Origin of the sequence: Paraburkholderia diazotrophica (assembly GCF_900108945.1) — a bacterium.
In the GTDB taxonomy this organism is placed as follows: Bacteria; Pseudomonadota; Gammaproteobacteria; order Burkholderiales; family Burkholderiaceae; genus Paraburkholderia; species Paraburkholderia diazotrophica.
This window is the reverse complement of record NZ_FNYE01000012.1, coordinates 1-113722: the sequence shown is the minus strand read 5'-3', so window position 1 is coordinate 113722 and position 113722 is coordinate 1. Positions and strand designations below refer to the sequence as shown.

Genomic DNA, 113722 nt, shown 5'->3' with positions numbered 1-113722 from the left:
AGTTCGATTGCCTTCGCTTCGTCATCGGAGCCTGCGAGAATCGCGCCGTTTTGCGCGCCCTTGTCGCGCAGCACGCGCGTGAGCTTGCGGGTGTCGATACCGGCGATTGCGACGACGCCTTCGGCCTTCAGGTAATCCGGGAGCGAGCGCTCCATGCGGAAGTTCGACGCGAGCACAGGCAGATCACGGATGATCAGGCCGGCGGCATGGACTTTCGTGGCTTCGACGTCTTCGGCATTCACACCGACATTGCCGATGTGCGGATACGTCAGCGTGACGATCTGGCGCGCGTAGCTGGGGTCGGTCAGGATTTCCTGATAGCCGGTGATGGCCGTATTGAAAACGACTTCGCCGATCGTATGACCGGGCGCGCCGATCGAGTAGCCGCGAAAGACCGTGCCGTCGGCGAGCGCGAGAAGAGCGGGAGAAAATGACGGCAACACGGGAGACTCCTTGGGGGAGCACCCTGTTGCCGACCTGTCTATCCGACCGTGCGGGCCGCAGCGAGGCGCATCGGATGATGCGCGCGCAGGCTCGCTCACGTGTCGCTGTTCGTGGCATCGCGGCGGGCACTGCAGACGTGCAATCGGCCCATTGTGTAGGCGGATTGGCTGTCTGCGGGCCGCTGGCGACGGTAGCCGGTGCGTTCACGAAAGCTTGAGCGGAACTACTACCGGGTTGACTACGATACGCGGCGGATGAACGGTGTAGGAGAGGTAGGCGCTAGGGTGCGGGTTGATAAGCTCAAACCTTGAAATTATAGCCTGAAATGACCCTTCTCTTCAAATCCGAGATGGGCGGCAACCGGGCCGACGCGGCCTATACAAGCCCGGCAGGGGCGATGCACTTGCGATCGACGCGGCCCGCATGGCCGTTTCATTCAATGTCAGAATACGCCTGCGAGCCGTGCGGTTGGCGCTCACCGTGGATGTGCGAAGGGCTTTTCGCGAGCACGCGGCTCGGCAGCACATACCAGACGGCGCTTGCCAGCTGAAGCGCGACGAGAATCCCCCACGCCGTCAGATGCGCGACGGGCGGATAGTGGCCGCCGACGGGTGTCCACATCGACAGCACCGCGCCCACGCCGATCTGAAAACCGAAGATCAGCAGAAAAATAATCAGCGTCAGCGTCGTATTCGCACGGCCGATCAGATGCGACGGAAAATGGCGCGCGAGTACCGCGTAACTCAGAATGCCCACGCCGCCGAAAATCCCATAAGCCGCCCACAGCAGACCCGCCGGCAGCGGCGCGCGCAGGATGATCAAAAGTTGCGTGACGACGAAAAGCGCCATCCCCACGCCGCAAAACGCATACAGCGACAGCCCGCGCCGCTCCATGCTGCGCGCCGCCGCGCCGAAGCCCACGCAGCCCGCCATCATCGCGAAGCCCAGCACCGAGACGAGCGCCGCCGCCTCGTGCGGCTGAAAGCCCGATACGTCGCGCAACCACGCACCGACCCACAACGACTGCATCGCGTAGAACACACCTTGCGTGACGACCGAGAACGACCCGATTTTCCAGAACGCCGCGCTGCGCAGAATGTGCCACGTGCCCTTGAACTGGCTGACGAGACCCGCCTGGTGGCGAGCCTCCTTCTTTTCGGGCGCGAACATCCACAGCAGCGCCGCCACGATGATCGTCAGGACGACGAGCGCGAAACAGACGGCGCGCCAACTCGCGAACGTCAGCACCCACGTCAACGGAGAGCCGACGACGACGCCGCCCAAACCGCCGACGGCCATCACGAGCCCGTTCATCAACGGCAGGCGCGCGGCCGGAAAGTGCTGCGCGAGCGCCTTGAACGCCGCGCCCAGGCACACCGACACGCCTACGCCGATCAGCAGCCGCCCCGCCATCATCGCGCCGACACTGTGCGCCGCGCCGAACACGCCGATGCCCGCGGCGGCGAAGACCAGCATGCCCGCCGTCACGCGACGCGGGCCGTAATGGTCGAGCAGGACGCCCGCCGGCAGTTGAGCACCCGCGAAGCCGAGGAAATAGAGACTGGTCAGCAAGCCGAGATCGGTGGCCGTGAGTCCCAACTCATGCGTGATCAGCGGCGCAAAGCCGAGGTTCACGCCCCGAAAAACATACGAGACGAAGTAACCGGCGGAGAACAGCAGGAAGACACGAAGGGGCGTCGATGACATGAGGCATCAGCAAGACGGTCTGGCGGACCCGAGCGTGAACGATAGCGGCAATCGCGCCCATCGTGGCGCAAGACCGCGCGGCCCGTGCGGGAAACGCGCCAGTGGCTGTCAGCCGAAACGAAAAACGCAAATGAAAAACGCCGTCACCTAGGTGACGGCGTTCAGGAAAACGAGGAGAGATCGGAGCGCACTTCACGCGCTGCCCCCGCAGCGCACATTCGGTCGTCCTCGAAAAGGCCGCTTGTTGTCTACTTGCCCTTCTTCGCGCTGGCCGAGACTTTGTGGCGGCTCGAAGTCTCGCCCTTCGACGCCTTGCCGGCCGATTCTGCCGAGACCTTCGTCATCTTGCCCTTGGCGGCCGCCGGCTTGCTCGACTTGCCGACCGGCTCCGAAACCTTGACGACGCCCGAGTGGCCACGGCCGCGTTTCTTGTCGTATCGCGACTCGGAGCGCGAGTCTGCAATCTGGGCGCCAGTCCGCTCGACGCCACCGCCGACAGGCACCGTCGCCAGCTTCTGCGGGCCCGGTTCGGCCGGCATCGCCTTGCCGACGGGCACATGCAGCACGATCACCTGGCCCGGCATCACGACGTCGCGCCGCGTACGGTTCCATGCCTTGAGCTGCCCGATCGACACGTCGTAGCGGTCCGCGATCAGCGCCATCGACTGCTTGCGGCGCACGCGGATCAGCATCTTGCGCGTGTCGGGCACGTCCGGCTCCATCGCGAGCACGGCGCTTTCGGCGACATCGGCGCTGATGTCTTCGTCGTCATCGTCGGCGCGCGGCACGACGATCGTCGAACCAGGCTTCAGGCGCATGCCCGCCGGAATCTTGTTGACGGCCATCAGCGTGTCGGCGTCGACGCCAATCTTCTCCGCGATCGCAGCCGGACGCGAGCGCTCCGTGACCGTGTAGGTCGTCCACGACGACAGCGAGCCCGAGTACGACTTCAGGTTGCGCTCGAAAGCGCTGGCGTTGTCGAACGGCAGCAGGATCTGTGGCTGCGTCGCGCCCAGAATGACCGGCTTCTTGAACGACGGGTTCAGCGAACGGAACTCGTCCGGCGTCATGTTCGCGAGCTTCGCCGCCGTATCGACGTCGATGTCATGCGAAGTCGTGACCGTCACGAAATACGGGTGGTTCGGAATGGACGGCAGCGCGAGCCCGTATACCTGCGGATTCGTCACGATGTTCTTGACGGCCTGCAGCTTGGGCACATAGTTGCGCGTTTCCATCGGCATGCGCAGGCTCTGGTAGTCCGTCGGCAGGCCAGCCGCCTCGTTGCGCGCGATCGCCCGCTGCACGTTGCCTTCGCCCCAGTTGTACGCGGCGAGCGCCAGATACCAGTCGCCGAACATATCGTGCAGACGCGACAGGTAGTCGAGCGCCGCGCTCGTGGACGCGAGCACGTCACGGCGCTCGTCCTGCCACATGTTCTGCTTCAGGTTGTACGTGCGGCCCGTGCCGGGCACGAACTGCCACATGCCCGCGGCCTTCGCGACCGACAGCGCCTGCGGGTTGTACGCGGACTCGATGAACGGCAGAAGCGCCAGCTCGGTCGGCATGTGGCGCGCTTCCAGTTCTTCGACGATGTGATACAGGTATTTCTGCGACCGCTCGGTCATGCGCTGGACGTAATCCGGACGCTGCGCATACCAGTTCGCCTGCATGTCGACGAGGTCGCTCTGCAGGTCGGGAATCTGAAAACCACGACGGATACGGCCCCAGAGATCGGAGTCCTCGCTCGTCAACTGGTCGACGGAGCTCTGGTCGACGTTGATCGTTTCTTTGGCGGTGGCGGTCTTGCGAAGGGTGTCGGCTACGGCTTGCTGGCTAGCGGGATTGGAAGCAGTTGAAAGGCTGTTCGTCGTTGGCCCCTGGCTCGCGCAAGCGGCGAGCATCAGGACCAATAACGCGCTAAAGATAAATCTCATGAACGTCTCGGCTTCCAAAGGACTGGAATTTGCAGCCGATAGTACGAAAGTGCGCCTTTTCCGTCAATCGGAAAAACGTGAAAAACGCCGCGAAATCTGGAGCTTGGCGTTTTTTTCTATGATTCGGATGAGCATGCCCCCATGATTTGCCAGGTTAGCGGAACCTGTTCTTCCATTCACGCATCAGCGTGAAAGCGGCCAGCCGGTCAGGCACCGATTCGTGCAGCTGTTCGGCGAGCGTCGCCTGGACGGCCGGCTCGCCCGCGCGCAGAAACGGGTTGACGGCGCGTTCGTGAGCGATCGTCGTGGGCAGCGTCGGGATGTGGCGCGTGCGCAGTGCCGTCGCCTCGTCGCGCCAGGTTTGCAGCCTCGCGTTGTCCGGCTCGCACGCAAGCGCAAAGCGGATGTTCGACAGCGTGTATTCGTGCGCGCAATGGACTTCCGTTTCGCCGGGCAGGGAAGCGAGCGCGTCGAGCGACTTCAGCATCTGCCCCGGCGTGCCTTCGAACAGCCGGCCGCAGCCGCAGGCGAACAGCGTGTCGCCGCAGAACACATGCGGCGTGCCGCGCGGGTCGGTGCTCTGGAAGTACGCGATATGGCCGCTCGTATGGCCCGGCACGTCGAGAATCGTGAAGTCGAGTGGCGGCGCGTCGATGTGTACGGCGTCGCCGTTTTGGAGCCGCGTGGTCAGCCAGGGAATCGCTTCTCCCGCGGGACCGTAGACGGGCACATCCTGGCCATCCAGCAGATCGGCCACTCCGCCGACGTGGTCGGCATGATGGTGCGTGAGTAAAATAGCGCTCAGCCGCCATCCCCGTTTTGCCAGATAAGACTTCACCGGGGCGGCATCGCCCGGATCGACGACCACGGCATGACGGCCGTCCGACACGACCCAGATGTAATTGTCATCGAATGCCGGGACGGGCACGTACTCGAGCGAATTCATAGGCGACGCATTCTTCAACATGTCTGACCGATCGATTATAGACTGGCCTGCCTGGACCACCTCCCCTCCCGGACGCTACGTGCTGGAATGGGAGCAGGCGCAGCTCGACCGCGTCGTGTCCGACGTGTTCGGCTATCACGCGCTGCAACTCGGGTTGCCGCAACTCGATGCGCTGCGCGAGAACCGCATGCCCTGCCGCGGACTCGTGCTCGACGCCGAAAGCGGCGCGAGCGCGCCGTATACGTTTCCGCGCGGCATCGCGGGCGGCCTGCCCGAGCGCCACGCGCCGCCCGGACGAAGCTCCGTCTGGTGCGATCTGCTCGACCTGCCGTTCGAGGCGCAAAGCGTCGATCTGATCGTGATGCCTCACACGCTGGAGTTCACGCGCGATCCCCACCGTCTGCTGCGCGAAGCCGAGCGCGTGCTGATGCCGGAAGGCCAGCTGATTATCCTCGGCTTCAATTCGCTGTCGCTGTGGGGCGCGCGGCAATCTGTCGGCAAGGTGACGGGACGACCGTTCGTGCCCGCCGCGCACGATCTGATCGCCTTCACCCGACTGAAGGACTGGATCAAGCTGCTTGGCTTCGATCTTGATCGCGGACGCTTCGGCTGCTATCGTCCGCCCCTCGTCGGCGAGAAGTGGCTGTCGCGCTATCAGTTCATGGAAGCCGCGGGCGACCGTTGGTGGCCAATCTTCGGCGCTGTCTACATGGTCACGGCGATCAAGCGCGTGCGCGGCATGCGCCTCGTCGGTCCGCTGAAAGTCAAGAAACCGGTGCTGGCCCCTGGCCTGACACCTGCCGCCACACCCAACACACGCAACAAACATCAATGAGTTCTGACCTGATCGAAATCTTCACCGACGGCGCCTGCAAGGGAAACCCCGGCCCCGGCGGCTGGGGCGCATTGCTGCGCTATGGCACGCAGGAAAAGGAACTTTTCGGCGGCGAGGCGAACACGACGAACAACCGGATGGAACTGATGGCCGTGATCGCCGCACTCGAGGCATTGAAGCGTCCGTGCAAGGCGATCGTGCACACGGACTCGCAATACGTGCAGAAAGGCATCAGCGAATGGATTCACGGCTGGAAGAAGAAGAACTGGATGACGGCCGCGAAGTCGCCCGTGAAGAACGCCGATCTGTGGAAGCGGCTCGACGCGCTCACGCAGCAGCATGAACTCGAGTGGCGCTGGGTGAGAGGCCACTCGGGTCATCCCGAGAACGAACGCGCCGATGCGCTCGCCAATCGGGGCGTCGCAATGCTTGCGGATCTGTAGTAGCGGCTCTCACAGCAATCTCGCCTTTCGAGGCATCCCATCAACCAGGCAGGGCAACTCCGACATGCGCCAAATCATCCTTGATACGGAAACCACCGGACTGAATGCAAAGAGCGGCGACCGCATCATCGAAATCGGCTGCGTCGAGCTGGTTAACCGCCGGCTGACAGGCAACAACCTGCACTTCTATGTGAACCCGGAGCGCGACAGCGATCCGGGCGCGCTGGCCGTCCACGGCCTGACGACGGAATTCCTGAGTGACAAGCCCAAGTTCGTGGAGATCGCGGCTGCGCTGCGCGATTTCGTGCAGGGCGCGGAGATCATCATCCACAACGCTCCGTTCGATATCGGCTTTCTCGATGCCGAGTTCGCGCTACTCGGCCTGCCGCCGTTCAGCGAGCATTGCGGCGAAGTGATCGACACGCTCGTGCGCGCCAAGTCGATGTTCCCTGGCAAGCGCAATTCGCTCGATGCGCTGTGCGACCGCTTCGGTATCAGCAACGCACACCGCACGCTGCACGGCGCACTGCTCGACTCGGAACTGCTCGCCGAGGTCTATCTCGCGATGACGCGCGGTCAGGAAAGCCTCGTGATCGACATGATCGGCGAAGCGGCATCTGGCGTTGCGGGCGGCACGAAGCGCGTGAAGCTCGATGAAGTCGAGCTCATCGTGCTCACGGCCACCGGCGATGAGCTCGCTGAACACGAAGCACTGCTCGACGGTCTCGACAAGTCGCTGAAGGGGACGAGCGTGTGGCGAACGCAACCGGCGGCGGAAGATGCATCCGCAACCGCCGATGCGCAAATTGCTTAAAAAGTGCTTGTCGAAGTCTGAAAGACCTGGCATAATGCACAGCTCTTCGGGTGGTTAGCTCAGCGGTAGAGCACTGCCTTCACACGGCAGGGGTCACTGGTTCGATCCCAGTACTACCCACCAGATTCGAAGAAAAGAAGGCCCGGACGGAAACGCCCGGGCCTTTTTCTTTTCTCGCCTCATTTTCCTCATCGATTGTTCGTGCTGTTATGCAGCCGCGCCAATGCCGCGCGCCATGCCCGATGCCGCAAACACCATCACGATCAGCAGAACGGACTGCCAGTGTCCAATGCGTGCAAAGCGCCCCGCGAGCGCGAGGTCTGGCGTATCGCCTTGTTTGACGGCGATGCGCCAGCGGATCAGCGCCATCATCGGCATCACTTCGAGAATCAGGATCAACACGAGCGCCGCCATCTTGATGTGAAAGAGCGGCTCATGCAGGTAGTAATCGGCGCCCTTCTCGAAGCCACCGAAGACGCGCATCAAACCCGTGACGATCAGAACGATGGCCGTGATACCCCAACCGGTGTCCGCGAGAAATACGCGCGACAGATCGGCGGGACCGGACAGCTGCCGCAGCGCCCGCGTGCGTCCGATGATCGACGCGAGCGCGAATCCGTAGCCCAGCAGATGAACAGCGGCAAGCAACCAGCGGATCATCATGGATACCTCCATGTTCGATGCAAAGCGGCCGTTGATGCTTCGGAAACGATACGGCGGCGCAACTGGCGAGAGCCGCGCTCGGGAAAGCTCAGGCCTGACGCAGGTTTGCGTCGAGTGCTCGGGCGGCCACACGATCGCCTTCTGACGAAAGCGGTGCGCGAAACACCGCTTGCCGGTTATGACCGGCAGCGGCGGGCGAATCCCATATGAGTTCGACCTTGGGACGGCGCAACAGCCCACCGACGCCCGCGCGCTCGAGCGTCGCGTGACCGTTCGCGATCGGCGGCACCGTCGCGGGCTGCGCGCCGGACAAATCGACAGATGCGACCGATGGCATCGCGCGCCGCACACCGGAACCGCCCGACGCCACCTCGACCCAGCGCAGCGACAATTCGCGCGCATCGTATTGGCCAAGCTTGCGGCTTTCGGCCCAGACGATGGCCGTACGGGTCACGGCGTCGATCGAGATAGCAAAGCGGCCGATTGCGAAGCGGCGCGCAGCGATATTCGTGCGCCACAGCGCGCGCGGACGGCAGACCCAGACGACGACGGCGTACAACGTAGGCGCCGCGATCAGCCAGCCATTGGTTGCGGCGACGGCATTGAACGCGCGCCGCCAGCCGGCCGCCCAGACAAACGCGCCGACCGACCAGATGGCGAACAGCAGACCAAGAAACGCGAAGAGACGCAGCGCCTGACGCAGCCACTGTGGCAACGGATGAAACGGCCGCTCGGCGCGCGCTTTTGCGCCCGGCAGGAAAATCAGAAGGAACAGGAAGACGAGGTTGATGCACGCCCACGGCGACGACGCCATCGCCTGAAGCGCGGTCAGCGGCTGCATCTCGCCCATCGAGAAGAGCCAGCGAGCCAGTATCACGAGACCGATGGCGCGAAGCGCGAACATCGTGCCGGCACCGGGCACTGCGCTCGCACGCGTCTGTTTCGTTCTCGCCAAAGCACTCTCCTCATATGGACGGGCCGCGCCGGATTTGCGGCACGGCCATTATAGGGATATTACGAATTCGTCTCTCGGTTACAGCCCCGGAACGCACGCTTTCGAGCCATTCGCCCTTACGCCGCGCACCAGCATGCGGCGCAAATGCAACAACGCCCCGCATGTTCGGCACATGCGGGGCGCTGTTGGTGAAAATCGCAACGACCGTCGCGGAACCCGTTACGAAGTCCGGACGGCCCTCGATGACCGCGATCAGCCTGCGTTGACTTCTCGCAGCACCGTGCGGCGCTTCGCACGCAGCATTTCTTCGTACGTCTTCAAATAGTTCTGTGCCATCACCTTCGACGAGAAGCGCGATTCGAACGCCTCGCGCACCTTGGCGCGCGGCAGTTGATCCAGACGCTTGAGGGCTGCGACGGCGCTGATTTCGTCTTCGACGACGAACCCCGACACGCCGTTTTCGATCACTTCCGGCACCGAGCCGCGCTTGAACGCGATCACGGGCGTGCCGCAAGCCATCGCCTCGATCATCACCAGACCGAACGGCTCCGGCCAGTCGATCGGGAACACCAGTGCATGAGCGTTACCGAGGAACTCACGCTTTTCGGCTTCGCCGATTTCGCCGATGTACTCGACGTGCGGGAGCGCCATCAGCGGCTTGATCACTTCTTCGTAATAGGCGCGGTCGGCCTTGTCGATCTTGGCGGCGACCTTGAGCTTCATGCCTGCCTGGCCGGCGATGCGGATCGCGCGGTCGAGGCCCTTCTCCGGCGAGACGCGGCCGAGGAATGCGAGGTAGCCCGGCTCCACGTTGGGGATCGGCGTGAGCACGTTTTCTGGCAGACCGTGATAGACGGTCGACAGCCAGTTGGCCTGTTGCAGCGGCTGGCGCTGGTTGTCCGAGATCGACACGACGGGGACGTCGTTGAACGTGTTGAAGACGGGCTGCAGTTCCGGCAGATCGAGACGGCCGTGCATCGTCGTCAGGAACGGCACCGGCTGGCGCGCGAACAGCGAGAACGGGTAGTAGTCGATGTGAAAATGCAGCACGTCGAATTCGTCCGCGCGGCGGCGCACTTCTTCGAGCAGCAGCATGTGCGGCGCCATCACGTCGCGGATCGTCGGGTCCAGACGCAGAGCCTGCGGCCAGAATGCTTCGAGCTTCGCGGAGGTTTGCGAATCGCCGCTCGCAAAGAGCGTCACGTCGTGACCGAGCTCGACGAGCGCTTCCGTAAGATACGACACCACGCGTTCGGTGCCGCCATAGAGCTTGGGAGGAACCGCCTCGTGCAACGGAGCGATTTGAGCGATTCGCATATGAAGAACTCCTCGTAAAAGATCAGGCAAAAAACTGCGGTTTGGTAAAAGCGACTTCGCTTGCTCGCCAGGGCGCTCGGTTTCGCAAGCAGCATCGAGCTGCGTTGGACACGAGCCTGATTCTTTCGAGAAATTCCTGCGATGGATCGCTTGGGTAAGACGCCAGCTTGGTCAATGTCAAAGTCTGTGCTCTAGCCGTAAACGCGGCTCACATATGGACGTTGACAAACTGTCAGATATTTCCTGACCGGACCGAGCACGCATTATCGATGCCTGCCCCTCCGACCGGTCTCGACATTTCAAAGTCTTTACGTTGTTACAGACGCGAAACACTTCGCAAACCCTTGTTTTCTCAAGGCGTTTTACAGTGGGAACCTCGCATCGGCAATGGCGCCGCGAGCCGTTTGACGACGATCGCTGCTGAACCGTCGACGAGCGTTGAGCAACCGTCTCGCCGGCTTCGTATGCAATCTGTAATTATATCTTGAAGATTCTCGCCAATGGCGTGAACCTCTTCACCCGCAACGGGTCCAGCCTGGGAAAGCTTACCGGTACGTGTCGCGAAAATAATCGCGCCCTCATTGGCCTTACCGCCATGCGAAATGGCTTTTGCATGTTTACAATGCGGGGCCTACGCTGGTGTTACGAGCCGCGCCAGGCACAGCCGTTGCACGATCTAAACCCGACCCAAAGCCCACTGAACAATTGGAACATCTGACAATCGCCCAGCGCAACGCACACAACGCAAAGCTTTCCGGCTATGCGAACCGGCCGCTTGCGTTCCTCTTCCGCTTTATCCGCCGCCATCCGGTCGCCCATCTGGTCGTCCTGAGCAGCGTATTCGCGGCCGTGGGCTGTGCGCTCGCTTCGCAATACGCGATCAAGCATCTGATCGACGTGCTCGGCGAAGGCCGTCATCATCCGGGGCCGCTGTGGGGCGCATTCGCGATCCTCGTGGGCCTGATTGCCGCCGACAATCTGCTGTGGCGCGTCGGCGGCTGGGTTGCCGCGCACACGTTCGTCGCTGTCACAGGCGACTTGCGCAAGGACCTCTTCCAGTACCTGAGCGGCCATTCGCCGACCTACTACGCCGAGAAGCAGCCCGGCATGCTCGCGAGCCGGATCACGGCGACGTCGAACGCGGTCTATACGGCCGAGAACACGACCGCGTGGAACGTGCTGCCGCCGTGTATCGCCGTGGCGGGCGCGATCGTGATGATCGTCTCCGTCAATCCGCTGATGGCGCTCGGCCTGCTCAGCTGCTCGGCGATTCTCTCCGTCGTGCTGTTCAAGCTGGCGGGCCGCGGCTCGGCGCGGCATCACAACTTCGCGACGAGGGCGGCCGCCGTCGACGGCGAACTCGTCGACGTGATCGGCAACATGGGCCTCGTGCGCGCGTTCGGCATGACGTTCCGCGAACAGAAGCGCTTTGGCGCGACCGTGAAGTCGGAAATGGACGCGCGTCAGCAAAGCCTGCTTTACCTCGAGAAACTGCGTCTGCTGCACGCGGTGATCACCGCGCTGCTGTCGGCGGGTCTGCTCGGCTGGGCGCTGTGGCTGTGGGATCAGGGCAAGGCGACCTCCGGTGACATCGTGCTCGTCAGTTCGCTCGGCTTCACGATCCTGCACGGCACGCGCGATCTGGCCGTCGCGCTCGTCGACGTGACGCAGCACGTCGCCCGCCTCGCCGAAGCCGTGAAGACGCTGCTCGAGCCGCACGGCATGCCCGATCGCAACGATGCAACGGAACTCGTGCCGCAAGGCGGGCGCGTGACGTTCGAGAAGGTGACGTTCGCGTATCCGAAGCGGCGCCCGATTCTCGATCACTTCGATCTCGACATCCAGCCGGGCGAGCGTGTCGGCCTGATCGGCAAGTCGGGGGCGGGCAAGTCGACCGTGCTTGCGCTGCTGCAACGCTTCTACGAAACGCAGGGCGGACGGATCATGATCGACGGCCAGGATATCGCCGCGATCACGCAGGACAGCCTGCGCCACGCGATCGCGCTCGTGCCGCAAGACATCTCGCTGCTCCATCGCACGGTCTACGAGAACATCGCGTATGGACGGCCGGAAGCAACGCGGGAAGACGTGATCGCCGCCGCGCGCGATGCCCGCTGCACGGACTTCATCGAAGCGATGCCGGAAGGCTTCGATACGATCGTCGGCGATCGCGGCGTGAAGCTCTCGGGCGGCCAGCGGCAACGCATCGCAATTGCGCGCGCGATCCTGAAGAACTCGCCGATCCTGCTGCTCGACGAAGCAACGTCCGCGCTCGACAGCGCATCCGAAGAAGCGATCCAGAAAGCGCTCGACCGGCTGATGGTCGGCCGCACGGTGGTCGCGATCGCGCACCGCCTGTCGACGCTGCACAACTTCGACCGCATCATCGTGATGAGCGCGGGCAGGGTCATCGACGACGGCAGCCCCGAAGAACTGCGCAACCGTCCGGGCCTGTATCGCGATCTGCTTGCGAAGCAGTACGGCAAGCAGTCGACGCTGCACGTCGGCGGCAAGAAGTTCGACGAGCAGCATGTGGCCTGACGCGCGGCGCTTCACCGGCTGATCGCCAATAAGAAAAAGCCGCTTCGAACTTCGAAGCGGCTTTTTTGTGCCTGCACTGTGCATATGGAAACATCAAGAGCGCGCGGAGATCAACCCGCCGCGGCTTCGTTCGCCACCCTCTCCTCGTCGCCGGACACCTGCTGCAAATCGCGCATGAAGTTGTCGCGCCACACGGACACGTTGTTCTCGCGCAGCTGCGCGATCATGTCCTCGTAGCGGGCTTTGCGTTCGGCGAGCGGCATCGACAGTGCAGTGCCGAGCGCATCGGCCATGCCGTCGACGTCGACGGGATTGACGATCAGCGCACCCGTCAATTCGTGCGCCGCGCCGGCGAAACGCGACAGCACCAGCACGCCGGGGTCTTCCGGGTCTTGCGCCGACACATACTCCTTCGCGACGAGATTCATCCCGTCGCGCAACGGCGTCACGTAGCCGACGTGCGCCGTGCGGAACAGCGCCGCGAGCACGGGCCGTTCATATTGCCGATGGATATAGCGGATCGGCGTCCAGTCGAGTTCAGCGAAGCGGCCATTGATGCGCCCCGATTCACCTTCGAGCTGCAAGCGGATTTCCTGATACGCGTGCAGATCGGAACGCGTCGGCGGCGCGATCTGCAGGAACGACACCTTGTCGCGATACGCGGGCGCATGTTCGAGCAGCCGCTCGAACGCACGAAAACGCTCGACGAGCCCCTTCGAATAATCGAGCCGGTCGACGCTCATGATCAGCTTGCGCGCATGCAGCGTCGCTTCGATCGTGCGCACCGGCTTGTCGTGCTCGCCTGCCTTGGCCAGTTCGGCGATCTCGTCGGGATACACGCCGATCGGATAGGCCGCCGCGCGCAACGCGCGGCCGAACGCATGGACGATGCTCGGCCCTTGCGCCGACGTATCGACAGTGCCGCTCGCCTCGTTGACGATGTAATCGCAGAACGCGCGCAGATCGGGCTTCGTCTGGAAGCCGAGCAGATCGAACGAACAGAGCGCCTCGACGAGCGCGCGATGCGGCGGCACGGCAAGCAGCACTTGCGCCGCCGGAAACGGAATGTGAAGAAAGAAGCCGATGCGGTTCTTCACGCCCGCCGTGCGCAACGCCTGCGCGAACGGGATCAGGTGATAGTCATGTACCCAGATCACGTCGTCGTCGCGCAGAAGCGGCACCAGTTGCTGCGCAAGCCGCGTGTTCACGCGGCAATAGCCCTCGAAATCGTGCCGGTCGAATTGCAGCAGATCCGGCCGATAGTGGAACGCGGGCCACAGCGTCGCGTTCGAAAAGCCCCGGTAATACTGGTCGTAGTCGCGGCGCACGAGGCCGACGGTCGCGAACGTCACGGGGCCGCGCTCTTCCAGCCTGATTTCCGGCTGGCCAGAACCGAGCACCTCGCCGCTCCAGCCGAACCACATGCCGCCCGTTTCCTTCAGCGCGTCATACACGCCGACCGCGAGGCCGCCCGCTGCCGGGCCGCCTTCCGAGATCGGAGCGACGCGGTTCGATACGATAATCAGCCGGCTCATGACGCGTGGTATCCGTGCGGGACGAAGGCCGTCGAGCGATGATGAGCGGACGTCATCATGCGTTGCGCGCGGCCGAGACGACTTCGGACAGCCATGCGAGCAGTGCGCTCACGGAGCCGATGCGCGCCGACGCGATCGTGTCGCCGCCGCCGACCTTGATCGACAGGCCACCGCGTTCGTTGATGACAGCAAAGCCCTTCTCGTCGGTCAGGTCGTCGCCGGCGAACACGGGCGTGCGGCCCGTAAACGGCGGCTCGTCGAGAAACGCGCGCAGCGCGCGGCCCTTGTCGACGTCCTTCGGCTTGATCTCATAGACCATCTTGCCCGGCTGAAGCACATAGGCGCCCGGATAGTCGGCGACGAGCCTGGTCGTCGCTTCACGCGCGGCGGGCTCGCGATCGGGCGCGTTGCGATAGTGCAGCGCGAGTGCAGCGCCCTTGATCTCCAGCAGCATGCCGGGATTCACGTTGACGATGTCCGCGAGCACCTGCTCCATGCGCAGCAGCCGCTCGTCGTTGAAGCCGATGCGCTGCGTGTCGCCATTCGCGTCGCGCCGCTCGGCGCCGTGCAAACCGGCGACGGGCAGATCGGGCATGCCGAGAAACTGGTCGATGCTGTCGATGCCGCGGCCCGACACGATCGCCACAGCGCCGTTCGTCAGACGCCGCAATTCGGCGAGCAACGCGATGGCCTCGGGTTGGACCAGCACGCCGTCGGGCGTCGGTGCCAGATCGACGAGCGTGCCGTCGAAATCGAAGAAAAATGCCGTCTCCGTCGGAGACAGAAATGCCGGAAGTGCTTGCATCGGTGTACGTTGCCTCTCAGCCGCTTGCAGCCGGAAAAGTGTGCGCATCTTACCGCGCATCGGTCGTTTTTTCGAGAAAGTAAGTTTGCGCGTCGCGCGGGCGAGCGATCCGAACCGTTTGCCCAACAGGACGGATTCGAAATCCGTCGATCCGGCTACAGGCGCCTTTCAGCGTTCTGCGGCATATTGACTCGCTTTCCGCCTCGAAAGCCCACGGTACAACGGCGCGCGCAAAATTGCGATAGAGTCCCAACGGCGCTGGCCCGGAATAACTGCATGCCACAACCCGTATTACCGGCATGTTGCCGAACACGGCCCGCCGTTTGCGTCGCGTTCAAAATGCTGTCCGCAACGCGTTGATCGCTCTCCTCAATCGAGTCGTCGAGCCTGTCTTTGTTCCCGAAAGTCCTCGTGTCCCACTTGCCGCTGTTCGCTTCCCACGCTTTCATCCGACGACGCGTCGCCGCGCTGGGCATGGCGTTGGGCACGACGCTCATCGCGGCGTTCGGCATCGCGGGATGCTCGCATTCCGGCGAGCCGTGGCATCTGACCGACGTGAGCGGCCATCTGCCGGACCTCGATTTCACGCTGACAGGCGACGACGGCCGGCCCGTCGCGGCAAGCTCGCTCAAGGGCAGCACGTCGCTCGTCTACTTCGGCTATACGCATTGCCCGGACGTGTGCCCGGAAACAATGGGACGGCTGATGCAGGTCATCGGCAAGCTGGGGCCGGATGCGCAGAAGGTGCGTATTCTGTTCGTCACCGTCGATCCCGCGCGCGACACGCCGAAAGCGCTGCACGATTACGTCGGCGCATTCGATGCCCAGCATGCGCGCGGACTCACGGGCACGGAGGCGCAGATCGAACAGCTGGCGAAGCACTATCGCATCGCGTATCAGATGGAGAAGCGCGATCCGAATGGCAACTACGAGGTGACGCACAGTTCGGCCGTCTACATCTTCGACGCGCAGAATCACGCGCGCCTGCTTGCCACAGACCACGATACGCCCGACGTCATCGCCGAAGACGTGCGCCGTATCATCGAAGACCACTCATGATTTCTCACAGGTTCACCATGACACAAAAAATCAAAACGCTTTCGACAATCCACGCGCTCACGTGCGCCGCCGCCATCGCGTTCGTCGCGACAGGCAGCATCGCCGCGCATGCAGCCGACAGCAAGCAGGCCATCGCCGCGCAAAACGCGTGGGTGCGCTGGCTGCCCAACAACCTGCCCGCGGCCGCGTATGTGACGCTAACCAATTCGAGCGACAAGCCCGTCGATCTCGTCGACATTTCGAGCGCCGATTACAGCAGCGCGATGTTGCATCAGACGGTCTCCAGCGGCTCGACGCAAAAGATGGTGATGGTCAACAAGCTGACGGTGCCCGCGCACGGCCAGGCCGCGATCGCGCCCGGCGGCTATCACGTGATGCTCGAAGACGCGAAGCACAAGATCGCGCCGGGCGACACGGTTCACCTGAAGCTGCAGTTCTCCGACGGCGAAACGCTCGATGCGCCGTTCGCGGTCAAGTCACCCGCGCAAGCGAAGTAACGCCATACGATGAACCTGCTCTACTGGCTCGAACCGTGGGAGCCGTCGCCGACCGTCGTGATCGTCATGCTGATTGCCGCGCTGCTGTTCGCGCGCGGCGTGCGCAAGGCGAAGGTGTCGGTGGCGCGGCAACTCTCGTTCTGGTTCGGGCTGGTCGCACTTTATATCGCGCTGCATACGCGGCTCGATTACTACTTCGAGCACGAGTTCTTCATGCATCGCGCGCAGCATCTGGTGCTGCATCATCTCGGGCCATTTTTTATCGCGCTGTCGTATCCGGGCGCGGCGATGCGCGCAGGCATTCCGTTCGTATGGCGGCAACGTTTCTTGCGGCCCGCGTTGCAGACGCGTTGGGTGCGCATCACGCTCGACCTGCTGTTCCATCCTGTTGTCGCCGTCGTTCTGTTCGTTGGACTGATCTATTTCTGGCTGCTTTCGCCGATCCACTTCGTCGCGATGCTCGACTGGCGGCTGTATCGCGTGATGAACTGGAGCATGGTGATCGACGGGCTGATGTTCTGGTGGCTCGTGCTCGATTCGCGGCCCGCGCCGCCCGCGCGGCTGTCACCGGGACGCCGTATTCTGATCGTCGTCGCGGCGATCCCGCCGCAGATCCTGCTCGGCGCATTTATTTTCTTTACGCCCCGCGAGCTTTACCCGATCTATTCAATTTGTGGGCGCGCGTTCACATGGCTCAGTCCGATGCGCGATCAACAGATCGGCGGACTCTTGCTGTGGATACCCGGTTCGATGATGAGCGTGATCGGCGCGCTGGTCGCGCTGAGGCACTGGATGAGACTGTCGGCGCGCACGCGACTTCGCAACGAGAAGCGCGCGCCGCAGACGACATCCGTTCAGTCGAAAGCGTCATCGCGCGCGCTGCCCGTCAGACAGCATTGAGCCACTGCGCTTCAGGAAGAACGCATCCAGATATGCGGGATGCCGTCCTCTTCGTGGACTTCCGAAATCGGCTCGAAGCCGAACGCACCATAGAACGCCTGCAGATGCGCTTGCGCGTGCAGACGCACGGGCGTGCCCGGCCACTGCGCATAGATATGGCCAAGCACACGTTCGAGCATCGCGCTGCCGAGCCCTTGGCCGCGAAACCCGGCTGTCGTCAGCACGCGGCCGATGCGGATGTCTGCATCCTGGTCGTCGGGCAGCAGCACGCGCAGATAGCCGGCGAGCTTTGCGCGCGCGCCGGCTTCTGGCGCGCCATAGGCGAACAGATGCCAGGCCTCGGGATCGAGACCGTCGACATCGCCGTACAGACAGTTCTGCTCGATCACGAACACGGCCGCACGCGCGGCCAGCATGTCGTAGACCTCGACGTTGGTCAGATCGTCAAACGCTTTCCAGCGCCAGTCGATATGCGTCGTCTCTTTGGTGCCGGTAGATTGATGCTCGGTCATGAGATTGACTTGTGTGAGACAGACATCCGTTGGACGTCAACGGGCCGATTATGCCGCGACGATGGGACGAAGGCGAGACGGCCGGTCGCTTGGTGCTCACGCTCGAACGCACGCGGAAGAAAGAAAGCAGAAAAGAACGCGAACAAAAGAAAAGCCCCGACATGTCGGGGCTTTTCTTTGCTGGAGGCGCGAGCCGGAGTCGAACCGGCCTACACGGCTTTGCAGGCCGCTGCATAACCGCTTTGCTATCGCGCCGTAAGCGGACTGCGGACCGTACTCTGTTGCATTGGCAACGGCTCGCAGATTTTGTGCATTGACCCTAAGGCCAGTTGAGCTCAACGCTTCTGCCGAAGCATCAAACAAAAAGGGAAGCTTTTTTTTCCTATGTTTTTGGAGCGGGAGACGAGTCTCGAACTCGCGACCTCAACCTTGGCAAGGTTGCGCTCTACCAACTGAGCTACTCCCGCGTTTTGCTTCTACTGTTTCCCAGTGTTTCGCGTTGTTTGTTACCGCGTTCACCGGAGAAACGAGATTATGTAGAAGGCACCGAATCGTGTCAACCCCTTTTGTACGAGAGAATAAAAATTTTAGTAGTGACTGCCTTCAGGCCATTCCTCCGCGTTCGCGAATCTGCGGCCAGGCGAGCTTCATGTAGTACAGCATCGACCAGATCGTGAGGAACGCCGCGAGATAGATGAGCCACAAGCCCCACACGCGCGTATCGATCACGAATGTCCCGAGCGACAGCGGACCATAGAACAGCAGCATCGGAATCGCGACCATCTGGCAGGCCGTCTTGAACTTGCCGAGCGAGTTCACCGCAACGCTCTTCGATGCGCCGATCTGCGCCATCCATTCGCGCAGCGCCGAAATCGCGATCTCGCGGCCGACGATCACGAGCGCGATCGCCGAATCGAGGCGCGCGAGCTGCACGAGCACGAGCAGCGCGGCCGTGACCATCAGCTTGTCGGCGACGGGATCGAGGAATGCGCCGAACGCCGACGTCTGATTCCATTTGCGCGCGAGAAAACCGTCGAACCAGTCGGTCAGCGCCGCGAGGACAAAAATCGTCGCGGCGGCCAGATTGCGGTGCGCCGGGCTCAGCATCATGTCCGGCAGATAGAACACGCCCACGACGAGCGGAATCAATACGATCCGCAGCCATGTCAGGAAGATCGGGAAATTAAACGGCATGGGGCAGGCGCAAGGTTCTGAGATAAGAGATGCAATTGTGCCGGTTCACCGGACGCGCTACAAGCAACGCGCCCGGCGCGGGCTGGGCGGCGCGGCGCGAAACGCAACCCGCGCACATCGGCGCGACTCGCCGTCGCACGGTTAGCGCACGCTTCAATGCAACTGTCGATAGATCTGCTCGGCGAGTGCGCGCGAAATGCCTTCGACGCTCGCGAGATCGTCGACGCTGGCCGCCACCACGCCGCGCAACCCACCGAAGCGCGCGAGGAGCCGCTGCCGCCGTTTCGCGCCGACGCCTTCGAGTTCCTCGAGCCGCGACATCTGCCGCGTCTTGCCGCGCTTCGCGCGCATGCCCGTGATCGCGAAGCGGTGCGCTTCGTCGCGGATCTGCGCGACGAGCATCAGCGCCGCGCTTTCCTTGCCGAGTTCGAGCGACGGCCGTCCGTCCGCGAACACGAGCGTCTCCAGACCGACCTTGCGCCCTTCGCCCTTCGCGACGCCGACCAGCATGCCCAGATCGAGCCCGAGCTCGTTGAACACCTGGCGCGCAATCTCAACCTGACCCTTGCCGCCGTCGATCAGCACGATGTTCGGCAGCACACCGCCCGCGGCAACGGGTTCCGCGCCTTCGGGCGTCACGGCCGGATCGGCGGCGGCTTCCGCTTGCAGTTCGGCCGCTTCGTCGTTTGCGTTCGCCGCGGCCTGCGCGACCATCTTCTCGTATCGACGCGTGAGCACCTGACGCATCGCCGCGTAGTCGTCGCCGGGCGTGATGTCCGTGATGTTGTAGCGCCGGTACTCCGACGACTGCATCTTGTGATGGTGAAAGACGACGCACGATGCCTGCGTCGCCTCGCCCATCGTGTGACTGATGTCGAAGCACTCGATGCGCAGATGCGCAAGGTCATCGCATTCGAGCGACAGCGTGTCGGCAAGCGCGCGCGTGCGCGATTGCTGCGAGCCCTGTTCGGACAACAGCCGTGCGAGAGCGAGACGCGCGTTCTGCTCGGCCATCGCGAGCCACGCGCGCTTCTGGCCTTGCGGCTGGCGCAGCAGCGTGACCTTGTGCCCGGCCTGCTCGATCAGCAGATCGACAAGTTCGCGGCTTGCGGGCGCGTGACTGACGACGAGCACAGGCGGCACGCGATTGCCGAGATAATGCTGCGCGATGAACGCTTCGAGCACTTCGGCTTCGATGCCGGGGCGCGGCTTCGTGTCGCTATCGGCTGTGTCGTCGGTGGCTTCGGAGGCTTCGGCGCTTTCGCTAGTCCCAGTTGCGTCCGAAGCGGCTTCGTCCGCGCGTTCATCCCCTTCATCCGTTTCTTCGCCCAGTTCCGCTTCGATATCAAGCAGCGCGGATGGAGTGACTTCCGCTGCCTCGCCGTCCTCGAGGCCGCCCTCCTCCGCCGTCAGCGCGCTTTCGACATGCGTCGGGAAGTAAGCCTTGTCGCCGAGATGCCGGCCGCCGCGCACCATCGCGAGATTCACGCAAACGCGTCCGCCGAGCGCGACGACAGCAAGAATATCGACGTCGCTTTCGCCGCCCACTTCGATCGCCTGCTGATGCAGCACCGTCGACAGCGAACTCATCTGATTCCGCACCGCCGCCGCCTGCTCGAACTTCAGGTCGCTTGCGAACGCATGCATCTTCTGCTCGAGTTCCTTCATCACTTCGGACTGCCGTCCGAGCAGAAAGCGCGATGCATTGGACACGTCGCGTGCGTAGTCCTCTTCGCTGATCGCGCCGACGCATGGCGCCGTGCATCGTCCAATCTGATGCAGCAGACACGGCCGCGTACGGTTGTTGAACACGGAATCCTCGCAGGTGCGCAACTGGAATACGCGCTGCAGGATCTGAATGCTTTCGCGTACCGCCCATGCACTTGGGAACGGTCCGAAATACTGGTTCTTTTTGTCGACCGAACCGCGGTAATACGCCATACGCGGAAACTGATGGCCCGTCAGCTTTAGATACGGATACGACTTGTCATCGCGAAACAGAATGTTGTAGCGCGGCGCCAAAGCCTTGATGAGATTGTTCTCAAGCAACAGCGCTTCGGCTTCCGAACGCGTGACGGTCGTTTCGATCTTCACGATCCGCGTGACCATCATCGCGATGCGCGGCGACAGCAGCGTCTTCGTGAAGTAGCTCGACACGCGCTTCTTCAGGTCGCGCGCCTTGCCCACGTAGAGCACCGCGCCCTGCGCATCGTAGTAACGATAGACGCCCGGCATATGCGGCAACTGGCGCAGCACTTTTTTCGCGTCGAACTCTTCGGCGGCGCTGTCGGGCGCGCCGGACTTCGCGGCGGTATCGGATGTGGGTGGGGAATCGGATCGGGTCATGCAGAATCGGGGCCGGGCGCCGTGCGGGGACGGCGCGTTGCGTGGGTTTTGAACTTTTGCGCGCGTTTGCGTGCTTTAGAATCGCCAGTTTAGAACATTCCGCCCGCGCCCGAACCCGGGGGCCACCATCATGTCCTCCGCTTCCACTCGACGGTCACAGCCCCCAGCGATTGCGTGCGACATTTTCTGCGCGGTGATCGACAACTTCGGCGATATCGGCGTTTGCTGGCGGCTCGCGCGCCAACTTGCGAACGAACACGGTTGGCAGGTGCGCGTGTTCGTCGACGATCTGCATGCGTTTCAAAAGCTCAATCCATCCGTCGATGTCGAAAAGGCGCGGCAGGCAGTCGACGGCATTGTCATCGAGCACTGGCACGAGCCCGCGCATGCGGGCGATAAGCTGCAGGTGGCTGACGTCGTGATCGAGGCGTTCGCCTGCGAGCTGCCGCCCGTCTACATCGCGGCGATGGCGCGACGCAAGCGCGTGCCCGTCTGGTTCAACCTCGAATATCTGAGCGGCGAAGACTGGGTCGCGGATTTTCACTTGCGGCCGTCGCCGCATCCGCGTTACGCGCTCACGAAGACGTTCTTCTTCCCGGGGCTCGGCAAGGGCACGGGCGGCGTACTGAAGGAGCGCGACCTCGACGCGCGCCGCGCGGCGTTCCTGGCCTCGCCGGACGCGCGCGCCGCCTGGTGGCAGGCGAATGCGGGCAGCGCGCCGCCGGAACAGGACGCAACCGTCGTGTCGTTGTTCGCGTATGAAAACCCCGCCGTCGACAGCCTGCTCGCGCAGTGGCGCGACGCCGGCAGCGAAACCGTGCTGCTCGTGCCGGAGGGCCGCATTTCGGGCGCGGTGGCGCGATTTTTTGGCTTGTCGTCGTTCGCGGCGGGCGCGCAGGCTTCGTGCGGCAACCTGCGCGCCCACGCGCTAGCGTTCACCGATCAGCTGGGCTACGACGAGCTGCTGTGGGTCAGCGACATCAATTTCGTGCGCGGCGAAGATTCGTTCGTGCGCGCGCAATGGGCCGCGCGTCCGTTCATCTGGCACATTTATCCGCAAGCCGACGACGCCCATCTGCCGAAGCTCGACGCCGCGCTCGCGCACTATGCGCACGGGCTGTCCGCGACGACGCGCGCAGCGCTCAGCCGCTTCTGGCACGCGTGGAACGGCAACGGCGCGCCGGACTGGGCGGAGTTCCACCGCCATCGTCCGAAACTCGAGGCGCGCGCGGCCGACTGGGCGCGCGATCTCGCGTCGATCGGCGATCTCGCTGGAAATCTGGCGGAATTCGCAAAAACTCAGTTAAAATAAGCGGTTATCCAACGGCCGACGACGCAAGCGCGGCACGACGGCGCCGCCGGCAGGTCTAGCAGGAACTTGTTTTGTGGACCTCCGCAGTTGGGCTGTCAGTGTCACACGAGTACGCGCCCGCTTCGGGTACAAAGAAGCAGACGGACGCTTCGGGTAAAGCAGCAAGGCAGAAGCAGACTGGCATGTGAGACGCAAGGAATTGGGAGCGGTAAAACGCGCCCGCCCGTCGACGCCAGCCCTGCTTACCGCGCAATCCAGTTTGATCCGCCTTAGGGCGTCGAACGCGCGTCGGGCGCCGAACCCGCTTGCGCCGTATGCCGTTGAGCAAAAGTTGAAGCACCTTATTTCGTACAGGACAGTTTTATGAAGATCGCTCAGGAACTCCGCACCGGCAACGTCGTGATGATCGGCAACGACGCGATGGTCGTTCAGAAGGCCGAATACAACAAGTCGGGCCGCAACGCCGCCGTCGTCAAGATGAAGTTCAAGAACCTGCTGACGGGCGCAGGCATGGAAACCGTCTACAAGGCGGACGACAAGTTCGACGTCGTCGTGCTGGACCGCAAGGAAGTCACGTACTCGTACTTCGCTGACCCGATGTATGTGTTCATGGACGCCGACTACAACCAGTACGAAGTCGAAGCCGAAATGATGGGCGACGCGCTCAACTACCTCGAAGACGGCATGGCTTGCGAAGTCGTGTTCTACAACGAGAAGGCCATTTCGGTCGAACTGCCGACCACGCTGGTCCGCGAAATCATCTACACGGAGCCGGCTGTCAAGGGCGACACGTCGTCGGGCAAGGTGCTCAAGACCGCCAAGCTGAACACGGGTTTCGAACTGCAAGTGCCGCTCTTCTGCAATATCGGCGACAAGATCGAAATCGACACGCGTACCAACGAATACCGCAGCCGCGCCTGAGTTTGAATCGCGCCGCACGGCAATCGTCTTAAGCCCTGACTCACTCAGGGCTTCGAGTTAAAAAAGCGCCCATCTGGGCGCTTTTTCTTTTTTTCGCGACCGTGTATGGTGGTGGAAAACTTTACCGGCCAGACATGCATTTTTGCCAGGTGGGTTGGCGCATTCGTGCTTCCAGTCCGCGCTCACATTGACTTTTCGAGACAATTTGCATTGGCACGGCTCCTGCTTCCCAAGCATTTCAGGCCTACGAGGCTTTTCGTTTTATCCGGAAGAATTGGGAGGTGTGCCATGAACAACGATATCGCTGAAGGCAAGTGGAAACAGATGATCGGCAAGGCGAAAACTGCGTGGGGCGAACTCACGGACGACGAACTGACCAAGGCACAAGGCAACGCCGACAAGCTGGCGGGCCTGATCCAGGAGCGATATGGGAAGACGCGCGATGAAGCCGAACTCGAGGTGCGCCGCTTCTTCGATCGCAACCGCGACCTGTAACGGGCAACCTGCGCCGGGCGCTGTTTGCCCGGCGACGTCCGATACTTTTGCATCTGACCGGGAGCATTGGCCACTCAAGCCCACTCATCCAGCGCCCGCGCGCTCGGGACCGCCGCTGCGGCCCATGTGCGTCGGGACTCCGTCCATCTGAACAGTTGCGCTCGTTATGCCACATGCCCTGATTGTCGAAGACGATCCCAATAGCCTGTCAGGCCTGTCCGCGATTCTTGCGGCCGACGGTTTTTCCGTCGACACCGCCATCACGCTCTCAGAAGCGCGCGCAGCGCTGACCCGCTTTATCCCCGACGTCGTGCTCGTCGATCTGAATCTGCCCGACGGCAGCGGCCTCGACCTGCTCCAGCACCTGCCCGCGCAGCCGCCCGGCGGCGCGTTGCCCGTAATCGTGATGACGGGCAACGCGACGGTCGAAAGCGCGATCGAAGGCTTGCGCCATGGCATCTGGGACTATCTGCTCAAGCCCGTCAATATTCCGCGGTTGCGCAGCCTGCTGGCGCGCATACCGCGTCCCTACGAACTGACCGAGGAAGTGCAGGCGCTGCGCGCGAGGCTGCGCCGCATGGGCCGCTTCGGACCGATGATCGGCCGCAGCGGCGCGATCCAGCATGTGTACGATTCGATCGAGCATATCGCGCCGACGGAAGCCGCCGTGCTGATATCGGGCGAAGCGGGCACGGGCAAGGAAGTCGCCGCGCGCACGCTGCACGAGATGAGCCGCCGGCGCAAAGGGCCGTTCGTCGTGCTCGATTGCCGTTCGGCAGAGGCCGTCGCCGGTGGCCGGCCGCTGGACAGCCTGCTGTTCGGCCACGAACGCGGCGCGTTCGGCGGCGCGGAGCAGCGCGAGCCCGGCCTCTTCGAACAGGCGAGCGGCGGCACGCTCTTCATCGACGAAATCACGCTGCTGCCGCGCGCGCAGCAGGAAGCGCTGCTCGGCGCGCTCGATTCGCAGACCTTCATGCGAGTAGGCGGCACTAATCAGGTCGCCACCGACTTCCGCCTGATCGCGTCGACGCGCAAGATGCCGCGCGCAGCCGTCGCCGATGGCAGCCTGCATCAGGATCTCGGCCTGCGGCTCGAAGCGGCCGCGCTGTCGCTGCCGCCGCTGCGCGAGCGCGGCGACGATCCTGCGCTCTTCGCCCAGGTGCTCGTCGACGAACTGAACGACGAGGCGAATGCGCGCGGCGTCGCCGATGCGACGAAGCTGATCGGACCGAATTTCGTCCGCGAGTGTCTTGCGTATGAATGGCCGGGCAACGTGCGCGAATTGCAGGAGCGCGTGCGGCGCGCGTATCACGCGTCGGGCGACGTTCTGGAGACGCTACGCGCCGACGAAGGCAGTGGTGTCGGCGGCCGCGATCTGAACGGCGGCCGCGTGCAGGTGACGGTCGGCACGCCGCTCGCCGATGTCGAGGAAATGCTGATCCGAGCGACGCTGGATGCCGTCGGCGGAACGCGGCATCGTGCGGCGTCGCTGCTCGGCATCAGTCCGAAGACGCTGTACAACAAGCTGCAACGGATGCGGCTGAACTGACGCGCTTCGCGCGCCAGGCACAAAAGAAAAGGACGGGTCTTGCCCGTCCTTTTGCATTCGCCCTCCCTGGATACGCTTTCCGTCAGGAAGCGAACACCGCGCGCAACAGCGCCTGAGCCTGCTGATACTGCGGCTCGGCGGCGAGCTTTTCCCACGACAACGCCTTGCCGCGCGGGCGCATCCGCTTCAGGCGGCGCTTCGACTCCTTCGATTGCGTGAAGCACAGCGCATCGAGCACCTTGCCCGCTTCCTGCGGCTGATTGCAGATCAGCACCATATCGACGCCCGCTTCGAGCGCGGCCGTCGCCGCTTCCGTCAGCGTGCCGCCCTGGCGCGCGGCTTCCATCGACAGATCGTCGCTGAAGACCGCGCCCTCGAAGCGCAGCTTCTTGCGCAGGATGTCCTGGACCCACACGCGCGAGAAGCCGGCCGGCTTGCTGTCTACCTTTGGATAAATCACATGCCCCGGCAGCACCGACGCCAGCGACAAGCCGAGCCAGTCGTACGGCGCGACATCTTCCTTGATGATCTCGTCGAGCGTGCGTTCGTCGACGGGCACCGCGTAGTGCGAATCCGCCGACGCGAACCCGTGACCCGGAAAATGCTTGCCGCAATTCGCCATGCCCGCGAGCGCGAGTCCGTGATTGAGGCTCTTTGCGAGCAGCGTGACGACGCGCGGATCGCGATGGAATGCGCGATCGCCGATCACCTGCGAGTTGCCGTAGTTCAGATCGAGCACGGGCGTGAAGCTCATGTCGATGCCGCACGCGCGCAACTCCGACGCGAGGATGTAGCCGACAGCCGTCGTCACCTTGGTCGCGTGGAGCACGTCGTCGTCCCACAGCGCGCCGAGCTTGCCCATCGACGGCAGCACCGTGAAGCCGTCGGTGCGAAAGCGCTGCACGCGCCCGCCTTCGTGATCGACGGCGATCAGCAGATCGTCGCGCACGTCGCGGATCGCTTCCGTCAGCGCGACCAGTTGCGCGCGGCTTTCGAAATGACGCGCGAAGAGGATCACGCCGCCCGTCATCGGATGAGCGAGGCGGCGCTCGTCGTCAGCGTTCAGCGTCTTGCCGACTACGTCGAGCATCACCGGGCCAGGAATCAGTTTCATCGGGTCTATGAGAGCAAAAAGGAAAGAACGCGGCGCTGCTTGCGCACTCGCGCCGCGCCGGCGTGATCAGACAGAACGATCGGCCGTTTCGGCAATCACGAACGACACCGCGTAATCGCGCTCGTCGGACAGTGTGACTTGCGACGTGATCCCGCGTTCCGCGAGCCACTCGGCGAGTTCGCCGGACGCCACGCAGACGGGACGCCCGCTCGCTTCGTTGAGCGTCTGCAGCGCGCGCCAGGTCATCGGCCAGCGCATGCCGAGTCCGATCGCCTTCGAGAACGCTTCCTTGACGGAAAATCGCGTCGCGAGAAACGCAAGCCCGCGCGCCTGCGAGCGCGCATTGCGCGCGTGATAGATGCGCAGCTCTTCGGATCCGAGCACTTTCTCGGCGAAGCGGCCGTTGGTGCGCTCCATCACCGCCGCGACGCGGCTCACCTGAACGATGTCGGTGCCGATGCCGTAAATCGCCATATACGTGCTGTCGCTATTGTGTCGTTGCGTGTCGTTATGAGCGCGCCGCGAGACGCGCGGCGACCATGATCGCCTTCATCTCGCGCACGGCGTTGTCCCAGCCCGCGAAGATCGCATGCGCGACGATCGCATGGCCGATATTGAGTTCGACGATCCCGTCGATCGCCGCGATCTGCTGGACGTTCGTGTAGTGCAGGCCGTGGCCCGCATTCACCTTCAGGCCCAGCGACGCGCCGAACTCCACGCCGCGAACGATGCGCTCGTACTCGCGCTGCTGCTCTTTGGGATCGTGTGCGTCCGCGTATGCGCCCGTGTGCAACTCGATGACGGGTGCGCCCGCTTCGTGCGCGGCGCGAATCTGCGTTTCGTCGGCATCGATGAAGAGCGATACGCGCGAGCCGGCATCGGCCAGCTGCTTGCACGCGGCCCGCACCGCTTCGAAATGACCGGCGACGTCAAGCCCGCCTTCCGTCGTCAGCTCCTGACGTTTTTCCGGCACGAGGCACACATCGTGCGGCTGCACTTCGCACGCGATGTCGAGCATCTCCTTCGTGACCGCGCACTCGAGGTTCATGCGGGTCTTCAGTTGAGGCCGCAGCGCGCGTACGTCGTCATCGACGATATGGCGACGGTCCTCGCGCAGATGCAGCGTGATCGCATCGGCGCCCGCCTCTTCCGCCTGTAGCGCGGCGCGCACGGGATCGGGATAAGACGTGCCGCGCGCGTTGCGCAGCGTCGCGACATGATCGATGTTCACGCCCAGGTCGATCACATTCGGGGAAGTCAGAAAGAAGCTCATAGGTTCTGCAGATCGATCAGAATCTGGCGCGTCGCGAGAGGCGTGCCGCCCAGATAGGTGTTGAGCAAAAAGCGCATCAGCGTCTTGCTTTGCGCGACGGTCTGCGCTCGATGGTAGTCGTCCTGTTCCATGTCGAGCAAGGTTTGCCCGCTGATGACAGGCCAGTTCGAAGGAACATCATCCGATACTTCGCGCACGCCGCGCTCCGGATCGAACACATAGCGCCCGTCGGGCACGACGGCCTTGCGCGTCACCGTGCGATTGAGCGACATCGCGTAACCCGTTTCGCGCAACAGCACGCGCTCGAACGAACGCAGCACCTGCACGGGCGGTTCATCGTGCGCGAGGCGCGTCAGCGTGACGACGTAATGATGGAACAGTTGCGGATGCGGATCTTCGCGCGCGAGGAACTTGACGAGCAGCTCGTTCACGTAGAACCCGCACAGGAGCGCGTCGCCTGTGAGCGGCAGCATTCCGCCGACCCACTCGGCTCCCGTCAGCGTGCGCATCTCCGACTTGCCGGACCATGCGAGCGACAGCGGCTGGAACGTCTGCAACACGCCGCGCAGTGCGGAGTGCGGACGCTTCGCGCCCTTCGCGACAAGCGCGATACGCCCGTGATCGCGCGACAGCACGTCGATGATCAGGCTCGTCTCGCGATATGGATAGCTGTGCAGCACGAACGCCGGCTGCTCGGCGATGCGGAATTCGGATGCCGGCGCGCGCGGCACGCGCGAAGGTGGCCGGCGTGCCGTCGTCTTGCGCGGAGGTGGTTCGGACGCGCCGTAGTCGTCGGCGCCTTCTTCGATGTCGTTGTCGCTCTGCCGGTGCGAAGTGGCGCTACGAGTGCTGGCGCGACCGCGTTTTGCCGCGCGCACGGGTTTCGCGCGCCCGGACCGTGCGGACGACCCAGACGTCTCAGATTCGCCGCTGTGTGCGCGCGCGACGTCGTCGTGATCGGCGTCCGGATCGGCGTCCGGGTTGGCGTCCTTCGGCAGCGTCATCCACGTGTCAGATTGGGTGCTCGTCGCGCCGTCATTCGTAACCATAGGCGCGGAGTCCGGCTTCGTTGTCGGCCCAGCCACTCTTCACCTTGATGAACGTTTCCAGATACACGGGGCCATCGAACAGCTTCTCCATATCGATGCGAGCTTCCGTGCTGATCTGCTTCAGCTTCGCGCCCTTCTGACCGATGATCATCGCCTTGTGCGAATCGCGCTCGACGAGGATCGTCGCGAAGATGCGGCGCAGGCGCCCTTCCGTCTCGAACTTGTCGATCAGCACGGTGCTCGTGTACGGCAACTCGTCGCCCGTCCAGCGGAACACTTTTTCGCGCAGGATTTCGGCGGCAAGAAAGCGCTCGCTGCGATCCGTCAGGTCGTCTTCGCCGTAGATCGGCTCACCTTCCGGCAAGTACGGCTTGACGGTCGACAACAGGCGTTTGATGTCGTCGGGATTCTTCGCCGACAGCGGCACGATTTCCTTGAACTCGCGCAGCGCGCTCATCTGCTGCATGAACGGGAACAGCGAATCCTTGTCGCCCACGCGATCGAGCTTGTTCGCGATGAGAAGCGTCGGCGCGGAGGCGGGAATCAGGTCGAGCACCTTCTGATCGTCGGGGCCGAAGCGGCCGGCCTCGATCACGAACAGCACGGCATCGACGGACGTCAGCGTCGACGTCACCGCGCGATTCAGCGACCGGTTCAGTGCACCGCTGTGGCGCGTCTGGAAGCCGGGCGTATCGACAAAGATGTACTGCGCGTCGTCGTGCGTGTTGATGCCCGTGATGCGATGGCGGGTCGTCTGCGCCTTGCGCGACGTGATGCTGACCTTCTGGCCGACGAGTGCGTTCATCAGCGTCGACTTGCCGACGTTCGGGCGGCCAACGATCGCGACCATGCCGCAGCGAAAACCAGTGGGGGTGGAAGCGTTCATATTCGGACTACGGCAGGTTCTCGTGGACGCGCGGTGAGTGCGCGTTCACGTCGGATTGCGTTCAATGACCGGCATCGGCCACGCGCGTTTGCACCGCGCCGGCGACGCCGGGTTCGAGATCGCTCGCGCCCGCCGCGTCGGGCGCGGCCTCGCGAGCACGTGAAGCGGACTTGTCGGCTGGCTTGTCTGCGGATTTTTCGGCGGGTTTTTCAGCCGGCCTTTCGACAGGCCGCGCCTGGGCTTCGGGCTTGTCGGACGGCTGGCGTTCGGCAAGGCGCACGACAGTTTCCGGTTTGTCGGTGGACTTATCTGATCTTTCGGGCTTTTCGCCCTCGGTTTTTTCGCTCTCGGCTTTTCCGACCTTTTCCTGGGCCGCCCGATCCTGCGTTCCCTTTTCCTGCGCGGACTTGTCCGGGTTCGATTTTTCGGAAGCGGGCTTTTCGGCCGTCTTGTCGGTTGCCCGCGCCGTGCGCTCGATCTTATCGGCGCGCTCCGTCTTGTCGGCCGCTTCCTGACTATATTCGACGTGAGCCGCGCGAATCACGGCCAGCGGCGCGGCCGCGGCGGCCTGGCCCGCGGACGGCACATCCAGCGACACCGGCTTCGCGTCGCCGCGCGCGGCACGCTCGGCCTTGCGATGATCGGGCGCGCGCAGATCGAGCGCCGTCTGCACGCCCGTCACGCCCGGTACGATTTCCGCCTCGGCTTTTGCCGCTCGCGCACCTTTCGAGCGCTTCGGCTTGGCAACCACGGCCGGCGCCGCCGCCATCACCTCGTCGAGCGCCTTCTTCGCCGCCGCCTGTTCGGCGGCACGACGGCTTGCGCCGGAACCGGACACTTTCACATCCAGCTTGGGCACCGTGCATTCGACTTCGAACTGCTGATTGTGCGCTGCACCGTGCGTCGCGACGACCGTATACGTGGGCAGCGGGATCTTGTGGCCCTGCAGATATTCCTGGAGCAAGGTCTTTGCGTCCTTGCCGAGCGTGCGCGGATCGATGTGATCGAGAATCGGCACGTAAAGACGTTTGATGACCGTCTGCGCGGCCTCGAAGCCGCCGTCCAGAAAGATCGCGCCGAGGATCGCCTCGAGTGTGTCGGCCAATATGGACGGGCGCCGGAAGCCGCCGCTGCGCAATTCGCCTTCGCCTAGCCGCAAGCCCTCGGAAATATTCAGGGCCTGAGCGATCTCGTAAAGCGACTGCTGCTTGACCAGATTCGCCCGGACGCGGGACAGATCGCCCTCATCCAGCTTGCCGAACCGTTGGAACAATAGCGCGGCCACCGCGCAGTTCAGAACGGAATCGCCGAGAAATTCCAGCCGCTCGTTATGCGTGGCACTGTGACTGCGGTGAGTTAAAGCCTGGCGCAGCAATTCCGCATTGCGAAATTCGTAGCGCAAACGGCTTTCCAACGGAGATAGGGGCATGTGCAGAGTATAACGCGGGCGCCACACGGGGCGAAAACGCGGCCCCGGCGCCGAAAAAGCGTGTTGTAGCGACGTTACCGCGCGTTGTTAAAGTAGCGTGATAACACGTCGCGATCAGTGCGCGACGTGTTGCGCGGCTTAAATGCGCATCCGCATGGGGACGCGCGAAGCGCAATCAATGGAAGCTGCCAATACGCTTCAGATTGCTGAAGTTCATCCAGATGAAGAACGCGCGACCAACGATGTTCTTGTCCGGGGCGAAGCCCCAATAGCGGCTGTCGGCGCTGTTGTCGCGGTTGTCGCCCATCATGAAGTAGTTGCCCGGCGGTACCTTGCATACGACGCCCTGCGCGTCGTACTTGCAGTTGTCGCGATACGGATAGTCTTCGGCGCCGACGATGAACGGCGGCACAGCAGGATTGTTGAGAATCGCGTTCTTGCGGCCGTCGATGTCTTCTTCGAACTGCTTCGCATAGCCGATGCGCTCTTCGTCGAAGTAATCGGGCAGCGGCGTTTCCGGAACGGGCTTGCCGTTGATCGTGAGCTTCTTGTCCTGATACGCGACGACATCGCCCGGCAGACCGATCACGCGCTTGATGTAGTCGACGGATTCGTCCTTCGGATAGCGGAACACGACGATATCGCCACGCTGCAGCGGTCGGCCCCCCGTGATCTTCGTATTCACGATGGGCAGCCGAATGCCGTAGTCGTACTTGTTCACGAGAATGAAGTCGCCGACCAGCAGCGTCGGCACCATCGAGCCCGACGGAATCTTGAACGGCTCGACGACGAACGAGCGCACGACGAACACAACCAGAATCACTGGGAAAAAGCTCGCCGTGTATTCGAGCCACCACGGCTGGCGGAGCTTTTCCTCACGCAGGCGCGCGCGCGTGGCGGGCGCATTCTCATCGGCGAAACGTTCGCCGATGCGCGCCTGCTGACGGTCGAACTCGGCGACGGCGGTTTCCGCTGCGCGGCGACGTTGAGGGAGAAAAACCAGTTTGTCTGCGACCCATGCCACGCCCGTAATGATCACGAGCACAAAAAGAATCAGCGCAAAATTCATAGGGTTCCAGTTCTTAGTCTTATTTGTCTTCGACGCGCAGAATTGCCAGGAAGGCCTCTTGCGGAATCTCGACGGAGCCAACCTGCTTCATCCGCTTCTTACCTTCCTTCTGTTTCTCCAACAGCTTCTTCTTACGCGTAATGTCGCCGCCATAACACTTGGCAAGAACGTTCTTACGCAGCGCCTTGATGTTTTCACGCGCGATGATATGTGCGCCGATCGCAGCCTGAATCGCGACGTCGTACATCTGACGCGGAATGATCTCGCGCATCTTCGCCGCCACTTCGCGGCCACGGTACTGGCTCTGCGAACGGTGGACGATCACCGACAGCGCATCCACCTTGTCGCCGTTGATCAGCATGTCGACTTTAACGACGTCCGACGCGCGATACTCCTTGAACTCGTAGTCCATCGACGCATAACCGCGCGACACCGACTTCAGACGATCGAAGAAGTCCAGCACGATTTCGCCCATCGGGATTTCGTACGTCAGCTGAACCTGGCGGCCGTGGTACTGCATATTGATCTGCAAGCCACGCTTTTGCGTACACAGCGTAATCACCGAGCCGACGTAGTCTTGCGGCATGTACAGGTTCACGGTGACGATCGGCTCGCGCACCTCTTCGATCTTCGAAGGGTCGGGCATCTTTGCCGGATTTTCGACCATCATGATCGTGCCGTCGCGCTGCACGACTTCGTACACCACGGTCGGCGCGGTGGTGATCAGGTCCATGTCGAACTCGCGTTCGAGACGTTCCTGGACGATCTCCATATGCAGCAGACCGAGGAAGCCGCAGCGGAAGCCGAAGCCGAGTGCCTGAGACACTTCCGGCTCGTACATCAGCGATGCGTCATTGAGCTTCAGCTTTTCCAGCGACTCGCGCAGCGCGTCGTACTGATTCGCTTCGACGGGATAGAGACCGGCGAACACCTGAGGCTTCACTTCCTTGAAGCCAGGCAGCGGCTCGGGCGCAGCGTTCTTGACGGTCGTGACGGTATCGCCGACCTTCGCCGCCGTCAGTTCCTTGATGCCCGCGATGATGAAGCCCACCTGCCCCGCCGACAGCGACTCGAGATTCTTCGACTTCGGTGTGAACACGCCGACGTGCTCGACGGGATATTCGGCGCCCGTCGCCATCAGGCGAATGCGGTCCTTCGGACGCAGCGTGCCGTTGACGATACGCACGAGCATCACGACGCCGACATAGTTGTCGAACCACGAATCGATGATGAGCGCCTGCAGCGGTTCGTCTGCGTTGCCCTTCGGCGGCGGCACCTTGGCGATCAGCGCTTCCAGCACGTCCTCGACGCCCATGCCCGTCTTTGCGCTGCAAGGCGTGGCGTCGGTGGCGTCGATGCCAATCACGTCCTCGATTTCGGCGATCGCGTTTTCCGGATTTGCAGCGGGCAAATCGATCTTGTTGAGCACGGGCACCACTTCGACGCCCAGTTCGATTGCCGTATAGCAGTTCGCGACTGTCTGCGCCTCGACGCCCTGGCTCGCGTCGACGACCAGCAGCGCGCCTTCGCACGCGGACAGCGAACGGCTGACTTCGTACGAGAAGTCGACGTGCCCCGGCGTGTCGATCATGTTGAGGTTGTATAGCTTGCCGTCGCGCGCGCGGTACGTCAGCGCGGCCGTCTGTGCCTTGATGGTGATGCCGCGCTCGCGCTCGAGATCCATCGAGTCGAGAACCTGAGCTTCCATTTCGCGGTCCGACAGACCGCCGCAAATCTGGATGATGCGATCGGCGAGCGTCGACTTGCCATGGTCGATGTGCGCAATGATCGAAAAGTTACGAATATGATCCATTCAGTGCCGATCAAGCGAAAAAGGCGCGCTCGGACGATTGCGGAGCACGCCTTGTAAGTAGGTGAAAAACTTGTCTATTTTAGCCGAAAAGGGTGTCGACGGGCGCGGCTTGCGGTCGGTGGGAGTCATTCGTACGCTCTGGCTGACTACCGCGGCCTCATTTGCTGGCCGCTCGCGGCGACCCCATTCAGCACGCCGGCGTAGCGCGATGACCCGCTAGCGCCGCGCGCACCCGCGCTTCGTCGAGATGGTAGTGACACAACTCGACGCCCTCATGAACCAGCACGGGCACCCATTCGTTGTAGCGCGCTTCGAGCGACGGATCGGCGTCGACGTCGATCACTTCGACATGCGCGCCAAACTCGGCCAGCAGCGGCTCGAGCGCGGCGCGCATATCGTCGCAGAGGTGACACCACGCGCGTGCGTAAAGCGTCAGCGATGCCACGTCGATTACTTCGCGGCGCGCGGGCGGATCGGCACGAACTGCGTGTTGTCGCCGCGGCGAACCAGCAGCGCGACCATCTTCGACGAATCGAGATGCGCGGTGACTTCCTCGAACTGCTTCGCGCTCGTGATGTCCGTGTCGCCGATGCGCAGGATGAGATCGCCCCGCTGCAATCCGACGCGCGCTGCCGGACCGTCGACGGCGTCCACCTGCACGCCGTTGCGCAGCTTGAGCGACTTCAACTGCTCGGCGGGAATGTCGCTGACGGCAACGCCCAGCGCATTCGATGCGCGCGGCTTCGGCGTGGGCGGCTTCTTCTGCTCGGCCTTCGCGGTCTTGTCCGGCTGCATTTCGGCGACCGTCACGGGCACTTCGCGCGTCTGGCCCTTGCGCCAAACCGTGATCGTCGTCTTCGTGCCCGGCTTCGTATCGCCGACCATGCGCGGCAAATCAGTCGCCGTGTCGACGTTATGGCCGTTGAACTTCAGGATGATGTCGCCCGGCTGCACGCCGGCCTTGTCTGCGGGACCGCCCGGCTCGACGCTGCTGACGAGCGCGCCCTGCGCTTTCGGCAGGCCGAGCGAATCGGCCACGTCCTTCGTCACTTCGCCGATCGCAACGGCAATACGTCCGCGCACGACCTTGCCCGAGGTTTTAAGCTGATCGGCCACGCGCATCGCTTCGTCGATCGGAATCGCGAACGAAATGCCCATGAAGCCGCCCGTGCGGCTGTAAATCTGCGAGTTGATGCCGATCACTTCGCCCTGCATGTTGATCAGCGGACCGCCCGAATTGCCTGGGTTCACGGCCACATCCGTCTGGATGAACGGCAGATAGTCACCCGTGTCGCGGCCCTTCGCGCTGACGATACCCGCCGTCACCGTATTCTCGAGGCCGAACGGCGAGCCGATCGCGACAACCCATTCGCCGACGCGCACCTTGTTCGAATCGCCGATCGGCACCGTCGGCAGATTCGCCGCGTTGATCTTCACGACGGCCACGTCCGTGCGGTCGTCGACGCCGATCAGCTTCGCCTTGAATTCGCGCTTGTCGGTGAGCGTGACGTAGATCGTGTCGGCGTCGTCGATCACGTGAGCATTCGTCATCACGTAGCCATCCTGCGACAGGATGAAACCCGAGCCAACGCCGCTGTTCTGCTCGGTGTCGCCGCCGCCATCCGGCGACTGGTCCTGATCGTTGTTCCCACCGCGCGGCGGATTCGGCGAATTAGGCGAGCCCGGCGATTGCGGCGAATTGGGCATCGGAATGCCGAAGAAACGCCGGAAAAACTCCGACATGTCGCCGTCGTCCATGCCGGGCGGAAGTCCGCGCGCCGAACTGGAGACCTTTGCCGTCGTGCGAATGTTGACGACGGCCGGCCCGACCTTGTCGACGAGATCGGTGAAATCGGGCAGATTGGCAGCAGGCGCCGCCGACGCCGTGTGCGGCATGAACGGCAGGCAAGCCACCAGCACTGCGGCCGCGAAGAATTTGCGCACCGAAAGAGTCGTCATGTCGTAGCGAACCGAAGGATTACCGGGAAGGCTTGTATTCTATGGCAGCCGCAAATTGCTGCAACGTGGCCTGAGGCACTTCCCCAAGCAATGTGATCCAGAAATCGCCGCGCCGCTTGACCAGGACGTGCGTTGCGCCGCTGTTTCCCGCCCCTTCCTTGCGCGTGCTCTTCTCGACCGGCTCGACGAAGATCGACAGCGCCGCGAGGCCATCCGAGAACACCATCTGATCGACGGGAATAGGCGGATTGGACGGATCGGCCGCCGCCATCGGCCGGCGCAGTTCGCGAATCTTGTGGAAGCCCGCGACGGGCGGCGCGACCTGCCAGCCTTGCGCTTCCATATCGACGGGCTCGACGGGCGGCCGCACGACGGTCCAGCCGGCCGTGTTCTTGATGCCGCTCGCGATGGGCCCCTTATCGGCGGGAACGCCGATGCGAATCTGCGAGAACGACATCTGTTCGAGCACCTGGCCACTCGGATCGAGCGTCTGCGCGCGCAGCAGCAAGCCTGTTTTCGTGTCGGCCCACAGTTTGTAGGCAAATCGATTGGCATCCTTCGGATCGAGCTCGATCACCTGGCTGTCGATACCGGCGACGCGGTCGGTACCCAGCATCTTCGGGTCATAGACGGTCAGCACCTGATCGCCGCTTGCCGACAGGAGCGCCGGGAACGAATCCTTGTTCTGCCGTTTTTCGACAACGCACAGATGCCGCTCCGGCACAAATGTGTACAGCTCGTCGTTATGACGCAGCATCTTGCGAGGCTTGCCGTCGAGGCTTTCGAGCGATTCGAACTCGCCGTCGTTGTGCGTCGTGTAGTGCGAAATGCGCGACGACTGAACGAAATTGCCGCGCTGATAAACGAATGCGCCCTCGTAGTTCTGCTGCTGGGCGGCCTGATGGATCCGGTTCAGCAGTTCCGCCGCGCTGTGCCGGGCGGCGGAATCGTCCGTTTGCGCAAAGGTGCGCGACGTTGCGGACAACATCACGGCTGCGCAGAACAGGAATGCCGGCAGCCGCCCCCAGATAGTCGTTTTTTTCAACCGCAGACTCTGCATCAGACTATTGGCCCTGCGTCGTCAGGGAGGCGGCGCGAAGCAACGGCATCGAGCCCGACACGACAGGCTGCAGACCGAACTGCTGATGCGCTTCCAGATATTGATCGAGGTTCGCGTCGCGGATGATGTTGCCGTCCTGGACGTTTGCCTGCGCGGTCGTCGCGGCCGGCATCGACGCCATCGCCACGCGCTGCATCGAGTCCGAATGCGACGCGACCGATGCGACCTGTGTGGCACCGGAGCCTGCCGTGTTCATGCCCTGCAGTTGCGGCATCACGATCCACGTGAGCGTGGCGGCAGCCGCGGCGACGGCAAAAGCCGGAATCACGCGCCGGCGCAACGACAACAGGCGGCGCGCGACCGGGATCGAAGCAGGCGCCAGTACGTGGGCCTCGCTCTCGAAGCGGGCTGCGAAACCGCTCATGAATGCACTGCTCGCGGCCGGGCTGACAGCCAGATCGTCGGAACGCAGCGCGTCGCCGATCAGGTGATAGCACGACCATGTCGCACGACCTTCATGGCCCAGTGCGGCAAGAATTGTGTTCGGATGCTCGCTGTCGACCAGTTCCCCGTCGACGAAAGCAGACAGACGCTCGCGATGCGAGCTTGCTTGCGCATTTGTTTGCATTGGCATCGAAACCGACCCCATGATGCTCCCCATCTTTACAGACACCCCGTAGTGACACCACTTAACCCAGATACTGCGCCGCCGTCCGCGAGGCCGGCTAGCCGCTGTGTACCACAGACGTTACCAGCGCTTGCCCTCGGGTGTGTCAAGCAGCGGACGCAATTTTGCCGCAATGGCTTCGCGAGCGCGGAAAATTCTCGATCTGACGGTGCCGATCGGGCACCCCATCATTTCAGCGATTTCCTCGTAGCTCAGACCTTCAATTTCACGAAGAGTTATGGCGGTGCGCAGCTCTTCCGGTAAAACCGCCATCGCAGCATTGACCGTCTCTGCGATCTGTTTGCTCATCAACATCGACTCGGGCGTGTTGATATCCCTTAGTTGGTCAGCATCGGAGAAAGTTTCAGCTTCTTCAGCGTCCGCTTCCGTCGAAGTGGGCGCGCGTCGGCCCTGGGTCGCAAGGTAATTCTTAGCCGTGTTGACGGCAATCCGGTACAACCACGTATAGAACGCGGACTCGCCGCGGAATTGGGGCAGCGCCCGGTATGCCTTGATGAAGGCATCCTGGGCCACGTCCTCGACCTCGGCGGGATCCCGCACGAGGCGCGAGATCAGCCGGATGATCTTGCGGTGGTACTTCGAGACCAGAAGCTCGAACGCGGCCTTGTCGCCATTCTGAACGCGTTCAACTAGCACCTGATCTATTTCTTTTTCGCTCACCTGATAAATCCGTTAACTTTTGCGCGTGTGGCGGGGCACTATTGTAGCTTCCCCTTCAAGATGGCAAGTTACACGCGTAACAGCGGTTACAGTCTTTACAGTCAAGGCGCGGGGCCGCGCTGACGGGCCATTCAAACGTGGGCACTGCGCCGCGCGAGCACGGCAAGCTCACGAAAAAGGTCACGCTCGAGCATGTCGGCTGCGATCAGAAGCCTATGTGATCGGCCACCCTCGTCTCCCAGCGACAGCATCAGAAGACAGTCGCTCCATTGGCTGCATCCAGCGATACGACCCTGCGCGCGCAATATTCCCATCCGGCTCCAGACCGACATTCCATCCGGCCCGATTTTAAATGCGCGCGGCTCGTTGCGCGCATGACGGACAGCTGCGAGCGCGAGAATGGCGAAAACAGCCGCACCCATCGGCGCGGCCCGGATAATGCCCAAACGGGGCGCGACAGTCGCCCAGACGGCGGCAACGACGACGACGATGAACAGCGCCATCGCTAGATACAACGCGGCGGACCGCCGCAGCACAACGCGCTGCGAGAGTCCGCCGTTCAGGGCGGGACGGGGAACGTCCGCCGCGGGAGCATTGGCCGGACGAGCCGGCGACGACCCTGCTTCCGTCAAACGCTCAGGCTCGCTTGAAAACCAGCGTGCCGTTCGTGCCGCCGAACCCGAACGAGTTCTTCAGCGCGACGTCGATCTTCATCTCACGCGCCGTGTTCGCGCAGTAGTCGAGATCGCATTCCGGGTCCTGGTTGAAGATGTTGATGGTCGGCGGCGACACCTGATGATGCACGGCCAGCACCGTGAACACCGACTCCAGACCGCCAGCGCCACCGAGCAGGTGACCCGTCATCGACTTGGTCGAGTTCACGACGATGTTCTTCGCGTGATCGCCGAATGCGCGCTTGATGCCCGTGGTTTCCGCGAGGTCGCCCAGTGGCGTCGACGTGCCGTGCGCGTTCAGATAGTTCACCGAATCGGGGTTCACGCCGGCGTTCTTCATCGCCGCGATCATGCAGCGCCGCGCGCCGTCGCCGTCTTCGAGCGGCGCGGTCATGTGGTACGCGTCGCCGCTCATGCCGTAACCGCTGACTTCCGCGTAGATCTTCGCGCCACGCGCCTTCGCGTGCTCGTATTCCTCGAGCACCATGACGCCCGCACCCTCGCCGAGCACGAAGCCGTCGCGGTCCTTGTCCCACGGACGGCTCGCCGTCGCCGGATCGTCGTTACGCTGCGACAGCGCACGCGCGGCCGCGAAGCCGCCGATGCCGAGCGGCGAAACCGTCGATTCCGCGCCGCCCGCGATCATCACGTCGGCGTCGCCGTATTCGATCAGGCGAGATGCCTCGCCGATGCAGTGCAGACCCGTCGTGCAGGCTGTCACCATCGCCAGGTTCGGGCCCTTCAGGCCGTACTTGATCGACAGATGGCCCGAGATCATGTTGATGATCGACGCGGGCACGAAGAACGGCGAAATGCGGCGCGGGCCGCGGTTCAGCAGTTCCGTCTGCGTAACTTCGATCATCGGCAGACCGCCAATGCCCGAGCCGACCACCACGCCGACGCGCTCCGAGTTGGCTTCGGTGATCTCGAGGCCGCTATCCTGCATCGCCTGGATGCCGGCTGCCACGCCGTAATGGATGAACGTATCCATATGGCGCGCTTCCTTGCCGGGAATGTAGTCCTCGACATTGAAGCCCTTCACTTCGCCGGCGAAGCGGGTGGAGAAGTTCGACGCATCGAACTTCGTGATGTTGGCGATGCCGGACTTGCCTGCGACCAGATTGGCCCAGCCGTCGGCAACATTATTGCCAACAGGCGAAATAAGCCCCAGGCCTGTAACAACAACACGACGACGGCTCACGGTAACCCCTTTTCCATAGATGACAAAACAAAAGCCACAGTAGCCACAGGAAAGCGCCCTGTGAGCCCTGTGGCTGTTAACCTGACGAACGCTGACCTGCGCGCTGACGAATACGCTGACCGATACAGTGGCGCGAGCACCAGAAACTGCATCAGTAAGCGCAATGACGAAAGAGCCGACCATCGCTGCATCGGCCAGTGCGCCTTGGACGGCGTCGTCAGGATAGCGCGCATGCGCATGGATGTCGGCGCCTGCCCTGCTTGCGCCGCCCTGCGGCGCGACATGGCGTCCGCAACAGCGGGCGCTGCGACGTTCGCAGCAGCCGAGGCAACCAGGCGGGCGCGAATGACCTTAGGCCTTGACGTTAGCGCGAGCGTAGTCGATCGCCTGCTGAACCGTCGTGATCTTCTCGGCTTCTTCATCCGGAATTTCCATGCCGAATTCGTCTTCGAGAGCCATCACGAGTTCAACCGTGTCGAGCGAGTCAGCGCCGAGGTCGTTCACGAACGATGCTTCGTTCTTGATTTCCGCTTCGGCAACGCCGAGTTGCTCTGCAACGATCTTCTTGACGCGCTGTTCGATATTGTCCATTACCCCTCCAAGGGAAAAAGTTCATAAATACAAGTGCGCGCATTTTATCAGGTTTGCATCTGTAAAAAAGCGACGCACAAGGTTGCTGTAAAGCCGTCCTATTAGCGCTTTGAATTGCATCAAGGCGCGGATAGTAACCGAATTTGATTACGACATATACATGCCGCCGTTCACGTGCAACGTCGTGCCGGTGATATAACCGGCTTGCGGCGATGCGAGGAACGTTACGGCGTGTGCGATGTCTTCCGGGCTGCCGAGACGGCCGAGCGGAATCTGCGCCTTCAGTGCCGTCTGCTGCTCTTCAGGCAGCGTCTTCGTCATGTCGGTATCGATGAAACCCGGTGCGACGCAGTTCACGGTGATGCCGCGGCTGCCGATTTCACGTGCAAGCGCACGCGTCATGCCCGCGACGCCCGCTTTCGCGGCTGCGTAGTTTGCCTGTCCGGGATTGCCCGCCGAGCCGACCACCGACGTGATGTTGATGATCCGCCCACCACGCGCCTTCATCATCGGGCGCAAGACGGCGCGCGACAGACGGAACACGGACTTGAGATTCGTGTCGATCACGGCGTCCCAGTCTTCGTCCTTCATGCGCATCGCGAGCTGATCTTGCGTGATGCCCGCGTTGTTCACCAGCACGTTGAGCGCGCCGAACTCCTTCACAGTGCCTTCGATCAGCGCTTCCGCCGCAGCAGCATCGTTCACGTTCAGTACAGCGCCGCGGCCGCTCAGGCCTTCGGCCTTGAACGCTTCCGTGATCGCATGCGCGCCGCTTTCGCTCGTTGCCGTGCCGATCACCAACGCGCCCTGACGCGCGAGTTCGACGGCGATTGCGCGGCCGATGCCGCGCGAAGCGCCCGTCACGATCGCGATCTGTTTATCGAGAGTCTTTTCCATCGTTGAATTCCGCAGTGCCCTGCAAACGCAGAGCTATTTGATTCGTTGCCGCCTCGCAAGGAGACGTTCAGGCCGCGACGAGCTTCAGCACTTCGTCGAGCGAGGCCGGATCGACGATCGATGCGCCGGTCAGATTGCCGTCGATACGCTTGGTCAGGCCCGCCAGCACCTTGCCCGGACCGCATTCGATCACATGCGTGACGCCCTGCCTGGCCATCGACTGCACGCATTCGACCCAGCGCACGGCGCCCGCCGCCTGACGAACCAGTGCATCCTTGATGCCAGCCGGCTCGTTGACGACCGCCACATCGACGTTGTTCACGACAGGGATCGACGGCACCTGCACGTCGACGCTCGACAGATACTCGCGGAGCTGATCCGAAGCCGGCTTGAGCAGCGACGAATGAAACGGCGCGGACACTGGCAGCGGCAGCGCGCGCTTCGCGCCCTTTGCCTTCGCGACCTCGCACGCCTTTTCGACGGCGGCCTTGTGGCCCGCGATCACAACCTGCGCGGGCGCGTTGAAATTGACCGCTTCGACGACGCCCGCCGTCGACGCTTCCTTGCACACTTCGCGCACCGTGTCGTCGTCGAGGCCGAGAATCGCGGCCATGCCGCCCTGACCGACGGGTACCGCGTTCTGCATCGCCTGCGCGCGGAAGCGCACGAGCGGCACAGCGTCGCGGAATTTCAGCGCGCCGGCTGCGACGAGCGCCGTGTATTCGCCAAGGCTGTGGCCCGCGACGATGGCGGGCGCCGGACCGCCAGCCGTCTGCCACGCGCGAAAGATCGCGTAGGCAGCCGTCAGCATCACAGGTTGGGTGTTGGTCGTCAGGTTCAGGTCTTCAGCCGGGCCTTCGGCGATCAGCTTGCCGAGGTCCTGGTTGAGCGCGTCGGAAGCTTCCTGGAGGGTTTCGCGCACGATCGCGTGATCGGCGAACGCATTGAGCATGCCGACCGACTGCGAGCCCTGCCCCGGAAAAACGAACGCAAATTTCATATCGTCCCCAATTCGATGAATTCAGTTGCGCGTGGCGCGCACAAGCCCGCGCTGCCGCTCCCGGCGGCGCGCAGGCACGGTCGCCCGGTAGTCGTCAGAAGCGGATGACCGACGCGCCCCACGTAAAGCCGCCGCCCACGCCTTCGATCAGCACGTTGTGGCCGCGCTGGATGCGTCCGTCGCGAACCGCAACGTCGAGCGCGAGCGGAATCGACGCGGCCGACGTGTTGCCATGTTCGTGCACGGTGACGATCATCCGCTCCTGTGGCAGGCCCAGCTTGCGGCACGTGCTCTGCATGATGCGGATATTGGCCTGGTGCGGAATCAGCCAGTCGATCTGCTCGGGCTTGAGATCGGCCTTCTGCAGCGCTTCGATCGCGACCTTTTCGAGCACGTTGACGGCGAGCTTGAACACCGCCTGGCCGTCCATGTGCAGGAACGCGCTGCCTTGCACGATGCCGCCGTGCACGTTGCCCGGCGTGCAGAGAATGTCCGAGTGACTGCCATCCGCATGCAGCGCGCTTGCCAGCACGCCCGGCTCGTCCGACGCCTGCAGCACGACGGCACCTGCGCCATCGCCGAACAGCACGCACGTGGTGCGGTCGTTGAAATCGAGGATGCGCGAGAACGTTTCAGCACCGACCACCAGCGCAGTACGATGTTGCCCGCTTCGAATGAAGCTGTCAGCCGTCGCAACGGCATAGGCAAAACCTGAGCACACGGCCTGCACATCGAACGCGGCGCCGTTGTTCTTGATGCCCAGCTTGTTCTGCAGCAGACAGGCTGTGCTCGGGAACACGAAGTCCGGCGTCGAAGTGGCGACGATGATGAGATCGATCGATTGCGGATCGACGTCGGCGGCTTCGATCGCGCGTTGCGATGCGATCAGCGAGAGCTCGCTCGTCGTGACATCGGGATCGGCAAAGTGGCGCGCATGGATGCCCGTGCGGGCCACGATCCATTCGTCGCTCGTCTCGATGCCCTGCTTCGCGAGACGATCAGCCAGATCCTGATTGGAAACGCGGTTGGGCGGCAGATAGCTGCCCGTGCCCAGCACGCGGGAGTAGATAGTGGATTGAGCCATTATGCCTTCGAGGATAGTGCGCTGTAGGGCTCGGCCGGCTGGCCAGAAATCGGACCCGCGATCGGGCTCGCAACCTGCCTCGCGGAACCCGCGCTGCCTGCTTCGCGCGTCGCCTGTTCGAGTGAACCCGCGTTCTCCTCCATCGCGCGGGCAAGACGTTCCAGAACGCCATTTTTGACGGCATCATACCCGCGTTTGATTGCCCACTCAAACGCGTAGGCATCGGCCGAACCGTGGCTCTTGATCACGAGCCCGCGCAGGCCGAGGAGCGCCGCGCCGTTGTACTGCCGATGATCGACGCGCTTCTTGAAGCGCAGCAGCACCGGCAACGCGAGCAATGCCATCACCTTGGTCATCCATGAACGGCCGAATTCTTCCTTGATGATGTCGGAGAGCATCTGCGCAAGACCTTCCGACGTCTTCAGCGCAACGTTACCGACGAAGCCATCGCAGACGATTACGTCGACGGTGCCTTTGTAGATATCGTTGCCTTCCACGTTGCCGCGGAAATTCAGCGTGCTGGTGCGCAGAAGCTCGCCTGCGCGCTTGATGGTGTCGTTGCCCTTAATGACCTCTTCGCCAATATTCAGGAGCCCGATGCTCGGGCGCTCCTTGCCTTCGACAGCCGATACCAGCGCATGTCCCATCTCGGCGAACTGCAGCAGATGCTGCGGCTCGCAATCGACGTTCGCGCCGAGGTCGAGCATGGTGGTATAGCCGGTGGGATTGGGCAGCGCAAACGCGATCGCCGGACGTTCGATGCCCGGGAGCGTTTTAAGAACATAACGGGAAACGGCCATTAGCGCGCCGGTGTTGCCGGCGGAGATACAGGCCTGCGCCTCGTCTTCCTTGACGCGATTAAGTGCAACACGCATCGACGAGTCTTTCTTCTTACGAAGCGCGACTTCAACCGGATCGTCCATTGCGACGATTTCGGATGCGGGTACGACCGTGAGTGCCGGATCGTCCGCCGCCTTCAGCTTTTTCAGCTGTGCTCGAATCGCGCTTTCGATGCCGACGAGCATCAGATGCGCATCGGGATGCGAGCGAACGAAATTGACGGCAGCGGGAACAGTCACGGACGGCCCGTGGTCGCCTCCCATGCAATCTATCGTGAGCTTTACAGTCATGGAATGCGACGAATTTCAGGCACAAAAAAGCGGCAGTTGAATGCCGCCTTTTCGATGAACCGGGAAAATGTCAAGCGAGCCGATCGCCACGCGAAACGCCAACGCGTTGAACCCCGGATGGGATATCCCAACTGAGCCCAACTGAGCGCAATGCCGGGCGATTAGTCGTTCTTCGTCTTGACGACTTTCTTGCCGCGGTAGTAGCCGTTCGGGCTGACGTGGTGACGCAGATGCACTTCACCCGTGCTCGGCTCGACAGCCAGCGGCGCTGCGTTGAGGAAATCGTGCGAGCGATGCATACCGCGCTTCGACGGCGACTTCTTGTTTTGTTGAACTGCCATGATAACTCCTGAAAATTTTCCGAATTCTAACACAGCCCGATACGGCAACCGCCATAGGCCGCGTGGCTGAAACCATCGCGTCCGGCGCGCCCTATCGCGCTCCCATGCAACTGTTCAGTGCTTCTTGCCGCCGGACCCGCCCGATTTCAGGCCTTCGAGCACCGCGAAAGGATTTGGCCGCTTGGGCTCTTCACCCTCGCCGGCTTCGCCCTTGGCGGCATCTTCGCCTTCCACCTTCGCGGCATCTTCGCCTTCCTGCCCGCTAGCGCCCGAACTGAGGCTCTCGTGCACTTCAGGGCAGACGTCATGCTTCGGCACGAGCGGCAACGAAAGCAGCAATTCCTCTTCGATCAAGTCGACAAGATCGAACTGGCGTGACCCAACGATCACATCGACTTCATCCTCGTCCAGAGGAAACTCTTCAGCTTCCTCTTCGGTCTTGACGATCCGGTAAGTCGCATCGACGTTGAACGCCTGCTCATACGGAGACAGGCAACGCTGACATTCGAGCCATGCGGGGCCGTGAATCGCGAGCCTCAGATACGGCTGCGGCCCCTCGGTGCCGTCGTCCTGCAACTCCGGCTGCATCGCCCCTTCGGCTTGCCAGGTGAACGCGGTGTCGCGATCTGGCGCTTCCTTCGGGACTTCGTTTAACATGCGCGGCAGTTGCGAGACGCGCACGGTACCCGCGGCCTGACGTCCACTACGGGCAAATTCGAACAGATCGAGTTCGCGCGGGTCGACGAGACCAGCAGGTTTGCCAGGATGTTGAGTCATGTGCGCTCCTGCGTCGGCAAGGGTTTCAGCCGGGTAAATCGCCATGCTTTCTCTTCTGCGGCCACCGACGATTGCGTCCGCGTAGCGCGCCATACGGCAAAGCATACCGATGAAAAGCCTAAAATCATATCCGTTTTGTCTTTTCGAGTCAAACACTTAAGACCGGCCGTGCGAAGGCGTTCGCGCCTGCCTTTTTGCATTCGGTTTCACCTTCAGAACGAGGTTCCATTCCAGCATGTCGGATTTCCCCAAACGCCCGCCCCGCCTGATTCTGGCGTCGAGTTCGCAGTATCGCCGCGACCTGCTCGAGCGCCTGCGCATTCCGTTCGATGTCATCGTGCCCGCCATCGACGAAGCGCCGCAGACAGGCGAATCACCGGAAGCGACGGCGCTGCGTCTCGCGCAAGCCAAGGCGCATGCGGTCGCCAACGGACTCGCCACCGGCGAGCCGGCGCTCGTCATCGGCTCCGACCAGGTCGCGACCTATGACGGGCACCAGATCGGCAAACCCGGCACGCACAAGAAAGCACTGGCGCAACTGCAAGCCATGCGCGGCCGCGAAGTGCTGTTTCATAGCGCGCTTTGCCTGTTCGACAGCCGCTCGGCCGTCGCGCAAACCGCCGACGTGATCACCCGCGTACGCTTTCGCGATCTGCCGGATGCCGCGCTCGACGCCTATTTGCGTGCCGAAACGCCCTACGATTGCGCCGGCAGCGCAAAAGCCGAAGGTCTCGGCATTGCGCTTCTCGAAGCCATCGAGTCCGACGATCCGACCGCGCTGATCGGCCTGCCGCTGATCGCGCTCACGCGGATGCTGCTCGCCGCGGGCTATCCGCTGCTGGAGGCGCAATGAGCGGTGTGCTCTATCTGATTCCCAACACGCTCGGCGAGGGTGACGCCGCTGCGCTCGACGCCGTCCTGCCCGCGCCCGTTCGGGCCCGCGCCGCCGCCCTGCACTATTACATAGGTGAAAACGCGAAAACGACGCGCGCATTCCTGAAAAAAGTCGGGACGGAGCGGCCGATCCAGGAAATCGAGATCCGCGAACTGAATGTGAACACGCCGGCCGGCGAGATCGACAAACTGCTGGCGCCCGTCCTGGCGGGAACAGACGCCGGGCTAGTGTCGGAAGCGGGTTGCCCGGCCGTCGCCGATCCCGGCGCGCTGCTCGTGCGGCGCGCGCACGAGCGCGGCGTCAAGGTCGTGCCGTTCGTGGGACCGAGTTCCATCCTGCTCGCACTGATGGCGTCGGGACTGAACGGCCAGAGTTTTGCGTTTCACGGCTATCTGCCCGTCGACGCCAACGAGCGCGTAAAACGCCTGCGAGACCTGGAGCAGCAGTCGCGCAAAGCCAGGCAGACGCAGATTTTCATCGAAACGCCTTATCGCAATCGCGCGCTGCTCGATGCGCTCATCGCGACGTGCGCGCCGTCGACGCTCATCTGCGTCGCCGTCGATCTGACGCTAGAAAGCGAAACGATCGTGAGCCGGACGGTCGCGGACTGGAAGAAGAAGCCCGCGCCTGATTTGCATAAGCGCCCGGCGATCTTTCTGATTCTGGCGGCCTGATGCGGGGAAAATGACGGCCAGATTCCTGGCCGCCGCATTGCAGGTGCGCTATCGAAGGTTCAACTTTCCGATCGTCGACATCGCGCGCACGGCGCCGCTGCCGACCGCTGCGCCAAACTTGCGCGCCACGCGATCCGTGATACTTTCCTTCACCGTGTAATCCACGACGTCCGGCGCCTTGATGATTTCTCGCGCGACGAAATCGGTGTCGCCGAAGCCGTCCGCGAGACCCAGTTCGACGCTCTTCTCGCCCGTCCAGAAGAGGCCCGAGAAGATATCCGGGCCCTCTTTCAGCCGGTTGCCGCGGCCTTGCTTTACTGCGTCGATGAACTGCGCGTGAATCTGATCGAGCATTGCCTGCGCATGTTCGTCCATCTTCGGCGTATCGGGCGAGAACGGATCGAAAAAGCCCTTGTTCTCGCCGGATGTGCGCATCCTGCGCTGGATACCCAGTTTGTCCATCAGCCCCGTAAAGCCAAAGCCGTCCATCAGCACGCCAATCGAGCCAACGATGCTCGCCTTGTCGACGTAAATCTTGTCGGCGGCGGCCGCAGCGTAGTAACCGCCCGACGCGCACATATCGCCCACGACTACATAAAGCGGAACAGACGGGTATTTGGCGCGCAATCGACGAATATCGCGGTAGATGATGCCTGCTTGTACCGGACTGCCGCCCGGGCTATTGCAACGCAGGATGACGCCGGCAGTGCCGGCGTCATCGAAGGCGCTTTCCAGCGCAGTATCGATATCTTCTGCGTTAGCGTTCGTATCTGCGGAGATCTCGCCGTCGAGTGCGATGAGCGCCGTATGCCGTCCCGTGGTTGCCACCTTCTCGCCGCTGAAATCGAAGATCGCCAACGCGATGATGACCAGCACGCCGAGGAACATAAACCTGAAGAAGATGCGCCAGCGACGGGCCGCGCGCTGCTCCTTGATTGCGGCAAGCGCCACCCGTTCGAGCGCGCCGCGCTCCCAGTTCAGCTCGTCGGCGGCCGCGCCGCGACGGGATTCACGGCCTGGTGCAGCCGGTTCCTGGGGATCGGGAGTGAGATTGTCGGACATGCGTCGCCGCCAGATAGAACGGATTTTGGAAAGAAGCAGAGAAATCAGGCAGATGCAGGAAGCAGATCGCCGTCCGGGAGCCAGAATACCGCGCGGCCTTCGGGCGTGTCGCGTTCGTCGACCCGCACCGGGCGGAGCCTGCCGCCGCGGCAAGGACCGCCGACGCATTTACCCGTATCCGGCGAATAAATCGCGCCATGCGTAGCGCACATCAAGTATAAACCGGACGATTCGAAGAACTGACCCTCGCTCCAGTCCATCTCCATCGGCACGTGCGCGCAGCGGTTCAGATAGCCGTACGCAACGCCGTCATAGCGAATGAAGAAGACGACGGCATCGCCGCCCGCGTACGTCGCATTGCGGCGGATGCCCATGCCGCCGTCGACGAGTTCCTCGGACGCGCAAATGCGCACAGGCTTCAGCACAGCGTCCGTCATGCATGCTCCCGCAGCCAGCCCGACAGCGAAGCGATACTGTCCGCAACGTATTTCGGCTCGAGTGCCGCCAGCGAATCCGCCGGATGCGCGCCGTACGTGACGCCGATGCCGGAAACGCCCGCGTTGATAGCCATCTGCAGATCGTGCGTGGTATCGCCGATCATCACCGTGCGCAGGGGATCCTGCCCCAGTTCGCGCGTCAGCTCGTGCAGCATGGCGGGATGGGGTTTCGAGAACGTCTCGTCGGCGCAGCGCGTGCCGTCGAAAAGGCTCGTGAGCCGCACCTGGTCCAGCGCCCGATTCAGCCCGACGCGGCTCTTGCCCGTCGCGATCGCGAGCAGATAGCCCTGGTCGCGCAGATCGGCCAGCATTTCGCGCACGCCCGCGAACAGCTCCGTCGTCTGATCCTTCACCAGATAGTGGAAACGGTAGCGCTCGGCGAGGCGCGGATAGTCGGACGGATCGAGCGTCGGCGCGGCAATCTGCAGCGCGTCGCGCAAACCGAGGCCAATCACGAAACTCGCGGCTTCGTCGGCGGGCACGGGCAGACCGAGGTCGCGGCATGCGGCCTGGATGCTCCGGGTAATGTGGACGGTCGAATCCATCAACGTGCCGTCCCAATCGAATACGATCAGATCAAATAGCTGCCTGGCCATGCGTTCCCGTCTCGTTTGGTGATTGTCCGCCGTGCGCGCTGTCCTGCGCTTTGCCCTGTTGCGCGCCCATTTCAGCAAGCTGCTCGACGAAGCGCCGGCAGTCCGCGGGCAAAGGCGCCTCGAACTGCAGCGTCTCGCCGGAGGCCGGGTGCGTCAGCTTCAGCCGGTACGCGTGCAGGAACATGCGCTTGAGTCCCGGCTGTGCGTTGGCGCGCGCGAGCGCCTTGTTCAGCGCGAAATCGCCGTATTTTGCATCGCCGACGATCGGCAGCCCCAGATGCGCCAGATGGACGCGAATCTGATGCGTCCGCCCCGTTTTCAGCTCCGCCTCGAGCAATGCATAGCCCGGCCAACGGTCGACGAGGTTGAAAATAGTGTGCGATGGCAAGCCGTCCGGCTGCACGCGCACGCGCCGCTCGCCGTCCGGCAGCAGATACTTGTGCAGCGGCTCCTTCACCGCGCGCCGGCGGCCCCAGTCGCTCGCCCATTCGCCGTGCACACACGCGTAGTAGCGCTTGTCCATCCGGTTTTCGCGGATCTGCTCGTGCAGATTAACGAGCGCCGCGCGTTTTTTCGCCAGCATCAGCACGCCCGACGTCTCGCGATCCAGCCGATGCACCAGCTCCAGAAACTTCGCCTGCGGGCGCGCGGCACGCAACTGCTCGATCACGCCGAACGCAACGCCGCTGCCGCCGTGCACGGCGACGCCGGCCGGCTTGTCGATGACGAGCAGATGTTCGTCCTCATACACGATGTCGAAATGCGCGGACGGCACCGGCGCATTCACGGCCGGCTCGTCGGCTCGCGCGACGCGCACGGGCGGCACGCGCACCAGATCGCCATGGGCGAGCCGGTACTGCGCGTCGACCCGGCCCTTGTTCACGCGCACTTCGCCGCTGCGCAGGATTCGATAAATATGGCTTTTCGGCACGCCTTTACAGACGCGCAACAAGAAGTTGTCGATACGCTGGCCAGCCGCACTGTCGTCGATTTCGATCATCGACACCTGATCGCTTGCGACCGCGCTCGCGACCGATTTCTGGGATGTTTTGCCTAACTCTTTCATTCTGAATATAATTTGGCCAGCAGTCTGCGGCGGCCGACTATATAGGATCGGCGCATTAAACCGAATCGCGGGTGGATTGTGCAGGTGCAAGCTATAAAGCGCTATTTTACTTGTGCCGGGGGCTGGTTGCTCGCCCTGAAAATGAGATGCAACAAGTTGCACGCACGGATCACGACACGGCAGGGACGGCGCCCACAGGCACGTTCGGTCACTGTCGGCTCCGTCGGTAACGGAATTTTGGTCAAAAAGAATTTGACTGGCGAGCTTCGGCAGCGGACGGCTTTGATGTCTCTGATGTCCCTTTGGCGCGAAGCGGCCAGTGGCGAAAATACGGCGTGCGCCCGAGGCGTCCCGCAGAAAGTGCGGGACATGGCGACGTCAAAATGAGGCGAGACACCCCCGAGCGGGCGCAGCACGCGTTGTGAGCGAGCTTCCCCGCTGCGGCAAGACCGCAGCCTTCGAACCTGTTGTCCGGACGCGCGCCCAACTGGCGCGCCGGCGCACGTGGACGAAGGCGTATGCAAGTCGGCTGCCAGGACCCGCGGCGTGTCGGGCCATTATTTGAAGCCGTGTTCGCATGTGCCCTGCGGCAGCGCGTCCAGTTTCCGTCGGACGGCGCCCTTTCAAGGCAATTCTCCCGCCATCTTTCCCGCTCCAGCGTGCTTGTGAAAACACAATAAGGCGCGGCATGCCGCTGCCGTTGCCGTCGGCTGGCCGGATTGGATCCCGCGCGCCGTCGGCTCGGACAGGCAGAGCCGCTCTGGAGCCGTTCAATGAAACGCATGTTGTTCAATGCGACGCAGCAGGAAGAACTGCGCGTCGCCATCGTCGATGGGCAAAAACTCATCGACATCGACATCGAAACCGCCGGGCGCGAACAGCGCAAAGGCAATATCTACAAGGGGATCGTGACGCGCATCGAGCCGTCGCTCGAAGCCTGCTTCGTCAACTACGGTGAAGACCGCCACGGTTTTCTCCCGTTCAAGGAAGTCGCCCGCCAGTATTTCCGCGAAGGCATCGACATGCGCTCGGCGCGCATTCAGGACGCCCTCAAGGAAGGCCAGGAACTGATCGTTCAGGTTGAGAAAGAAGAACGTGGCAACAAGGGCGCTGCCCTCACCACGTTCATCTCGCTCGCAGGCCGCTATCTCGTGCTGATGCCGAACAATCCGCGCGGCGGCGGCGTATCGCGCCGGATCGAGGGCGACGACCGCCAGGAACTGCGCGAAACGATGGCCCAGCTGCAACTGCCGGAAGGCATGAGCATCATCGCGCGCACGGCCGGCATCGGCCGCAGCGCCGAAGAGCTGCAGTGGGACCTCAACTACCTGATGCAGCTGTGGCGCGCGATCGAAGCCGCGTCGCAAAGCGGCACGCAAGGTCAGCCGATGCTGATCTATCTCGAATCGAGCCTCGTCATCCGCGCGATTCGCGACTACTTCCAGCCGGATATCGGCGAAATTCTCATCGACACCACGGAAATCCACGACCAGGCGCGCGCCTTCATGGATATCGTGATGCCGGACAATGTCAACAAGGTGAAGCGGTACCACGACGACGTGCCGCTTTTCTCGCGCTTCCAGATCGAGCACCAGATCGAGACGGCGTACTCGCGCACGGTGCCGCTGCCGTCGGGCGGCGCAATCGTGATTGACCACACGGAAGCGCTCGTCGCGATCGACGTGAACTCGGCGCGCGCCACCAAGGGCGCCGACATCGAGGAAACGGCCACGCGCACGAACCTCGAAGCCGCCGATGAAGTCGCTCGCCAGTTGCGTCTGCGCGACCTCGGCGGCCTGATCGTGATCGACTTCATCGACATGGAGTCGGCCAAGAGCCAGCGCGAAGTCGAGCAGCGTCTGAAGGACGCGCTCAAGCACGACCGCGCGCGCGTCCAGATGGGCAAGATCTCGCGCTTCGGCCTCATGGAGCTGTCGCGCCAGCGTCTGCGCCCGGCGCTGTCGGAAGGCAGCCACGTGACCTGCCCGCGCTGCAACGGCACGGGCCACATCCGCGACACCGAATCGTCCGCGCTGCAAGTGTTGCGGATCATTCAGGAAGAAGCGATGAAGGAAAACACCGCGGCGATCCACTGCCAGGTGCCCGTCGAAGTCACGGCCTTCCTGCTCAACGAAAAGCGCTCGGAAATCAATAAGATCGAGTCGCGTTTCAAGGTCAACGTCGTGCTGGTGCCGAACAAGCACCTCGACACGCCGCATTACAAGCTCGAGCGTCTGCGTCACGACGATGCACGCCTCGACGATCCGCGCGCCTCGTGGAAGATGGCCGAAGAAGCCGCGCGCGAACTGGAATCGGAAACGGGCTACAGCAAGCGCGCCGAAGATGTGAAGCCGAAGCAGGAAGCGGCTGTGAAGGGCATCACGCCGGAAAAGCCGGCGCCGAGCGCCCCCGTCCGCACGCCGGCTCCCGCAGCCCCTGCCCCCGCCGAGATGAAGCCCGCGACGGGCGGCTTCATCGGCTGGCTGAAGGGTCTGTTCGGGATGCAGCCGGCAGCTCCCGCACCGGCTCCGGCACCCGTCGAGAAGACGGCGAAGCCGGCGCGCGCCGAACGCACCGAGCGTGGTGAGCGCACGGGCGAGCGCGGCGGCGACCGCAACCGCAATCGTCGCGGCGGCGCAGGCGGCCGCGACTCGGCACGTGGCGAAGGCGCGGCAACGCAAGGCCGTCAGGGCCAGCCGTCGCAGCGTCGCGAGGAACGCGAACCGCGCGAAGCACGTGAACCGCGTGGCGGCCGCGAGCAGCGCGAGGGCCGTGAAGCACGCGAGACGCGTCCGGAGCGCGTCGAGCGCGGTCAGGAGCGCGCAGAACGCGCAGAAGCCGCCGAAAACGCGGCGCGTGGCGAGCGTCAGGAGCGCCAGGACCGTGGAGAGCGCCGCGAACGTGGCGAGCGCCCGGAACGCGGAGAGCGCCGCAAGCCGCAGCAGGAAGCCGCTGAAGCGCTGAGCCAGAACGAAGCCCAAGCCGATATCGCCGCGCAGGCACAAGCGAGCCTGACGGGCGGCGCTGCCGCTGCAGAGGAAGCGCGTGATGGCGAAGAGCGTCGCCGCCGTCGCCGCGGTCGCCGCGGTGGCCGTCGCGAGCGCGAAGAGGAAGGCGTGAACGTGAACACGGCAGCGGATGTTGCCGAAGCGGAAGGCGAAGCGGCGGCAGCCGCGTCGACGGAAGCACCTGTTCGCACGCCGGAGCACACGGGCCGTCACGAAGCGCAGCCTCAGGCAACGGCTCCCGCCGGACAGGAACCGGCAGAAACCGTGAAGCCGGTCGAGGTCGTCGTGGCAGCCGTCGCGACGGGCGCAGCCGTGGTCAGTGAACTGCATGCGTCGGCCGAAACGCCGTCGCTCGCTGTCGAAAAGGCAGCGAAGGCAGAAGCCGTCGTGCCCGCCGATGAAACTCCCGCTGCGCCGCAGGCAGAACCCGAAGCGCAAGCAGCCGCCGCGCCCGCCGAGCCCAAGGCCGTCGAGCCGCAGGAAGCTGCGCCCGTCGCCCCTGCCGAGCCCGCTGTCGAGACCCCTGCGCCCGTTGAAACCGCCCCGGCCGCTGAGGCCCCCGCACCTGCTGCAGCCGAACCCGCCGCAGCCGAACCCGTCGCCGAGCCGGTGGCAGCAACGCCTGTTGCTCCCGTCGCACCCGCTGCGGAAACGGAGCCGGTCGCCGAAGCACCGGTTGCGGCTCAGCCGGAAGCCCAACCAGTCGCCGAGCCGGTCGCGCATGCGGCCCAGCCCGAGCCGCAGCCGGCAGAAGCCGCACCTGTGACGAGGGCCGCCGAATCGCACGGCGCGCGCACGAACGGAACGGCATCGGCTGGCCTGTCGGGCGAAGGGCTGAAGTCGATGCTGGAAAGCGCCGGCCTCGTCTGGGTCAATACCGACTCCGACAAGCTGCGCGCCGCCCAGGAAGCCGCCGCGCAAGCCGTCAAGCCGACGCGTGTGCCGCGCGAGCGCAAGCCGCTGCCGCCCGTCGACACGACGCCGATGCAGCAGGTCGAAACGGTGAAGCATCCGCAGTAAGCGATCGCTAACCCAGTCTGCGCGGCAACGCCAGGCACCCGAAGAGCCCGCCTCCAAGGCGGGCTTTTTGTTGCCCGTCGCGCCGCTACCGCGCGTTCGCCCTACTGTGACGGATAAGGCCTTCCGCTAGAATGAAGGCTGATATTTCAGAAACGTCATCATGTCCCGACGCATCATTCCCGTTGCCGATGTCAGTGCCGTTCCGAACGTTGCCGGCCCCGCTCGCGTGCCGCGCGGCGAATTGACAGACACGCTGTCGCGCCCGCTGCGCGACCTGCGCATCTCGGTGACGGACCGCTGCAACTTCCGGTGCGTCTACTGCATGCCGCGCGCGGTGTTCAACAAGGACTACCCGTTCCTGCCGCACAGCGCGCTGCTGACGTTCGAGGAAATCGAGCGCATCGCGGCGATTTTCGTCGCGCATGGCGTCGAAAAAATCCGCCTGACAGGTGGCGAACCGCTGCTGCGCAAGAACCTCGAATTTCTGATCGAGCGCCTCGCCCGCATGACGACGGCGGCCGGCAAACCGCTCGATCTCACGCTGACCACCAACGGTTCGCTGCTCGCGCGCAAGGCGCGCAGCCTGAAAGACGCCGGCCTGAATCGCGTGACCGTCAGCCTCGACGCACTCGACGATGCGCTATTTCGCCGCATGAACGATGCCGATTTCGCGGTGCGCGACGTGCTCGAAGGCATCGAAGTCGCGCAATCGGTCGGCCTGACGCCGCTGAAAATCAACATGGTCGTCAAGCGCGGCACGAACGACGGCGAGATCGTGCCGATGGCGCGGCACTTCAAAGGCTCGGGCACCGTGCTGCGCTTCATCGAATACATGGACGTCGGCACGTCGAACGGCTGGAACATGACGGAAGTGCTGCCGTCGGCGGAAGTCGTCGAGCGGATCGGCGAGCACTACGCGCTGATCCCGCTCGAACCGCACAGCGCGGCCGAAACCGCGCAACGCTGGGGCTACGCGGACGGCACGGGCGAGATCGGCGTGATCTCAAGCGTGACGCGCGCCTTCTGCGGCACTTGCACGCGCGCGCGGCTCTCGACGGAAGGCAAGGTCTATCTGTGCCTGTTCGCGTCGTCGGGACACGACCTGCGCGCGCTCGTACGCAACGGCACGAGCGACGAAGGCATCGCCACCGCCATCGCCAACATCTGGCATGCGCGCGGCGACCGCTACTCGCAACTGCGCGGCAGCGCCGGCGCGACATCGACGGCGTCGGCGGAAGAACGGCGCGTCGAAATGTCGTACATCGGCGGCTGAATCCGCGCGCTTTCATGACGGTTTCCAGTGACGACATCACAGGCCTGCTGCTCGCCGGCGGACGCGGCATGCGCATGGGCGGCGCCGACAAGGGCCTGCAAACGCTGCATGGCGAGCCGCTCGCGCTGCATGTGCTGAGGCGCCTCGCGCCGCAGACGGGGCCGCTGCTGATCAGCGCGAACCGCCACATGCCGCGCTACAAGGCGCTCGGCGCGCCCTTCCACGCGAAAGTCATCGGCGATACGCTGCCCGACTTTCCCGGCCCGCTCGCCGGTCTGCTCGCGGGTCTGCGCGCGGCGCGCACGCCGTTCGTGCTGTCCGCGCCTTGCGATACGCCTGGCTTGCCCGACGATCTCGCCGAACGTCTCGCAGCCGCGCTCGACACACAGCATGGCGATATCGCCACCGTCACGACCACGGACGCCCAGGGCAACACGTCGATCCATCCCGTGTTCGCGCTGCTGCGCACGTCGCTCGCCGACGATCTCGAAGGCTTTCTGCAAGCGGGCGAGCGCAAGGTCCGCACGTGGTACGCGCGCCACAAGGCCGTCGAAGTGGCCTTTCCGGACGAGCGCACGTTTTACAATATCAATTCATTGCAGGAACTTGCCGACCTCGAACGACGTTGAGGGTTTCTGCCGTCATTTGCCGCGATCGCCCGGCCGCCGCCGCACCGCATCCCGTCGCGACGCTCCCCTTTCATGACCACGCTGAACGAAACCTCGAGTTGCGTCGCACAGTACGACGCCCAAGCCTTGCCGGTGTCCGCCGCACAGGCGATCGTCCGCGAATGGGCCACGCCCGTCACCACCGTTGAACGGGTCCCGCTGCACGACGCGCTGAACCGAGTGCTCGCGCAGGACATCGTGTCGCCCATCGACGTGCCCGCGCACGACAACTCCGCGATGGACGGCTACGCGTTCTCCAGCGCGGCGCTCGGCGGCGAGGCGAGCGAGATTGCGTTGAGCGTGGCGGGCAAGGCGCTCGCGGGTCATCCGTTCACCGGCGACATCGCCGCCACGCAATGCGTGCGCGTGATGACGGGCGCGAAGATGCCTCACGGCTGCGACACCGTCGTACCGCAAGAGAACGTCGCGCGCGACGCCGCCGATACGATCCGTTTCTCCAGGCAGTCATTGAAGGCAGGCGCGAACCGCCGCCTCGCGGGCGAAGATCTCGCGCGCGGCGCAGTCGCGCTGAAGGCGGGCCGTATCGTGCGCGCGTCGGACCTCGGGCTGCTCGCGTCGCTCGGCATCGGCGAGGTGCCCGTGCGGCGGCGTCTGCGCGTCGCGTTCTTTTCGACGGGCGACGAGTTGCGCTCGATCGGCCAGCCGCTCGATGCCGGCTGCGTCTACGACAGCAACCGCTACACGCTGTTCGCGATGCTCAAGCGGCTGCATCTCGATCCCATCGATCTCGGCGTGATCCGCGACGAGCCCGCTGCACTCGAAGACGCATTGCGTACGGCTGCGGCGAGTGCCGATGTCGTGATAACCTCCGGCGGCGTTTCCGTCGGTGAAGCCGATCTGACCAAGCAGATGCTGCGCGTGCTCGGCGACGTCGCGTTCTGGAGTCTCGCGATGCGCCCCGGCCGGCCGCTCGCGTTCGGCCGCATCTGGTCGGGCGGCAAGCCCGGCGTAGGAGAGCCGGCCATCTTCTTCGGCTTGCCCGGCAATCCCGTTGCGGTGATGGCGACGTTCTACCAGATCGTGCGCGAAGTGCTGCTGCTGATGTCCGGCGCGAATGTGCCCGCGCCTGCGCTGATCCGCGCGGCATGCCGTCAGCCGATCCGCAAGCGGCCGGGCCGCACCGAGTTCCAGCGCGGCGTCGCCGAACGCGACGCGCAAGGAGAGTGGCACGTCACGCCGACGGGCTCGCAAGGCTCCGGCGTGCTCAGTTCGATGAGCGAAGCAAACTGCTTCATCGTGCTTGCCCACGAACAGGCCGATCTCGATCCGGGCGACGCCGTCGACATCATGCTGTTCGACGGCCTCATCTGAGCGGGCGCGGCCGGCATGCTTTTCACGCAATCCAATACGACTACGGGTTTGACTTATATGAAAAAACAGATCTCGTTCATTGCACCGGGGCAAACCGCAAAGGCACTGATCCTCGTGTACCTGACGTTCAGCGTGCCGATCGTTCTGCTCGGCGTACTGGTCGCGTTCATCCGTTACGGGTCGATGGAATTGAGCACGGTGTTCAGCGCGCTGCTGCTCAACGCGATTCTGGGCTTCATCCTGCTGTGGATTGCGTGCCACGCGTACAACTGGGTGGCGTCGCGTTTCGGCGGCATCGAAATCCACCTGAGCGACGTGCCGGAGGAAGCGTGATGTCAGCGACGATCCGCGCAGCCACGCCCGCCGACGTCGGCGCAATGCTCGCGCTGATGCGCGAACTGGCCGAGTTCGAAAAGCTCACGCATCTGTTCATCGCGACCGTGGAAGGCGTGCACGATGCGCTGTTCGGCGCGCGCCCTTCGGCGGAAGCGCTCGTTGCCGAACGCGCCGGCAAGATCATCGGCTACGCGCTCTTCTTCCATAATTACTCGACGTTCCTGGGACGCCGCGGGCTGTATCTCGAAGACCTGTACGTGCAGCCCGCCGAGCGCGGCACGGGTCTGGGCTCGAAGATGCTGCGTCATCTGGCGGCATTGGCCGTCGAGCGGCAGTGCGGGCGGTTCGAATGGTCGGTGCTGGACTGGAATCAGCCCGCCATCGATTTCTATCAGAAGATGGGCGCGACCGTGTTGCCGGACTGGCGCATCGTCCGCGTGACGGGCGACGCGCTCGATCAGCTGGCGGCGAGCGCGGGCTGATCCGCTGTCTGCATACCGTGAATCAGAAATCGCGAATCAGACTTCGCTATTGAGAAATCGCGAGGCGTAACCGATCCGGCGATGCCTCGCCCGCTTTCCCTTCCGTTCCTACACCTCCGTCAAGACTCGTCGGCATCCGCGCCGGATAGCGAGTCCCCGAGCAGTCCCGCCGCCCGCTCTTCGGGCAACGCCTCGACATCGCGCAGCTTGCGGTTCATCTGGCGCGTGCGCACTTCCGCCGCCTCGATCGAACGCGTGACCGTTTCGAGCTGCGACTTGGTCTTCGCGAGCACGTCGCCGAACTTGCCGAACTCGGTCTTCACCGCGCCCAGCACCTGCCACACTTCGCTCGAACGCTTCTCGATGGCCAGTGTGCGGAAACCCATCTGCAAGCTGTTCAGCAGCGCCGTCAGCGTGGTCGGCCCCGCGATCGTCACGCGATAGTCGCGCTGCAACAGATCGCTGAGCCCCGGACGGCGCAGGATTTCCGCATAGAGCCCTTCCGTCGGCAGGAACAGCAGCGCGAAGTCCGTCGTATGCGGCGGCGACACATACTTCTCCGCAATCGTCTTCGCTTCCGCGCGAATCCGCCCTTCCAGTGCGCGCGACGCCTCTTCGACCGCGACGGGATCGGCGCGCTCCTGCGCTTCGATCAGACGCTCATAGTCCTCACGCGGAAACTTCGCATCGATAGGCAGCCACACGGGCGTCGCCGCCGCTTCCGGCGACGGTTGACGCCCCGGCAGCTTGATCGCGAACTCGACGCGGTCGTTGCTCTTAGGAATCGTCGCGATGTTCTTCGCGTACTGATCGGACGTCAGGATCTGTTCGAGCAACGCTTCGAGCTGCACTTCGCCCCACGTGCCGCGCGTCTTTACGTTCGTCAGAACCTTCTTCAGATCGCCTACGCCCGCCGCAAGCGTCTGCATTTCGCCGAGACCGCGATGCACCTGTTCAAGACGATCGGACACGAGCTTGAACGATTCGCCGAGTCGCTGTTCGAGCGTCGCGTGCAGCTTTTCATCGACGGTGCAGCGCATTTCTTCGAGCTTCGTCGCGTTGTTCGTCTCGATGTCTTTCAGACGCTGCTCGATGGTCGTGCGCACTTCCGCGAAGCGCCGATCGTTCGCTTCCGTGACCTGCGACAGTTGATGCTGCAACGTTTCGCCGAAACGCCTCAACGTCATGCCCTGTTCGTCGCGCGCCTGCTGTGCCTGCTGCTGCAAGCTCTGACGCACGGCGTCGAGCTGTTGCGCGTTGGTCTCGGTGAGCTTGACGAGCTGCTGCGCAAAACCGTCGATCTTGCCGGCCTGCACCGTCGTCATGCTCGTGAACTGCGACGCGAGTGTTTGCTGGAACTGCGAAAAGCCGCCACTCAGTTCAGTGCGCGACACGCGCGCGGTTTCGGAAATCTCGTTGCGCAGTTCGCGTTCGAGCCGCTCGGTCGCGCGCGCCTGCACGGCCGAGGCCGCTTCGAGGCGCTCGCCGAGCTCGGCGAAATGCATCAGCTGATGCGCGCCATTGCTGTCGCGCATCAGCATCACCAGCGCGATCACCAATGCGACGGCCAGAACGGCAACTGCCGCAATCAACACCATCGTCATGAGCGCGCCATCCCGATCACGTCAGGGTTGATCGGATTCGGCGGACGTCCCGCGCGCGGACCTTCGCCCAGGGCTGCGATCAGATTGTCGGCGGCGAGGTTGGCCATCGCGCGGCGCGTTGCTTCCGTCGCGCTTGCGATATGCGGCGTCAGCACGACATTCGGCACCGTCAGCAGCGCCGGATTCACCTTCGGCTCGCCTTCGAACACATCGAGGCCGGCGGCCCCGATGCGCTTCTCGCGCAGCGCGACGGCAAGCGCCGCGTCGTCGACGATGCCGCCGCGCGCGATATTCGTGAGCGTCGCGGTCGGCTTCATCAGCGCGAGTTCGGCAGCGCCGATCGTATGATGGCTTTGCGCCGTGTACGGCAGCACCAGCACGACGTGATCGGCGCGCCGCAGCAGTTCTTCCTTCGATACGTATTGCGCGTTCAGTTCCGCCTCGATCTCGGGCGCGACACGCGAACGGTTGTGATAGATCACGTTCATGCTGAAGCCGCGCGCGCGACGAGCAAGCGCCTGTCCGATGCGCCCCATGCCGATCACGCCGAGCGTCGAGCCGTAGATATCCGAGCCGAGAAAGCCGTCGTACGACCACTTCTCCCATTTGCCCGCGCGCAGCCAGTGCTCCGATTCGGCGATGCGGCGCGCGGTCGCCATCATCAGCGCCCAGCCGAAATCGGCCGTCGATTCATTGAGCACGTCGGGCGTGTTCGTGCCGAGCACGTGCGCAGCGTTGAACGCCGTCATGTCGAAGTTGTTGTAGCCGACGGCCATGTTCGACACGACGCGGAGGCGCGGCGCGACGGCCAACACGGACGTGTCGATGATGTCGCCCGCCGTCAGCGCACCGTCCTTGTCGGCGATCCGGCGCTTCAGTTCGTCGGCGGGAAGCACGTCGCCGTTATTCCAGTCGACTTCGAAGTGCTGCTTGAGCCGCTCGATCACATCCGGAAAGATGGGACGCGCAACCAGGACCTTTTGCATTGCCATTCTCCGAGTATCAGGCCGCGACGCGCGCGTATCGGCACGCGCACGGCGTTAAAAGAATATCCACGACGTCGCGATGAACAACGGTATCAGCACGATGCCCGACCACGCGAGATACGCGAAAAAGCCGGGCATCCGCACGCCGCGCGATTCCGCGATCGCCTTGACCATGAAATTCGGCGCGTTGCCGATATAGCTGTTCGCGCCCATGAACACCGCGCCCGCCGAAATGGCAGCGAGCGTCGACGCGCCCGTGGCCATCAGCGTCTGCGCATCGCCGCCCGCGAGGTTGAAGAACACGAGGTACGTCGGCGCGTTGTCGAGGAACGACGACAGCAGACCCGTCGCCCAGAAGTACATCTCGTCGCGAGGCTGGCCGGCCGTGTCGTTCACGAGATGCACGATACCGCTGAATGCACCCGCTTCGCCCGCGCGCAACATCATGATGACGGGCGCGATCGTCACGAAGATGCCCGCGAACAGCTTCGCCACCTCTTCGATGGGCGCCCAGCTGAACGCGTTGCCCTCACGCGCCGCGCGCGGCGTCACGATCAGCGACAGCAACGTCAGCGCGACCAGCCCCACGTCGCGCACGACATTCTGCAACGCGACGTGCGAGCCCGCCACATCGAACGCGATGCCGGGCGTCCAGATGCCGCTCATCAGCACGAGCGCGATCACGAGCGCAAGCAGCACGAAGTTGACCTTGCCTTCGATGCCGATGGTCGACGTGTCGGGCGACGGGTCGACGGGGAGCACTTCTTCGCGCCGCCGGAAATAGTACGAATCGAGCGCGAAGAACACGGCCAGCAGCACGGCACAGACGAATAGCATCGGTAGCGCGAGATGGACCGTCGTCCAGAAGAAACCGACGCCGTTCAGAAAACCGAGAAACAACGGCGGATCGCCCAGCGGCGACAGCGAGCCGCCCACGTTCGCGACCAGAAAGATGAAGAACACGACGACATGCACGGCGTGCTTGCGATTGTCGTTCGCGCGCAGGAGCGGCCGGATCAGCAGCATCGCCGCGCCCGTCGTACCCATGATGCTGGCGAGCGCCGTGCCGAGCGCGAGCAGCGCCGTATTCAGACGCGGTGTGCCGTGCAGGTTGCCCGTCACACAGATGCCGCCCGCGACGGTATAGAGCGCCGTCAGGAGCACGATGAACGGCACGTACTCGTCGAGCAACGCATGGATCAACGCGCCGAACGCCGCCGACGAGCCGAACGCGAATGCAAACGGCACGAGAAACGCAAAGGCCCATGCCGCCGATACCTTGCCGTAGTGGTGATGCCAGAGCTTGGGCGCGGCGAGCGGGAACACGGCGATCGACAGCAGCATGCCCGCGAACGGCACGCCCCACCACACGGACAGCGATCCGCCATCCACCGTGGCCGCAGATGCCGCGAGCGGCCAGCACGACAGCGCGAACGCGAGCGTCAGACCCGCGATCCACGCGGCCTTCGACCGGTTCGTCACCGCTCGCGTGTCGCGGCCATGCACGTGCGGAACATCAAGCGCCACGCACGACGATCGCATGCACGCGATAAGGACCGTGCGCGCCGAGCACGATAGTTTGTTCGATATCGCCCGTACGCGACGGGCCGGAGACGAAGTTGACCGCGCGCGGCAGCTCGCCGCGTTCGCTGCGGATCAGGTTGAACGCCTCTTCGTGACCGGCGACGATGCGCGACGCCGGCACGATTGCAATGTGCGTCTCCGGCAGCAAGCCCGCCGACGCATACGTCTGCGGACCCGACAGCAGCACCAGCGTGCCCGTTTCCGCCGTCGCGCAGAAACAGCCCGTCATGCCGACGCGATCTTCGTCCTTCGGCTTGCGGAATTCGACGTCGATGCCGGAACCCGTCCACGGCAACGCTTCGAGCGTCTGCCATGCAATGGCCTGGGTCGGCAGATTCAGTTCGGTGAGGTAGCGATGCGCGGCAGCGGGCACGTCGGAGAGCGACTCGACGGTGTCGACAGTGGTCGCCATCTTCTTGGCCTGCTCGATGAAATGCGCGACGAGATCAGCCGGCATCGGCGGACGCGGCCCTTGCGGATGGCTTGCGAGATACGCTTGCGCCGCCTCGCGCTCGGACGCGGCCGGCTCGGGCTCACGCCCTTGCGCTGCGCGAATGCGCGCCAGGATGTTGCTACGGGCGGTCGATGTATCCATGAGCCATATCCTCGTGCCGGTGATCGTGTCGATCTTGTTGAATGCGCAATCTCGTTGCGCGTGCACTGCGCACATTGACCCGTGAATTATACCGGCCGCCCTGTGCGCGAACACCTGGCCGAACGGCTAATGGCGGTGCTCGAGCGAAGCGCCGACAATAGCCTTCACGCGCTTGCATGCACCTGGCGGCACAACCCCGAAAGTGGCGACACGTTATTTGCCGACTTCTTCCTCGGCGGGCTGCTCGATGCCGAACACCTGGCTCAGATAGGCGATATAAGCCTTGTCTTCGCACATGTTCTTGCCCGGCGAGTCCGACAGTTTCGCCACCGGCTGGCCGTTGCACTTGACCATCTTGATGACGATCTGCAGCGGGTTGTAGCCGAGATCGTTGGTGAGATTCGTGCCGACGCCGAACGCGAGCTTGCAGCGGCCGCGGAAGCGTTCGTACAACTGCAGCACCTTCGGGATGTCGAGCGCGTCGGAGAACACGAGCACCTTCGTGCGCGGGTCGCAACGGTTCGCTTCGTAGTGGGCGATAAGACGCTCGCCCCAGTCGAACGGGTCGCCGGAATCGTGGCGCGCGCCGTCGAAGAGCTTGCAGAAGTACATGTCGAAATCACGGAGGAATGCCTTCATGCCATACACGTCCGACAACGCGATACCGAGGTCGCCGCGATATTCCTTCGCCCACATCTCAAAGCCGTAGATCTGCGAATCGCGCAGACGCGGACCGAGCGCCTGGCAGGCCTGCAGGTATTCGTGCGCCATCGTGCCGAGCGGCGTGAGGCCGTGCTTCATCGCGTAGAACACGTTGCTCGTGCCCGCGAACTGCTCGCGCAGGCCGTCCTTGAGCGTGAGGATCACCTCTTCGTGCCAGCGCCCGGAGAAGCGGCGACGCGTGCCGTAATCGGCGATCTTGCAGTCGGCGAACTCGGGGCGCGCGCCGAGCAACTGAATCTTGTCGCGCAGACGCTCGCGCCCTTCGCTGTAATCCGGCTGCTGCTGCGTGTTGCGGAAATACACTTCGTTGACGATCGCGAGCACGGGAATTTCGAAGAGGATCGTATGCAGCCACGGCCCCTTGATGTAGATATCGATTTCCCCGTTGCCTTTCGGCGAAGGCGTGATCGAAATGTACTTCTCGTTCAGATGGAAGAGCGCGAGGAAGTCGATGAAATCGCTCTTGATGAAGCGCATCTGGCGCAGATAGTCGAGTTCGCCTTCATTGAACCGGAGCCCGCAGAGCTTGCGCACTTCGCGGCGGATCTCGTCGACGTACGGCACGAGGTCGACGTTCGGCGTGCGGCAGCGAAACTTGTATTCGACGTTGGCCGCCGGGAAGAGATGCAGCACCACCTGCATCATCGTGAACTTGTACAGATCGGTATCGAGCAGCGAAGTAATGATCATGATCTTGCAAACCGGGACTGCATAAAAACGGAAGACGTCAGGCCTCGTGCGCCCTCGCCCTTTTTGTACGCCGCATGCGCTGCGAGCCCCGCGCAAAACGGGTGCGCTCGCGAAGACGCTGTCGCATGTTACCCGAATGCGCGCCGGCCGTTGCCCCACTGCGCCATGGCCGGCGGGCGGCGGCAAGGCGCGTTCGGCGCGAATCCGCCCGGCCATAAACTAATCACCAAACGATATAAAAGCCCTGACAGCGATCGCGTATGCACTACTTGACGTTACGTTACAATAACGCTTTTGGCGTCTTGCCATCTCCCCACTACCAAAAGATATCGTTTGCAGGAGTTGCCTGAATGACTCACGTTGTGACCGAAAGCTGCATCAAGTGCCGCTATACCGACTGCGTCGATGTGTGCCCGGTGGACTGCTTTCGCGAAGGTCCCAACTTCCTCGCGATTGACCCCGACGAGTGCATCGACTGCGCTGTGTGCGTTGCGGAGTGCCCGGTGAATGCGATCTACGCCGAAGAAGACGTGCCTGGCGACCAGCAGCACTTCACCCCGTTGAACGCCGAGTTGGCGAAGGCATGGCCGAGCATCACGAAGACCAAGGCGCCGCTGCCCGAAGCCGACGAATTCAAGGACGTGAAGGAGAAGCTCTCGCTGCTGGAGCGTTGATCGCCGCAGCAGACCTGTCGCTCCCGCCCGGATCAGTCGAACCCATATTGAGATGAACTGGGGGTATTGACAGCTTCTGCATCACCTCCTACAATTTCGCTTCTCTGCTGTTGTTGTTCCCCGATAGCTCAGTCGGTAGAGCGCCGGACTGTTAATCCGTAGGTCCCTGGTTCGAGCCCAGGTCGGGGAGCCAAGAATTGCAAAGGCCCGTTAACCATGACGGGCTTTTTTATGTAGTGACACGTTGTATTGCTGTTCCCCGATAGCTCAGTCGGTAGAGCGCCGGACTGTTAATCCGTAGGTCCCTGGTTCGAGCCCAGGTCGGGGAGCCAAAATTCGAAGGCCCGCATCCGTGCGGGCCTTTTCTTTTTCTGCGATCGTTTTTCTCTCGTCCTTTCCCAGCCACCGCTCTCCTTCGACGATTCGACGAATCCGATCTCCGTCGCGCCGGACGCTGGCGTCCACGGTCCGCACACGCAACCAGGTTACGATGACGCACTCACGGGCAATCGCCCCGGCTGCCTTCACATTTCTTCCGGTCACCTGATGAAAATTGCTCCGCACTGCGCACGGGCCGCGCGCGCCTTCATCTTCGCCACATCCGCCGCTTCCGTCACATTCGCGTCTGCGCGGCTCGCGCACGCGGAGGAAGTCGCCAGCGTCAACACGAACTTTCATATCACCGGTTCGGACCGCGTGGTCGTCGAAGCCTATGACGATCCCGCGGTGCAGGGCGTTACCTGCTATGTGTCGCGGGCGCGAACGGGCGGCATCAAAGGAACGCTGGGCATCGCCGAAGATCCGACCGAGGCGTCGATTGCGTGCCGTCAGGTCGGTCCCGTCAAGATTCCCGAACCGCTGCGACAACAGGCCGACGTGTTCACGGAACGAATGTCGCTGATCTTCAAGACGCTGCACGTGGTGCGCGTCGTCGACACGAAGCGCAATACGCTCGTCTATCTGACCTACAGCGACCGCGTCACGACGGGCAGCGCGAAAAACAGCGTCACGGCCGTGCCGATGCCCGCCGGCACGACGATTCCCGTCCGTTGACGCGGGGGCCCGCAACACGCGATGCGCGGTAAACTGGCAGGTCCACCCGGACATCGATCATGACTTCGACCCGCTTCCGCGATAACGCCCGCTACTGGCGCACGCCGCTATTGCCCGGCGCGGACCTGCTCACGGCCGAATATCACGATCACGAGTTCACGCCGCACTGGCACGACGCGTACACGATTCCCGTGATCGAAGCGGGCGCGGAGACCTATCGGTATCAAGGCTCGCATTACGTCGCCGAGGCGGGCAGCGTGCCCGTGATCAACCCGGGCGAAGTGCACACCGGCTCCCGGGCAATCGACGAAGGCTGGCGCTACCGCGTGTTGTACGCGCCCGTCGAATTCATCCATGCGCTCGCCGAGGACATCGCGGGCCACGCGCAGCCGCTGCCGTGGTTCGACGCCGACGTGATCCGCGATCCGGACCTCGCCGTTCGGCTCGCGCGCGCGCACCGGTTGCTCGAATCGAACGACGATCCCCTCGCAGCCGAAACGGCGATGCTCGACGCGCTGTCGACACTGCTCGTCCGCTACGGCCGCACCCGCGCCGACACACCGCAGAACGCCGCCGCCGATACCCGCGTGGCTACGATGAAGGAACAGCTCACGGGCGACCTTGCCGCGCCGCTCAAGCTCGCCGAACTGGCGGATGCCGTCGGGTTGTCGCCGTTTCACGCGGCGCGCCTCTTCACGCGCGCGACGGGGCTGCCGCCGCACGCGTGGCGCAACCAGATCCGCTTGCAGCGCTCGCTGGCGCCATTGCGCGCGGGCGCGTCGGTGGCCGACGTCGCGGCGGCGAGCGGCTTCACCGATCAAAGCCACTTCACGCGCCATTTTCGTCGCATGTTCGGCGTGCCGCCGGGTCGCTGGCAGTCGTCCTGAGACGGACGCGCGCGCGACGCGAACGCGCACAAGCTGAGACGCACCGTTGGAATTCCGCGTCACATCCACCCATCCCACACATCGACCCATCCACGCGTCCGCCGGCCATCCGCGAGCCCGGCGAAACGCGCGCCGCAACCGCAAGCCCAAGCGCAAGCCCAAGCTCAAGCGCAAACTCAAACTCAAACCCAATCGCAAGAACGTACAAGCCGGCCCGCCCCTCGCCCGGCTATGCTCGGCCGTATCGAGGAGAAAAGATTGACTCACCCTGCACAATCCACTCACCGGCTCAAGGAACTGATGGCGGGCGCGCGCGACACGCTCCCGATGGTCATCGGCTCGGCGCCGTTCGGCGTCATCTTCGGGACGCTCGTCGCATCTGGCCCGCTGCATCTGTGGCACGGCCAGTTCATGTCGCTGATCGTATTCGCCGGCTCGGCGCAGTTCATCGCGCTCGGTCTGATTGCGGGCCATGCGAGCTACGCCGTCGTCTGGGCGACGACGCTCGTCGTGAACGCCCGCCACGTCCTCTACAGCGCGACGCTCGCGCCGTATGTGTCGCATCTGCCGTCGCGCTGGCGCTGGGCGCTCGGCGGCCTGCTCACCGACGAAGTGTTCGCCGTCGCGTGGGCGCATTACCGGCTGCATCCGCCCGGCTCGGTCGGGCCGTACTACTTTCTGGGCTCGGGCCTGTCGATGTACGCCAACTGGCAGGGCTGGACGCTCGTCGGCCTGCTGTTCGGCGCGGCGTTTCCCGGCCTGCAGTCGCTCGGGCTCGACTTTGCGATGGTCGCGACATTCATCGCGATCGTCGTGCCGCAGCTCGTCGCCGTGCGTTATCTGGCTGCGGCCGCCACGGCCGGCGCGCTTGCGTTCTTCTGGCAGGGCTGGCCGTACAAGCTCGGCCTGCTGGGCGCCGTATTCGCGGGCGTCGCGGTCGGCGTGCTGCTGTCGTTGCCCGCGATTCAGCGCACCCGCGCCGCGGAGGCTTCGCAATGAATTACGTTCTGTTGATTGTCGGCATGGCCGTCATCACGTGGCTGATTCGCGCCGCCGTGTTCGTGCTCGGCGACCGCATCGTATTTCCGCCGCTCGTGCGCACCGCGCTCGGCTTCGTGCCCGTGACCGTGCTGACGGCGATCATCGTGCCGATGGCCGTCTCGCCGCACGGCGCACAAGCCGAATTGACCTGGCGCAACCCGCAGCTCGTCGGCGCGCTCGCCGCCGTCGCGGTCAGCGCGCTCACGCGCCGGCCGCTGCTGACCATTGCCGTCGGCCTAGCCGTCTTCTTCCTGTGGCAAGGCGTCGTCCTGAAGTGACTTCGCCGCCGTATGCGCGCCGCTCGCCCGGACGGCGCGCGCCCTCAAGTTCCCTTTCAATCCGCCGATAAACACTCGTGGCCCGCGAACCAGGCTGCGTCTGCCGACGCACGGCCGGCACGCCGGACTGAACCGCGCCGGACATCGGTGCCGCCAACGAAACGGGGACGGCGGCACAGGGGCGAACGCCTCGACGGCTTCTGCGCGGTCGACGAAACGGGATAAGACATGGGTCAGATTACCCTTCACATCAAGGACGAAACGCTCGCATCCTTGCGAAAGGATTTCGAGGCGTTCGTGCGGGTCTCGCTCAAGCTGGACCCGCAGTTCGCGACGCCGTCGTTCGAGGATTTTCTGCGCGCCAAGCTCCTCGACAACATGGTGCCGCTGACCGAGCACGCCGTGCAGCGGATGCTGCAGGGCGGTCAGTACGCATGGGCGAAGCGCACGCTGGACAAGGAGTTTCCGGACGTCGTGGCGATCCTGATGAAGCAGGCGAACGAGTTCGGCTTCGGCTTTGCGGCGCGCTCCGAGTGGACGCCTGAAGAACTGGCGAAACAGAGCCGCGAATGGGCGGCCGCGATCGTCAAGGAAGCGGAAGGCGCGCCTTCGCTGGTCGATCCGCTTGCCGCGCAGATCAAGTCGGCGGCGCAGGATATCCAGGCGCTCGAAGAAGTGATGCAGACGCCCGCGTGGCGTCTCGCCGAATCGCTGCGCCAGCGGGTCTACGAGGCGAAGGTTGCATGCGAGACGAGTGTCGGCAGCGCGGCGCGCGAAAAGCTCGGCGAACTGCGCGGCCTGTTGCGCCTGGGCATTTCGCACGGCTCGTTCCAGAAGCAGGAAGCGCAGCAGATCATGGAGTATCTGCGGCTCCTGAAGCCGGAGATTTTCGTCGAAGAACCGTACGACGTATTCACGCGGCTCGCGGCGTGGCTGCGCAACTTCTTCATGCCGCCGCCGAGGCCGCAGCAACAACAGAGGCAGTCACGCTAGGCGTTGCACGCGCGGCGGCAACGCCGCACGCGCCATCGACGCTTCACTCGCCTCGCGGCAAGCTCAGTCCCACATCTTTCTGAGCTTCGCCGCGATTTCTATTTTGGCCTGCGCGGCGGCCGCGAGCCCCGCGGACGTCGGCGCCGCCGCGACGGGCGCGGGCGGCCACGCATGTGAGTCGAACAGCGGCAGCAGATGCGGCGCAATGAATCGCGTGCGCGACGCCCACACGTGACGGTCGCCGAGATGCGTCTGGTTGTGAATGTAGAACCGCTGCGGCATCACGATGTGCAGGTCTTCCTTGGCCCGCGTCATCGCGACGTACAGCAGACGCCGCTCCTCGTCGATTTCCTCTTCGCTGCCCGTGCCGAGATCGGACGGAATGCAGCCGTCGACGCCATTGAGCACGAACACGTTGCGCCACTCCTGCCCTTTCGCCGAATGGATGGTGGACAGGATCAGATAATCCTCGTCGATCAACGGAACGCCGGACTCGTCGCTGGTGGCGTCGGGCGGATCGAGCGTCAGCTCCGTCAGGAAGCGCTCGCGCGACGCATACGTGCCCGCGATGCTCTCCATCTGCACGAGATCGGCCTGGCGGATCGACGCGTCCTCGTGATTGCGTTCGAGATGCGGCTCGTACCAGCGGCGCACCATCTCGAACTCGGCGGGCCACGGCGTCTGCCGCGCGCACACCGACGACATCAGCGCGACGAACGGATGCCAGTCTTCGAGCGCGCGTGCCGGCGGCGCGAAGGCGGCGAGCGCGTTGGCCGTGCAATGCGACACACCGTGCGCGGCATCCATCGTGCCGCCGGCCGAGCCGCTCGTGCCGGCGCGCGAGGCGATGTCGTCGAGCACGCGCGCGGCCGTCGCGGGCCCGACGCCGGGCAGCAACTGAACGACGCGAAAACCAGCGACGCGGTCGCGCGGATTCTCAGCCCAGCGCAGCACGGCCAGCACGTCCTTCACGTGGACGGAATCTAGAAACTTCAGGCCGCCGAACTTCACGAACGGGATATTGCGCCGCGTCAGCTCGATTTCGAGCGTAGCGCTGTGATGCGCGGCGCGGAACAGCACGGCCTGCGCCTTCAGCTTCATGCCCGCCTCGCGCGCGGCCAGCACCTGCTCGACGATGTAGCGCGCCTGGTCGGCGTCGTCGGCGACGGTGACGAGATGCGGGCGCTGCGCCGACGCCTTGTCGGTCCAGAGATTCTTCGTGTAACGCTCGCTGGCGAAGCCGATCACCGCATTCGACGCTTCGAGGATCGGCTGCGTCGAACGGTAGTTGCGTTCCAGCGTGACCTGCTTCGCGGGAGGATCGAAGTGCGCCGGGAAATCGAGGATATTGCGCACGGTCGCGCCGCGAAACGAATAGATCGATTGCGCATCGTCGCCGACTACGGTCAGCCCTCGCCCATCGGGCTTCAGCGCGAGCAAGATCGACGCCTGCAGCCGGTTGGTGTCCTGATACTCGTCGACGAGCACGTGATCGAAGCGGCCGGACAGATCGGCGGCGATCGCGGGCTCCGCCGCCATGTGCGACCAGTAGAGCAGCAGATCGTCGTAGTCAAGCACGCTCTGCTTCTGCTTCGCGTCCACGTAGGCGGCGAAAAGCGCGCGCAGATCGGCTTCCCACTCGCGGCACCACGGGAACGCGCCGTTGAGCACATCGGCCAGTGAAGCGCCCGTATTGACGACGCGCGAATAGATCGCGAAGCACGCCGACTTCGATGGAAAGCGCCTTTCCTTCGCCGACAAGCCGAGCTCGTGGCGCACGAGATTCATCAGATCGGCGGAGTCTTCACGGTCGTTGATCGTGAAGGTTGGCGACAGGCCGATGAGATCCGCGTACTCGCGCAACAGCCGTGCGCCGACGCTATGGAACGTGCCCGACCATGTCAGCCCCTGCGCCAGTGCTGCGCGCGAGCCGAGCGCCGCGCCGGCGATGCGGATCACGCGCCGGGTCATTTCGAGCGCGGCGCGGCGCGAAAACGTGAGCAGCAGAATGCGACGCGGATCAGCCCCCTTGACGACGAGGTTGGCGACGCGATGCGCGAGCGTATTGGTCTTGCCCGACCCCGCGCCCGCGATGACGAGCAACGCGCCCGCTGGATGTGAAACGTCTTCCGTGCCGTATTCGACGGCTTCGCGCTGGGCGTCGTTGAGCTTCGCGAGCCAGTCGGCGGCGGCCGTGGGCTCAGGCGAACCCGTCGCGGCTGACGGTGATGAAGACAGGGAATCGGCGACGGAAAGCACGATCGGCGGATCGGAAAGTGAAGGCGACGCATACTGTATATCCATACAACCCGCTACGGCAAGCGCCCCATTTTTCCGCGCGAACGCCGCGTGCCGAGCGTCAGACGACGGGCGCAAGAAACACGCGTCAAACAGAAAAAAAGCCCGGCGCACCGGGCTTTCGCTTTGAACGGCGTGATGCCGTCCGGAGAATCCGGGTGATTAACGCCACTTACTCGTGCTTCGCGTCCTTCAGTCTGGCTTTGGCGTTGGCCTTGTCGGCATCGGCTTGAGCGTCGGTCTTCTTCTTGTCGGCCTTCGCCTGCGCGATCTCGGCCTTCTTGTCGGCCTCGGCTTGCTCCTTCACGGCCTTGCTGTCGGCATGCGTTGTCGGATCGGTGGCGGGATCATGCGTCTGCGCGACGGCGAGCGTCGTCACGCTGCCCGCGATCAGCGCCGCCAATAGCGCGCCTATGGTCCTGTTCATCTTTTTCATGATCGATGTCCTCCCTTTTTGAACGTCGAAACGGCCAAGCCCTGTATCAACCTTGGTTGGGCCTCAGTTATGCGATTCGCCCGACGCCGCCGCGCCCGCCGACTGGCCCTGCATCTCGGACTTCAGTTCGTTCGATGCAGCCGCCCTGTCGGCCTTTCGGTTCAACTTTGCGTTGCGGACCTGGTTCGTGTACTCGTCCCTGGCGGCCTTTTGCTGCTCCTTCATCTGCGCCTTCGACGCGTTCTTTTGCGCGCGATATTCGGCGTTCGCCTCGGCGTCCGCGTTGCGCTTCTGAACGAGCGGGTCCGTCGAGCCCGGCGCAGTCAGATTCTGCGGCGCGGGCGCCGGCATCTGGACGCCTTGTGCAGCGGGCGCCTCGGCGGGTGCCTGCGTCTGGACCTGTCCTTGGCCGGCCGTGCCGGTAGCCGGTTGAGCGGGCGTCTGGGCGAATGCGGCCGTCGACGCAAACGCAGTCAGGGCGGTACCGATCAGGAGCGTACGAAGCTGGGTCATGGTTATCCTCTCTGAAGGTTGTCAGTGTCGGCATGCGGGCGTCGTGTGGCTGCCGATCGGCGGCGATGCGCCCGCGCGGTTCGCCCAATGCAAAATGCAGCAGGCTATTCCACAGACCGGGCCTTCGTGAGTGAGGTTCGCCAAGAAAGGCGGCTGTTACTCAACGTTTCGTTTGCTGACAACTGAATAACATCTGCTTGCACTTGCCCGGTCCAACGCCGCGCGCTCGCCATGCGGACGCCGCGCGGGACGCGATGGCTTATGATGCGAAGCGCTTTCCCACGCGCTTTTTCCACGATTCGCCGATGCCCCGTCCATCGCAACCGACATGCCCAACCTCGATTTCACACTGACCGGCGACTACGTCGAACTCCACAATCTGCTGAAGATTACTGGCCTCGCGGACAGCGGCGGGTCGGCGAAGGTGATCGTCGCGTCGGGGGCCGTCACCGTCGACGGCCAGGTCGAAACGCGCAAAACCTGCAAAATCCGCGCGGGTCAGGTCGTGCTGCTCGGCGACACGCGGATCGCCGTCCACGAGGGGTGACGCGCGCGCCTCGTCCTGGAGACGACATAAATATGCAGAGCGCATCCGGCCGCCGCCGCAAGACCGCACCAAAAATGTGCCTGTTCATCGACAGCGCCGCGTTCCCGCAATAAGCTGTCCGCTTGCACAGAAAAATATCCCGCGCGCGCTTCATCCGTTCCATTGGCCTGATCCGGCCAACCGGTTTTGGCGCGCGCTTCGCGCTTTCGCGCATCGAGCACCTGGAACCATGAATCCAACCGGAATCTCCCGCGCGCTCAGCGGGCCGCCCACGCTTTCGCGCCACGCCGCCGATACCGCGCGCCTTGCTGCGCCGCTCGCCATTGCACAGCTTTCGCAGATGGCGATGAGCGTCACCGATACCGTCCTGCTCGGCTCGCTCGGCCCCGATGCGCTCGCGGCCGGCGGCCTCGGCGCGAACCTGTTTTTCGTCGTCGTGACGCTGCTGCAAGGCGTGCTGACTTCCGTGAGCGTGAGCGTGTCGCATGCGCGCGGCGCGCAGGCTGAGCATCGCGTGCCGCACATCTACTGGACGGGCTTTCTGCTGTCGCTGCTGCTGACGGTGCCCGCGTTCGTGCTGCTGTCATTCGCCGCGCCCATCCTGATGGCCTTCGGCGAGCCGGCGCTGCTCGCGCACAACGTCGGCGAATACTGCGCGGTGCTGCGCTGGGGCGCGCCCGGCAGCCTGATCGGCATCGGCCTGATGCGCTCGTTCCTGCCCGCGATCGGCGCAGCGCGGCGGCTGCTGTGGGTGTCGATCGGCGGCGTGTTCGTCAACGCGTTCCTCAACTACGGGCTGATCCACGGCGCGTACGGGCTGCCGCGCCTCGGCTTCCTCGGCTCGGCGGGCGCGACGACGATCACCGTGTGGCTCACGGCGCTCACTCTGATGGGGCTGCTCCATCTGCGCCCGCGCTTCCGGCACTTCGTGACGGCCACGCGCCCCGACGTGCCGCTGATGGGCGAACTGTTCGGCATCGGCTGGCCGGTGGCGATCACGTATGGCGTCGAATCGACGCTCTTTCTCGCGACGGGGCTAATGGTCGGCCTGCTCGGCGAATCGCAACTGGCGGCGCACCAGATCGCGCTGAACGTCGCGTCGGTGGCGTTCATGGTGCCGCTCGCGATCGGCCAGGCGGCAAATGTGCGCGTCGGTTTCTGGTCGGGCGCGGGGCAGCCGCTCGCCGCGCGCCATGCGGGCTTCGTCGCGCTCGGGCTCGGCGTGGGCTTCATGAGCCTGTCGGGCCTGCTGCTGATCACGGCGCCGCACTTCATCGTCGGGCTGTACCTGCATCTCGACGATCCCGCCAATGCGCCGACCGTCGCGCTCGCGAGTTCGCTGCTGGGCGTGGCTGCCATTTTCCAGATCGTCGACGGCATGCAGACGGTCGGCTCCGGCTGTCTACGCGGACTGAAGGACACGCGCATTCCGATGATCGCGGCCGCGTTCGGCTATTGGGGAATCGGCTTCCCGACGGGCTATACGCTCGCGTTTCACTTCGGGCTCGGCGCGCGCGGCCTGTGGTGGGGACTCGCGGCCGGGCTCGCCAGCGTCGCGCTGCTGATGACGCTGCGCTTCCACAAGATGAGCCGGCACGCGATGAACCGCCGAGAGCCTGCGTCGGCGAACTGAGCACGGACGCAGAGACCTTGCGTGCCGTGCGAACCCGCGCACGCATTCTTCGCGACGCGCCCTTCCGCGGGCGCGGTCAATCGCAAGCACAGCCGCCGCTTCATGTCGATGCAACGCGCTCTTGCGCGCTCCGCGCTTCTGCGTTGCGCGCGCAACCGACTGCAAGTCGACCTGACCACGGCAAGCTTCCCCGCTGCAAACGGCCGAGCGCAAGCCGGGCACGCGCGTTGCGTTCCCCTTTACCGACCCTCATTACGGTTTCCCCGTAGAATATTTTCAGGCGAAACCGGCGACCCACGACGACCACCCGTGCCGATCAAGTGGAGGAACAAGCGTGTCGGCCCATAACACCAACGACGCAGCCGCATTGCAGCATCACGAAGAGCAACGTAGTACCCGCATCTCGCGCAACGCGCCGCGTCCGATCCTGACGCGCACGTTCGCGCTCATCGTCGCGGCCACACTGCTGGCCGCTTGCGCGACACGCCCGCCCGCCACCGCATTCGATCGCCCCATCACACGCGCATTGCCCGCGACGGACAGCACGCCGCTCTCCACGGCGCTCGCCGCGCCCGAACGCGCGCATCCGGGCCAGTCGGCTTTTCGCGTGCTGTCCAACGGCACGGAGGCGCTACAGATGCGCATCGCGCTCGCGCGCGCGGCGACGAAGACGCTCGACATGCAGTACTACATCGCCGAAGAGGACACGACGGGCAAACTGCTGCTCGCCGCCGCGCTCTATGCGGCGGATCACGGCGTGCGTGTGCGAATGCTCGTCGACGACCTGAAGTTCAACGACATCGACCGCGTGATGGCCGCGCTGAACACGCACGACAACATCGAGATCCGTGTATTCAATCCTTTCGGCAGCGCGCAATCGAGCTTCTATCAGCGCAGCGAGAACTTCTTCACGCAAGTCGGCGCATTCACGCGGCGCATGCACAACAAGGCGATGATCGCCGACAACCAGATCGCGATCGTCGGTGGGCGCAATCTCGGCGACGAATACTTCAGCGCGAGTCCGACGCTGCAGTTCCGCGATATCGACGTGCTCGCCGCCGGCCCGATCACGGCCGATATTTCCGCGAGCTTCGACAGGTTCTGGAACGACAGCAACGCGTATCCGCTGCGCGCGCTGAACAAGCAGAAGTTCGATCCGCACGAGCTCGACCAGATGCGCGACGAGTTGCGCGCGCACTGGCGCACCAACGCGGACCCGTACAACGCGAAGCCGCTGAACGCGACACCGCTTGCATCGCAGATCGCCCGTGGTGAACTCGGGCTCATCTGGGCGCCCGCCGAATTCAAGGTCGATACGCCCGAAAAAATGCGTCTGCCCGTCGATCAGTACAAGAGCCCGCCGATGACGCGCCTCGTCGAGCTGATGCGCGACGCGCAAAAGGAATTTCTCGTCACGTCGCCGTATTTCGTGCCGCACCAGGCGGGCGTCGATGCGCTCGGCAAGCTCGTGCAGCGCGGCGTGACCGTCAAGGTGCTGACGAATTCGCTCGCGGCCACCGACGCCGTCGCCGTGCAAGCCGGCTATAGCCCGTATCGCGTGCCGCTGCTCGAACGCGGCGTGCAGCTCTACGAATTCAAGCCGATGCAAGACGAGAACCCGCCGGAGACGGGCCTCTTTGGCTCGCGTTCGAGAGCCAGTCTGCATTCGAAGTCTTACGTGATCGATCGCAAGACGCTCGTGATCGGTTCGATGAATCTCGATCCGCGTTCCGCGCATCTGAACACGGAGCTCGCGCTCGTGATCCACAGCGCGCCCATCGCCGAAGACGTCGCGCGGCTCTTCGATCACGCGATATCGCCCGCCGTCAGCTATCGCGTGACGCTCGCGACGCCGGCGGAACTGGCCACACTGAAATCTTCGGCGACGCCGCAATCGCAACTCGTCTGGACCGAAGAGGAAAACGGCCTGATTCACCAATACAACCTCGATCCCGGCGCGGGCTTTTACCGCAACGCGCTGACGGGTCTATTCTTGTTGCTGCCAGTCGATGAGCAGTTGTGAGGCCCATCCAATCACCAAGCGGAGTACAACATGACGAAAGATGTACGCATGGAACGCGATACGTTCGGCGAAATCGCCGTGCCGGGCGCGAAGCTGTGGGGTGCGCAAACACAGCGCTCGCTGCAGAACTTCAAAATCTCGACGGAGAAGCAGTCACCCGAACTGATCACGGCGCTGGCCATCATCAAGCGCGCCGCCGCCGAAGTGAACCTGGGCCTCGGCGTGCTCGACGCAACCAGGGCGAAGGCGATCATGGCCGCCGCCGACGAGATCATCGAAGGCAGGCATGCCGATGAATTTCCGCTCGCCGTCTGGCAAACGGGCTCCGGCACGCAGAGCAACATGAACCTCAACGAGGTGATCGCGAACCGCGCGAGCGAACTGATGGGCGGCGAGCGCGGCGAAGCGCGCCTCGTGCATCCGAACGACGACGTGAATCGCGGGCAATCGTCGAACGACGTGTTCCCGACCGCGATGCACGTAGCGGCCGCTGTCGGCATCGCGAAACATCTGCTGCCCACGCTGAAGACGCTGCGCGATACGCTCGACAAAAAAGCGAAGGCGTTCGCCGACGTCGTGAAGATCGGCCGCACGCATTTGCAAGACGCGACACCGCTCACGCTCGGCCAGGAATTCTCGGGCTATGTCGCGCAACTCGACCAGTGCGCGAAACATATCGAATCGGCGTTGCCGCATCTGTACGAACTCGCGCAGGGCGGCACGGCAGTCGGCACCGGGTTGAACGCGCATCCGCAGTTCGCGGACAAGGTCGCGGCGGCGATCGGTAAGCTCACGGGCCTGCCCTTCGTGTCCGCGCCGAACAAGTTCGAGGTGATGGCGGCCGCCGATGCGCTCGTGTTCGCGCACGGCGCACTGAAGACGCTCGCGGCGAGCATGACGAAGATCGCGAACGACATCCGCTGGCTCGCAAGCGGCCCGCGCTGCGGCCTGGGCGAACTGTCGATTCCCGAAAACGAGCCGGGCAGCTCGATCATGCCGGGCAAGGTGAACCCGACTCAATCCGAAGCGGTGACGATGCTGTGCTGCCAGGTGTTCGGCAACGACGTGGCCGTCAACATGGGCGGCGCGAGCGGCAACTTCGAGCTGAACGTGTTCCGGCCGATGATCGCGCACAACGTGCTGCAGTCGGTCCGCCTGCTCGCCGACGGCATGCAGAGCTTCAACGACAACTGCGCGGTCGGCATCGAGCCGAACCGCGAGCGCATCGACCAGTTGCTCAACGAATCGCTGATGCTCGTGACGGCGCTCAATCCGCACATCGGCTACGACAAGGCCGCGCAGATCGCGAAGAAAGCGCACAAGGAAGGCACGACGCTGAAGGCCGCGGCGCTCGCACTCGGTCATCTGACGGAGCAGCAGTTCGACGAATGGGTGCGACCGCACGACATGGTCGGCGACACGAAGCGTTAGAGCCTTCGTTAAAGCCCTTCGTTAGCGCGCTTCGTTAGAGCCCCTCGTTAAAGCACTTTTCTGCCGCCCTTTACTGCAAGCCCGCGATGCTCTCTTCGCAAACGCGAAGAGAGCATGCGGTGCCGCTGCACGTCAAACTTTGCCCTGCGCGACTTCCTCGGGCTTCAGATCGACGATCGCATCGAGCGCGGCCTTCACGTCCATCGCGTACTTCGCGAGACGCTTCTGCTCGTCGGTTTGCGGCACAAACGACGGCACGGACACGGGCGTGCCGTTCTCGTTGACGGCGACCATCACGACGAGGCAATCGGTGGTTTGCAGCAGCTCGCCGCCTTTCGGATCGCCCGCGTGCACTGACACGTGAATATGCATGCTGGTGCGCCCCGTCGCGACAACACGCGCGCGCAATTCGACCAGATTGCCGACGTGAATCGGCCGGCGAAAGCGGATATTGCCGACGCTGACCGTCACGCAATAACGGCCCGACCAGACGGCCGCGCACGCATACGCGGTTTCGTCGATCCATTTCATCAGCGCGCCGCCGTGCACCTTGCCGCCGAAGTTGACCGACGTTGGTTCGGCGAGGAATCGGAACGTGGTTTCTGAACGATCCAGCGGCGCTGCGGCAGGCGTGCTCATCTTGACTCCGGTCAACAAACTATCGAAAGGAGCCGATTATACGAGGGCAATAAGGCGGCCGCTGTGCTATCCGGCGCTGGGTATGGCCCGCGCGAACGCAACATTGCTTTGCATCGCGCGCAAGTGTGGCGGGCATGCCGCCGCAACTCAGCGCAGCGCCGACGAGAAACGCTCGCGGTAATCGAGCGGCAGCACGCCGAAGCTGCGCATGAACGCGCGCCGCAAGTTCTGCTCGCTGCCGAAGCCGCAATCCAGCGCGATCCGCTTCAGCGGCCGGCGCGACTCGGCAAGCGCGCGCGACGCCGCTTCGAGCCGCAATGCCGAAACAGTCTTGGCGGGCGTGCGGCCCACTTCGTCGGCATAGCGGCGCGCGAAGGTACGCGGACTCATACGCGCCTCTTCCGCGAGCCGCTCGACGGACAGGTCGCCGTTCAGGTTCGACGCGATCCAGCCGTGCAAACCGTCGAACGCGCCGCCCGCCGACGCTTGCGCCGCCAGCGCCGCGCTGTACTGCGACTGCCCGCCGGGGCGCTTGACGAACACGACGAGCCGCCGCGCGACCTGCATCGCGACGGGATGCCCGTAGTCCTCCTGAATCAGCGCCAGCGCGAGATCGATGCCCGCCGTCACGCCCGCCGACGTCCACACGGCCCGGCCGCCGCCGCCCGGCAACGGCTCGCGGATGAAGATCGGTTCGGCGTCGACGCGCACACGCGGAAACCGCTCGGCGAGGCCAACCGCGTCGCGCCAGTGCGTCGTCGCACGGCGTCCGTCGAGCACGCCCGCCGCTGCCAGATAGAACGCGCCAGTGCACACCGAGCACACGCGCCTCACCTGCGGAGCGCGCCGCGCGATCCAGTCGATCAGCGCCGGCTGCAATGCGCGGCCGTCGTCGACGGGGATGCCGGGGATGATCAGCGTGTCGATCGGCTCGCCGTCGAGCGCGTCGAGGCGCCGCGTGACGACGGGCAAGCCGGAAAAGGTGTCGAGCTCGCCGCCGTCGATCGATGCAACCGTCGTGCGGTAAGCGACGCGCTCGCGCGATTCCGGCAAGACGCCAGCCGACACTCCCGACAACACGCGCCGCGCGTCCCGCACCGTCAACTCGGCGCGATGGAACGCTTCGAGCGGGCCGCATGCGTCGAGCAGCACGAGTTCGGGCGCAACGGCGAACACGATGTGGCGAACTTGCGGCGCGGGCGCATCGTGTGCCGGGGCGCGGATTGCTTCGTGATCGGTGGCGTTCGAAGCGTGACTCATCGTGTCGTCCCTTTTCACGGGTAAAGGAATCCGTTCACATGCCCGACGCCGGCAGCGGCGAACGTCTTTGCGACCACGCGAAGGCCAGCGTCGCCAGCGCGGCGAGCCCGAGAAACGGAAAAATCGCTGCGTTGATGGCCGTCCAGCCGAAATGCGCGAGCATCTGGCCCGCGCACAGCGAGCCGAGCGCCGAGAACGCGAAAGTCGTGAACTCGCTCGTCGCCTGGGTCTTCGCGCGCTCGGACGGACGGTACGATTGCGCGAGCAGCGTCGTGCCGCCGACGAACATCAGGTTCCAGCCGACGCCCAGGCACGCGAGCGCCGCGTAGAAATGCGGCAGGTCGGTCGAGCGCAGCGCAAGCACGCCGCACAGCGCCGACAGCACGATGCCCGCGCCGATCACGCGCAGCACGCCGAAGCGCGCGATCAGGCGCGCCGAGAAGAACGACGGCGCGAACATGCCGACCAGATGCCACTGGATGATCTGCGCGCCGTCGCCGATCGAGTGTCCGCACGCGACGGCGGCGATCGGCGTCGCCGTCATCACGAACATCATCACCGCGTAGCCGAGCGCGTTGTTCGCAAGCGCGGCCACGAAGATCGGCTGCCGGACGATCGCGCGCCAGGGCCGCGCAGGCTCTCGCTGCGCCGCGACGTCCGCATGCGGCGCAGCATCGCGATACAGCGCGGCGACGAGCGCCATCGACAGCAGCGCGAGCACTGTCACGAGCGCATACGAGCCGGCAAACGCAACGGGCGCGAGCCAGTCCTTGCTCCACGCGGCCAACGCCGGACCGAGCACGGCCGCGACGACGCCGCCCGTCAGCACGGTCGAAATTGCGCGGCTCTTGATGTCGGCGGAAACGGCGTCCGCGGCGGCGAGCCGGTAGTACTGGGCGAAGGCCTGAAACACGCCGACGGTGGCCGTGCCCGCGCAGAACGCCCAGAAGCTGTGATGAAAGATCGCGTACACGGAGATCGCGCCGCCCGCCGCGCCGACGCCCGCGCCGAGCATGAAGCCCGCGCGCCGTCCGACGCGCGCCATCAGGAATGACGCGCATACGGTCGTCAGCGCGGCGGCGACGGTGATCAGCGAAAACGGCAGCGTGGCGAGCGACTTATCGTCGGCAAGCGTGTAGCCGACAAGCCCCGTCAGCGTCAGATCGATCGACACCGACGACGTGTAGAGCGCCTGGCAAACGGCCAGCACACGCGCGGCGCGGCGGCCATGCGGATCGGCACGGCCGGTGGCGCGGCTGGGAACATCGGAAGCGGCGGAAGGTGACGGCATCGGTAGCCTCGCGGGCGGGGTGACGATGCGCACATCGTTACATCGGTCGCCGTGGCAGAAGCGTCAATGATGCATCAATTCCTGCCACGCGGCGCACATCGGTACATCCGTAGCGACCGCGCCGCCGGAGGCGTCAGTTGCGAACGGTGATGCCTGTGTCGATCGTGCCGTACATCGTAATGCTGCCCGATCCGGTCGACGACGGGCCCGCCCCGCCCTGCGCGCATGCGCTGCACAGGACCAGGGCCGCGACCACGGAGAAGAGGATTTTCATGACTGCGTCGTTCACTCGAAAACTGGAGAAAGCGCTCCGATTTTAGCCTGGCGGTGTTTGCGCCCGCAGATCGGCGGGGCGCTGCGGCGCACGCGACAGTTCACGACATGCTGAAACATCGAATGCGCATCGCGGGTAGAGTGAAAGCCATGAGCCGATTGACTACGGCTGCTTTGCATGGGGCCCGAGCGAGTGCTTTGCATGGGGCTGGAGTAAGTGCTAACGCACCAACTCCAGCCGACAGCTAAAGCGCTAACTCGGGTCGACCGCTCTGCATGGGACCAGAGTAAGCGCTAAAGCGCTAACTCTGGTCGACAGGAGATCCACATGGCTGCACTGCTTCCTTCCGAACCGAATCACTTTCCGGGCCTGAGCCGCATCGGCGCGCTGCTCGCCGACCCGGGCCGCGCCGCGATGCTGTGGGCGCTGATGGACGGCACCGCGCGTCCCGCAGGCGAACTGACGCTGATCGCTGGGCTTTCGCCGTCGGCGGCCAGTGCGCACCTCGCCAGGCTGACCGACGGCGGACTGCTCGCGCTCGAAGTGCGCGGGCGTCATCGCTATTTCCGTATCGCGTCGGCGGAAATCGCCGCCACCATCGAGGCGCTCGCCAACGTCGCCGAAGCCACGGCGCCACAGCGCCCCGTGCCGCGCCCGGCGCGCACGGTGCCCGTCGACATGCGCTACGCGCGCACCTGCTACGACCACATGGCGGGCGAACTGGCCGTGCGCGTCTACGAACGGCTCGTGGGCGGCGACTTGCTGACCGTCCATGGCGATTCGCTCGACGCAACGCCCGAAGGCGCGGCGCTCCTCGCCGACTGGGGCATCGACGTCACGCGGCAGCGCACGCGCCGCCGCCGTTTCGCGTGCACGTGCCCCGACTGGAGCGAGCGCCGGCCGCATCTGGGCGGTGCGCTCGGCGCGGCGCTGCTCAAGTCGTGGTCGTCGAATGGCTGGGTCGAGCGCACCGAGCGGCCGCGAATCCTGCGCGTGACGCCCGCCGGCCATCGTCATTTCGACGCGTTTTTATCGCACTGACGGGCGATGCGTCCGACAAGCCATTCGACGGGACAACTTTTGTTACAGCGCCACGCGAGTGGCTTACAAATGAGACTGCCTTGAAACAGCCGCCACGGGTAGAGTGACTTCGCAGGGTGCCGCGCCGCGCGTGCCCGACGGAGCGACAACCATGAAAACACTCACCACACCCGGCCGGAATTCCGGCAGCGCCGACGATCCGGCGCCCCGCGCGATGCACCATTCGTCGCTGGTTGCGCTCGCCGTTGCTGGCGCGTTCGCGACGCTCGCCACGCAGGCCGCCTGGGCGCAGGAAGCGCCGCCGCCCGCGAACGTCGAGCAATCCGCACCTCAACCCGCACCTCAATCGGCACCTCAGTCGACGCCCGATAGCGACCCGCCCGGACGCGTCGCGCGCCTGAACTACATGGCAGGCACGGTCACGACCGAGCCCGCTGGCGCGTCCGACTGGTCGTATGCGCAGGTCAACCGGCCGCTCACGACGGGCGACCAGTTGTGGAACGACAAAAACGCGCGCTTGGAGCTGCACATCGGCTCGACGGCCGTGCGCATGGGCCAGCAAACCAGTCTCGACATCCTCAATCTCGACGACAGCAGCACGCAGCTGAAGGTCGCTCAAGGCACGCTGTCGACGCACGTGCGCGCGATCGCGCCGGGCTCGTCGTATGAGATCGACACGCCGAATCTCGCGCTGGGCGTCAACGGGCCCGGCGACTACCGCGTCGACGTCGCGCCGGACGGCAGCAGCACGACAGTCACGGTGCGCAGAGGCAGCGCGACCGTCTACGGCGACAACGGCCAGGTGCCTGTCGCCGCCGGACAGCAGATCACCTTCGCGGGCACGGACCTGCAGCAGACGGGCGATAACGGCGCGCCCGGCGCCGATCCGTTCGACGAGTGGACAGCCAGCCGCGACGCCGCCGAGGACCGCTCGGTTTCGGCGCGCTATGTATCGCGTGAACTGCCCGGCTATCAGGACCTGGACGCGAACGGCACGTGGCGCAGCACGCCGCAATACGGCGAAGTGTGGACACCGAATCAGGAGCCTGCGGGATGGGCGCCTTATCGCGACGGCCACTGGGTCTGGCAGGCGCCGTGGGGCTGGACGTGGGTCGACGACGCGCCGTGGGGCTTCGCGCCTTATCACTACGGCCGCTGGGCCTATGTCGACGATGCGTGGGCGTGGGTGCCGGGGCCCGTCGTCGTCAGCGAGCCGCCGCCCGTGTATGCGCCCGCTCTTGTTGCGTTCGTCGGCGATGGCGGCGGCAGCGACTGGAGCGTGAATCTCGCGATCGGCGGCGTCGCGGCGACGGGGGTCGCGTGGTTCGCGCTCGGCCCCGGCGAGCCGTGGCATCCGCACTGGGGCCGCCATCACGACTGGAGCCCGCGCTACTACGAGCGCGTGAACAACACGGTCATCGTCAACAACCGCGTCGATATCCATAACAACGTCCGCAACACGTACGTCAACTACCGCGCGCCGGGGGCCGTCACAGGGATGCCCGCAACGGCATTCGTCCACGGACAGCCGACGAACCATTTTGGACAGCGCGTCGACCCCGCGCAGTGGCGCAACGCGCGCTTCAACGCGGGTGCACCGAATCTCGCGCCCGTCAGACAGAGCTTCGGGCCGGGGATGCGCAACGCTGCCTACCGGCCGCCGGCGAATGTGATGGCGCGGCCCGTCGTCGGCACGCGCAATCCGGGCGTGCCAGCGGCGTTCCACGACAGGCTCGCACAGAACTTCGCCCAAGGCGGGCACGGTCGCGTGCCGGGCGCGGGCGAGCCGATGGTGCGCACTTCCGTGCCCGCGCACTTCGGCGGACAGACGCTCAACGGCAACGGCCCCGTCGCGAACGTGCGGGTGGTGCGCTCGCATGTGCCGGGACAGATGCCGGGCGCCATGCCGGGCGCGCCGGTCGCGGGTGCGCCCGGCGGCCAGCGGCCGGGCGGCGAGCCGCAGATGAATGCACGGCAGCACGGCATACCAGGTCAATCGGGGCGCAGCTTTGCGCCGGCGCCGATGGCTGGCCAACAAGCCGAGCGTCCCGGACAGCCCGGGCAGTCTGGACAGCGCGGTCAGCCGGGCAATGGCGTGCCGCGTCCTCCACAATTCGCGGGCGGTCATCAGATGAACGGCATGCAGCCGCAACCAGGTCAGCCGGGGGGCGCGCAGCGCCAGGATCGGGCTGTCGCCCAGCAGCGCGAGCCCGCGTGGACGCAGCATCACGCGCCGATGGCCCAGCAACGCGGCAACCCGCAGTCAGGAGCAGCGCAGCCGCAAGACCCGGCAATGCCGCAAGGTCCGGTGATGCCGCAGAACGGTCAGGCGATACAGCAGCACGAACACGCGCCGCGGCCGGCGAACAGTTTCGCGGGCGTCGCACCGGGTCAGCCGCAACACGGGCCGCAGATGCGTGCGCAGCCGGTGCCGCCTCCGACGCAAGAAGCGCAGCAGCAGGGACGCGAGGCATTTCATCCGCAGCCGCAGCCGCAGCCGCAACAGCAGGCGCATCAGGACTTCCGTCCGGCGTCTCAGCCGCGTCAGGAATTCCACCCCCAATCGCAGCCGCAACAACAGGCGCGCCAGGAATTCCGTCCGCAGCCTCAGCCGCGTCAGGAATTCCATCCCCAACCACAGCCGCAACAGCAGGCACGCCAGGAGTTCCGTCCACAGCCACAACCGCGTCCGGAATTTCACCCGCAACCGCAGGCACAACAACAGCCTCGCCCGGAATTTCACCCGCCGCAGCAGGCGCAGCAGCCGCATCCACAGCCTCAACCCCAGCCGCAGCCGCATCAGGAACAGCGCGCGACGGGCGGCGGAGGCCACGAAGAGCATCATCGCGGCTGAGTCCGGGCAGTACCGGCAGCACCGGCGAGCGCGCCACGCCACAAACGAAAACGCCCACCGCAATCGCGGTGGGCGTTTTCACGTTTTCACATCAGGGCTACGCTGCGCCGGAATGCCGGCTGCGCGTCAGATCAGATCGCCATCGGCGCTGTCAGCGGTTCGTGGTGCCGGTAGCCGACCAGCGAGAAATCGGCGGGCTCGATCTTCTCCAGCCACTCGGGCTCGTAGGCACCCGTCTTCGCGAACTCGGGCACGCGGTCGGCAATCGCGAGCGTCGGGCTTTCGTAGGGCTCGCGCGTCAGCTGCTGTTGCAGCATGTCCAGCTGGTTCTCGTAGATGTGCGCGTCGCCGATGAAATACGTGAACCAGCGCGGCGCATAGCCCGTCAGCCGGCCGACGAGATGCAGCAGCGCCGCCCCTTCCGTCAGGTTGAACGGCGTGCCGAGCCCGACGTCATTGCTGCGGATGTACAGGCAAAGCGAAATCTCGCGCTTCGACACGTTCGGCAGAAACTGATACAGCAGATGGCACGCCGGCAGCGCGATTTCCTCGAGCACGGCCGGATTCCAGGCGTGAAACAAAATCCGCCGGTCGGAAGGGTTGTTGATGATCGTATCGAGGCACTGGCGAAGCTGGTCGATCGCCTTGTACAGCACCACCTTGCGCACGCCGCCCTCCTCGAACTCGGTAACGGGCGTATAGCCGCGCGATGCCGCATCTTCGAGCCTGGCGCTTGCCGTGGTGTCGAGCACCTTATAGGCGGGCCACTGACGCCATTGGACGCCGTAGACATCGCCCAGGTCGTCGGTGCCTTGCCGGTACGGGTTCGCGAGCCACTGCGCGTTTTCGTTCGCATTGCCGTCCCAGACCTTGCAGCCGAGCGCGCGAAAATCAGCTGCGCTGCGCGACGCGCGCAAAAAGCCGATCAGCTCGCCGATCGCCGACTTGAAAGCGAGTTTTTTCGTCGTCACGGCCGGGAAACCCTGCTGCAGATCGAAGCGCAACATCGCCCCCGGCATGCTCATCGTGCGGACGCCGGTGCGATTTTCCTGCCAGCTGCCCGTATCGAGGATCGTGCGGACGAGGTCGAGGTATTGTTTCATGCGGATTCCTTCGGCCGTGCGCCTGGCGCACCGGAGGTTTTTGGGAAACTCCGATTTTAGCAAGCCACATGAAGCGCCGTGATCGCGCCGCTTTCCCGCCCGACGCGTGTTCCCTGCGCGGTTTTCGCCTCGCGCGGGAAGCGGCGTAACGAGCCGGCATCGCCAGCAGGAAACGGGAAAGGGCGCGTCAAAAGCAAAGAAGCCCGGCCAAACCGGCCGGGCTTCCCGATGTGTCGTCGGGAGCAGGCGTCAGAGATGCGGCATCGTCGACGGCAACCCCGCCGCGTGCTGCGCGAGCGGCTCGCTTTCCATATGCCGCATGCCGTGCGAGCACAGCAAACGGTACAGCGTCACGCGCGAAATGCCGAGCTCCTGCGCCGCGTCGCCGAGACGCCCGCGATGGCGCAGCAGCGCCAGCTCGATCGCCTGTCTTTCGGCTGCCTCGCGTGCCTGCGCGAGCGACACGGGGACGATTTCGACATATTCCGCGAGTTCGAGATCGCGCGCCGTGATCGCACGGCCTTCCGACATCACGATCGCGCGCCGCACGCGGTTGATCAGTTCGCGCACATTGCCCGGCCAGCTGTAGTTGTGGAGCGCGGCGATCGCATCGGGCGCGAAGCCGCGCAGCCGGCGGCTCGCATCTTTCCGGAAGCGCTCGAGCATATGCCGCGCGAGCAGCTCGATGTCCTTGCCGCGCGCGCGCAGCGGCGGCTCGTCGATCTGCAGCACGCACAGGCGGTGATACAGGTCCGAGCGGAACCGCCCTTCGATCATCGCCGTGTTCATGTCGACGTGGGTCGCGGAGATGATCCGCACGTCCACCTCGATCGCGCCGTGTCCGCCCAGCCGCTCGACCTTGCGCTCCTGCAGGAAGCGCAGCAGGCTCGCCTGGCTTTCGAGCGGCAGATCGCCGATTTCGTCGAGGAACAGCGTGCCGCCGTTCGCCGCTTCCACGCGGCCGATCTTGCGCTGGTTCGCGCCCGTGAACGCGCCGCGCTCGTAGCCGAACAGCTCCGACTGCAGCAGATGCGGCGGAATCGCGCCGCAGTTGATCGGGATGAACGGCGCATTGCGGCGCGCCGAGCGCTCGTGAATAGCGACGGCCGTCAGTTCCTTGCCCGTGCCCGATTCGCCGGAGATGAAGACGGGCGCGTCCGTCATCGCGACCTTGCGGATCGAGCGGAAGAGCGCGAGCATCGCGTCGCACGACCCGACCATCTCGCCCTCGGAACCGCCCGGCGACGCGTCATTCGACGCCGGCTCGCCGAGCGAAACCATCCCATACGCATGCCCGACCGAATCGACGATCCGGTCGCCCGAGTAAGGCACGGTCACATAATCGAAACAGTAGTCGCGCACGAGCCGGCGCAACGCGGCGTCCTGCAGTTGGCCGGCCATCGTAGTCGCGACCCAGCCGACGTTCGGCATCGTCAGGCAGGACTCGAATGCGGCAATTTCGTGCTGCTGGAAGCAGCTCGACAGGTCGAGCAGACCGCCCGCCGCCATCCCCGCACGCACTGCGCGGCGCGCATCCCGCGCCGAACCGACGACTTCGACATGCCAGCCGCGCTCATGAAAACGCGTGTTCAACTCAGCGCTGGGATCTCGTGATACGTATATCAGTTGCCGTGTGGCGGATTCCATTATTCAGATCCTCTCGTCAACGAACGTTAAGGATGACGGCATGTGCTGATCTGTATTTAGCTTTCAGGCACGCCTATTCGCACGGGATTCGCAAACGGCGAAAACCGAACGGCCATTCCATTCCGTACGGACAGCTGATCCCCGAAAACGGCGCGTGTATTGAAACGACCCAGTAGTGGGCTTTTTAAAATCGTGTGCTGTGGATGAGAGCTTACTATACGCGCGAGCCGTCGAAAACAAATATGCGAATTAAATCGTCCGGCCTTGTGCGACAAGGGTTTGCGGCTGCCAGGCAATCTCATTGGGACCCGATTAATTCGCCTGGAAGCGCATTCACCATACTTTTTTATCAACGGACTCCCGTGGCGTTGCATTTAACGCACCGATTTGAAATCCGCGTGTTTTTTGCGAGGTTTCAGACCTGAAACGTTTACGGCCGATTTTCAGCAACGGGCGCCGGATCGATTTTGGGCGGACCAATCGCATCAATGGGTTCGCACGGATGGCACACGTTTCGCTAAATCTCCCGCACCAAGGAGAGACATCATGCGACCCGTTTTCGGCATCGACTCGAGCACGATCCGGCGACTGCCAGCCAGCGCGGCCCTGTGCGTCGCGCTCGCTCTCGTCGCGCTCCCCGCAGGCGTAAGCGCGCAGGAATCCGTCACGCTCGAGCCGCTCGCAACGGCAGCGCAACCGGCGCCCGATTCCGCGAATGAAACGTTTGCGGCCACCGCCAATGTCGGTACGGGACCGGAAGCGGAAGCGGAAGCGGCAACGGCAGCGGAAGATGAGTCGACACGCGCGCAGGTCATCGACGAGCCCGACGACGGCACGCCGACGAGCACCGTTGCGCTCGACGACCAGGTGCTCTCGCGTCAGCGTGGCGGCGCGGCAGGCATGGTGATGGTCGCGGCGACGCCGCAGCTGACACGCGGCAATGCCGTGACGCTGTGGGACGAGATCGCGCCGCCGTCGCCGCTGCCCATCCCCGTCGACGCCGCACGCGCCGCGCAAGGCAACGTAGCGAACTACCAGCGGAAGTAGGAAAAGCAGCAAGACACCACCCGCAGCATCACAGGCGCAACGAAGACCATGCAAAGTGTTTCGGACTCCGTATCGGGAGCACGCAAAATGATCGCTTCATTGGGGACGCGGTACAGCCGCGCAACGCGCGCGACAACCCTGGCTGCGCTTGTCGGCGCATTCGTCGGCGCATCCGCTGCCGGATTCGCGGGCGTCGCAGCCGCGCAGGTCGTGAATCCCGGCGATATCGTCGTCGAGAGGGAAATCACGCCGCGCATCGCGTATAACCCGGTGCCGAGGGATCAGGACCCCGTGACCTCGCGTGTCTCGACGTTCCCCGCCAACACCTTCAACCCGACGATGGCGCAAGTCGCCTCGGACGCCGACCTGACCAACGCGCACGGCTCGACGGGTCTCGACAGGAACGTCGCGGGCAACGCGGGGCTGCAGGCCGTCACACGCATCCTGACGGGCAACACGACGAACAACAACGTCGCGCTCAACTCCGGTGGCATCGGGCAACCGGCGCCGGGGCTCGGCGGCAGCATCTCGGCGTCGGTGACGGGCGCGCTCGCGCCGCTCTCGACGGCGCTGGGCGGCGCGCTCGGAGGGCTCAACAAATGACCGCGCTCTTCCGTTCGCCATTGCCGCTCCGGCGCATCCCGGCGCTCGCCTGCGAAGCGGCCTTCGCGCTCGCCGGGCTCGCAGCAATGCACGCCGCGTGCGCGCAACAGATGCCGCAACAGATGCAACAACAGGCAGCGCGCGTGACGGGCGACGCTGACATCGCGACGGGCGCAGCCGTCGGCGTGACGGGCGCGCTCGCGGTCAACCAGACGGCGGGGCTGAACAACGCGCAGCTCAACCAGTTGACGATCTCGAACGGCAACGCCGCCGGCAACGACAACGCCAGCATCCAGAGCGCCGGCGCGCGGGCCCGCGTGCCGAACGCGCGCGCGTCGATCAACGGCAATGCATTTTCGAATACGTCCGGAGCGGTGATGGTGAACCAATCTGCGGGCGCAGGGAATCTCCAGCGCAACAGTGTGCAGCTCGGCACTGCGGCGCCTGGAGTCGAGGCTGTCTCGGATGGCGTGCTGTCCGCGGCGGCCGCGAAGAACGGCGGTCAGGGTCAAGCCATCGGGGTCCAAACCGTGCGCGAGACCAGCATCTCCAACGACGCCTTCAAGAGCGTCAACGGAATCGTGCAGATCAACCAGACTGCCGGCGCCGGTAATGCCACGGCAAACAGTTTTGTGCTCCGTCCCCCGGCGGGCACTCTTTTCTAACTGACCACAACGAGTATCGGAGCGAAACATGAAGCGCACTCTCATTGCAGCAGCCGTCCTCGCAGCCGCTTCCTCCAGCGCCTTCGCGAGCCCGCTGAAGAACCCGTTCATCTTCAACGCGACGCTGGTGGGCGAAGCCGTCGGCATCGAAGGATTCGTCACGCTGTTCGGCTGCGTGGGCGTCTCCAGCACGGCGGGCGCCGTCGTCAACAACACGCAGCATGCGTACGCGAACGCATCGCTGAGCCCGAACGCGCAGTCGTACACGTCGGGCAGCATCACGACGCGTATCAACAACAGCTACGACTCAGTGAAGGGCGGCGGCTACGCGTGGGCTTCCGTGTCGACGTCGCACTCGTCGTCGGCGTATGGCGCCCAGGGCTTCCAGGAATCGTCCAGCTACAAGTACGCGAATCAGAGCAGCTCGATCAAGGGCGGCGGCTATGAGTTCAGCGCCCATGCATCCGAGATCAACGGCAGCTTCAGCCATGACAGCCAGAACGCCGGCGGCCATATTTCGGCAGGCGGCCATGCGGGCGGCAGCTATCAGTACGCGTCGTTCAACACCCCGCACTTCGGCTTCGGCGAAGCGCATGTGCAAGGCGGCTTCTCCGCCGGCTACAACGAATCCAGCTACAGCAACAGCAACCACCTGTCGGGTGCATTCGGCGCGGTGGAAGGCTCGGGCCAGGGCGCGGTGTGGGGCTACAAGGCCAACCAGGGTTCCGGTTATCAGGCCTTCCGCGAGCAGTCGAGCGGCTATGAAGTCGAAAGGTCGAGCAGCCACGACAGCGTAGCGGCGCAATGGGGCTTCAGCTCGACGGTAGACAGGACGGATGTCGACGTGTACGGCAGGGTCACCGAGCACATCAACACGCAGAAGGCGGGCAACCTGACGGCGACGACGGGTGCGAACGCCGCGCAGAACGTCAGCGGCAACATCGGCGTGAACATCGCGGAAGGCGTGAACAACGCGCAGAGCAACGACGCCGCGCTCGCTTCCGTCGATGCCGGCAATGTGTTCGGTAACGCACAGGTCTTCAACAACCAGAGCTCGGGTGGCCACGCGAACATCAACAACTTCAAGGTGAACGCATCGGTCGGTGACAACTCGCTGCAGTACGCATCGGGCAACGTCGGCGTGAACGTCGCGTCGGGCATCAGCAACGTGCAGAACAACAGTATGGCCGCTTCGACGTCGACGGTCTCGCGCAATCATGCCAGCGCGGCGATGGTCGCCACGGATGAATCGTCGCAGTCGGCGGGCGTGTCGTTCCACGGTTCGTTCGAAGGCACGGCGATGCTCGGCGCGGGCGCGCTGAGCCACGCGACCGGCAACATCGGCGTGAACATCGCGGGCGGCGCGGGCAACGTGCAGCACAACGGCCTCGCAATCGCTTCGATGAACACGAGCCACTAAAAAAGCAGCCATAAGGGGATGCACCGGCGGCCTAATCAGCCGCCGGCGCGACCTGGCAGCAGCGATGTTGCATGGGACCAGCGCACGCATGCGACGGGAGCGGACACCCAGGCTCCAATCCCGCCGACATGCCGGCTCTGGTCGACCGCTGTGCATGGGACCCGGTAAGTGCTCTGCATGACGCTGGAGTGAGCGCTCTGCGTGGGGCTCGCGTAAGTGCTAAAGCACTAACGCCAGCCGACAGCCAAACCACTCACTCTAGCCGAAAGCTGAAGCGCTAACCCGGGTCGACAGGAGACCAGCATGTCCCGGTTCGACCGGTATCCGGCGTTTCGATTCGCCGATGCTGCCGTTGCGTTCGCAACTTGCGCGATGTGTGCGACAGGGCACGCACAGGCGAGCATCGACACGTCTACCCTCGCAGGTGTTCCGCTAACCAAAACGGTGCATTCGATGAGGGAGCTCCGGTACCGCCATATCGTCAGCCAGCAGTTCGACTACAGCTGCGGCGCGGCGGCGCTCGCGACCCTGCTCAAGTACGGCTACGGGATCGACATCCCCGAGACGGAGCTGATCCGCCGGATGATGGTGTTCTCCACGCCGGAAGTAGTGGTCAAGAACGGCTTCTCGATGCTCGACATGAAGAAGTTCGTCGAGACGATCGGCCTGCGCGGGCGCGGCTTCAGGGTCAACACGGACGCGCTGTATCACCTCCAGATCCCCGTCATGGTTCTGATGAACATCGACGGCTACGAGCACTTCGTGATCGTCAAGCACGCGCAGGACGGTCGCATCTTCATCGCGGACCCTGCCCTCGGCAATCGCATCCTGCTCGAGGAGGACTTCGCGAAGACGTGGAACGGGCTCGTGTTCGCAGTCGTCGGGAAACCGTTCAGGGAGGATTCCCCGCTGTTGCAGGACAACGAGTCGCTGGCGCTGCGTTTGCGCGAGCGCGCGCTCGCCAACGGGACGGCCGCGACTCCCTTTGTCGAATACGGCTTGATCAAGGCAGACCTGTTCTGACCACCCATGAAGCACTCTCTCTCACAGCCCGGCCGCACGTGTCTCGCGATCTTGCTTGCCACGACGTGCGGCCTCGCGACCAGCGCCTACGCCTCGGACCTGACGACGTTCCGCGACGTGGCGCCGGCCGCTATCCAGTGGCAAAGCGTCGGGGACGATGTGCTCGCCCAGCAGACCGGAAAAGGCGCGGGCGGACAGATGATCTCCGGTTTCGTATTGAACGTGCTTTCGCAATGGCAGTTGCCGAACGGCGCGAATGCGCTCGCGCAAGGCAGTCTCTCCGTCGCGCGCGATGCGGCGAACGCGCTGACGGCCAACGTCAACACGCGCGCGAGCGTCACCGACGGCCACGGCAATCCGGGCGCGAACCCGCATGCCCACGCCGGCGGCGGACAAAGCGTCTCCGTCAACGGCGTATCGCAGGTCACGCAGGTAGCGGGCGATCGCAACGTCGGCTTCAACACGGCGCAGATCGACTTCAACAACAATCCGCAACTGCTGGCGGGCGGCGCGAATGCGCAGAGCGCATCGGCATCGAACGCGGCGGGCACCATCAAGGCGGGCATCGCGTTCGGCAACGGCGGCGTGACCGTCGCGCTGCAGACGCCCGCGGGCATCGCGTCGCAAACCATCGTGCCCGGCAACGCGCAACAGGCGGGCGCAATCGCACAACTGCTGCAGATCGCAGGCAATAACCAGCAAGTCGCCAACCAGTTGCAGCTTTCATTGCGGACGGCGCCGATGTCGTCCGCGATGCTGCGCCAGGCCGGCGTCCTCCAGGCCCTGCAAAACGCGCCTGGTTCAAGGAGATGAAGGCAGCTTTATGTCACCAGGAGGAGTCGCGACGAAATGCGGCAGCGCCGGGCACAAGAATCAGCCACGCGCTGCCAGTTTCACCGGGGGAACAACAATGATGACCAATACAACAAGCAGGAGGCCGCGGGCTCGACTCGCGGCCATCCCTGCTGCTGCAATGCTGTATGCGCTGTCGCAGGGAGCGGGCGCGCAGGCGCTCAACAATCAGTCGCTAGAAGAACGGCTCAATACGCTGATGCGCGTGGTCGACGAGCAGCAGCGGCAGATCCAGTCGCTCGAGCGGCAGGTGACGAATCTGGAAATGGCGCAGCGCGGTCGCGGCGCGCCGGGCTATGGCGCGCCCGCTGGCAGCGAAGCCGTCGCCGAGCAGCCGGGCGCCGACGGCCTGCCCGTGCCGCTGCCGCCGCTCGCGCAGGTGACGCCGGGCGCGCCCGCGCCGGGCAACGCGACGGGCACCGCGACAGGCGTGCCCGTCAATCCGCCTGCGCCGGAGGGCGCATCGGCGGGCGGCTCGCCGGGCACGACCAACCCGAACGCGCAGGCGAGCGGTCCCGGCCTGCCGCAAGGCGCGGTCGGCCAGACGCAGAAGGCTGCCGAGCCCGTACGCACGCAGGCCGAGGAAGCCGTCGTGCAGCGCGAGCACGCGCCCCTCTTCGATCACAAGCTGACGCTGGACTGGGGTATCAGCGATACCTACTACGACCGCCGCCAGCTGCAACTGTCCGGCTTCCTCGCGCTCGACGCGATTTTCCTCGGCAACATCAATCTGGGGCAGACCAAGTCGCACCAGATCATGGCCGATCTCGACACGCGCTACGGTCTGACGGACCGCATCAGCGTCGACGTCGACGTGCCGTATGTGTACCGGCACAGCCAGTTCATCGTCGGCGGCGCGGGAGGCGCGGCCAACACGCTGTCCGATGCGTCCGTCAATTCGAATGCGATCGGCGACGTCAACTTCGGGATCTACTACCAGTTCCTGAAAGAGACCAACAACATCCCGGACGTCGTCGGCAGTCTGCGCGTGAAAGCACCGACGGGCACCTCGCCGTTCGGCCTCAAGGTCGTTCAGCTCGACCCCGATAACACGAATCTCGTCGCGCCGTCGAAGCTGCCCACGGGCACGGGCTTCTGGAACGTCACGGCGGGTTTGTCGGTGCTCAAGACCTATGACCCCGTCGTGCTGTTCGGCAGCCTCTCCTACACGTACAACATCGCGCGCTCGTTCGACGACATTTCATCGGTGGTCGGACAGACGCAGCCGGCAACCGTGAAGCTCGGCGACATCTTCCAGCTCGGGGCGGGCGTGGCGCTTGCATTCTCGGACAAGGACTCGGCCAGCATCTCGTACACGCTCGCGCTGCAGCCCTCGTCGAAGACGAAGGCGCCTGGCGGCGACTACGTGAAAGTGCCGGGCAGCGAAACGACGGCCGCCGTGATGAATTTCGGACTGAACCATGTGGTGAACAGGCATCTGACGATCAACGGTTCGGTGTCGATCGGCATGACGCCCGACGCGCCGAACTACGTAATCGGCGTGCGCTTTCCCTACACCTTTTGACGTGACACTGATACGAGGCAGATCGTGCGCGAAACTTCTCATCTGAGCCCCGTTCCTGCACCCGCCGGCGCAGGGCTGCGCCTGGCGGCGTCGCATGGGTCCACGACACCCGCCGCACCCGCTGCATCCGATGTGGTTCCGACGGCCGTCGATACGCGCGTCGCGACGCGCACCCTGCTATATGTCGCGCGCGCGCCCGACGACGCGCTCGTCGAGCATCTGAAAAGCCGCGGCTGGAACGTGCTCGTCGCGCGCTCGGCGCACGAGGTCGGACGGCTCATCAAGCCCGCGACGGTGTGCGCGGGCATCGCCGACATGGCGAGCTTCGCGGTGCGCGAGCTGCCCGGCCTGGAGCCGAGCCTGCGTGCGCAGCAGGTCGGCTGGATCGCGCTGGCGAACGCCGAGCGGCTCGCCGATCCTGACGTGCGGCGGCTGATTCGCCACTACTGCTTCGACTACGTGAAGATTCCCGTGGCGAACGCGACCGTCGACTATCTCGTCGGCCACGCGTACGGCATGGTCAATCTGTGCGACCCCGACATGCCCCTCGACACCACGAGCGCGAGCGATGACGAAATGGTCGGCACCTGCGAAGCGATGCAGCAACTGTTCCGCACGATCCGCAAGGTCGCGAACACCGATGCGAGCGTGTTCATCTCGGGTGAATCGGGCACGGGCAAGGAACTGACCGCCCTCGCGATCCACGAGCGCTCGCCGCGCCGCAAGTTCCCGTTCGTCCCGATTAACTGCGGCGCGATTCCGCATCACCTGCTGCAATCGGAGCTGTTCGGCTACGAGCGCGGCGCGTTCACGGGCGCGAACCAGCGCAAGATCGGCCGCGTCGAGGCCGCGAACGGCGGCACGCTCTTTCTCGACGAAATCGGCGATCTGCCGATGGAAAGCCAGGCGAGCCTGCTGCGCTTTCTGCAGGAGGGCAAGATCGAGCGCCTCGGCGGCCATGAATCGATTCCCGTCGACGTGCGCATCATCTCCGCGACGCACGTCGATCTCGAAGATGCGATGAGCGACGCGCGCTTCCGCTCGGATCTGTTCCATCGGCTGTGTGTGCTGCGCGTCGACGAGCCGCCTCTGCGCGCGCGCGGCAAGGACATCGAGCTGCTCGCGCATCACATCCTCGGCAAGTTCAAGGCCGATAACGCGCGCAAGATTCGCGGCTTCACGCCGTCGGCGATCGAGGCGATGTACAACTATCACTGGCCGGGCAACGTGCGCGAGCTGATCAACCGCGTGCGCCGCGCGATCGTGATGGCGGAAAACAAGCTGATTTCCGCCGAAGATCTCGACCTCGCGCACTTCAGCGAGCAGCAGACGACGAGCCTCGCGCAGGCGCGCGAAGCCGCCGAAAAGCGCGCGATCGAGGCCGCGCTGCTGCGGCACCGGCATCGGCTCAACGAGGCGGCGGCGGACCTCGGGATCTCGCGAGTGACACTTTACCGGCTGATGGGCACGCACGGCCTGCGCGATACGTCGAATGACGACAAGGCGGGCTTCAAAGGCGACGACAAAGATCTGGACGCCAGCGATCAGGACGCGCGCGACTAGCGCCTCTGCACGCGACCTGAGCGGCCCAAAGGGATGCGAACGGCGCGGGCCGTCTCGCGCGCTGCCGGGCGTGTTCGGCCGGGCAGCGCGCGCTCGGGTAGAATCGGCTTCCGCTTTCCGCTACCCGTTCCATACTTTCTTGCATGACGACGCTCACTCTGATCGTCGCTCGCGCCCGCAATGGCGTGATCGGCCGTGACAACCAGCTGCCCTGGCGGCTTCCCGAAGACCTCGCTTTCTTCAAGCGCACGACGATGGGCGCGCCCATCGTGATGGGCCGCAAGACGCATGAATCGATTGGCCGCGTGCTGCCGGGACGGCGCAATATCGTCGTCACGCGCGATGCGCAACGCCAGTTCGCCGGCTGCGACACCGTCACGAATCTCGACGACGCGCTGGCGCTCGCGGCACGCGACAACGCGTCCGAAGCGTTTTTGATCGGTGGCGCGCAGCTGTACGAAGACGGCTTGCGGCACGCGGACAAGATGATCGTCACCGAGATTCACGCGGACTTCGAAGGCGATGCGACGTTCCCGGCGCCCGATCCTGCGCAGTGGGAAGAAGTCGCGCGCGAAACGCATCGTGCGAAAGAGCCGAACGACTTCGAATATGCGTTCGTGACGTACCGACGCAAGGCGCGTTGAGCCTCTGGCCCCTGCCCGGTACAAAGCAAAAAGCCACGGAATCGCTTCCGTGGCTTTTGCGTTTTTGAAGCGGCTTGCGCCTCGATGTACCGCCTAGTGCATACCGCTCAGTGAATACCGCTTACTGCCCCGCGACGGTCATGCGCTCGATCAGCACCGAGCCCGTCTGTTTGGTGCCGCGCACGATCGTATCCGCGCCGATCGCGACGATATGCCGGAACATTTCCTGCAACGTGCTCGCGACCGTGATCTCCTCGACCGGGTACTGGATCTTGCCGTTCTCGACCCAGAAGCCCGACGCGCCGCGCGAATAATCGCCCGTCACGTAGTTGACGCCCTGCCCCATCAATTCCGTCAGCAGCAGGCCCGTGCCGAGCTTGCGCAGCATTTCCTCGAAGTCGTCCGTGTCTTGCGTGAGCGCGCTGCGCAGCGACAGGTTGTGCGAGCCGCCCGCGTTGCCCGTCGTCGGCATGCCGAGCTTGCGCGCGGAGTACGTCGACAGGAAATAGCCTTCGACGACGCCGTCCTTCACGACGGCGCGCTGCTTCGTGCGCACGCCTTCTTCGTCGAACGGCGCGCTGCCCATCGCGCGCGGCACATGCGGATCTTCGACGATCTGCACATGCGGCGCGAACACCGGCTTGCCGAGGCTGTCGACGAGAAACGACGTCTTGCGATACAGCGCGCCGCCGCTCGTCGCCTGCACGAACGCGCCGAGCAGGCCGGCCGCGAGCGGCGCCTCGAACAGCACGGGCACCTTGCGCGTATCGAGTCCGCGCGCGCCCATGCGCGCGAGCGCGCGCTCGGCGGCGTAGCGGCCCACGGCTTCGGGATCGGCCAGCTCGCCTGCGCTGCGCTTCGACGTGTACCAGTCGTCGCGCTGCATGTTGCGGCCGCTACCCGCAATCGGCGCGCACGCCACGTAGTGACGCGAGTACGGATAGCCCGACAGAAAGCCGCGCGACGTGCCCAGCACGAACTGTGAATGCTGCGCCGATACGCTCGCGCCTTCCGAGTTTTTGATCAGCGGGCTCGTGGCGAATGCGGCGTCTTCCGCGCGGCGCGCGAGTTCGACGGCTTCGTCCGCATCCAGATTCCACGGGTGATACAGGTCGAGATCGCGCGGATCGGTTTCCAGCAGCGCTTCTTCGGCGAGCCCCGCGCAGTCGTCTTCCGCCGTGAAGCGCGCGATGTTGTACGCGGCCATCACCGTGTCCTTCAGCGCTTCGGGCGAAAAGTCAGACGTACTCGCGTTGCCGCGCTTGTTGCCGATGAAGACTGTCACGCCGACCATCTTGTCGCGGTTGTGCTCGATCGTCTCGACTTCGCCGCGCCGTACGGAAACGGACAGGCCGTCGCCCTCGGAGATTTCGGTTGCCGCATCGGTTGCGCCGAGCGACTTTGCGTGGCGAAGAATGTCGGAGGCGATTTCTTTCAGTTCATCCTGCGTGTGCGGGAAGAAACGTTGCCGGACTTCCATGTCTGCTGCCATTGTCGTTTGCCGTCCTCAGTTGCCGTGCGGTCCGGGCCGAGGCCCGCGAGAGTTCGTCGTTGCATGTTGCCCTGCTTCGCCGGCCTGTGCGCCGACGCATCCCGCGATCATAGCAAGCTCTACGCCGCTGCACCTGGCATTCGCGATGCCTTGCGGCGATGCGATGCGCGGCGCGTGTGGACCGGTTGGCGCGACGTGCGGCGGGCTTGGCGACAGCACGGCAAGTTACAATACCGCGCATGACACGCAAAACCCGCATTCAACCGATGACACTCGCTGACGTCGACGACGACAACGGGTATGACCGTCCCAGCAAATCGCAACTGAAGCGCGAAATGCACGCGTTGCAGGCGCTGGGCGAAGAACTCGCCGCGCTGCCGAAAGACGCGCTCAAGCGCATGCCAATGCCGGAAGCGCTCGACGAAGCGATACGCGAGGCGCGCCGCATCACCGATCACGAAGGCAAGCGCCGCCAGATGCAGTATGTCGGCAAGGTGATGCGCGGACTCACCGATGACGAAACAGGCGCGCTGCGCGAGGCGCTCGACAAGTACAAGGGCATCAACAAGGCAGAAACGGCGCGCCTGCACTGGATCGAGCGCACGCGCGAACAGCTGCTTGCCGATGACGCCGCGCTGACGGAATTCATCCGCGTGCATCCCGATGCCGATCCGCAGCAAGGCCGCACGCTGATCCGCAATGCGCGCAAGGAAGTGCAGCAAGGCAAGCCGCCGCGCTATTTCCGCGAGCTGTTCCAGTGGATCAAGAACGCGGACAGCGCCGGCGCGGACGACGACGAAGCCGCTACCCACGATTCGGACGACGACGATGACGATTCCCACGCGTAATCATCCCGACGAACTGGTCGTCGGCCTTGTTTCGATCAGCGACCGCGCAAGCACGGGCGTCTACGAGGACAAGGGCATACCTTCGTTGCAGGAGTGGCTCGGCGGCGCGCTCACGTCGCCGTTTCGCACGGAAACGCGCCTGATCCAGGACGACGCGCCGACCATTACGAAGACGCTGATCGAACTGGTCGACGAAGCGGGCTGCGATCTCGTGCTGACGACGGGCGGCACGGGCCCCGCGCGCCGCGACGTGACGCCCGAGGCGACGCTTGCGGCCGGGACAAAGGAAATGCCGGGCTTCGGCGAACAGATGCGGCAGATCAGCCTGAACTTCGTGCCGACGGCGATCCTGTCGCGTCAGGTGGCCGTGATCCGCGAGACGGCCGAGCGCGCCGCGCTGATCATCAATCTGCCGGGACAGCCGAAGTCGATCAAGGAGACACTGGAAGGCCTGCGCGACGAGGCAGGCAAAGTGAAGGTGCCGGGCATTTTCGCCGCCGTGCCGTATTGCATCGATCTGATCGGCGGTCCGTACATCGAGACGAACGCCGACATCGTGACGGCGTTCCGGCCGAAGAGCGCGATACGCGCTCCACGGCAGGGCTGATTTATTTTGCCGGCGCGTCGGTGGACGGCGCGTCGGCGGCCGTGCCTGCGGCCGGGATCAGGAAATGCTCGCGGTAGTAGCGCAGTTCGTCGATCGATTCGTGGATGTCGGCAAGCGCCGTATGCATCGCGCGCTTCTGGAAACCCTTGTAGATCGCAGGTTGCCAGCGGCGGCACAGTTCCTTCAGCGTGCTGACGTCGAGGTTGCGGTAATGGAAGAACGTCTCGAGTTCGGGCATCCAGCGCGCCATGAAACGGCGGTCCTGGCAGATCGAGTTGCCGCACATCGGCGACTTGCCAGGCGGCACGTACTGGCCGAGGAACACGCGGATCTGCTCCGTCGCATCGGCTTCCGTCACCGTCGACGCGCGCACGCGGTCGATCAGCCCCGAACGGCCGTGCGTGTTCTTGTTCCAGTCGTCCATCTTGCCGAGCGTCTCGTCGCTCTGGTGGATCGCGAGCACGGGGCCTTCGACGACCTTATCGAGTGTCGAATTGGTCACGACGACAGCGATTTCGATGATGCGGTCGTTGTCGGGATCGAGCCCCGTCATTTCCATGTCGAGCCAGACGAGGTTCATGTCGCTGCGCACGAGCGGCGGCTGATCGACGGATTCGATAATGTCAGTCATTGAAGGCAACCTTGATTTGGAACGGCGCGAGCGGGTCAGCCGACACCCGCAATGGGCCAACGATGGCGCGCTCCCGCCCGCAGGCAGGAACAAACATATAATTCTCGCATAGAACCCACGGATTCCCCGGATGCCTACTCTGTACTTCACTGTTCTGTTCGTGCTCGCCGTGGCGGCGATGGTCGGCATGAAGCTCTGGCTCGCGTCGCGCCAGGTCCGCTTCGTCGCGGCGCACCGTGATCGGGTGCCGCAGCAGTTCGCGGGCACGATCGCTCTCTCCGCGCATCAGCGCGCCGCCGACTACACCATCGAACGCACGCGGCTGACGATGATGGAGATCGTCGTCAGCGCGGCCGTGCTGATCGTGCTCACGCTGCTCGGCGGCGTGCAGATTCTCGATATTGCCATCGGCGACTGGTTCGGCCAGGGCTATGTCGGGCAGATCGCGCTGGTCGCGGCTGTGATAGCGATCACGAGCGCCGTCGATCTGCCGTTCGAGTACTACCGCCAGTTCGCGATCGAACAGCGCTTCGGCTTCAACCGGATGACGAAACGCATTTTCTTCGTCGACCGCATCAAGGGCGTGCTGCTCGGCGCCGCTTTCGGCCTGCCGCTGCTGTTCGTCGTGCTGTGGCTGATGAAGCAGGCGGGCACGTACTGGTGGTGGTGGGCGTGGGTCGTCTGGGTCGTGTTCCAGATGCTCGTGCTGGTTCTCTACCCGTCCTTCATCGCGCCGATGTTCAACAAGTTCGAGCCGCTGAGAGACGAAGCGCTCGTCCATCGCATCGACGCGCTGATGAAGCGCTGCGGCTTCGCCGCGAAGGGCCTGTTCGTGATGGACGGCAGCCGCCGCTCGGCGCACGGCAATGCGTATTTCACGGGCTTCGGCTCGTCGAAGCGCATCGTGTTCTTCGATACGCTGCTCTCGCGCCTGTCGGGCAGCGAGATCGAAGCGGTGCTCGCGCACGAGCTCGGCCACTTCAAGCGCCGCCATGTCATCAAGCGGATGATCGTCACGTTCGCGATCAGCCTTGCGATGCTCGCGCTGCTCGGCTGGCTCGCGCAGCGTACGTGGTTCTTCGAAGGCCTCGGCGTGCAGCCGTCGATGACGGGCAGCAACGACGGGCTCGCGCTCGTGTTGTTCTTCCTCGCAGTGCCCGTGTTCGTGTTCTTCGTGACGCCGCTCGGCAGCCTTTTCTCGCGCAAGCATGAGTTCGAAGCCGACGCGTTCGCCGCGACGCAGACGGACGCGAGGGATCTCGTCAACGCGCTCGTGAAGCTGTACGAGGACAACGCATCGACGCTCACGCCCGATCCGCTCTACACGGCGTTCTACTACTCGCATCCGCCCGCTTCGCAGCGGATCGACCGGCTGCTGCGTCACGCATGAGCGGCCGTTCACCGAAAGCGCTGCGCGCGGCAGCCGCCAGCGAGCGCGCGCAGGAACGCACGCGCGGTCTCGTGATCGCCGCGCATGGCCGTCACTACATCGTCGCGCCCGAGGACGGCGGCGCGATGCTGCAATGCTTCCCGCGCGGCAAGCGCAGCGAGATCGCCGTCGGCGACCAGGTGCTGTACGAGCCGACTTCCGCCGATCAGGGCGTGATCGTCGAGATCGGTGAGCGGCGCAACCTGCTCTATCGCTCGGATCAGTACAAGTCGAAGCTCTTTGCGGCGAATCTCGATCAGCTGTTGATCGTGCTCGCGACCGAGCCGCATTTCAGCGAAGACCTGCTCGGACGCGCGCTCGTCGCCGCGGAAGAGAACGAACTGAAGCCGCTGATCGTGCTGAACAAGATCGACGTCGAGGCCGCGCTGCCGCTCGCGCGCAAGCGGCTCGAACTGTATCGCGAGCTCGGCTATACCGTGCTCGAAGTGTCGATCAAGATGCAGCCGGAAGCCGCCCGCGAAACGCTCGCCGAACATCTGCGCGGACATTCGACGCTTCTGCTCGGCCAGTCGGGCATGGGCAAGTCGACGCTCGTAAATCTGCTGATTCCCAATGCGGAAGTCGCGACGCGCGAAATCTCGACGGCGCTCAACAGCGGCCGTCACACGACCACCTTCACGCGCCTCTACCCGCTTCCCGGCGGCGAAGGCGCGCTGATCGACTCGCCCGGCTTCCAGGAATTCGGCCTGCACCATCTGACGGAAGGCAAGCTCGAGCGCGCGTTTCCAGAGTTCAGGCCGCTCTTGCCGAACTGCCGCTTCTACAACTGCCATCATCTGCATGAGCCGGGCTGCGCGATTCTCGAAGCCGTCGCCGATGGCCGCATCGCGAAGGAGCGGCACGCGCTCTATGCGCAGCTCGTGCACGAGGCGAGCCAGATCGTCCGCTGATATTGATCATGATGAAACTGATGCGCGCGCCGAACGTCGTAATCGGACAGCATTGGGTCAATCTGCTGGCCGCGGCGGGTATCGCGTGCGAGTTGCACAACCGCTATCTGAGCGGCGCGATCGGCGAGATTCCGGCGGATCAGTGCGCGCCGGAACTCTGGCTCGTCGACGAACGCGACGAGATGCTGGCGAGGAAAGTGATCGACGCGGCACGCAACGGGCCTGCCGCCGATGCGCCCGGATGGCGTTGCACGCATTGCGGCGAATGGCTCGAAGCGCAGTTCACCGTGTGCTGGAATTGCGGTACTGCGCGCAATCCGTTGGAAAACTGAAGGCGGCTTTCAGCGGGCGGTATGCGGGATTGGCGTTTGGTCTTTCGTGCCGGCTTTTCGCGCTGAGGATTGGCGACAGCGCTTATGCAAGCCAGACCGCAATGGTCAGCATCAGCAGCAGGATCATCCACAGGATGACGGCGCGCCACACGAGGCCCACCGCCGATTGCAGCGTGCGCGGCGTGCAGTCATCGCCGACGGTCATCGGACCGCCGTCGCCCGTCGCCAGCGCATCGAGGCTCGACACTTCGGCAAGCGGGCCCGCGAGCCGCGCGCCCAACGCGCCGCTGCCGGCGGCGAGCAACACGCCGTCGTTCGTATCGGGCCATTGGCGCGTGTGGTTGCGCCATGCATAAATCGCGTCCTCGAAGTTGCCGACGATCGCAAAGCCCAGCGACGTCAGGCGCGCCGGAATCCAGTCGATCACGAAGAACGCGCGCTGCGCGAACGTGGAGAATGCAACGGTCCGGTCGTCGGCGGGCTGCGACCAGGCGCGCGCCAGGTATTCGGCCGTGCGATACAGCACCGCGCCTGCGGGGCCGACGGGAATCAGGAACCAGAAGAACACGCCGAACACATGGCGATGCGACGCGACCACGGCATGAATCAGCGTGTGACGCACGATCTCGCTGACGGGCATGTCGACGGTATCGATGCCCGTCCATTCGTTGAGGATTTCGCGGGCGCGCGGCACGTCGTCGTTGTTCAACGACAGATGGATATCCGTGAAATAGTGGCTGAACTGCCGGAAGCCCAGCGTGAAGTACAGCACTGCGACGTTCCACAGGAACGCGAGCACGAAGTGAATCTCGTATAGCACGAAGTAGATCAGGCCGACGACGAGCGTCCACGGCAGCACGACGACCAGCCACGCGAGGAAGCCGTGCTTTTCCTTGCCGGCATCGAAGCCTTGCGCCGTCGATTCCGCATGGTATTGAAGGAGTGCCGCAACGGGATTGTTCGGCGACAGCGCGCGCACCTGTTCGAGGATGAGGGCCAACAATACGGAGAAAAAAGTCATGCGAGGCGCCGTGCTATTCGAGTTCTTGACGAGCGGTTCTGTCTGGCCGAGCTATCGGAATTGGTCATAACGATAGCACAGGGTCGGATGGGGCTGAGAGGCAGCGATTACAGATGCACTACAGCCGGCCCTGTGCTTCGCGCGCCGCTTCGCATCAAGCGGCGAGGAAGCGATAGAAATTGCGCAACATGCCCGCCGTTGCGCCCCAGATGAAGTAATGGCCGCCCGCTTCGCCGCGCGGGTAAGGCATTGCAAAAAAACGACGCTCGCCGCCTTCCCAGTGCAGCACGCGCACCTGATGATTGCTCGGCTCCATCAGAAAGCGCAGTGGCACTTCGAAGATCTCCGCGACTTCGAACGAATCCGCCTTCACTGAAAACGGCGGATGAACGAGACCGACGACAGGCGTCACGCGAAAGCCCGTGCCCGTCAGATACTCGGGCAACGCGCCGAGCACTTCGACGCGAGACGGATCGAGACCGACTTCTTCCTGCGCTTCGCGCAGTGCCGTTGCCGTCACGGTGGCGTCGGCGGGTTCATGACGGCCGCCCGGAAAGCTGACCTGCCCTGCGTGGTCGTTGAGATGATCGGCGCGCAACGTGAGCAGCACGCTCAGGCCCTCGTCGCGGACGACGAGCGGCACCAGCACCGCCGCGACGCGCGGATCGCCTGTTTCGCGCCAGCGCACTTCGCGCGTCTCCTGCTCCCACGGCAGGTTCTGCTCGAAGCGCGCGCGCAGGCCATCGGGCGTCAGGCGTTCGGAGACGACGGCGGGCAGATCGGCATCTGTCGCCTCGACAGGCAATGCTTCGGGGTCAAATACGGGACGGGCGGGACGTGAAGGGGCGGTCAATGGAAGTCTCGAACCAGCGCTTGTGGGACATAACGCTATTTTGACCTGGCAAAGAAAAAAGCACCCGTGAAGGGTGCTTTTCTTACAGCATTTACTGTTGAGCGGCTGCAGCGCGGTCTTTCGACACCAGCTTCTCTTTGATTCGAGCCGACTTGCCCGAACGCTCGCGCAGGTAGTACAGCTTTGCACGACGCACATCGCCACGACGCTTGACGACGATGCTTGCCAGCAGCGGCGAATACGTCTGGAACGTACGCTCGACGCCTTCGCCCGACGAGATCTTGCGGACGATGAACGACGAGTTGAGGCCACGGTTGCGCTTCGCGATCACGACGCCTTCGTAGGCCTGAACGCGCTTGCGGTTACCTTCAACCACGTTCACGTTCACCACCACCGTATCGCCGGGAGCGAATTCGGGAATGGTCTTGCCTGCGAGCACGCGCTCGATTTCTTCCTGCTCGAGTTTTGCAATCAGATTCATCACTGACTCCTAATGCCATCTTGTCGGCGTTCGTACCTGCCTCGCGCTACGCGCGCCCGGCTACGGCCCCGATAGAGGATGGGTTCACATCTGGAACCGGCCACGCATGGAAGGCTCCGCCTAGGTCTCGCCTCGTCGCCCGAAGACTCAATGCTTCGCGGCTTCCTTGGCGAGATTTGCGAGCCATGCCTCGTCGGCACGGCTCAACAACTTGTTCTTTCTGGCCCGGTCGATCAGATCGGGCCGTTTGACGAGCGTGTTGCGCAGCGCTTCGCGCCGCCGCCACTGCTCGATTTCCGCATGATGGCCGCCGAGCAGCACATCGGGTACGCGCACACCGTTGTATTCCTCGGGACGCGTGTAGTGCGGGCAATCCAGCAAACCATCGACAAAGCTATCCTGCACGGCCGATTGCGCATCGTTCAGCACGCCTGGCAGATGACGCACGACGGCGTCGATCAACGCCATGGCGGGGAGCTCGCCACCCGACAGCACGAAGTCGCCGAGGCTCACTTCTTCGTCGACGACACGATCGATCAGCCGCTGATCGATCGCCTCGTAGCGGCCGCACAGCAGGATCAAACCGGGCTCTGCGGAAAAACGCATCACCTTGTCGTGATCCAGCGTAGCGCCCTGCGGCGACATCATTACCACGCGCGCGCCGTTGATGCTCTGCTCCGCCTGCGCCGCTTTCGCGGCATCGATCGCATCTTCGAGCGGCCTGGCCAGCATCACCATGCCAGGGCCGCCGCCGTACGGGCGATCGTCGATCGTGCGGTAGTTGTCGGTCGTGAAATCGCGCGGATTCCACGTGCGCAACCCATAACGCTGCTGCTTCGCTGCGCGGCTCGTGATGCCCCAGTCGGTCAGCGCGCGAAACATTTCGGGAAAGAGCGTGACGATATCGAATTGCATCGCTCTCTCCGTGAAGCGAACGTTCTAGTAATCGGCGTCCCAGTCGACGACGATCTTCTTCGCCGTCTGATCCACCGTCTTGACATAGACGCCGACGAACGGGATCAAGCGCTCGCCGGTGACAGGCTTGCCGTCTTTGCCGGTAGCCGGATACTCGATGCGCAACACCGACTGCGCACCGTTGTCGATCAGATCCGCCACTTTGCCGAGTTCGACGCCCGCCTCGTTGACGACATCGAGGCCCAGCAGATCGACCCAGTAATACTCATCGGCTTCGAGCGCAGGGAAGTCGCCGCGGCGCACGTAGACGCGATAACCGCGCAACGCGAGCGCGACATCACGGTCGGCGACGCCGCCCAGATGCGCAACGATGCTGTCGCCATGAATCTTCGACTGCAGGCAGGGCGCCGATTTGCGCTCGCGACCCTTTTCGAGCCACCAGCGCTTGGCGTTGAGCAAGGCGTCGCCGCCCTGGCCGGCGTCCGCATGCGCGGCCACCTTCACCCAGCCTTTGAGACCGTATGCATCGACAATTGCACCGACTTCGATTGCATCGCCGGGCCAGCTCTCCGTCGACTCGTCGCACATTTCCTGCGCGGCCGCGGCCTTGTCTGCGGACCGTTCGACCGGCTTGCTGACAAATGCACCGAATGACGCCCGCGTGACCGGCTGGGATTTCGCCTTCGCGCGACCTGAACTATCCGAATCACGCTCCGACATCAGCGAACCTCGAGCCTGCATACGTCAAACCCGTACACCCAGACTCGCGCAGAACCGACGCTGCACGAGCCGACGATGTACCTTGAAACTGCATTTACGCAGCCGGTTGCGCCTTTTGCGCTTCCTTCACCAGACGCTGGACGGTCGGCGACAGTTGCGCGCCAACGCCTTGCCAGTACGTCAGGCGATCTTGAGCGATACGCAGCGACTCACCCTTCGTGGCGACCGGGTTGTAGAAGCCAACGCGCTCGATGAAGCGGCCGTCACGACGGTTACGCGAATCGGTTGCGACGATGTTGTAGAACGGGCGCTTCTTCGAGCCGCCACGAGCCAAGCGGATGATGACCATACTAGAATCCTTGAAAACCGGGGTTCGAAACTACTGAAACACGCGATTATATCCCGAAACAGAAACCACAACAAACACTTAGCGGGATAAACCGGACGATGGGGTTGCGCGGGACGCCCATCCGGATGAACGCGCAAGTATGAAACAGTCCGAGCCAGCCTGCTGGAGAGCAGTGAAGCCCTCTTTAACACCTAGATCCCTTACTGCTCGCAGCGCCGTCGCGTACGCGCCACGATTCCGTGCAGCGGACGCGTATTCTGATCCTTTTCGCTTCGTCGCTGTCACCTTTTGTTGACCTGCTCTGCCGCGCAGCTCTCGGCGAAGACGCAAGCCGGGCATAAGCGATCGGAAGCGCCGCGCGGACAGCGGGCGTCGTAGAATGCGCGTCGCGCTGTGCACCGTCTGCGCAGCCACGCCCTCGTTACCCTGTCGATCACGTTCATGGCTACCGTCGCTACGCATCACTCGCGCTTTCGCTCGAAGACCGTCACCGCCGCGCTCGCGTTTTTCTTCGGCACGCTCGGCGCGCATCGCTTCTATTTGTACGGCGCGCGTGACGTGTGGGGCTGGGCTCACATCGTTGGGACGATCATCGGCATTCCCGGCTTCCTGCTGCTCGCGGCGACCGAACGCGCTTCCATCACTGGCTGGGTGCTCGCTGTTCCCGGCGCCGTGTCGATATTGGCGGCATTTCTGGCCGCGATCGTCTATGGCCTGCGTCCGGATGAAAAATGGGACACGCAGTTCAACGCGCAAACCGGACATCACAGCCACGCTGGCTGGACCGTCGTCTTCATCGTGATCTTTTCGCTGCTGATCGGCGCGTTCCTGCTGATGACGGGTCTTGCGCTGTCGTTCCAGACCTATTTCGAATCTCAGGTCGAAGCCGCGAAAGCGATCTCACAGTAACCGCTCCATCAGAAAAGGCTTAACTGGGATGTTTCCGGCGCAACGGGCTTGGACGGTTCGACCCGTTTGAAATGCGACATGTCGAGAATGCCGTGGTTGCGCGCATTCAAGCCCAGACGCCGCACCGCGTTCGCAAAGCGTTGCCGGAGCAGATCGGCCCATAGACCCTCGCCCTTCATCCGCGTCGAGAACGACGAATCGTAGTCCTTGCCGCCGCGCATATCGTGTACGCGGCTCATCACGCGGTCGGCGCGATCCGGAAAATGCGCCGCGAGCCAATCCTTGAAGAGCGGCGCGACTTCCCAAGGCAGACGCAACACGATATAGCTCGCGCTCGTCGCGCCGGCTTGCGCGCACGCTTCGAGCACGCGCTCCATGTCCGGCTCCGTGACGAACGGAATCACGGGCGCGATGCTGACGCCAACGGGAATCCCCGCGTCCGCCAGCGTGCGGATGGTTCTGAGCCGCCTCGAAGGCGTCGCGGCGCGCGGTTCGAGCGTGCGAGCGATGTCGGCATCGAGCGTCGTAATCGTGATTGCCGCCATCGTCAGCCCTTTCTCCGCCATCGGCGCCAGCAGGTCGATATCGCGCTCGATCAGCGAGTTCTTGGTGATCGCCGCGAACGGCTGGTTATGGTCGCTCATCACCTGAATCACGCGTCGCGTCAGTTGCAACTCGCGCTCGGCTGGCTGCCATGCGTCCGTATTTACGCCTAGCGCGATCGGTTCCGGCACATAGGACTTCTTCGCCATTTCACGCGCGAGCAGTTCGGGCGCGTTGACCTTCGCGTAGATCCGGCTTTCGAAATCGAGGCCCGGCGACAGCCCCAGATAACTGTGCGTCGGACGCGCAAAGCAATAGATGCAGCCGTGCTCGCAACCGCGATACGGATTCAGCGACACGTTGAACGGAATGTCCGGCGACTTGTTATGCGTGAGGATGCTCTTCGCGCACTCCTCGAAAATCTGCGTGCGCAGCGCGGGCCGGCCGCTCTCGTCTTCTGACGGCGCGATCCAGCCGTCGTCGACGGCCTCGCGCTGGTCCACTTCATAGCGGCCCTGCAAGTTCGTCACCGCGCCGCGCCCCTTGCGCGGAGCGGGCGGCGCGATCGGATATTCGGGGATCTCTCGGTCGTAGTCGGTCACGGCACACATCAAAGGCAGCGCAGAATACTGTATAAATATACAGTCTTTACGGCTTTTGTCGAGCGCGACTTTAAGGGCCGATTCACCGCGCACGGCCCCCGTCGGACCGCTCATTCACCGACGGCAATCGTCAGCGTTTCCTTGATTTCCTCCATCACCACATAGCTTTTCGACTGCACCGCGCCGGGCAGTTGCAACAGGATGTCCCCGAGCAGCTTGCGGTAGTCGGCCATTTCGCCGATGCGCGCCTTGATCAGATAGTCGAATTCCCCGGACACAAGATGGCATTCGAGCACCTCCGGGATTTTCTTCACCTCACGCCTGAACTGGTCGAACATGTTGCCGCTTTTGTGGTCGAGCGTGATCTCGACAAACACCAGCAGCGCGGCGCCCAGCTCCGCAGGATTCACGCGCGCGTGGTAGCCGGTGATGACGCCGTCGCGCTCCATGCGCTTGACGCGCTCGATGCACGGCGTCACCGACAGGCCGACCTGTTCGGCGAGTTCCTTCATCGCGATCCGGCCGTCCTCCTGGAGGATTTTCAGGATCTTGTGGTCGAGCTTGTCGAGCGCGCGGACGGGTTGACGCTGTGTACGCATGGTTTTTACTGAAAATCTGAAAAATACAATAACAAAACCTACCTAGACGCAAATAGTATAGCGGTTAACACTAGGCATCCGGCACATCGCCTCGTTAATCGAACAAAAGCACGAACGACGAGGCCCTTCTTTCTCTTATACGCCGTGAGCCTTCGACCTTTTGGGAGTAGCTATGCGTGTTGTCGTTCTGGGCAGTGGCGTCGTCGGGATCACGAGCGCCTATTATCTTGCGCGCGCGGGCCACGAAGTGACCGTCATCGATCGCGAAGCGGGCCCCGCGCTCGATACGAGCTTCGCCAACGCCGGCCAGATCTCGCCGGGCTACGCTTCGCCGTGGGCCGCGCCTGGCATTCCGCTTAAGGCCGTCAAGTGGATGTTCCAGAAGCATGCGCCGCTCGCCATCCGTCTCGACGGCACGCAATTCCAGTTGCAGTGGATGTGGCAGATGCTGCAGAACTGCACGTCCGAGCGCTATGCCGTCAACAAGGGCCGCATGGTGCGCCTCGCCGAATACAGCCGCGACTGCCTGCAGGCGCTGCGCGCCGAAACGGGCATCCAGTATGAAGGCCGTACGGGCGGCACGTTGCAACTGTTCCGCACGCAACAGCAACTCGATGGCGCCGCCAAGGACGTCGCGGTGCTGAAGGAAGCGAACGTTCCATACGAACTGCTGATGCCGGGCGAGCTCGCGCGCGCCGAGCCGGCGCTCGCAGCGACCTCACACAAGCTGACGGGCGGCCTGCGCCTGCCGGGCGACGAAACGGGCGACTGCCAGCTGTTCACGACGCGCCTCGCTGCGCTCGCCGGGCAACTGGGCGTCAAGTTCCGCTACAACACGCCGATCGACGCACTCGCGATGGAAGGCGATCGTATCGCCGGCGTGAAGTGCGGCAGCGAGATCGTCCGCGCGGATAGCTTCGTCGTGGCGCTTGGCTCGTACTCGACGAAGTTCCTGTCGGGCATCGTCAAGATTCCCGTGTATCCGCTCAAGGGCTACTCGATCACCGCGCCGATCGTCGATGCGAAGTCGGCCCCCGTGTCGACCGTGCTCGACGAGACGTACAAGATCGCGATCACGCGTTTCGACAACCGGATTCGTGTCGGCGGCATGGCGGAAATCGTCGGCTTCGACAAGAAGCTCAAGGACGCGCGCCGCGAGACGCTCGAAATGTGTGTGAACGATCTGTTCCCTGGCGGCGGCGATACGTCAAAGGCGACGTTCTGGACGGGCCTGCGCCCGATGACGCCGGACGGCACGCCGATCGTCGGCCGCACGCCTGTCTCGAACCTGTTCCTGAACACGGGACACGGCACGCTCGGCTGGACGATGTCGTGCGGCTCGGGCCAACTGCTCGCCGATCTGATCTCGGGCAAGCGCCCGGCGATCCAGTCGGGCGACCTGTCCGTGTATCGCTATCTCGGCGAAACGACGGGTCAGACGCGTCCTGCTTACGCCTGACCGATTCTCCGTTCCGACATTCGACGACGGCGCCCACGGGCGCCGTTGTTGTTTGCCAGGCAATTGCCTTGGATTTCGGCAGCGCTTAAAACTGATCTTCCGACAGCGCCAGCACGCCTTCGGCGCCCTTCGCGCTGACGATCGACGCTTCCAGCGCCACTGCCTGCGGCAGCACGTGCTCCGCATAGAACTGTGCGGTGGCGATCTTTGCGCCGTAAAACGACGGGTCATCTGACTTCTTCGCTTGCGCGAC

At 64.1% G+C, this 113722-nt stretch carries 110 protein-coding genes and 5 tRNA genes (1 of these 115 cut by a window edge); 50 read left to right on the top strand and 65 right to left on the bottom strand.

Annotated features, from left to right (window positions below):
• From carA to gloB, 4 genes are all read right to left on the bottom strand, one after another.
• On the bottom strand, positions 1-443 hold the beginning of the coding sequence (gene carA, locus BMW76_RS17305; RefSeq protein WP_090867133.1) for a glutamine-hydrolyzing carbamoyl-phosphate synthase small subunit. Its footprint begins 712 nt before the window's first position; the window shows 443 of its 1155 coding nt (coding positions 1-443); its start codon is at positions 441-443; its stop codon lies beyond the left edge, outside the window.
• A gap of 433 nt (positions 444-876) precedes the next feature.
• Entirely contained in the window at positions 877-2151 is a 1275-nt protein-coding gene (locus tag BMW76_RS17300; protein WP_090867131.1) for an MFS transporter, read from the bottom strand.
• A gap of 248 nt (positions 2152-2399) precedes the next feature.
• Positions 2400-4085 (bottom strand): transglycosylase SLT domain-containing protein, encoded by a 1686-nt coding sequence (locus BMW76_RS17295; RefSeq protein ID WP_090867307.1) that lies wholly within the window; start codon positions 4083-4085, stop codon positions 2400-2402.
• A gap of 154 nt (positions 4086-4239) precedes the next feature.
• Positions 4240-5031 (bottom strand): hydroxyacylglutathione hydrolase, encoded by a 792-nt coding sequence (gloB, locus tag BMW76_RS17290; RefSeq protein ID WP_090867303.1) that lies wholly within the window; start codon positions 5029-5031, stop codon positions 4240-4242.
• 19 nt (positions 5032-5050) lie between these two features.
• Between gloB and BMW76_RS17285 the strand changes: the two genes are divergently transcribed.
• From BMW76_RS17285 to BMW76_RS17270, 4 genes are all read left to right on the top strand, one after another.
• Positions 5051-5866 (top strand): class I SAM-dependent methyltransferase, encoded by an 816-nt coding sequence (locus BMW76_RS17285; protein ID WP_090867129.1) that lies wholly within the window; start codon positions 5051-5053, stop codon positions 5864-5866.
• A complete protein-coding gene (rnhA, locus tag BMW76_RS17280) occupies positions 5863-6309 on the top strand; it encodes a ribonuclease HI (RefSeq protein ID WP_090867127.1) in 447 nt (148 codons plus the stop codon). Before BMW76_RS17285 ends, rnhA begins: the two co-directional genes overlap by 4 nt.
• A gap of 64 nt (positions 6310-6373) precedes the next feature.
• Positions 6374-7123 carry a DNA polymerase III subunit epsilon gene (gene dnaQ, locus BMW76_RS17275; protein WP_090867125.1) on the top strand — a complete coding sequence of 250 codons (750 nt, stop codon included), beginning with the start codon at positions 6374-6376 and terminating at the stop codon, positions 7121-7123.
• Between the two features lie 48 nt (positions 7124-7171).
• Positions 7172-7246, top strand: a tRNA-Val gene (locus BMW76_RS17270).
• Between the two features lie 84 nt (positions 7247-7330).
• Here BMW76_RS17270 and BMW76_RS17265 read toward each other — a convergent pair.
• From BMW76_RS17265 to BMW76_RS17255, 3 genes are all read right to left on the bottom strand, one after another.
• A complete protein-coding gene (locus tag BMW76_RS17265; protein ID WP_090867123.1) occupies positions 7331-7786 on the bottom strand; it encodes a DUF2214 family protein in 456 nt (151 codons plus the stop codon).
• An 88-nt stretch (positions 7787-7874) separates the two neighbouring features.
• Positions 7875-8741, bottom strand: a complete 867-nt coding sequence (locus BMW76_RS17260) for a hypothetical protein (RefSeq protein WP_090867121.1) — start codon at positions 8739-8741, stop codon at positions 7875-7877.
• A gap of 252 nt (positions 8742-8993) precedes the next feature.
• Positions 8994-10058 carry a glycosyltransferase family 4 protein gene (locus tag BMW76_RS17255; protein WP_090867119.1) on the bottom strand — a complete coding sequence of 355 codons (1065 nt, stop codon included), beginning with the start codon at positions 10056-10058 and terminating at the stop codon, positions 8994-8996.
• A 705-nt stretch (positions 10059-10763) separates the two neighbouring features.
• On the opposite strand from BMW76_RS17255, the gene BMW76_RS17250 reads away from it, so the two are divergent.
• A complete protein-coding gene (locus tag BMW76_RS17250; protein ID WP_090867117.1) occupies positions 10764-12599 on the top strand; it encodes an ABC transporter ATP-binding protein in 1836 nt (611 codons plus the stop codon).
• A 110-nt stretch (positions 12600-12709) separates the two neighbouring features.
• Here BMW76_RS17250 and otsA read toward each other — a convergent pair whose 3' ends face one another.
• Positions 12710-14134, bottom strand: a complete 1425-nt coding sequence (otsA, locus tag BMW76_RS17245; RefSeq protein ID WP_090867115.1) for an alpha,alpha-trehalose-phosphate synthase (UDP-forming) — start codon at positions 14132-14134, stop codon at positions 12710-12712.
• A gap of 55 nt (positions 14135-14189) precedes the next feature.
• Positions 14190-14939 (bottom strand): trehalose-phosphatase, encoded by a 750-nt coding sequence (gene otsB / locus BMW76_RS17240; RefSeq protein WP_090867113.1) that lies wholly within the window; start codon positions 14937-14939, stop codon positions 14190-14192.
• A gap of 474 nt (positions 14940-15413) precedes the next feature.
• Between otsB and BMW76_RS17230 the strand changes: the two genes are divergently transcribed.
• The 3 genes from BMW76_RS17230 to BMW76_RS17220 are packed head-to-tail and all read left to right on the top strand — an operon-like array spanning position 15414 to position 17395.
• Complete coding sequence (locus BMW76_RS17230) at positions 15414-15998, top strand: SCO family protein (RefSeq protein ID WP_090867109.1); 585 nt, start codon at positions 15414-15416, stop codon at positions 15996-15998.
• A 17-nt stretch (positions 15999-16015) separates the two neighbouring features.
• Positions 16016-16495, top strand: coding sequence for a copper chaperone PCu(A)C (locus tag BMW76_RS17225; protein WP_090867107.1), 480 nt, complete (start codon positions 16016-16018; stop codon positions 16493-16495).
• Between the two features lie 9 nt (positions 16496-16504).
• The gene (locus BMW76_RS17220; RefSeq protein WP_090867106.1) at positions 16505-17395 is read left to right on the top strand and encodes a cytochrome c oxidase assembly protein; all 891 of its coding nucleotides are present in this window, start codon (positions 16505-16507) and stop codon (positions 17393-17395) included.
• Positions 17396-17406: 11 nt separating this feature from the next.
• Here the strand turns inward: BMW76_RS17220 and BMW76_RS17215 are convergent, their stop codons facing one another.
• The 5 genes from BMW76_RS17215 to uvrC form a co-directional block, all read right to left on the bottom strand.
• A complete protein-coding gene (locus tag BMW76_RS17215) occupies positions 17407-17907 on the bottom strand; it encodes a GNAT family N-acetyltransferase (RefSeq protein WP_090867105.1) in 501 nt (166 codons plus the stop codon).
• A gap of 181 nt (positions 17908-18088) precedes the next feature.
• Positions 18089-18162 (bottom strand) — tRNA-Cys (locus BMW76_RS17210).
• A 136-nt stretch (positions 18163-18298) separates the two neighbouring features.
• Positions 18299-18374: transfer RNA gene (locus BMW76_RS17205), tRNA-Gly, on the bottom strand.
• 136 nt (positions 18375-18510) lie between these two features.
• The gene (pgsA, locus tag BMW76_RS17200) at positions 18511-19101 is read right to left on the bottom strand and encodes a CDP-diacylglycerol--glycerol-3-phosphate 3-phosphatidyltransferase (protein ID WP_090867104.1); all 591 of its coding nucleotides are present in this window, start codon (positions 19099-19101) and stop codon (positions 18511-18513) included.
• A 153-nt stretch (positions 19102-19254) separates the two neighbouring features.
• Positions 19255-21447 carry an excinuclease ABC subunit UvrC gene (gene uvrC / locus BMW76_RS17195; RefSeq protein WP_090867101.1) on the bottom strand — a complete coding sequence of 731 codons (2193 nt, stop codon included), beginning with the start codon at positions 21445-21447 and terminating at the stop codon, positions 19255-19257.
• A 130-nt stretch (positions 21448-21577) separates the two neighbouring features.
• Between uvrC and earP the strand changes: the two genes are divergently transcribed.
• From earP to BMW76_RS17175, 4 genes are all read left to right on the top strand, one after another.
• A complete protein-coding gene (gene earP / locus BMW76_RS17190; RefSeq protein ID WP_090867099.1) occupies positions 21578-22759 on the top strand; it encodes an elongation factor P maturation arginine rhamnosyltransferase EarP in 1182 nt (393 codons plus the stop codon).
• Between the two features lie 363 nt (positions 22760-23122).
• On the top strand, positions 23123-23680 hold the full coding sequence (efp, locus tag BMW76_RS17185; protein ID WP_012400257.1) for an elongation factor P: 558 nt from the start codon (positions 23123-23125) through the stop codon (positions 23678-23680).
• A 288-nt stretch (positions 23681-23968) separates the two neighbouring features.
• A complete protein-coding gene (locus tag BMW76_RS17180) occupies positions 23969-24175 on the top strand; it encodes a CsbD family protein (RefSeq protein ID WP_090867097.1) in 207 nt (68 codons plus the stop codon).
• 166 nt (positions 24176-24341) lie between these two features.
• Positions 24342-25724, top strand: a complete 1383-nt coding sequence (locus BMW76_RS17175; protein ID WP_090867095.1) for a sigma-54-dependent transcriptional regulator — start codon at positions 24342-24344, stop codon at positions 25722-25724.
• Positions 25725-25806: 82 nt separating this feature from the next.
• On the opposite strand, the gene nagZ is transcribed toward BMW76_RS17175, so the two are convergent.
• The 22 genes from nagZ to BMW76_RS17065 all read right to left on the bottom strand — a co-directional run bounded on the left by nagZ (position 25807) and on the right by BMW76_RS17065 (position 46419).
• Positions 25807-26838: a beta-N-acetylhexosaminidase gene (nagZ, locus tag BMW76_RS17170; protein ID WP_090867093.1), complete on the bottom strand. Its 1032-nt coding sequence runs from the start codon at positions 26836-26838 to the stop codon at positions 25807-25809.
• Positions 26839-26904: 66 nt separating this feature from the next.
• Positions 26905-27312 (bottom strand): holo-ACP synthase, encoded by a 408-nt coding sequence (gene acpS / locus BMW76_RS17165; RefSeq protein ID WP_090867091.1) that lies wholly within the window; start codon positions 27310-27312, stop codon positions 26905-26907.
• A 34-nt stretch (positions 27313-27346) separates the two neighbouring features.
• Positions 27347-28111 carry a pyridoxine 5'-phosphate synthase gene (pdxJ, locus tag BMW76_RS17160; protein ID WP_090867089.1) on the bottom strand — a complete coding sequence of 255 codons (765 nt, stop codon included), beginning with the start codon at positions 28109-28111 and terminating at the stop codon, positions 27347-27349.
• Positions 28108-29160: a DNA repair protein RecO gene (gene recO / locus BMW76_RS17155; protein WP_090867087.1), complete on the bottom strand. Its 1053-nt coding sequence runs from the start codon at positions 29158-29160 to the stop codon at positions 28108-28110. Before recO ends, pdxJ begins: the two co-directional genes overlap by 4 nt.
• On the bottom strand, positions 29147-30046 hold the full coding sequence (gene era / locus BMW76_RS17150; RefSeq protein ID WP_090867085.1) for a GTPase Era: 900 nt from the start codon (positions 30044-30046) through the stop codon (positions 29147-29149). The genes recO and era overlap by 14 nt, the downstream gene beginning before the upstream one ends.
• A gap of 61 nt (positions 30047-30107) precedes the next feature.
• A complete protein-coding gene (rnc, locus tag BMW76_RS17145; protein WP_090867083.1) occupies positions 30108-31475 on the bottom strand; it encodes a ribonuclease III in 1368 nt (455 codons plus the stop codon).
• A gap of 175 nt (positions 31476-31650) precedes the next feature.
• Positions 31651-32544, bottom strand: coding sequence for a signal peptidase I (lepB, locus tag BMW76_RS17140; protein WP_090867081.1), 894 nt, complete (start codon positions 32542-32544; stop codon positions 31651-31653).
• Between the two features lie 19 nt (positions 32545-32563).
• The gene (gene lepA, locus BMW76_RS17135) at positions 32564-34357 is read right to left on the bottom strand and encodes a translation elongation factor 4 (protein WP_090867079.1); all 1794 of its coding nucleotides are present in this window, start codon (positions 34355-34357) and stop codon (positions 32564-32566) included.
• Between the two features lie 187 nt (positions 34358-34544).
• The gene (locus BMW76_RS17130) at positions 34545-34802 is read right to left on the bottom strand and encodes a glutaredoxin family protein (protein WP_281248527.1); all 258 of its coding nucleotides are present in this window, start codon (positions 34800-34802) and stop codon (positions 34545-34547) included.
• Between the two features lie 5 nt (positions 34803-34807).
• The gene (locus BMW76_RS17125) at positions 34808-36316 is read right to left on the bottom strand and encodes a DegQ family serine endoprotease (protein WP_090867077.1); all 1509 of its coding nucleotides are present in this window, start codon (positions 36314-36316) and stop codon (positions 34808-34810) included.
• A 19-nt stretch (positions 36317-36335) separates the two neighbouring features.
• Complete coding sequence (locus tag BMW76_RS17120; protein WP_090867075.1) at positions 36336-37376, bottom strand: MucB/RseB C-terminal domain-containing protein; 1041 nt, start codon at positions 37374-37376, stop codon at positions 36336-36338.
• 4 nt (positions 37377-37380) lie between these two features.
• Complete coding sequence (locus BMW76_RS17115; protein WP_090867074.1) at positions 37381-38025, bottom strand: sigma-E factor negative regulatory protein; 645 nt, start codon at positions 38023-38025, stop codon at positions 37381-37383.
• Between the two features lie 99 nt (positions 38026-38124).
• On the bottom strand, positions 38125-38724 hold the full coding sequence (gene rpoE / locus BMW76_RS17110; protein ID WP_012400242.1) for an RNA polymerase sigma factor RpoE: 600 nt from the start codon (positions 38722-38724) through the stop codon (positions 38125-38127).
• A 131-nt stretch (positions 38725-38855) separates the two neighbouring features.
• Positions 38856-39260, bottom strand: a complete 405-nt coding sequence (locus BMW76_RS17105; protein ID WP_407668972.1) for a protein YgfX — start codon at positions 39258-39260, stop codon at positions 38856-38858.
• Positions 39261-39360: 100 nt separating this feature from the next.
• On the bottom strand, positions 39361-40599 hold the full coding sequence (fabF, locus tag BMW76_RS17100) for a beta-ketoacyl-ACP synthase II (protein ID WP_090867071.1): 1239 nt from the start codon (positions 40597-40599) through the stop codon (positions 39361-39363).
• A 351-nt stretch (positions 40600-40950) separates the two neighbouring features.
• Complete coding sequence (acpP, locus tag BMW76_RS17095; RefSeq protein WP_004197638.1) at positions 40951-41190, bottom strand: acyl carrier protein; 240 nt, start codon at positions 41188-41190, stop codon at positions 40951-40953.
• A gap of 147 nt (positions 41191-41337) precedes the next feature.
• Positions 41338-42087 carry a 3-oxoacyl-ACP reductase FabG gene (gene fabG / locus BMW76_RS17090; protein WP_090867069.1) on the bottom strand — a complete coding sequence of 250 codons (750 nt, stop codon included), beginning with the start codon at positions 42085-42087 and terminating at the stop codon, positions 41338-41340.
• Positions 42088-42154: 67 nt separating this feature from the next.
• Positions 42155-43087, bottom strand: a complete 933-nt coding sequence (gene fabD, locus BMW76_RS17085; protein ID WP_090867067.1) for an ACP S-malonyltransferase — start codon at positions 43085-43087, stop codon at positions 42155-42157.
• A 94-nt stretch (positions 43088-43181) separates the two neighbouring features.
• Positions 43182-44171 carry a beta-ketoacyl-ACP synthase III gene (locus tag BMW76_RS17080; RefSeq protein WP_087733549.1) on the bottom strand — a complete coding sequence of 330 codons (990 nt, stop codon included), beginning with the start codon at positions 44169-44171 and terminating at the stop codon, positions 43182-43184.
• Entirely contained in the window at positions 44171-45301 is a 1131-nt protein-coding gene (plsX, locus tag BMW76_RS17075) for a phosphate acyltransferase PlsX (RefSeq protein ID WP_090867065.1), read from the bottom strand. Before plsX ends, BMW76_RS17080 begins: the two co-directional genes overlap by 1 nt.
• Before the next feature lie 161 nt (positions 45302-45462).
• A complete protein-coding gene (gene rpmF / locus BMW76_RS17070) occupies positions 45463-45642 on the bottom strand; it encodes a 50S ribosomal protein L32 (protein WP_007741736.1) in 180 nt (59 codons plus the stop codon).
• Positions 45643-45756: 114 nt separating this feature from the next.
• On the bottom strand, positions 45757-46419 hold the full coding sequence (locus tag BMW76_RS17065; RefSeq protein WP_090867063.1) for a DUF177 domain-containing protein: 663 nt from the start codon (positions 46417-46419) through the stop codon (positions 45757-45759).
• A 235-nt stretch (positions 46420-46654) separates the two neighbouring features.
• Here BMW76_RS17065 and BMW76_RS17060 point away from each other — a divergent pair, with 235 nt between their 5' ends.
• Positions 46655-47272 (top strand): Maf-like protein, encoded by a 618-nt coding sequence (locus tag BMW76_RS17060; protein ID WP_090867061.1) that lies wholly within the window; start codon positions 46655-46657, stop codon positions 47270-47272.
• Positions 47269-47988, top strand: coding sequence for an SAM-dependent methyltransferase (locus BMW76_RS17055; RefSeq protein WP_090867059.1), 720 nt, complete (start codon positions 47269-47271; stop codon positions 47986-47988). Before BMW76_RS17060 ends, BMW76_RS17055 begins: the two co-directional genes overlap by 4 nt.
• Positions 47989-48036: 48 nt before the next feature.
• Here the strand turns inward: BMW76_RS17055 and BMW76_RS17050 are convergent, their stop codons facing one another.
• Genes BMW76_RS17050 through BMW76_RS17035 form a run of 4 tightly spaced genes read right to left on the bottom strand, consistent with a single transcriptional unit; the run spans position 48037 to position 51209 of the window.
• Complete coding sequence (locus BMW76_RS17050; RefSeq protein ID WP_090867057.1) at positions 48037-49050, bottom strand: S49 family peptidase; 1014 nt, start codon at positions 49048-49050, stop codon at positions 48037-48039.
• A gap of 44 nt (positions 49051-49094) precedes the next feature.
• The gene (locus tag BMW76_RS17045; protein ID WP_090867055.1) at positions 49095-49487 is read right to left on the bottom strand and encodes a Rieske (2Fe-2S) protein; all 393 of its coding nucleotides are present in this window, start codon (positions 49485-49487) and stop codon (positions 49095-49097) included.
• Entirely contained in the window at positions 49484-50143 is a 660-nt protein-coding gene (locus BMW76_RS17040) for an HAD-IA family hydrolase (RefSeq protein ID WP_090867053.1), read from the bottom strand. Before BMW76_RS17040 ends, BMW76_RS17045 begins: the two co-directional genes overlap by 4 nt.
• Positions 50124-51209: an RluA family pseudouridine synthase gene (locus tag BMW76_RS17035; RefSeq protein WP_090867051.1), complete on the bottom strand. Its 1086-nt coding sequence runs from the start codon at positions 51207-51209 to the stop codon at positions 50124-50126. The genes BMW76_RS17040 and BMW76_RS17035 overlap by 20 nt, the downstream gene beginning before the upstream one ends.
• Before the next feature lie 773 nt (positions 51210-51982).
• Between BMW76_RS17035 and BMW76_RS17030 the strand changes: the two genes are divergently transcribed.
• From BMW76_RS17030 to BMW76_RS17005, 6 genes are all read left to right on the top strand, one after another.
• The gene (locus BMW76_RS17030; protein WP_090867049.1) at positions 51983-55237 is read left to right on the top strand and encodes an Rne/Rng family ribonuclease; all 3255 of its coding nucleotides are present in this window, start codon (positions 51983-51985) and stop codon (positions 55235-55237) included.
• A gap of 160 nt (positions 55238-55397) precedes the next feature.
• A complete protein-coding gene (gene moaA / locus BMW76_RS17025) occupies positions 55398-56510 on the top strand; it encodes a GTP 3',8-cyclase MoaA (protein WP_090867047.1) in 1113 nt (370 codons plus the stop codon).
• Between the two features lie 14 nt (positions 56511-56524).
• Positions 56525-57139 carry a molybdenum cofactor guanylyltransferase MobA gene (gene mobA / locus BMW76_RS17020; RefSeq protein WP_090867045.1) on the top strand — a complete coding sequence of 205 codons (615 nt, stop codon included), beginning with the start codon at positions 56525-56527 and terminating at the stop codon, positions 57137-57139.
• A 72-nt stretch (positions 57140-57211) separates the two neighbouring features.
• The gene (gene moeA / locus BMW76_RS17015) at positions 57212-58510 is read left to right on the top strand and encodes a molybdopterin molybdotransferase MoeA (RefSeq protein ID WP_090867043.1); all 1299 of its coding nucleotides are present in this window, start codon (positions 57212-57214) and stop codon (positions 58508-58510) included.
• Positions 58511-58567: 57 nt separating this feature from the next.
• Positions 58568-58843 carry a hypothetical protein gene (locus BMW76_RS17010; RefSeq protein WP_090867041.1) on the top strand — a complete coding sequence of 92 codons (276 nt, stop codon included), beginning with the start codon at positions 58568-58570 and terminating at the stop codon, positions 58841-58843.
• Positions 58843-59328 carry a GNAT family N-acetyltransferase gene (locus BMW76_RS17005; RefSeq protein WP_090867039.1) on the top strand — a complete coding sequence of 162 codons (486 nt, stop codon included), beginning with the start codon at positions 58843-58845 and terminating at the stop codon, positions 59326-59328. The genes BMW76_RS17010 and BMW76_RS17005 overlap by 1 nt, the downstream gene beginning before the upstream one ends.
• A gap of 119 nt (positions 59329-59447) precedes the next feature.
• On the opposite strand, the gene BMW76_RS17000 is transcribed toward BMW76_RS17005, so the two are convergent.
• The 5 genes from BMW76_RS17000 to pncB all read right to left on the bottom strand — a co-directional run bounded on the left by BMW76_RS17000 (position 59448) and on the right by pncB (position 65510).
• Positions 59448-60932: a DNA recombination protein RmuC gene (locus tag BMW76_RS17000; protein ID WP_090867036.1), complete on the bottom strand. Its 1485-nt coding sequence runs from the start codon at positions 60930-60932 to the stop codon at positions 59448-59450.
• A complete protein-coding gene (locus BMW76_RS16995) occupies positions 60929-61918 on the bottom strand; it encodes a 2-hydroxyacid dehydrogenase (RefSeq protein WP_090867034.1) in 990 nt (329 codons plus the stop codon). The genes BMW76_RS17000 and BMW76_RS16995 overlap by 4 nt, the downstream gene beginning before the upstream one ends.
• A gap of 54 nt (positions 61919-61972) precedes the next feature.
• The gene (locus BMW76_RS16990) at positions 61973-63400 is read right to left on the bottom strand and encodes a sodium:proton antiporter (protein WP_407668971.1); all 1428 of its coding nucleotides are present in this window, start codon (positions 63398-63400) and stop codon (positions 61973-61975) included.
• Positions 63401-63434: 34 nt separating this feature from the next.
• The gene (locus BMW76_RS16985; RefSeq protein WP_090867297.1) at positions 63435-64097 is read right to left on the bottom strand and encodes a LutC/YkgG family protein; all 663 of its coding nucleotides are present in this window, start codon (positions 64095-64097) and stop codon (positions 63435-63437) included.
• Between the two features lie 213 nt (positions 64098-64310).
• The gene (pncB, locus tag BMW76_RS16980; RefSeq protein ID WP_090867031.1) at positions 64311-65510 is read right to left on the bottom strand and encodes a nicotinate phosphoribosyltransferase; all 1200 of its coding nucleotides are present in this window, start codon (positions 65508-65510) and stop codon (positions 64311-64313) included.
• 350 nt (positions 65511-65860) lie between these two features.
• On the opposite strand from pncB, the gene fdxA reads away from it, so the two are divergent.
• The 8 genes from fdxA to BMW76_RS16935 all read left to right on the top strand — a co-directional run bounded on the left by fdxA (position 65861) and on the right by BMW76_RS16935 (position 70436).
• The gene (gene fdxA, locus BMW76_RS16970; RefSeq protein WP_090867029.1) at positions 65861-66184 is read left to right on the top strand and encodes a ferredoxin FdxA; all 324 of its coding nucleotides are present in this window, start codon (positions 65861-65863) and stop codon (positions 66182-66184) included.
• A gap of 117 nt (positions 66185-66301) precedes the next feature.
• A tRNA-Asn gene (locus BMW76_RS16965) sits at positions 66302-66377 on the top strand.
• Between the two features lie 63 nt (positions 66378-66440).
• Positions 66441-66516 (top strand) — tRNA-Asn (locus tag BMW76_RS16960).
• 214 nt (positions 66517-66730) lie between these two features.
• Positions 66731-67237, top strand: a complete 507-nt coding sequence (locus BMW76_RS16955; RefSeq protein ID WP_090867027.1) for a CreA family protein — start codon at positions 66731-66733, stop codon at positions 67235-67237.
• A gap of 59 nt (positions 67238-67296) precedes the next feature.
• Positions 67297-68124: an AraC family transcriptional regulator gene (locus BMW76_RS16950; protein ID WP_090867025.1), complete on the top strand. Its 828-nt coding sequence runs from the start codon at positions 67297-67299 to the stop codon at positions 68122-68124.
• Between the two features lie 231 nt (positions 68125-68355).
• Entirely contained in the window at positions 68356-69123 is a 768-nt protein-coding gene (locus BMW76_RS16945) for an AzlC family ABC transporter permease (protein WP_177200410.1), read from the top strand.
• The gene (locus BMW76_RS16940) at positions 69120-69443 is read left to right on the top strand and encodes an AzlD domain-containing protein (RefSeq protein WP_090867022.1); all 324 of its coding nucleotides are present in this window, start codon (positions 69120-69122) and stop codon (positions 69441-69443) included. The genes BMW76_RS16945 and BMW76_RS16940 overlap by 4 nt, the downstream gene beginning before the upstream one ends.
• A 228-nt stretch (positions 69444-69671) precedes the next feature.
• Positions 69672-70436, top strand: a complete 765-nt coding sequence (locus BMW76_RS16935; RefSeq protein ID WP_090867020.1) for a DUF4088 family protein — start codon at positions 69672-69674, stop codon at positions 70434-70436.
• A 63-nt stretch (positions 70437-70499) separates the two neighbouring features.
• Here BMW76_RS16935 and BMW76_RS16930 read toward each other — a convergent pair whose 3' ends face one another.
• From BMW76_RS16930 to BMW76_RS16920, 3 genes are all read right to left on the bottom strand, one after another.
• Entirely contained in the window at positions 70500-72740 is a 2241-nt protein-coding gene (locus BMW76_RS16930) for an ATP-dependent helicase (protein WP_090867018.1), read from the bottom strand.
• A gap of 166 nt (positions 72741-72906) precedes the next feature.
• Positions 72907-73170 (bottom strand): hypothetical protein, encoded by a 264-nt coding sequence (locus BMW76_RS16925; RefSeq protein WP_090867016.1) that lies wholly within the window; start codon positions 73168-73170, stop codon positions 72907-72909.
• 63 nt (positions 73171-73233) lie between these two features.
• Complete coding sequence (locus tag BMW76_RS16920) at positions 73234-73683, bottom strand: hypothetical protein (RefSeq protein WP_090867015.1); 450 nt, start codon at positions 73681-73683, stop codon at positions 73234-73236.
• A gap of 328 nt (positions 73684-74011) precedes the next feature.
• Between BMW76_RS16920 and BMW76_RS16915 the strand changes: the two genes are divergently transcribed.
• The 4 genes from BMW76_RS16915 (at position 74012) to fumC (ending at position 79317) form a co-directional block, all read left to right on the top strand.
• Positions 74012-74230, top strand: a complete 219-nt coding sequence (locus BMW76_RS16915; RefSeq protein ID WP_012400207.1) for an RNA-binding S4 domain-containing protein — start codon at positions 74012-74014, stop codon at positions 74228-74230.
• 229 nt (positions 74231-74459) lie between these two features.
• Entirely contained in the window at positions 74460-75863 is a 1404-nt protein-coding gene (locus tag BMW76_RS16910; protein ID WP_090867013.1) for an MATE family efflux transporter, read from the top strand.
• 334 nt (positions 75864-76197) lie between these two features.
• Positions 76198-77886 carry a phospholipase D family protein gene (locus BMW76_RS16905; protein WP_090867011.1) on the top strand — a complete coding sequence of 563 codons (1689 nt, stop codon included), beginning with the start codon at positions 76198-76200 and terminating at the stop codon, positions 77884-77886.
• Positions 77887-77916: 30 nt separating this feature from the next.
• Positions 77917-79317 (top strand): class II fumarate hydratase, encoded by a 1401-nt coding sequence (gene fumC / locus BMW76_RS16900; protein WP_090867009.1) that lies wholly within the window; start codon positions 77917-77919, stop codon positions 79315-79317.
• Positions 79318-79449: 132 nt separating this feature from the next.
• Here fumC and BMW76_RS16895 read toward each other — a convergent pair whose 3' ends face one another.
• The 4 genes from BMW76_RS16895 to BMW76_RS41155 form a co-directional block, all read right to left on the bottom strand.
• A complete protein-coding gene (locus tag BMW76_RS16895; RefSeq protein ID WP_090867007.1) occupies positions 79450-79956 on the bottom strand; it encodes an acyl-CoA thioesterase in 507 nt (168 codons plus the stop codon).
• A gap of 147 nt (positions 79957-80103) precedes the next feature.
• Positions 80104-81216 (bottom strand): GlxA family transcriptional regulator, encoded by a 1113-nt coding sequence (locus BMW76_RS16890; RefSeq protein WP_090867005.1) that lies wholly within the window; start codon positions 81214-81216, stop codon positions 80104-80106.
• A 34-nt stretch (positions 81217-81250) separates the two neighbouring features.
• Positions 81251-82507 carry an MFS transporter gene (locus BMW76_RS16885; RefSeq protein ID WP_090867003.1) on the bottom strand — a complete coding sequence of 419 codons (1257 nt, stop codon included), beginning with the start codon at positions 82505-82507 and terminating at the stop codon, positions 81251-81253.
• Positions 82508-82640: 133 nt separating this feature from the next.
• Positions 82641-82781 (bottom strand): hypothetical protein, encoded by a 141-nt coding sequence (locus BMW76_RS41155; protein WP_177200409.1) that lies wholly within the window; start codon positions 82779-82781, stop codon positions 82641-82643.
• A 327-nt stretch (positions 82782-83108) separates the two neighbouring features.
• On the opposite strand from BMW76_RS41155, the gene BMW76_RS16880 reads away from it, so the two are divergent.
• On the top strand, positions 83109-83822 hold the full coding sequence (locus BMW76_RS16880) for an ArsR/SmtB family transcription factor (protein WP_090867001.1): 714 nt from the start codon (positions 83109-83111) through the stop codon (positions 83820-83822).
• Positions 83823-83973: 151 nt separating this feature from the next.
• A complete protein-coding gene (locus BMW76_RS16875) occupies positions 83974-86676 on the top strand; it encodes a DUF6600 domain-containing protein (RefSeq protein ID WP_177200408.1) in 2703 nt (900 codons plus the stop codon).
• Between the two features lie 131 nt (positions 86677-86807).
• On the opposite strand, the gene BMW76_RS16870 is transcribed toward BMW76_RS16875, so the two are convergent.
• Complete coding sequence (locus BMW76_RS16870) at positions 86808-87779, bottom strand: thymidylate synthase (RefSeq protein ID WP_090866999.1); 972 nt, start codon at positions 87777-87779, stop codon at positions 86808-86810.
• A 249-nt stretch (positions 87780-88028) separates the two neighbouring features.
• On the bottom strand, positions 88029-89426 hold the full coding sequence (locus BMW76_RS16865; RefSeq protein ID WP_090866997.1) for a sigma-54 dependent transcriptional regulator: 1398 nt from the start codon (positions 89424-89426) through the stop codon (positions 88029-88031).
• Between the two features lie 546 nt (positions 89427-89972).
• Between BMW76_RS16865 and BMW76_RS16860 the strand changes: the two genes are divergently transcribed.
• From BMW76_RS16860 to BMW76_RS16820, 9 genes are all read left to right on the top strand, one after another.
• The gene (locus tag BMW76_RS16860; RefSeq protein WP_090866995.1) at positions 89973-90473 is read left to right on the top strand and encodes a hypothetical protein; all 501 of its coding nucleotides are present in this window, start codon (positions 89973-89975) and stop codon (positions 90471-90473) included.
• 87 nt (positions 90474-90560) lie between these two features.
• The gene (locus BMW76_RS16855) at positions 90561-91076 is read left to right on the top strand and encodes a hypothetical protein (protein ID WP_177200407.1); all 516 of its coding nucleotides are present in this window, start codon (positions 90561-90563) and stop codon (positions 91074-91076) included.
• The gene (locus BMW76_RS16850) at positions 91073-91741 is read left to right on the top strand and encodes a hypothetical protein (protein WP_090866991.1); all 669 of its coding nucleotides are present in this window, start codon (positions 91073-91075) and stop codon (positions 91739-91741) included. The genes BMW76_RS16855 and BMW76_RS16850 overlap by 4 nt, the downstream gene beginning before the upstream one ends.
• A 28-nt stretch (positions 91742-91769) precedes the next feature.
• A complete protein-coding gene (locus tag BMW76_RS16845) occupies positions 91770-93161 on the top strand; it encodes a hypothetical protein (protein WP_090866989.1) in 1392 nt (463 codons plus the stop codon).
• 303 nt (positions 93162-93464) lie between these two features.
• Positions 93465-94184, top strand: a complete 720-nt coding sequence (locus tag BMW76_RS16840; RefSeq protein ID WP_090866988.1) for a C39 family peptidase — start codon at positions 93465-93467, stop codon at positions 94182-94184.
• Positions 94185-94190: 6 nt separating this feature from the next.
• A complete protein-coding gene (locus BMW76_RS16835; protein ID WP_090866986.1) occupies positions 94191-94997 on the top strand; it encodes a peptidase C39 in 807 nt (268 codons plus the stop codon).
• A gap of 97 nt (positions 94998-95094) precedes the next feature.
• Positions 95095-96561, top strand: a complete 1467-nt coding sequence (locus tag BMW76_RS16830; RefSeq protein ID WP_218162540.1) for a hypothetical protein — start codon at positions 95095-95097, stop codon at positions 96559-96561.
• A 24-nt stretch (positions 96562-96585) separates the two neighbouring features.
• Entirely contained in the window at positions 96586-98124 is a 1539-nt protein-coding gene (locus tag BMW76_RS16825) for a sigma-54 dependent transcriptional regulator (RefSeq protein ID WP_090866984.1), read from the top strand.
• 143 nt (positions 98125-98267) lie between these two features.
• Positions 98268-98768 (top strand): dihydrofolate reductase, encoded by a 501-nt coding sequence (locus BMW76_RS16820; protein WP_090866982.1) that lies wholly within the window; start codon positions 98268-98270, stop codon positions 98766-98768.
• Between the two features lie 121 nt (positions 98769-98889).
• Here the strand turns inward: BMW76_RS16820 and pmbA are convergent, their stop codons facing one another.
• Positions 98890-100260 (bottom strand): metalloprotease PmbA, encoded by a 1371-nt coding sequence (pmbA, locus tag BMW76_RS16815; protein ID WP_090866980.1) that lies wholly within the window; start codon positions 100258-100260, stop codon positions 98890-98892.
• Positions 100261-100499: 239 nt separating this feature from the next.
• Between pmbA and yjgA the strand changes: the two genes are divergently transcribed.
• Positions 100500-101108 (top strand): ribosome biogenesis factor YjgA, encoded by a 609-nt coding sequence (gene yjgA / locus BMW76_RS16810; protein ID WP_090866978.1) that lies wholly within the window; start codon positions 100500-100502, stop codon positions 101106-101108.
• Positions 101089-101715 (top strand): molybdopterin adenylyltransferase, encoded by a 627-nt coding sequence (mog, locus tag BMW76_RS16805; RefSeq protein WP_090866976.1) that lies wholly within the window; start codon positions 101089-101091, stop codon positions 101713-101715. The genes yjgA and mog overlap by 20 nt, the downstream gene beginning before the upstream one ends.
• Position 101716: 1 nt before the next feature.
• Here the strand turns inward: mog and orn are convergent, their stop codons facing one another.
• Positions 101717-102346, bottom strand: coding sequence for an oligoribonuclease (gene orn / locus BMW76_RS16800; protein WP_090866974.1), 630 nt, complete (start codon positions 102344-102346; stop codon positions 101717-101719).
• 130 nt (positions 102347-102476) lie between these two features.
• On the opposite strand from orn, the gene BMW76_RS16795 reads away from it, so the two are divergent.
• The 3 genes from BMW76_RS16795 to BMW76_RS16785 are packed head-to-tail and all read left to right on the top strand — an operon-like array spanning position 102477 to position 105018.
• A complete protein-coding gene (locus BMW76_RS16795; RefSeq protein WP_090866972.1) occupies positions 102477-103736 on the top strand; it encodes a M48 family metallopeptidase in 1260 nt (419 codons plus the stop codon).
• A complete protein-coding gene (gene rsgA, locus BMW76_RS16790) occupies positions 103733-104686 on the top strand; it encodes a ribosome small subunit-dependent GTPase A (protein ID WP_090866970.1) in 954 nt (317 codons plus the stop codon). The genes BMW76_RS16795 and rsgA overlap by 4 nt, the downstream gene beginning before the upstream one ends.
• A gap of 11 nt (positions 104687-104697) precedes the next feature.
• Positions 104698-105018, top strand: coding sequence for a putative signal transducing protein (locus BMW76_RS16785; RefSeq protein ID WP_090867286.1), 321 nt, complete (start codon positions 104698-104700; stop codon positions 105016-105018).
• An 82-nt stretch (positions 105019-105100) separates the two neighbouring features.
• Here the strand turns inward: BMW76_RS16785 and BMW76_RS16780 are convergent, their stop codons facing one another.
• The 6 genes from BMW76_RS16780 to rpsP all read right to left on the bottom strand — a co-directional run bounded on the left by BMW76_RS16780 (position 105101) and on the right by rpsP (position 109357).
• A complete protein-coding gene (locus BMW76_RS16780; protein ID WP_090866968.1) occupies positions 105101-106039 on the bottom strand; it encodes a CobD/CbiB family protein in 939 nt (312 codons plus the stop codon).
• A 154-nt stretch (positions 106040-106193) separates the two neighbouring features.
• Complete coding sequence (locus BMW76_RS16775; protein WP_090866965.1) at positions 106194-106892, bottom strand: CoA pyrophosphatase; 699 nt, start codon at positions 106890-106892, stop codon at positions 106194-106196.
• Between the two features lie 91 nt (positions 106893-106983).
• Positions 106984-107373: a 50S ribosomal protein L19 gene (rplS, locus tag BMW76_RS16770; RefSeq protein ID WP_087738977.1), complete on the bottom strand. Its 390-nt coding sequence runs from the start codon at positions 107371-107373 to the stop codon at positions 106984-106986.
• A 147-nt stretch (positions 107374-107520) separates the two neighbouring features.
• Positions 107521-108288, bottom strand: a complete 768-nt coding sequence (gene trmD / locus BMW76_RS16765) for a tRNA (guanosine(37)-N1)-methyltransferase TrmD (protein ID WP_090866963.1) — start codon at positions 108286-108288, stop codon at positions 107521-107523.
• 24 nt (positions 108289-108312) lie between these two features.
• Positions 108313-109008: a ribosome maturation factor RimM gene (gene rimM, locus BMW76_RS16760; protein ID WP_090866961.1), complete on the bottom strand. Its 696-nt coding sequence runs from the start codon at positions 109006-109008 to the stop codon at positions 108313-108315.
• Positions 109009-109102: 94 nt separating this feature from the next.
• The gene (rpsP, locus tag BMW76_RS16755) at positions 109103-109357 is read right to left on the bottom strand and encodes a 30S ribosomal protein S16 (RefSeq protein WP_006476550.1); all 255 of its coding nucleotides are present in this window, start codon (positions 109355-109357) and stop codon (positions 109103-109105) included.
• Between the two features lie 441 nt (positions 109358-109798).
• On the opposite strand from rpsP, the gene BMW76_RS16750 reads away from it, so the two are divergent.
• Entirely contained in the window at positions 109799-110266 is a 468-nt protein-coding gene (locus BMW76_RS16750; protein WP_090866959.1) for an NINE protein, read from the top strand.
• Between the two features lie 8 nt (positions 110267-110274).
• Here BMW76_RS16750 and BMW76_RS16745 read toward each other — a convergent pair whose 3' ends face one another.
• Together BMW76_RS16745 and BMW76_RS16740 are read right to left on the bottom strand one after the other, a co-directional pair.
• On the bottom strand, positions 110275-111420 hold the full coding sequence (locus tag BMW76_RS16745) for a PA0069 family radical SAM protein (RefSeq protein ID WP_177200406.1): 1146 nt from the start codon (positions 111418-111420) through the stop codon (positions 110275-110277).
• Positions 111421-111521: 101 nt separating this feature from the next.
• On the bottom strand, positions 111522-112010 hold the full coding sequence (locus BMW76_RS16740) for an Lrp/AsnC ligand binding domain-containing protein (RefSeq protein WP_090866957.1): 489 nt from the start codon (positions 112008-112010) through the stop codon (positions 111522-111524).
• A gap of 172 nt (positions 112011-112182) precedes the next feature.
• Between BMW76_RS16740 and BMW76_RS16735 the strand changes: the two genes are divergently transcribed.
• Complete coding sequence (locus BMW76_RS16735; RefSeq protein ID WP_090866955.1) at positions 112183-113469, top strand: D-amino acid dehydrogenase; 1287 nt, start codon at positions 112183-112185, stop codon at positions 113467-113469.
• Between the two features lie 85 nt (positions 113470-113554).
• On the opposite strand, the gene BMW76_RS16730 is transcribed toward BMW76_RS16735, so the two are convergent.
• A partial coding sequence (locus tag BMW76_RS16730) for an acyl-CoA dehydrogenase C-terminal domain-containing protein (RefSeq protein WP_143062277.1) occupies positions 113555-113722 on the bottom strand: 168 nt, incomplete at its 5' end.

Coding starts and splice junctions, on each gene's coding strand:
- BMW76_RS17300 (WP_090867131.1), bottom strand. CDS start 2,151: ATGTCATCGACGCCCCTTCGTGTCTTCCTGCTGTTCTCCGCCGGTTAC.
- BMW76_RS17295 (WP_090867307.1), bottom strand. CDS start 4,085: ATGAGATTTATCTTTAGCGCGTTATTGGTCCTGATGCTCGCCGCTTGC.
- gloB (WP_090867303.1), bottom strand. CDS start 5,031: ATGAATTCGCTCGAGTACGTGCCCGTCCCGGCATTCGATGACAATTAC.
- BMW76_RS17285 (WP_090867129.1), top strand. CDS start 5,051: ATGTCTGACCGATCGATTATAGACTGGCCTGCCTGGACCACCTCCCCT.
- rnhA (WP_090867127.1), top strand. CDS start 5,863: ATGAGTTCTGACCTGATCGAAATCTTCACCGACGGCGCCTGCAAGGGA.
- dnaQ (WP_090867125.1), top strand. CDS start 6,374: ATGCGCCAAATCATCCTTGATACGGAAACCACCGGACTGAATGCAAAG.
- BMW76_RS17265 (WP_090867123.1), bottom strand. CDS start 7,786: ATGATGATCCGCTGGTTGCTTGCCGCTGTTCATCTGCTGGGCTACGGA.
- BMW76_RS17255 (WP_090867119.1), bottom strand. CDS start 10,058: ATGCGAATCGCTCAAATCGCTCCGTTGCACGAGGCGGTTCCTCCCAAG.
- otsA (WP_090867115.1), bottom strand. CDS start 14,134: ATGAGCCGGCTGATTATCGTATCGAACCGCGTCGCTCCGATCTCGGAA.
- otsB (WP_090867113.1), bottom strand. CDS start 14,939: ATGCAAGCACTTCCGGCATTTCTGTCTCCGACGGAGACGGCATTTTTC.
- BMW76_RS17230 (WP_090867109.1), top strand. CDS start 15,414: ATGGCGTTGGGCACGACGCTCATCGCGGCGTTCGGCATCGCGGGATGC.
- BMW76_RS17225 (WP_090867107.1), top strand. CDS start 16,016: ATGACACAAAAAATCAAAACGCTTTCGACAATCCACGCGCTCACGTGC.
- BMW76_RS17220 (WP_090867106.1), top strand. CDS start 16,505: ATGAACCTGCTCTACTGGCTCGAACCGTGGGAGCCGTCGCCGACCGTC.
- BMW76_RS17215 (WP_090867105.1), bottom strand. CDS start 17,907: ATGACCGAGCATCAATCTACCGGCACCAAAGAGACGACGCATATCGAC.
- pgsA (WP_090867104.1), bottom strand. CDS start 19,101: ATGCCGTTTAATTTCCCGATCTTCCTGACATGGCTGCGGATCGTATTG.
- uvrC (WP_090867101.1), bottom strand. CDS start 21,447: ATGACCCGATCCGATTCCCCACCCACATCCGATACCGCCGCGAAGTCC.
- earP (WP_090867099.1), top strand. CDS start 21,578: ATGTCCTCCGCTTCCACTCGACGGTCACAGCCCCCAGCGATTGCGTGC.
- efp (WP_012400257.1), top strand. CDS start 23,123: ATGAAGATCGCTCAGGAACTCCGCACCGGCAACGTCGTGATGATCGGC.
- BMW76_RS17180 (WP_090867097.1), top strand. CDS start 23,969: ATGAACAACGATATCGCTGAAGGCAAGTGGAAACAGATGATCGGCAAG.
- BMW76_RS17175 (WP_090867095.1), top strand. CDS start 24,342: ATGCCACATGCCCTGATTGTCGAAGACGATCCCAATAGCCTGTCAGGC.
- nagZ (WP_090867093.1), bottom strand. CDS start 26,838: ATGAAACTGATTCCTGGCCCGGTGATGCTCGACGTAGTCGGCAAGACG.
- acpS (WP_090867091.1), bottom strand. CDS start 27,312: ATGGCGATTTACGGCATCGGCACCGACATCGTTCAGGTGAGCCGCGTC.
- pdxJ (WP_090867089.1), bottom strand. CDS start 28,111: ATGAGCTTCTTTCTGACTTCCCCGAATGTGATCGACCTGGGCGTGAAC.
- recO (WP_090867087.1), bottom strand. CDS start 29,160: ATGGTTACGAATGACGGCGCGACGAGCACCCAATCTGACACGTGGATG.
- era (WP_090867085.1), bottom strand. CDS start 30,046: ATGAACGCTTCCACCCCCACTGGTTTTCGCTGCGGCATGGTCGCGATC.
- rnc (WP_090867083.1), bottom strand. CDS start 31,475: ATGCCCCTATCTCCGTTGGAAAGCCGTTTGCGCTACGAATTTCGCAAT.
- lepB (WP_090867081.1), bottom strand. CDS start 32,544: ATGAATTTTGCGCTGATTCTTTTTGTGCTCGTGATCATTACGGGCGTG.
- lepA (WP_090867079.1), bottom strand. CDS start 34,357: ATGGATCATATTCGTAACTTTTCGATCATTGCGCACATCGACCATGGC.
- BMW76_RS17125 (WP_090867077.1), bottom strand. CDS start 36,316: ATGACGACTCTTTCGGTGCGCAAATTCTTCGCGGCCGCAGTGCTGGTG.
- BMW76_RS17120 (WP_090867075.1), bottom strand. CDS start 37,376: ATGCAGAGTCTGCGGTTGAAAAAAACGACTATCTGGGGGCGGCTGCCG.
- BMW76_RS17115 (WP_090867074.1), bottom strand. CDS start 38,025: ATGGGGTCGGTTTCGATGCCAATGCAAACAAATGCGCAAGCAAGCTCG.
- acpP (WP_004197638.1), bottom strand. CDS start 41,190: ATGGACAATATCGAACAGCGCGTCAAGAAGATCGTTGCAGAGCAACTC.
- fabG (WP_090867069.1), bottom strand. CDS start 42,087: ATGGAAAAGACTCTCGATAAACAGATCGCGATCGTGACGGGCGCTTCG.
- fabD (WP_090867067.1), bottom strand. CDS start 43,087: ATGAAATTTGCGTTCGTTTTTCCGGGGCAGGGCTCGCAGTCGGTCGGC.
- BMW76_RS17080 (WP_087733549.1), bottom strand. CDS start 44,171: ATGGCTCAATCCACTATCTACTCCCGCGTGCTGGGCACGGGCAGCTAT.
- plsX (WP_090867065.1), bottom strand. CDS start 45,301: ATGACTGTAAAGCTCACGATAGATTGCATGGGAGGCGACCACGGGCCG.
- rpmF (WP_007741736.1), bottom strand. CDS start 45,642: ATGGCAGTTCAACAAAACAAGAAGTCGCCGTCGAAGCGCGGTATGCAT.
- BMW76_RS17065 (WP_090867063.1), bottom strand. CDS start 46,419: ATGACTCAACATCCTGGCAAACCTGCTGGTCTCGTCGACCCGCGCGAA.
- BMW76_RS17060 (WP_090867061.1), top strand. CDS start 46,655: ATGTCGGATTTCCCCAAACGCCCGCCCCGCCTGATTCTGGCGTCGAGT.
- BMW76_RS17055 (WP_090867059.1), top strand. CDS start 47,269: ATGAGCGGTGTGCTCTATCTGATTCCCAACACGCTCGGCGAGGGTGAC.
- BMW76_RS17050 (WP_090867057.1), bottom strand. CDS start 49,050: ATGTCCGACAATCTCACTCCCGATCCCCAGGAACCGGCTGCACCAGGC.
- BMW76_RS17045 (WP_090867055.1), bottom strand. CDS start 49,487: ATGACGGACGCTGTGCTGAAGCCTGTGCGCATTTGCGCGTCCGAGGAA.
- BMW76_RS17040 (WP_090867053.1), bottom strand. CDS start 50,143: ATGGCCAGGCAGCTATTTGATCTGATCGTATTCGATTGGGACGGCACG.
- BMW76_RS17035 (WP_090867051.1), bottom strand. CDS start 51,209: ATGAAAGAGTTAGGCAAAACATCCCAGAAATCGGTCGCGAGCGCGGTC.
- BMW76_RS17030 (WP_090867049.1), top strand. CDS start 51,983: ATGAAACGCATGTTGTTCAATGCGACGCAGCAGGAAGAACTGCGCGTC.
- moaA (WP_090867047.1), top strand. CDS start 55,398: ATGTCCCGACGCATCATTCCCGTTGCCGATGTCAGTGCCGTTCCGAAC.
- mobA (WP_090867045.1), top strand. CDS start 56,525: ATGACGGTTTCCAGTGACGACATCACAGGCCTGCTGCTCGCCGGCGGA.
- moeA (WP_090867043.1), top strand. CDS start 57,212: ATGACCACGCTGAACGAAACCTCGAGTTGCGTCGCACAGTACGACGCC.
- BMW76_RS17010 (WP_090867041.1), top strand. CDS start 58,568: ATGAAAAAACAGATCTCGTTCATTGCACCGGGGCAAACCGCAAAGGCA.
- BMW76_RS17005 (WP_090867039.1), top strand. CDS start 58,843: ATGTCAGCGACGATCCGCGCAGCCACGCCCGCCGACGTCGGCGCAATG.
- BMW76_RS17000 (WP_090867036.1), bottom strand. CDS start 60,932: ATGACGATGGTGTTGATTGCGGCAGTTGCCGTTCTGGCCGTCGCATTG.
- BMW76_RS16995 (WP_090867034.1), bottom strand. CDS start 61,918: ATGCAAAAGGTCCTGGTTGCGCGTCCCATCTTTCCGGATGTGATCGAG.
- BMW76_RS16985 (WP_090867297.1), bottom strand. CDS start 64,097: ATGGATACATCGACCGCCCGTAGCAACATCCTGGCGCGCATTCGCGCA.
- pncB (WP_090867031.1), bottom strand. CDS start 65,510: ATGATCATTACTTCGCTGCTCGATACCGATCTGTACAAGTTCACGATG.
- fdxA (WP_090867029.1), top strand. CDS start 65,861: ATGACTCACGTTGTGACCGAAAGCTGCATCAAGTGCCGCTATACCGAC.
- BMW76_RS16955 (WP_090867027.1), top strand. CDS start 66,731: ATGAAAATTGCTCCGCACTGCGCACGGGCCGCGCGCGCCTTCATCTTC.
- BMW76_RS16950 (WP_090867025.1), top strand. CDS start 67,297: ATGACTTCGACCCGCTTCCGCGATAACGCCCGCTACTGGCGCACGCCG.
- BMW76_RS16945 (WP_177200410.1), top strand. CDS start 68,356: ATGCTCGGCCGTATCGAGGAGAAAAGATTGACTCACCCTGCACAATCC.
- BMW76_RS16940 (WP_090867022.1), top strand. CDS start 69,120: ATGAATTACGTTCTGTTGATTGTCGGCATGGCCGTCATCACGTGGCTG.
- BMW76_RS16935 (WP_090867020.1), top strand. CDS start 69,672: ATGGGTCAGATTACCCTTCACATCAAGGACGAAACGCTCGCATCCTTG.
- BMW76_RS16930 (WP_090867018.1), bottom strand. CDS start 72,740: ATGGATATACAGTATGCGTCGCCTTCACTTTCCGATCCGCCGATCGTG.
- BMW76_RS16925 (WP_090867016.1), bottom strand. CDS start 73,170: ATGAAAAAGATGAACAGGACCATAGGCGCGCTATTGGCGGCGCTGATC.
- BMW76_RS16920 (WP_090867015.1), bottom strand. CDS start 73,683: ATGACCCAGCTTCGTACGCTCCTGATCGGTACCGCCCTGACTGCGTTT.
- BMW76_RS16915 (WP_012400207.1), top strand. CDS start 74,012: ATGCCCAACCTCGATTTCACACTGACCGGCGACTACGTCGAACTCCAC.
- BMW76_RS16910 (WP_090867013.1), top strand. CDS start 74,460: ATGAATCCAACCGGAATCTCCCGCGCGCTCAGCGGGCCGCCCACGCTT.
- fumC (WP_090867009.1), top strand. CDS start 77,917: ATGACGAAAGATGTACGCATGGAACGCGATACGTTCGGCGAAATCGCC.
- BMW76_RS16895 (WP_090867007.1), bottom strand. CDS start 79,956: ATGAGCACGCCTGCCGCAGCGCCGCTGGATCGTTCAGAAACCACGTTC.
- BMW76_RS16890 (WP_090867005.1), bottom strand. CDS start 81,216: ATGAGTCACGCTTCGAACGCCACCGATCACGAAGCAATCCGCGCCCCG.
- BMW76_RS16885 (WP_090867003.1), bottom strand. CDS start 82,507: ATGCCGTCACCTTCCGCCGCTTCCGATGTTCCCAGCCGCGCCACCGGC.
- BMW76_RS41155 (WP_177200409.1), bottom strand. CDS start 82,781: ATGAAAATCCTCTTCTCCGTGGTCGCGGCCCTGGTCCTGTGCAGCGCA.
- BMW76_RS16880 (WP_090867001.1), top strand. CDS start 83,109: ATGGCTGCACTGCTTCCTTCCGAACCGAATCACTTTCCGGGCCTGAGC.
- BMW76_RS16875 (WP_177200408.1), top strand. CDS start 83,974: ATGAAAACACTCACCACACCCGGCCGGAATTCCGGCAGCGCCGACGAT.
- BMW76_RS16870 (WP_090866999.1), bottom strand. CDS start 87,779: ATGAAACAATACCTCGACCTCGTCCGCACGATCCTCGATACGGGCAGC.
- BMW76_RS16865 (WP_090866997.1), bottom strand. CDS start 89,426: ATGGAATCCGCCACACGGCAACTGATATACGTATCACGAGATCCCAGC.
- BMW76_RS16860 (WP_090866995.1), top strand. CDS start 89,973: ATGCGACCCGTTTTCGGCATCGACTCGAGCACGATCCGGCGACTGCCA.
- BMW76_RS16855 (WP_177200407.1), top strand. CDS start 90,561: ATGATCGCTTCATTGGGGACGCGGTACAGCCGCGCAACGCGCGCGACA.
- BMW76_RS16850 (WP_090866991.1), top strand. CDS start 91,073: ATGACCGCGCTCTTCCGTTCGCCATTGCCGCTCCGGCGCATCCCGGCG.
- BMW76_RS16845 (WP_090866989.1), top strand. CDS start 91,770: ATGAAGCGCACTCTCATTGCAGCAGCCGTCCTCGCAGCCGCTTCCTCC.
- BMW76_RS16840 (WP_090866988.1), top strand. CDS start 93,465: ATGTCCCGGTTCGACCGGTATCCGGCGTTTCGATTCGCCGATGCTGCC.
- BMW76_RS16835 (WP_090866986.1), top strand. CDS start 94,191: ATGAAGCACTCTCTCTCACAGCCCGGCCGCACGTGTCTCGCGATCTTG.
- BMW76_RS16830 (WP_218162540.1), top strand. CDS start 95,095: ATGATGACCAATACAACAAGCAGGAGGCCGCGGGCTCGACTCGCGGCC.
- BMW76_RS16820 (WP_090866982.1), top strand. CDS start 98,268: ATGACGACGCTCACTCTGATCGTCGCTCGCGCCCGCAATGGCGTGATC.
- pmbA (WP_090866980.1), bottom strand. CDS start 100,260: ATGGCAGCAGACATGGAAGTCCGGCAACGTTTCTTCCCGCACACGCAG.
- yjgA (WP_090866978.1), top strand. CDS start 100,500: ATGACACGCAAAACCCGCATTCAACCGATGACACTCGCTGACGTCGAC.
- mog (WP_090866976.1), top strand. CDS start 101,089: ATGACGATTCCCACGCGTAATCATCCCGACGAACTGGTCGTCGGCCTT.
- orn (WP_090866974.1), bottom strand. CDS start 102,346: ATGACTGACATTATCGAATCCGTCGATCAGCCGCCGCTCGTGCGCAGC.
- BMW76_RS16795 (WP_090866972.1), top strand. CDS start 102,477: ATGCCTACTCTGTACTTCACTGTTCTGTTCGTGCTCGCCGTGGCGGCG.
- rsgA (WP_090866970.1), top strand. CDS start 103,733: ATGAGCGGCCGTTCACCGAAAGCGCTGCGCGCGGCAGCCGCCAGCGAG.
- BMW76_RS16785 (WP_090867286.1), top strand. CDS start 104,698: ATGAAACTGATGCGCGCGCCGAACGTCGTAATCGGACAGCATTGGGTC.
- BMW76_RS16780 (WP_090866968.1), bottom strand. CDS start 106,039: ATGACTTTTTTCTCCGTATTGTTGGCCCTCATCCTCGAACAGGTGCGC.
- rplS (WP_087738977.1), bottom strand. CDS start 107,373: ATGAATCTGATTGCAAAACTCGAGCAGGAAGAAATCGAGCGCGTGCTC.
- trmD (WP_090866963.1), bottom strand. CDS start 108,288: ATGCAATTCGATATCGTCACGCTCTTTCCCGAAATGTTTCGCGCGCTG.
- rimM (WP_090866961.1), bottom strand. CDS start 109,008: ATGTCGGAGCGTGATTCGGATAGTTCAGGTCGCGCGAAGGCGAAATCC.
- rpsP (WP_006476550.1), bottom strand. CDS start 109,357: ATGGTCATCATCCGCTTGGCTCGTGGCGGCTCGAAGAAGCGCCCGTTC.
- BMW76_RS16750 (WP_090866959.1), top strand. CDS start 109,799: ATGGCTACCGTCGCTACGCATCACTCGCGCTTTCGCTCGAAGACCGTC.
- BMW76_RS16745 (WP_177200406.1), bottom strand. CDS start 111,420: ATGTGTGCCGTGACCGACTACGACCGAGAGATCCCCGAATATCCGATC.
- BMW76_RS16740 (WP_090866957.1), bottom strand. CDS start 112,010: ATGCGTACACAGCGTCAACCCGTCCGCGCGCTCGACAAGCTCGACCAC.
- BMW76_RS16735 (WP_090866955.1), top strand. CDS start 112,183: ATGCGTGTTGTCGTTCTGGGCAGTGGCGTCGTCGGGATCACGAGCGCC.